The sequence below is a fragment of the Algibacter sp. YIN40 genome (genome assembly GCF_057219435.1).
Genome location: NZ_JBXVVC010000002.1, coordinates 403,701 through 519,043, shown reverse-complemented (window position 1 = coordinate 519,043; position 115,343 = coordinate 403,701). Strand labels below are relative to the sequence as shown.

Genomic DNA, 115,343 nt, shown 5'->3' with positions numbered 1-115,343 from the left:
TATAATAAGTAGATGCAGATCCATTACCAAATTTATTCATAGGTGCATCTCCAAGAATAATTAAACCTCCCCAATCACCCGCTCTTTTTACACTTCTGTTAGAAGTAAAAACAATAGGATCTGTTTCCAGTCCATCAGCAATTAAAGTAGCACCTTTAGAAATAGTTAATGATGCTTTTGACTTATAATCGCCAATTATTACTGTGCCTGGTTCTATAGTAAGCGTTGTGCTGTCAGCCACAAAAACATTACCCAACAATTGATATTTGTATTTCTTAAACAACTTTGTGTCCTTCGAAATATTCCCAGTTAATATTTGAGTAACCTCTCCATAGTCTTTTTGACTCGGATTAAATTCTGTCCAATTGTTCAGCCAGTTAGAAGCACCAATAATGCCTTTTTCTTGCTGACCAAATATATTCCCCGCGGTAAGAAGAAATATGAATGTTATTTTAATAACGTTTTTCATGATTGAAAATTTATATTATATCGTTTATAAAGCATTCCTTAATTATATACAATTATACACTAATATTCTATGAAATACCAATTTTATCGATGAAATACAATATTTATATATATTTATATGAAAATTTTGTCGATAAACTGTCCATTGGTAACTTGAGAATATGATTTACTAAAAAGATATAGAGTGAAAAGTCTATTAAGATTCAATTGAGATATGATGCAGGTTAATATAACCAAGCATCCTTAAAAAAAATTATCTCAAAAAACTGTTAACTATACTTTTTAATAAAATTGATATTCTAACGAAATTCACTATACTCATGAAGTGCTTTAAGCGTTTCTTCATAGTAAAGTATGGCAGAAACTAGATTATCCGTGTCTGAATAAGGTAGTATGCGCTTTTGAAACTCTTCATTAGACTCAAGAAAATTGTCCGTAGCTTCAAATTGACTTTCTAAGGCTTTTCTGTTTTCGTTATCGTTTGGAATACCTAAAGTAGACATTGTTATACCTGGCTTGGTTGCAAAAGCAATATAAGGCAGCAATCCAACAAGACTTTCAATACGTTCTACGTAAAGGCCTAATAACTCACCTTTCTGCATACGGTCCAAATCTTCTTTATTGTGATATTTTTTAATAGCTACCTCTCCAGAAATAATACTTTTAGGTTCTTTTTTCTTTTGAGCAAAACTGGCACCACTAAGTAGAACAAAGCAGAAGCTAAGCAAGATTAATTTTGTTTTCATTATTGATAGATTTAAGGGTTTACTCAGCAAATTTATGTAATTAATCGTTAAAAACAAGCGTTTTATCGATTTTTTTATAAAACTTTAGAGTATATTGTTCAATAATACTACAAAATGTAAGTCGTTTAATTGAGAATATAAGTGATAATCTATAAGTTATGCAGTAACGTATTCAATAAAAAAGAAGCTATAAACTAGCCATTTTTGTCAATGCTTTTGTTAGGCATTACTATTAGTTTTGTATTAAAAAAAAAACCGCCCAATGTATTTGGACGGCTTTTACTATTAAGATTCGGTTTTACTAATGATTAATGATAATTCGTTTATTAATTTGGTTTAAGCCTGCATCATCGGAAATAATTAACATATATATACCCTCTGAAAATTGATTCAGCCTGATTTTATTACTTGTTTTGTTTAAGTTCTGTTTTATTAATAATTGACCATTAAAGTTATATAAACTCGCACTTCCACTAAACGTTTGTTGCTTAACTAGTTTAAAATTTAATACGTTTGAAGCTGGATTTGGATAAACCCTTAATGCTCTTTCTAATAAATCAACAGATGCATCACTAAGTGTTGTTTGTGGCAAAGTTCCTGCGCCACTTTCAACACAGAAGTCAATAGAGGATAGATTAACACTTAATTGAGTGGAAGAGTTACCGTCATAACCATCTACTAAACTCACTGTAATAGATTGAACCACTTCAGTTATATTAACCGCAACTGAATTACTTCCGGTGAATACTCCATAAGTTACTTGAGAACCGGCATCATTAATATAAGTTACTGTTACTTGCTCAATATATCTATTTGTTGGCTTCCCTCCTGTTCTTTGATCTATTCCAGATATTATAAACGATACGTCTTGGCCATTAATAGTTGCAAAACTGCTATTAGATTGCGCACCAACACTTATTAAGGTTGCGCTATCAAAATTTGCATCATTTGCGAAACATGGCAACGATTCGCACACATCGCCAACACCATTTCCATCTACATCTTCTTGACCTGTGTTTGAGACAGAAGGACAATTATCTAAATCATCACATACACCATCGCCATCTGTGTCTATAGACTTTCCAGAAGCATCTATGTTATTAGGACACGGAGAATTTATTTCAGAATCTTGGCAATCTCTAATACCATCTCCATCTGTATCTAAATTATCGTCAGCTCCAGGGCATAAATCGTCTTCATCACAAACACCATCATCATCAGAATCTATACATGGCACAGTTTCAACACAAAAATTAACTGGGCTTAAACTAATACTCATATTTCCAGATTGTACGTTACCATCTAAAATATCTTTTAATTCTATAGTAACAGATTTAACCGCTCCATCAATACTCACATTTACTGAGCTTGTTGAGGCGCCACTGTATATACCATAGGTTTGTGTGTTATTACCGCCATCTATATAGGTTACTTTTACTTCTTCAATATACTTTCCTTTTGGATTACCATTTGATTTTTCATTAATACTTGAAATTGCAAAGGTAATATCTTGACCATCCGTTGGAATTGTTATTGACGTATTACTCAATCCACTTCCCGAATGAGATAAAGTTGAAGTACCAAAATTACCTGAAGTTGCTACACAAACAGAGTCATCACAGGCATCTGGAATACCATCTCCATCAGCATCTGCGGTATCATCTCCGTCACATAGATCAATGCAATCTGCTACACCATCATTGTCTGAATCTAAAGAAACACCATTTGCATCTACATTATTTGGACAAGGTGAATTTATTTCATTATCGAAGCAATCATTTAAACCATCGCTGTCGCTGTCCAACAAATCGTTACATGTATCACAGAAATCTGGGATACCATCACCATCGATGTCGGCATTATCATCACCACCTGGGCAAATATCTAAATCACCACATACTCCATCGTCATCAGCATCATTATTAGGATCATTAGGGCATGTGTCGCAACCATCTGGTATGGAATCGTTATCGGCATCTACAGTATCATCTGAATCTGCACAAACATCTACATCATCACAAACACCATCACCATCAGAATCTAAACAAGTGGTTACAGATTGTGACATCGAATGCGTTGCACCTAAATCATCTGTAACTGTTAGATTTACAGTGAAATCGCTATCTGAACTATAATTATGAATTGGGTTTTGATTTGTTGATGTATTTCCATCTCCAAAATTCCATGACCATGAAACAATAGTTCCGTCACTGTCTGAAGATGTATCTGTAAAACTTACTGTTCTATCATTTATGTTAGAAGTATAACTTGCAACTGGATTATTATTTGTTGGAATATTTCCACCCCCTTCAATAGTTCCAGAAATAAAAAATTTACCAATACTTGCATATTCAGAATAATTAATTGAAGATTCACCTTCTACACTAACATAATATGCTCCAGCACCTAAGTTTGTAGAAATTAAAGCATAGGTGTCATCTGCCAGACTATAAGTACTTATTACATTGCCTGAACTATTATAAAGTGTTGCTTTTATATCAAGGTTTGAACCTCTATTATTTTCATAATTATGTGCTTCCCATGACGGTCTAATAGTTAAATCGATTTGTCCGCCAGTTGTGTAAAAAGAAAACATATCGACATCTGTGCTTGATTCTATAACGCCTTTGTTAACAGTTACTGTATTAAAAGGGTCATTTTCAGGGTTGGTAACATTTACCGTTCCATCGGGTTCCATATCTAAAACTGTAGCACTGCTAGTTGAATTTCCATGATCATCAGCACTATATCCTAATCTATTTCCAATTTCAAGAAGGTCATCTTGATGGTTATTTGCATCTGTATATTCACCTTTACTCCATTGGCTAACATGTCTGTAGTAAGAAACACCCATAATAGGCGCCCACTCTATAAAATCAGTACCATGACCACCGTAGTATGTAGTACCATTAGTATCTCCATCATGTGACAGAGATAAATTATGACCAAGTTCATGACTTGAAGCCTCCGCAATATTATGAGCATTACCAGAGCCTAAATTGTTATAAAATACTAATGCCGGTTGGTAGTATTCAAAATTGCTGGCGCCCCATACATTAACATAAGCTACACCGCCACCACCGCCGTAAATATCGTCGCCTTCTGCATCTGTAATATTGGTAATTAATATATGCCCTACATTAGGACCATAACTTGGAGGTGCTTCTGTGGTAATATCAACATCAAATGGCGCATAATCTTCTGATACACGATGCCATATAGCCGCCATATCTTTAATTTCTTGGTTACTGAAACTTGCAGAATTTCCATCAGAATCGTAAGGTAACATGAAAAAAGTGTCTTTTTTATCTCTATTCCATCTAGAGTCAGTAACATTAAATCCTTCAAAATTTAAATGAACCACTTTAGATGCACCAGGTTTACTATGTAATGTAAAAATGTCTGTTGCTGTTACACTAGCTGCCTCAGGAGATGAAATATCAATCGATCCAGATTCAGCAGACTCTGTTTGAAAAGTATCAACATAAAATATACCGCCCTCATCATCAATTCTTATACTATTAAAATCTTCTTCGGGCATACTCAATGCATCTAGCCATTTTTCAGCTTTAGCTTTAGCTTGAACTGGTAACCCATCAAAGGCAGAACGTAATTGATGTCCTTGAGGAAGTTGCTTTACTTTTTGACTGTTTGATCGATTTTGTGCATTGATTTGAAAAGAACACAGGAATAATCCCATAATCAAGCCTAGTAGGCGTAGTAGTTTCATAATTTGGAGTTTATGTTAATAGATTTTGAGAGAGGGGCTCAGAAATATTAAAGTAAATGTAGAGTCTATACTACTATGCTTGAAAAAATAATCGATAAGTAACAGGATAATCCTATTGAAGTGTGGATTTGATGGTTAAAAATAGTTGGTTTTATTACTTCCCGATACAAAAAGTATTATATCAATGTTTATAATACTTTATAACGACTGGGGTACAAATAAGGTACAGTTATTGTAGGAATTTACAGTAATATTTAAAGTGCAATAAACTATTTTTTACTCTCATTTCCCAAATCGAGGAACTGAATATTGACCTTGGCCGTGACTAAACATATTTAGGCAACCTTGCTATTTACCTTGAAACAAGCATATATATTAGCATTACTAATTCAGAAAATATTTTTGTTCAATAATATGGTCTTGAGTTATACAAAATAATGGAACTTTGTTGTTGGTATAACAAATAGAACAAAACATAAATCTAAGGTAATCAGATTGTAAATTTTTTGAAATTAAACTTGAACCAAATATTAATTTATGAAATCTAGCTTGCTAAAAGACTTATTTAGAATAACCTTATCGTCAACTTGAAGCCATTTATCCAAAATAGTAGCATATACAGATCTAAAGTCTATAGTATGAATAATATCTCCATTAGCATCTAAATTAGTTAGATCAGGTAATTCATTATAAAACCCTTTTGATTTAAGATTTTCGCCAATAATGAATACGTTATTAGCCGCTCCATGATCTGTTCCTCCAGCGGCGTTTTGTTGCACGCGTCTGCCAAATTCAGAAAAGGTCAAAATAAGTGTATCCTTAAGTGTATCGTTTTGTTTTAACTCATTTACAAATATCTCCATAGATTCACTATAAGTACTTAATAAACGTTTTTGTCTATCAGCTTGATTTGCATGTGTATCAAAACCACCCATAGATACATAATACACTTTGCTTTCAATGTTTGAATTTATAAATTCTGCCGTTGTTTTTAACTGTTTTCCAAATGGATTATTAGGATATTCTTGTTTACTTTTATACGTTTTAGAAGTTTCATAAATATATTTTGCTGATGATTTTGCTTCAATCATCGTTTTATATAAATATCCCAAATTATGCTCACTTAAATGCTGATCACTTTGGTGATTTAGCACTTTTTTAAAATATGGTGTTTGTGTATTCCCAAAGAGTATTCTTGGGTTTTTAGTAGCAATTCCATTGATGGTTTCACCTTTCATTATTAAAGATAAACTATCGTCTATTTCTATTCCTGAATAAGGCATTTTACCATAACTATCTATATAACGCCCTAACCACCCTGTATCCAAATATTCATTCGCTCCACTAGCCGTTTGCCATATATCTGTAGACCTAAAATGAGACCTATTAGGGTTTGGATAACCAACATTATTAATGATTGATAAATATCCTTGATCGTAAAGATTTTTGAATGGCGCTAAGTTTTTATTAAAACCAAGATCATCAGTTACTTTTATAATATCATTTTTTGGAATAGAGATTCCTGGTCTGTTTTTATAATAAATGTCATTAGTAAAAGGTACAATAGTATTCAATCCGTCATTACCACCAGATAATTGTACGATAACCAATTTTTTATGCCCTAAAGAAGCTTTAGCAACTTGTTCAAAAGCTTTTACAAAATTTGGCACAAAAAACAGACTACTTGCTAATGTGCTTTGCTTTAAAAAATTTCTTCTTTTCATATGCTCAGATTTAACATAGTTGATATTCAGGGATAGACATTAACTGAATGCAATAATCTTTATTTGATTTAACTTCTAAATTAGATATTAAACCTTTTGTATCCTTATCTATTTTCGGGATAACAATCATATCTCTTAATTCATCTGGCTTTAAATGCCCGTATTCTTTTTCAAATTGCTGCCATTTTTGAGTTACATTTAAAAATTTCTTTCTGTTTTTTTCTTTTTTATAATAGGCTTCAAAAGAATCTTCAAAAGCGCCTTTTTCTTCTAAATTAATGATAGCGTTGTTCAATAATAAAGACGGTAATTTCATTCTAAACATTAAGGTATTAGAATCAATCCAGCTTTTATCACCCTTCCAACCAGAAACATTATCGGGATATAGCAAGACTTGTCCCATCATTTTTTGTAAATAATTAAGCTGCCTTTTTTTATTGAAAGTTACAGGAACAACTCTATGAATACCAACTAATAATTCTATTGGCGATTTTATTTTAGCACCAATATTTTTTTCGTTATAAAACCAATCTGAAGTAAATATATGTTGCATTAATTTTTCAATGTTATAATCTTTGTAGAATAGCGTTGTGATTTCCTCAAGTCTATCCTCATCAACATTAGGATTAACAAAATATTTATAAACTTTGGCACAAATAAATTTTGCGCATTGTTTTTGTTCTAGAATGATATCTATAATATCATCTCCATTAAAGTGACCTGTCTTTCCAAAAAACGTTTTCTCCTCATAATCATGTTTTTGTTTTCGCAAGAAAAAATCGCCATTGTTTTTAAACGACCAACCCGTAAAGGCTCTTGCTGACTCTTTAATATCGTTTTCTGTATAATTTCCAACACCCAAAGTAAAAAGTTCCATCAATTCTCTAGCAAAATTCTCGTTTGGGCTTTCCTTAACATTTTGTCTATTATTAAGATATTTACTCATAGATGCTTCTTTTGCAATAGCTTTCACAAAATTTCTAAAATCACCTAAAGCATGTCTTCTTAACGTGTTATTGTAATGTTGAATATGAAAAATATTATTATCTCTACAAACAAATGTATTTGCCCAAAATAAGGTCATCTTTTCACGTAATATAGAAGTTGGTTCACACAATCTATCAATCCAAGCATGATTTAAGTCTCTTACTTTTTGCCGGCCTTTTTGTCTCAACTTTTGAAAAGCAGCCTCACCCATCTCCTTCTTTAATACTTTTGGATTTTTGCTTTTTATATGATTAAGTTCTGAAAGATCAAGTTGCAATAAATTAACATCTTTGGACTTGGAAAATATGTTAGTGATTATGTTTGATTTAGAATCTGATTTAAGGCTATCTAATTCACTAATGCCAATACCAAATCCTACTCGCCAATATAAATGTTGAATATGTTGTTGTTTCATTCTGAAATAAATATAATTATAAGACTCTAATTATTATAAAACGTTTAATTAGAAATCATATCTAGTGCGACAACGGTTCTAAATCCTACATGGTCTGAACCAGAATCTATGCTTACACCCATTCTTGCAGAAATTCTAAAACTAGCGCAATAGGATGCATGACATAAAAAAGAACCTCCTTTCATAACATGTTCTACTTCATAAGGGTTACTTGGGTTATAAGATTGACTTGCACCATTTGGATTTATAAGGGTATTAGATGTGTTTAATTGGGCGTAATAATTTACATTAAACAAATCGCTAGTAATTTCCCAAACATTGCCTAGCATATCATATAAACCAATGCTATTTGATGGATAAGATTTTACAGAAGCAATTAATTCAAATCCATCAATACTTTCATTTTTCACAGGAAATTCACCCTGCCAAGTATTGGCTTTTTTATTTAAAATTTCAGGGTTATTCCCCCAAGTAAAAACGGTATTTATATTTTTTCCAAGAGCCGCCGCTTCCCATTCGGCTTCGGTTGGTAATCTTCTATTTGCCCATTTACAATATGCCAAAGCATCTTGAAAAGCAATATGTACAACAGGATGATTCTCTTTTCCTTTAATGGACGATTCAGGCCCTTCAGGGTGCTTCCAATTAGCACCAATTTTCCATGTCCACCATTGCTGATAACTACTCATATTCACCACAGCATTTACATTTTTATTAAATATTAAACTGCCTGGTTGCAAAACAGAATCATGAGGTTTAGCTGTGCCTTTAGGTAATTGCTTTTTTAAATCGTCCCAATTAATGCTACGCTCTGCAATAGTTTTATAATGTGTTGCATTAACAAACGCTTTATATTGTTTATTAGTAACTTCGGTAACATCAATAAAAAACCCATCCACATATACTTCGTGCGCAGGTTTTTCTCTAGGCATTGCGTAGTAATCTGAAGGTTTTGCACCTTGTAAAAACGTTTTTGCTTCAACCCAAACCATACCTTTTGGGGCTTCAATATTTATAACACTAGCTTTTGTTTCTTCTTTACATCCAACAAGACATAAAAAAAAACTATACAAAAGAAATTTAATAGGTTGCTGCATGTCTTTAAAATTAACGTTATAGATATAACTTTTTAAATGAACTCATCTTGACTATACCAATTAAGAAGCTGTAGTATCAAAAAAAGTTATATATTTTAACTTAACTATTTTTGTCATTAAAAAAATTGAAACATAAATCTTTGCTTATTCCTTCCAGAATTCTTCAATTTCTTCAAGAGATTTTCCTTTTGTTTCAGGAATATATTTATAAGTAACAATCATTATTATTACAATAAATGCAATAAATATAAAATAAGGCAAAGAACCATTCCAAGTGGCACCATTATTTACTTCACTATCCATCACTACTGGAAAAGATTGTGAAACCACATAATTTGCTGCCCATTGTGCAGCTACAGCTACGGACATAGCAACGCTACGTATTTTATTGGGAAACATTTCTGAAAGTAAAACCCAAACAACAGGTCCCATAGAAAGCGCAAATGAAGCTATGAAAATTAACACGCCCAATAATGATAAAAACCCAACAGATTGTTGTTGTAATGTAATTCCTAATAATAAAAATCCAATAATCATACCAATAGACCCAATGTATAATAATGGTTTTCTTCCAAACTTATCTACTGTGAACATTGCAACAAAAGTAAATATTAGGTTAATAAATGCTAACAATATTTGTTGTGCTAAAATGTCTTCTTTACCAAAACCAAGTGCTTTTTCAAAAATATCAGCACCATAATATAACACAGCATTTATTCCTGTAAATTGTTGTAAAACAGATAGTGTTGTTCCTATAACTATAATTCCAAGTATTATTTTCGAAAAATAATTTACTTTAATATGGCTATCACTAGTTTTAAGCGAATTCTTTATATCTTCTATTTCTTTATTTGCTTGGTCTGCACCATGAATCTTGGTTAATATTACTAGTGCTTCATCATCTTTTCCTTTAAGCGCCAACCATCGTGGGCTTTTTGGAACAAAAAACAATAATATCAAGAATAAACAACTTGGAATTAACTCTGACCAGAACATGTGTTTCCATCCAAATTCTATGTTCTCTGCTTCAGATAAATTATTTCCAATAAAATAAGTAGCCAAAAACACTACAAAAAAGCCAATGACTATAGCAAGTTGATAGTAAGTAACCATTTTTCCTCGTATATCACTTGGTGCAATTTCGGCTATATACATAGGCGCATTCATGGATGCAATACCAATACCCAGGCCTCCAATAATTCTAAATACAACTAATAATGATACAGACTCCGAAAACATAGATGGCAAACCAGAACCATAGGCTGAAATTGAAAATAGCACAGCTGAAATTATTAAAGAGTGCTTTCTGCCAAATCTTATACTTAAAGGACCAGCGACAATGGCTCCAACTAAACATCCTAACAGAGCACTTCCTACTACCCAACCTTTCATTGCTGAGTCCAAATCAAAATGCTTACTTAAATAAAATTGAGCGCCATTAATAACTCCTGTATCGTAACCAAATAGTAATCCGCCTAAAGCAGATACTGCTGTTATTAATAATAAAAAAGTCTTTTTATTCATAATTTGTGTTATAGTTAGTTTACTCTGCTTACAAGTCGTGGATACCCCTCTTCCTTATTTTTAGGAGTTTTATTAAAACATGAAAGCTATGATAACGGGTAATATTATAAATGGTATTGATGTTATACCACAAAAGTAATTCACCTCAATTTTTTTATAAGGGACAAATGGTTATTGGTTTGGGGGTAATGGGTGAATTCAACGAGTAGTTTACTACACAACCTTCTTAAAATTAGAAAAATAACTGCTTGGTGTACTACCAAAGTGTTTTTTAAAGCAGGTTCTGAAATATTTTGGGTCTGAAAACCCTACCATATAAATTATTTCGGTAATAGAATATTTTCCAGATTTAATAAGTTTTGCAGCTTTATTAAGTCGAATAGTTCTTATAAATTCAGATGTGGATTGTCCTGTTATTGATTTAAGTTTTAAAAATAGTGCAGATCTACTCATTCCTATTTCTAAAGCGAACTTTTCAACAGAAAACTCAGTATTATCAATATTCTTCTTAATAATATTAATTGATTTTTCTATAAATTTTTGATCCAATTTATTGGATAATTCCTTCCAAGACTTAGAATTCGAATTCGTTCTAAACTTCTGAATCCATTGCTGTTTGGTACGTAAAATATTATCTAATCTTAATTTTAAAACTTCAATATTAAAAGGCTTCAAAACAAACTCATCAGCTCCAGTTTCTAATCCTTCTTTTTCGTTTTCCAATCCAGCTTTTGCAGTTAAAATAAGTATTGGAATATGACTTGTGTTAATATCAGTTTTTAATTTTTTACACATCTCAATTCCATTCATTTCGGGCATCATTAAATCGCTTATGATGATGTTGGGTATGTTTTTAATTGCCTGCTCTAAACCTTCTTTACCATTATTCGCGGTTAATATTCTATAATCATGACTAAAAAATGTAACCAAATAATCTTGCAATTCTCTATTATCTTCAACGATTAAAAGCAGCGGTGTTTCCTTAGAATGTTCTTTAACACTTTTAATAGATTTTTTCGGTATTAATTGATTTTCCTTAATAACATCAACTCCAATTTTAGTGTATTTAAAATCATACTTTTGAGGTTGTAATTCTATAATAGAATTATTGGAGTATACTGTTTTAGATATGGGTATAGTAACGGTACATGTAGTTCCTTTATGAAACTCGCTTTCAATATTAATTTTCCCTTTATGTATTTCTACTAAATGCTTTATATAGGCCAGCCCTAAACCTGAACCTTCATGAATAGAATTATTTTCTTTTCTGGTTTGATAGAATCGATCAAATATGCTCACTAATTCTTCTTTAGGGATTCCTATTCCAAAATCAATTACTTTAATAATGGCATGCACTTCATTGTTTATAGTTTCTTTTTCAAGACTTACCGTAATACCCTTTCCGTTGGGAGTAAACTTAAAGGCGTTAGACAATAAATTATATAATATTTTTTCAATTTTATCATTATCAAACCAAGCGTCAATTTCTTTTTTTGGCGATAAAAACAAAAACTTAATATCTTTTTCTAATGCAATATCTTCAAATGCTGCAAACACTTCCCCTACAAAGGATACAAGTTCATCATTTTGAACAATTAAATTTAAATTTCCAGATTCTGCTTTTCTAAAATCTAAAAGTTGATTAATTAGCTTGAGTAGTCTATTGGAGTTTTTATACATTATTGAATTTAACTTCGGAACATCTTTGGTATTGACCTGCCCATTCATAATTTGACTCAAGGGACCAACTATTAAAGTTAAAGGTGTTCTTAATTCATGAGATATATTAGTGAAAAACTGAAGCTTCATCTGGTTCATTTCTTCAGAATTTTCATGGATAGCACTTTCTATATCCAGTTTGCTCTTTAAGCGTATCTGATTTAAACGAATTTTAACAAAACTGTATATAATGGCAAGCGTTAACAATGAAAAAAGCAAAATAGCTAGGGTTGTTAAATACCAAGGTTTATTTATCACAACCGATATCTCTTTTGGTTCATCTGTCCAAATACCAACACTATTAGAGCCATAAACTTTAAATATGTAATTTCCTGGCGGCACATTAGTATAAGATGCAAACCGTCGTTCATTTCCTTTAGAGTATTGCCATTTTTCATCAAATCCTTCTAATATATACTTATATTGATTTTTTTCAGGATTGGAAAAATGCAAGCTTGAAAAAATAAATTCCATAGAATTAAGATTATAAGGCAATACAATCTTTTTGGTTTCATTAATACTATTTTTTAAAATTACCTTTCCGTTTCTTTCCTCTAATGGATGGACAATTTCATTAAAAAGTTTAAAATCTGAAATAATTAGTTGCGGTTTTATTTCATTTACAGAAAGCTTATCAGGTTGAAAAAATGTAATCCCATTTACGCCGCCACAAAGCATCATCCCAGAAGTGGTAAACAACATGGCATTATCCTTAAACTCGCTAACATTAATTCCATCTTGGTTTTCAAAATAAGTAACCTCTCCAGTTGTTGGGTTAAGTTTAGAAATCTCCCTAACGTGCAACATCCATATATTACCTTGTTTGTCTTCCTTTATTTGATAAACAACATCACTTGGAAGTCCTTCGTTTGTAGTATACTGTTTGAAATTTAATGTATTATTTGAAATTTCAATTTGATTAAGTCCTCCACCAAATGTACCGACATATAAATGACCATCACTTGCTTGAAAAGCATCCAAAACATAATTATTACTTAAACTGTTTTTATTCTTAGGGTCATTTAGATAACTCGTATAAGCAATATTACCTGCATCATCTTGTTTTAGTTTATTTAAACCTCTAATGGTTCCTACCCAAATATCACCATTAGAATCTTCAAGTATATCTCGAACGAAATTGTTTGATAAGCTATTTGTATTGTTTAATTCATTTTGATAATTAACAGATGTATACGATTCGTTTTGTTTATCAAAAGTGATTTTCGCTATGCCTTTCTTCCAATATCCAACCCAAATATTTCCCATTTTATCTTCTTCAATAGCAAAGACTGGACTTTTAATAAGGTTACCCTGTTTATCTCTTATATCATTGAATTTTTTAATATCAAATGCTTCTGAATTATTTTTAAAGCTTATTTTGCTTAACCCTGTTTTTGCACCTACCCAAATGTTGTCTTCGCGATCATTCATCAATCTTTTAATCTCAAAAAAATCTTCAACATCAAATTGTTTATGGGTTTTTGCAAGATAATTATAGTCCCAAACCTTATTTGACTTATTAAATAAACTCCTTTCAATTTCTTTACCCTTTAGTATTGCTAAACCACCTCTACCTTGAGTACCTAGCCAAATATCACCTTTAGAATCTTCGCACATTGTAAGAATGGGATACTCATGAAAAACAGGAGATTGCTTTTCAGAATTGTTTAAAAATTCGTTAGAATTCAAAAATGTATTGTTTTCTAAATCCATTTTGTACAATCCGTGGTTTAAGGTTCCTAACCATAGAATATTAGTGTTATCAATCATTAATTGTTGCGCTTGTTGAATGGCAATCTCTTTTCTATGACTTGAATTTAAATTGTGTTTTTCACCAGTCTGAGTATCATAATTTAATAATATCCCATTCCCAGCAACCCAAATATGCTGTTCTTTATCAATAGCAATGGCTAATTTTTTGAAATTTTTATCTGAAAACCCTGAACTATTATCCGAAAGGCTTATTAATTCCCTATCAATAACCTTAAGCTGATTGTTTAATCGAATTTTAAGGAGTTGAAGTCTATTACTTACCACCCAAATGGTGTTCTTTGGATATTCAATAAAATTTACAGGATAACTCGAGTCAAATTCAAACCCCGTAATGTCTGTACTTTGAATTTTAATTTCTGGCACATTTGTGATTTCATTTACCTCTACTAGATGTAATTTTATTTTTCTTTCAGGAGTGAAAAACCAATGCTTCCCGTTTATTGCCGGAATAACACTTTTAATGAGCAAACTAAAGTTGTTTGCCTCATTCATTACTTCTTCAAATAATAAGCTACCATCAATAGCTATCCGGAAAAATTTAATGCCTTTAGAGGTGTTAATAAAAAGAACTCCAGAAGATGATTGATAAATATGATCTATTTCACTTGCATAATCAGATGCATTTGGGTTGTCAAAATACACATCTATTTTTCCTGTCCTTGGGTCAATTCTATTTAATCCAGCATCTGTAGTTCCTGCCCATATATACCCATCTTTATCCTCAAAAAGACTAATAATAATATTACTACTAAGACTATTAACGTCATTTAAAAAGTTATAATGGACCATAGAATAGCCATCGTATTTATTAATGCCATTGTACGTCCCTACCCAAATAAAACCATTACTATCTTGAATAATACTTTTTACAGTATTTTGTGAAAGTCCTTCAGTGCCCGATATTTTGTTTAATTGTAATTGTGCGTGCAAAGAAACACAACTATATAAGCTGACTATAAAAACAATTTGTTTAAATAAATTAGACATTATGAGCTCTCAAATTATATACGGCTAAAAACTTACTCAAATATAAGGTAATAGCATAGGTTTTATTACTTCTTTACAAACACATTGCTTAATATTATCTAGCTACAACAATCTTTTTATGCCTTAAAACTTTATTATCACTTGTTGTAACTTGTATTAAATATATACCATTCTCCAAATTATTAGTATTTAATTTTATACTATTAATATGCTTAGGCGTATATTTAGTAATAATTCTACCATTTATATCAATTATTCTTATGTGTTTTATCTTTTTATCTGAAGATGCTAACTTTACATTTACAAAATCATGACTTGGGTTTGGAAACAATACAACTTCATTATTCAATTCAATAGTATTTGTAGATAATGTATTATCAATAGAAAATTCTAAATCATCAAAATAATAAATACCAACCTCATTTCCCACCATTGTCTGTACTTGAATGGATGAGGTATTTGCAGGTATAACATATTCAAATTCAAAGGGTGATGCAGGGTAGTTTGTTGATAAATTTATTATAGGTGATACCGATAAAACATTAGAGCCATTAACAATAGCCTTTATTCTAATCTTGAAGGTTTGGGCTCCAGTAGATGCTTTTACATAAGCTTTAACTGTTATAGTTTTGCTTGTTAAATCGCTTGTGTATTCTTGATTTCTTAAAAGTACACTGTTATAATTATCTGCTGTGGTTACATCAATTTTTCCACTTATATTTCCTGATCTAGAATCTGTTGTTCCATCAGAGAATGTAGCAACCGCTAATGATGTTCCTGCTACAAAAATGCCCCAATTGCTATTAAAACCACACTCAAAATTTGGATTCATAATAAGTTGCGTAGAATTGTCACAGCTTGTACTTGTACCTAGTAATGCACTCTTTAAATCTTCTACCCAAATAGTGTTATCTACAACTGTACTTATATTTGTGCTTTTAGGGTTATAACTTATTACCGAAAAATTATTAATATTATAATTTACAGAAGAAGGACTATCTTTTCTCATGTGGATTGTCTTATTAGATTTTGGTCCAGAATCCCATGCTGCAAATGAAAACCCTCTATTAATCGATTGTTCAGCAATAAATCTATGATATTCTACTCTAGAGGCATTATCCGGTCCGCCATCAGCAAATCCAGTAGCATTAGTTCCAATAGTTCTTAAATCTCCCGTACTATAGTTATAACCACCAGTATTATCAGCACCAAATTCTCCAACAAAGACAGGTATGTTATTTGTTGTTGCCCAAGTTAAAACATCATCAAATCTAGTTGTTAAAGTACTTTTATCACCAACAGTTCCCCAAGATTCAACATCTCTAGAATCGGCACTTGAGCTTGTGAAATTAAACGGTTGGTAATAATGAAAAGTTGCTATTAAATAACTATCACCAGAAATAATTGAAGGTTCAATTTGCAAAGGCGCATTATGAGATGTAGCTCCACCTCCAGTAATAATAACATTCCTAGTTCCATTACTTCCACCAGACCCTCTTATAATAGCTAGTATATCAGTATTTAGTGTATTCATTTCAGCAGCACTCATCTCAAAATAAGGCTCGTTGATGATTTCAAACAATAAGTCATCTGCATGATTTTTAAAACGATCTGCCACTTGAGTCCAAATACCTCTGAACTTTTCATTATCCGCTGCTCTTCTTGCCGAAGTTGGGTTTGTATATTCCGGTTCCCCAGAATCAAATGTGTATAAAAATTCAGATTTTAAATCAGCTCCGTGAAAGTCTAATGTTACAGTTAAATCGGCTAATAATGCCCAATCAATAACCTCTTCAATTCTGTCTAAATAGGTAGAAAGCACTACATAATCTGCTGGCGTACCTGTGTAACTCCCCGAAGTTCCAGCAGTTGCAGAATACCCAGAAGTATCTCCAGTTGTTCTAATCCCAAAAAAATCCATAGGTATTCTTACATTAGTAAACCCTGCGGAAGCTACATCTATGAAATATTGCTGCTCAACAACTTCAGCCCAGTTCCCTTCTACAGGAGCACTAAAAACGTTACCAAGGTTTATACCTCTTCCCATTTGAGCAACCATATCTGAAGGTGATGTTTGAGCAAATAACACAAAAGACACGAGATTGATTACTAAAAATAATAAGACTTTATTTTTCAACATAACACCGTTTTATAAAATAAGGCCAATGCTAGTGCATTGACCTTATTAGCTATTAATCTAAATGATAATTTACTAATAAATTAATTTTTAACTTTTATTCCTTTTTTTTGTTCTGTCCTTTTAACAATCCATTAATCGCATTAATTTCTTCTTTAGAAAACATGACTGACAATTTATCATTGGTTTCTTTAAATGACTTCTTGTAAATCATTTTCTTTTCTTCATTTGATAAATCATTGCCTTTTATTTGTTTTGAAGTTTCTTCATATTTTCCTAACAAAATAGCATACAGTAAAGTTTTTTGACTGTCATTTAAATCCATCTTATCGGCTATATGCTGTGCATTTGTGGTTGCTTTTTTTTCTTGATACGACGGTTTTTGTGCATTAGCTGTAGTTAAAAAACCACATAATATTATTAGTGCAATTATTTTTTTCATTTCTATTAGTCTTAAATGTTTAAATAAATTAATTGGCTTTTATAAATTTTTTCGTTGAAACAGAGCCATTCTCATTAACAATTTTTAGAACATATGTTCCTGATGGTAATGTTGAAACGTTTAACTTATTTGAAACTCCATTTTGAATAACAACAACTTGACCTAAGAAATTAATTGCTTTTATACTGGCAATATTTGAAGCCGAGTCAATAGTTAAAATATCTGATACAGGGTTAGGGAATAATCTAATGTTTTTGTCATCTAAGAAAGTTACATCATCAACACCCAATGATGTACCTGTTATTATTGTTACGATATTATCAATTAACACAGAGGCTCCATTCTCTCCTCCAAAAATATTTAAACCCAATTCAATGTTACTATACGTTTCAGCAGCAAAATTAGAAACATCTCTACTTACAGAATAAGAAGCATAAGCAGCTGTCGCAATATTATTTGCGGCAAAAGTTGTTCTTGTGCCACCGCCTACAATAGCCATTTTCCAGCGAGGAGCGACCGTGATGTCAGCAGTTGAAGTCGCTTTCATATCCCAACTTACCGTAACAGTTTCATTATAAACAACAGCTGGACTAATAGGGAATGCATAATTATTCCATAATAGGGCTTGTCCACCAGGAACACTATTTCCAAAATCTATTCTAGCAGCCTGAACACCTTCAGTTGCATCATTTGTAAACGTAGCCGTCGCCAAAGAACCATCTCCAGTAAGTGTCCAAGGTACAACACTTGAGGTTGTATCTTCAAATCCAGCGTTTTCTACAAAACCATTATAACTAGTCCCTCCGCTTGAAACAAACTCCACAATGGTAATTGATTCTATACGTAATGTACCTGTTGTAGGTTGTCCTTTAGCTCTAATACCAATTCTATCTATCGTACCACTGTTTGGTCCTGTTGGTATGTTAACAGTATAAGTATTAGTAGCTGACATTGCTGGAGCTGTAAAATCTTGCTTAGTTGCCGTTCCTGCACTCGTACTTCCTGTTAAATAATTAAGTACTTGAAAAGTTGCAAAATCTGTAGTGTTTTCCATAATAATTTCAACTGTAGTATAACTCGACTCGGCCAAATTCAGCCCGTCTGAAGATCTAGCACCTCCAAAATTTCCAATAGCACTAATTGTTAAATCACCAGAAGCAACTGTTAAGGTTGCTGATCCAGCAGCTTCCCACCCTTCAGCATTCCCATTGGAAGAAAAATTATACTGAATATCTTGTGCCACTATAGCATTTGTTGTGAAGCAAATTAATGCGAATAAAGTGTAAAGTTTTTTCATATTATTTAGATTTATAGTTGTTACGTAAAACTACTAGTAACGCCGATATTTAAAGGGGAGAAATGGCTATTTAAAAGGGAGAAATGGTTTTACTATTATTTAATCTACAAAAAGTATTTGTAAACCTTTTAGATTCTTTTTTAAAGTGAGTTCTACGTCTTCACTTTTCACGTGCCCTAAAACACCAAAAGGTCCTTTATAACCTAACTTAACTAAAAAATTAATCATCTCCTTTTCAAGGTTCCCCTCACCAATAGGAATGATTTTAGGTCCACCTTTTTTCATGCCATTTAAATTAACACACCATAAAAAAGGCTGTATTTTTTTGATATTACTTCGGTATTTATCTAATTGATCATGTGCATGATGAAAATTATAGATTATACCAATTTCGTGTTGCGGTAAACGCTTAATAATTTCTAATTGATTTTCGGGTTCTCCAAACCAACCGCCATGATTATACAATGCAATTTTACAACTGACTTTTTGAGCTCTTTTAGAAAGATATGAAATCATGTCATGAGCTTTTTTAAGGGATTCGGATTGAGTTAAACCTCCAAAATATTCAGCATCAATTCCTATCCAGATTTGGGTGGATAATCCTGTATCTTTTAAACTTTCAAACACCATTTCATTTGCTAGTTTAAGATTTAGCAAGGTATCTTTATTGTTTATATAAAGCCAAACAGCGCTAATTTCGATGCCTTCGTCTCTAGCTAGATTTAGCTCCTCTTTCATGGTTTCGACATGCTTTTTTCTACCACCAAAAGCATATTGACTAAAACCAAGATTTTTTATCATAGCCACCCGTTCTGATGGGGAGCGTTCTAATTTATCAAAAGCAACTATAGACCACGGAATGAGATTTTCAACTCTAAATGGATCTTCAGCTTTATGACATGAAAAAATCAGAATTAGGAGTATAGCTGATAAAAACAAATTTCTCTTAATCATGATTTTAGTTTAAAAAGATAATTTACTCTAATCTTCTTTTTTAGTTAAAATCTGTTGTACAGATTCTTCATCCTTAATGTCATCTACAATTCTACCAAAATCAGTATCGGTTATTTTTCTAAAATCTACTAAGCTTTTATTATCTTCAAATTTGATCATTAAGTTTTTTAATTTCTCCTTTAGCTCAGCTGTCACCTCAGCATAATCAGGATTATTATAAATATTATTCACTTGACTTGGATCTTTTTCTAAATCATATAATTCCCAAACATCAATATTGTAATAAAAATGAGCTAAAGTATATTTTTGGGTTCTTATACCATAATGTGGTTGTACATGATGCCAAAATGGAAACTCATAGTAATGGTAATACATTCCGTCTTGCCAATCTTTAGGTGTTTTGCCTTCTAAAATTGGCACAAAACTAGTTCCTTGCATTTTTTGAGTGGTCGATATTCCTGCTAATTCTAATAATGTAGGTGCGAAATCAATATTTGTAATAATATCTTCATTAACACTTCCTGGCTTTACTCTTTTGGGGGCTTTCACCATAAAAGGCATTCTTAAAGATTCCTCGTAAATAAACCGTTTATCGAAAAAACCGTGATCCCCTAAATAAAACCCTTGATCCGAAGTTAAAACGATAATCGTATTTTCTTCAAGGTTGTTTTCTTTCAAATAATTTAAAACTCTACCAACATTATCATCAACCGATTTTACACAAGCTAGGTAATCTTTTATATAGTTTTGATACCTCCATTTTCTTCCTTCTTCATCACTCATCCCATCTGGTTGAACTATCTCCCCTGGTTTAGCACCATAGAAATCCCATTTAATACTTTCTTTTCCTTTCTTAATATCTTTTGGACGCTCTAACTTCATATCTCTACGACTAAAATATTCCATAGTCATTTCCGTATCCCCAGCCGTCTTTTCACGCCCTTCGTAAGTATCATTAAAGGTTGCTGGATAAGGCATTTCTATATCATCCCATAATGTTTCATACTTTGTGTCTGGTTCCCATGGTCTATGTGGCGCTTTGTATTGTAGTATCATTAAAAATGGTTGCTCAGAAGTTTTTGTAGAATCGAGCCAAGTCAATGCAAAATCTGTACTTAAATTAGTAGAATAGCCTTTTTCTTTAACATCGGTTCCATTATCATTAAAAAGAGGATCCCAATAATGGCCTTGTTGACCTGCAGAATTATGGTATTTAAAAGTATCGAATCCAACAGGTTCTGTACCTAAGTGCCATTTACCAAATAAGCTAGTTTCATAGCCTTGTTTTTGAAATTCTTGTGGAAACGTCCATTGTTCTGCATTAAATTTTCCTCCACTTTCATTTTTGTAGTACCCATTTAAGTTACTATAATTACCTGTTAATATAGCGGCTCTACTTGGTCCGCAAATAGCATTAGTAACTAATACGTCTTGAAATAACATGCCTTCCTGAGCAATTTTATCAATATTAGGCGTTGGTGCAATATCTTTATAAATCCCGCCATAGGCACTTATAGCCTGGGTTGTTAAATCATCTGCCATGATGTAAATAATATTTGGCTTCGTGGTTGATTCTACTTTTTCTGAAACATTTGTATTAGACTTTGCTGTGTTACAAGAATTCAAAAACCCCAGAAAAAGAGTTAACCCACAAAAGGTTTTTATAAAGTTATCTTTCATTTTGTTATTTTTTTAATCTGTTATTTAAAATTGTACTCAAGCTATCTGCAGTTCCACTGTAGGATGCTTCAATTGCCAAATTTCTGTTTTCGTCTGAATCGTTATTATGATCGTAGAGCATTCTGGCTATTGTTTTATCATTTCTTTGCCATTCTGTATAGAATAAATTATCAGCAATTAAGGTTTCACCTTTATGCCAACGCGCCAACGCCGTGTTTTTAAATACTTTTGAAGGCGTTTGCAAGGCTTCAACCAAAGATTCGCCATCTAAATGTGTTGGACTAGGAATGTTTGCCAATTCGCATACAGTTGGATATAAATCTACCGATTCAGCAATTGAATTTGTACGCTTATCTTTCGGAATATTGGAAGCACTTATTATTAAAGGTACTTGAAGCGCCACTTCAAAATTACTATGCTTTACCCATAGTCCATGTTCCATTAAGCTCCAGCCATGATCACCCACTAAAACAATAACTGTATTGTCTCTTAATCCCAAATTTTCAAGTTCTTTTAAAACTTTACCTACTTGTGCATCCACATAACTTACAGAAGCATAATAGCCGTGTATAAGCTTTTTTGCAACATCATCAGATACTTGTCCTTTTTTAGGAATATCTTTATAATATCGTAATTCTCCCCAAGAATGGTTGGCTATTTCTGGCGCAGACTTTGGGAAAGACTTATTTTTTGGTAAGGCTATTTCAGATTCCTTGTATAAATTCCAATATTTTTTTGGCGCATTAAATGGTAAGTGGGGCTTTACAAAACCAACAGCCAGAAAAAAGGGCTTCCCTTCAGCTTTTAATTTTTTTAAGTCTGAAATTGATTTGTTTGCCGTTTTACCGTCATAATAAGCATCATCTTCAACATCTAGGCTTTCATAAGCATAACCATGTTGACCATTTTTTTCTAAACTTATATTCTCTTTAGATTGATAATCACGCCAACCTTTCACATAAGGATACCATTCCTCATCCCATTCTTCAATATCTCTCTTTAAATGCGTTATTTTATTATTGCTAATAGTCGTGTATCCTTGATTTTTAAAATGCTTTACCAATGTTAGAATATTGGGAGTTTCCTTTTTAATACTCGCATTAAATTTTAAAAAACGGTTTGCTGTAGGTCTTATTCCTGTTAAGATACTAGCCCTAGATGCTCCACAAACGGGTACATTACAGTAGGCTCTATTAAAAGTGACACCTGATTTAGCTAAGGCATCAATATTGGGACTAATAATTTGACTTTGTCCATAAATACTTAATTCAGGACGTAAATCATCCATCATTAAAAATAATACGTTTTTTTTGGTAGAAGTCAATGTGTTATTTTCCTTAGTTGTCTTACAACTTAAAAGAATCAAAAGACATGTTATGACAACTAATTTACATTGTTTCATTTTATAATTCAATTCTGTTATTTACTTCTAAAGTAGTTAATTTTAAATCTTTGTCATTTGAAGAAGATCCTGTCATTATAATAAACTCTCCAGGCTCTACACAATATGCCATATTGATATCATAAAAAGCCAAACTTTCGGCATCTATAGTAAAACTTACTGTTTTTGTTTCACCTGCTTTTAATGCAACGCGTTGATAGCCTTTTAGTTCTTTTACAGGTCTTGTAGCACTACTAACATTGTCTCGGATATAGAATTGAACGATTTCCTCTCCATCAATTTCCCCAATATTAGTTACATCAACTGAAACTATTATATCTTCGTCTTGTTTGAATGTCATACTTGACAATTTTGGTGCGCTATAAATATATTTAGTATAACTTAAACCAAATCCAAATGGGTATAAAGGCGTGTTTCTTTCATCAGCATATTTATGAAAATAAGCGGATGGTTTGTGGTTGTAAATCATTCGTAACTGTCCAACATTTCTTGCGACAGTTAATGGTAATTTACCGCTTGGATTAATATCTCCAAATAAAACTTCAGCAACAGCTTGTCCACCCATATTACCAGGTTCCCAAGACTCTATAATTGCAGGAATATTTTCTTGCAACCAAGGTTCTGAAATTGGCTTTCCATTAACCAAAACAATTATTACTGGTGTTCCTGTTTTTTCAATAGCCTGAACTAATTCTAATTGCTTGCCAAACAAATCTAGGTTGGCACGACCCATGTTTTCTCCAGCAGTCTTATCTTTCCACTTATAACGCATTGAATTATCACCAACCACCACAACCGCATAGTCGGCCTCTTCAGATTTTTTAGCTGTTTCATTAATTTTAGAATCCTCAATGTGTCTTATACTTTCACCCGAATCAAAAAAGTTTACTTCATACCCTTTAGTTTCTCCTAAATTTTTTATGCCTTCGTAAATAGTTGTTACATTTTTGTCTGGTTGTACCGCATGCCAGTCACCTAAAATGGATTGATTATTTGCATTTGGCCCTGTTACAAGAATTTTCTTTTTTGAAGCTGTTTCTTTTAACGGAAGTAAGCCATTATTTTTAAGTAGTACAATACCTTTTCTTGCAGAACTTAAAGCAATCTCTTTATGCTCCTCTGTAAAAAGTGATTCATCAACCTTCTCTAAATCCACAAAACGGTTTTCAAATAACCCAAGTCTAAATTTTGCAGATAATATTTTACGGCAAGCATCATTTACACGACTTTCAGCAAGTTCCCCTTCTTTTACCGAAGCTATAATAGCGTCTGTAAATTTTGGTCCATGCATGTGCATATCCATACCAGCATCGACAGATAAATAAGAAGCTTCTTTCATATCTTTGGCAACATGATGTAATTTATCAATACGTTCAATATCTAGCCAATCACTTACATAAAACCCTTTGAAGCCCCATTCGTTTCTTAAAACGTCTGTCATTAACCATTTACTCATATGAGATGGAACACCGTTTATCTCATTATGTGCTCCCATAATGGAATACAAACCGGCATCAATAGCTTTTTTGTATGGTGGTAAATGCACTTCTCTTAAAGTACGAATAGATATATCTGCTGGTGCAGCGTTTAAACCATTAATAGACTCACCACCAGCAATCATGTGTTTAGCACAGGCAATTACTTTTTCGGTTCCTGTAAAATCATCTTGCTGAAATCCATTAATCATAGCAGCTCCCATATTACCAACCAAAAAAGGATCTTCGCCTAAGGTTTCTCCAACACGTCCCCAGCGCGGATCTCTTAATATATCTATATTTGGTGTAAATGTCCAATGGCTTCCAGTAGCTCGCATTTCTTTAGCCGTTTGTTTTCCAATCGTATATAAGATATCATCATTCCAAGTAGAAGCCAGCGCTATTGGTGACGGATAAACAGTTGACCCAGACACCAAAGCATTACCATGTATAGCATCAATCCCAATTAATACTGGGATTTTTAATGGTGATTTAAGGGCCAATTCTTGTAATAAATTAGCTTCCTCTGCGGTTAAAACATGTAAAAAGGAACCAATCTTTCCTTCTTCACACATTTTTGAAACATCATTAACAGAAAGTGTTTTATAAAAACCTTGAGCATCATTATTTTCTTTATCGTCGTTAGGGTTTCCTTGTTTCATATGCTCCAATCCAACAAATTGGTTCATTTGATATACTTTATCTTCTAAAGTCATCCTTCCCATTAAATCGTCTATTCTTTTTTCAATAGGTTGTGATGGATCTAAATATAAAGGACTTGAATCTGACTTGTTTTCATTTGAACTTTGTGTACAAGAACTAAACATAGTTAATATGAAACTTAATAAAGCTCCTTTTATAATTGCTTTTTTAAACATATTATTCGTTTATATTTTTAATGACGTTATAAGCAGGTGTTGGCTGAAATTTTGAATCGTAAATGGATTGAAAAGCACCTTCTTTTCCTTTTTTAATGCGCTCTCCCATATCCCAAAGATTAAGTGTTACAACACCTGTTTTTGTTTTCTCTTGTAAAAGCTTAACTAATTTTTGATAAAATGTAGCTTGATTTTTGAAACCTACTTTTAATTGAGTTAAATCATCAATAAAATAATCGAGTTCGGTTACATGAAACTCTAAACTATTTTGATGCGCCCAATCTATTAATTTTGATAATTTTTTTAATTCTACGTCCGTATTCTCCTTTAATGCTTTTGTTGTTGGACTAAGACCTATATGTCCTTGCCATCCAAAACCATCTACACGATAGCCTTTAGACCTTATATACAATATGGTTTCTTTTAACTTATCCCACATTTCGGCTTGCATTCCTGCATTTTGATTATATACCAGCTTAATATTGGTAGCATGTTTTGTGGCAATTTCAAAAGCTTTTAAAATATAAAGCGGATAGCCGTTTTCATCTAATCCCATTTTTAACCATGGGTTTTCCCATTTATTAGTACCCTCTTTGGGTCCGAACCATTTCCCATTAGGAAGTATGGTTTCGTTTACAACATCCATCCATTTTACAGTAGGTTCACTATTAAATTTTATTGCAAAAGCTGTTGCAAATTCAGTCATGATTTGATCCAATTCTTTCGGTGTTCTGTGATCTTCTTTAGCCCATTTTGAAGCTTGAGGACTAATTGGTCCATGCAGACGAACTTGTAAATCATGTTTTTGGGCTAAACTTATAAAGTCATCGATTTGCTCCCAATTCCATACTTTGGGTTTAGGATGAATTTTAGTTTGTTTTGCAGCATTGCCTGGTGTTAGGTAATTAAAATCTTTTAAAAACAGCTTTTCTTTTATAGTGTTAAGCTCATTATGATTCAGTGTAGCTCCAACAATTATAGTATTGGAACTCCTCTTTGCACTCTTGCTTTTTAATAACTCTGAATTAAAATACGTTTTAGAATAGCCTATCAATTCTTCTTGAATCGTTTTATATTCAGCACGCCCAAAATGGTTGGTGGTTTCTAAAGGGTCTTTACTATAATCGTATAATTCTTGGGCAACAATATCATTAGAAGTAATTAACTCCGTGCTTTTCTTTTTATCAATCCAAACCGTATATCTATAAGTTTCTGTTCTAAAACTGTAACCTGTTACTTTTCCTTTATGCCATTGGCTTACGGCATATTTCTTTACTACATCATTTGATTGATTTATTAATGGCAATAGGCTTTTACCATCTAAATTTTCTGGAATATTTAATCCTGATAACTCACAAAGTGTTGGGAAAAGATCTACAAATTCAGTAGGCGAGTTTACTTTTACTGATTTGTTGCCATTTGGCACATATACCATTAATGGTGAACGCGTAGCCTGCTCGAAATTAGAATGTTTGTTCCATAAACTATGGTCACCCAAATGCCAACCATGATCACCCAAAACTACAATAATGGTGTTTTTATCTAAGTCCTTTTGCTTTAATTTTTCAATGATTTTCCCAACTTGGACATCAACAAAACTTACACATGCATAATAGCCGTGAATGAGTTTTTTTTGAAGATCTTCATCCATATCCAAAAGATTCTCTTCATTAAGCTTATACTCAACTTCAGGTGACAGATAACTTCTCATTTCGCCAGAATTGTGATAAGCCAAATCAGTGCCATTTTTAGATTGTTTCTGAAAAGCCGCCAATTGTATGGCATCTTTATCATATAGGTCCCAGTATTTTTTAGGTGCAACAAAAGGTAAGTGAGGTCTTTTAAAACCAACGGCTAAAAAGAACGGTTTGTTACTATCTTTACTAACTTCATCCAATAAAGACAAAGCACTAACTGTAATAGCGCCATCGGTATAAGCTTCATCTGGTACGTTACTAATTTCAAAGGGCGGTTTGTATCGATCTCTAACATATTTATTAATATTAGAAACCCCTTTGTCTTTAGCTTCTTTTCTTAATGTAGTAATATGCTTTTTGATTTCCTTATTTTGATAGTATCCTAACTCGGGTTTTCCAAATTCATCGGGGTAATTTAAATCCGCTTCTTTTATAAATGGGAGACTCCATGAAGGTTTATCTCTAAATTCATCAACACAACGTGGGTCGTAAATTTTACCGACTCCGGCAGTTATATAACCATTTTCCTTGAAATACTGTGGTATGGTTAAAATGTTAGGATTTATATCCCTCATTTTGGTTTTTAAATCTCTAACCTTTGTGTAATCTGGTCGTTTACCTGTAAGTAAGCTAGCTCTAGATGGCCCGCAAACAGCTTGTTGTGTATGATTATTTGTGAAGATAGTAGCATTATTAGCCAATTTATCTAATATTGGAGTTTTAGCAAATTCATCTCCAAACGCGCCAATTGTTGGTTTTAAATCATCAATTGCTATAAAGATGACATTGGGTTTCCTTGTGTCCTTAATACCTTGTGCAGATATGTTTAAAGCAACGAAGAAAATAGGAAATATGAAAATTAGTTGTTTCATCAATCTATAGCTATTACTTTTTGTTAATCAATTAGGTTTAACCAACAGTCCTATTGTTGGTTTATAAAAAGGCTTTATTGAAAGCTTAAATTATAGAGCTATCCATTTTATAAGACAGCTCTTTAATTAACTGACCAATTCAAAAAATTAATTCATTGTTTTTGTGATATTTATCCCTAATTGGAAATTTCGTCGTTTGCATTTATTTCAGCAACTGCTATAGGGATAGACATTACCATAGTTTCATCGGTTTCATGAGTGACATCTACGCTCGGTTTAAATGATGCCGCAGTATTATGTGGAATTATTACATTATTTAAAAAATAATTATATCCACGACGTCTATTATTAAACCATTCATGCCCTTCTCCTATTAATTCAAACTGATATTCTTTCATGATGGCTGCTCTAAAGGAATCTTGTCCACCAGAATACCCAACGTGCGGGGTAAGACCAACTCTTCCAAGCACTTCTGTGACATAGGTCATTTCCTGACCATTTTGTAACTCATTGGAAATTTCTGAAAGCATTAATAGTAAATCGGCATATCTATAGATTTTAAAGTTCTTATTTGTCTCTCTCACTGCATTATTAGGATCTCTTGAACCTAGTTTAAACAGATAAGGAAAGGAATTCCCAAAGTTTGACCTAGCAGTATTTGTTGGATAAGATCTTTCTGTGCTTCCGTTATTTCCACGTGTCCAGGTACTTACATAAGTAGTCGCTAAACGTGGGTCACTTGGATAGGTTACAGCATGTAAATCATAATTTTCTATGTTTATTTTAAACCAGCCAAATGTAGCTGCCTTAGTATACCAGTTTGGAGTAAATCCTCTTGTATGATCTAATGAAGCACCTACTACAGATTGAAGTTCGAAAATAGATTCTTCCGTATTATTTCCATTAGTCCCTAAAAACAAATTATCATAGCTAGGAAGAAGACTATAGTTTCCATACGCTTTGATGGCTTCATCATACGCCAATTGCCAATAGTTAAACCCTGCGTCTTGAATATCGTTTGACGCCGTTGCTAAGGTCATATAAACTTTTGAAAGTAGCATGTCTGCCGCTTGTGGTTTTGGAGTTCCACTTGCAACCGCACCATTCATTAATTGTTGTGCTTTTTTTACATCCTCTATAATTTGTGCATAAATATCTTTAATAGATGATTTAGCCAGGTGAATAGTTTCTGTTGTAGTTGGAGTTACCCTTAAAGGAATTTCTCCCCATAATCTAACAAGATTAAAATAATTGAAAGCTCTTACAAAATAGGCTTGCCCAATAACATCGTTTATAACTAGCTCATCGGGCGTACTTGGATTATCAAATACTGTTGCTGAATTAATAGCATCATTAGCTCGTCCAATAGTTTCATAAATACCTATCCATGAATTTTCAATTGTAACTAAACCACTTGCAGGCTTTAAAGAAGACATGGTACTATTATAACTATTATTATTATTATTTCCTGTACGCCTAGTAACCATTAAACCCGAATTTACATTTGTTAAAAACAAAAATTCGTTTCCATAGTATTCGTATTGCACCATGGCTTCATAGATACCGAATAATGCAGACGTGGCATTACTTGCAGAACTGTATACATTTTCATTTGCTAAAAAAGGCGGTTCCTCCTCCAAACTACAATTCGTGAATAGTATGCCCAATATGATTAAAAAAGTGAATTTATAATTTTTCATTTTTATAGTTTTTAAAATTAAAATTTAAGATTTAAACCTAACATGATAGTTTGCGCATTAGGAAACCCATTCCAATCTACTCCTACAATATTTCCATTGTTCAAGAAATTAGTTATTTCTGGATTATATCCTGAATAGTCTGTAAACGTAAATAAGTTTAAGCCCGACACATAGACATTAGCACTACTAAAAATGTTTGATTTTTCAACTGGAATATCATATCCTAATGTAATATTGCTTATTCTTAAGTAACTACCGTCCTCAATAATTCTATCTGTAATGGCTGGAGATCCAGCTTCTCCTAGATATCCAATTCTCGGGTAAGTATTTGATTGAGCATCGGGTCTCCAAGCATTGTCATAAGCTGTAGACAAAATACTTACAGATCTGCCTTCTGCGGTTCCTAATTGGATTAAATTACCATTAGCAATTTCATTGCCATAAACACCATTAATTAGAACACTTAAACTCAATCGTTTATAGTTCATATTTAAATAACCCCCATAAACGAAATCTGGATTTGGGTTTCCAATAATTGTTCTATCTGCTTCAGTAATAGCGTCATCTCCATCTTGATCTACTACACGTACATCGCCAGCTTGCGCCCCAGATACTGTAATATTATCTTCGGTTTGATAAATACCATCGGTTTCAAACCCATAAAACAAACCTATTTGTTCGCCTTCCATAAAGATATTTGCTGGCGTTCTAAAATAGTTACCCGTTGATATATTTTCACCTCTATAAAAGACACGATTTTCTAACGCACCATTTATATAAATGTCTTCTGGACTACCTCCTAATTTTTGAATTTCACTTTTATTAAAGGCTATATTACCGCCTAAATCAATGCTAAAATCATTTTTGTTAATAATTGTACCGCTTAAAGTAAGTTCTACTCCTTTATTATTAATACTACCTCTATTAACCAGCAACGAAGTAAAACCTGAAGATGGCCCTAATGGTTGATCTAATAGTAAATCATCAGTTTGTTTATCATATACATCTATGGTTCCTGTTACTCTATTTTTCCAAAGTCCAAAATCCAACCCAACGTTTAACTGCTTAGTAGTTTCCCATTTAAGATTAGGGTTACTCACATTTAACGGAACAAAGCCAATACTGGTTCCTTCATCTGAATTGCCATATAATATTGGTCCATAATTCGCAAAGGTTTGGTATGCAGAAATACCTTGATTACCCGTCATACCCCAACCAATTCTAAATTTTAATTCGTTAATAGTTTCTGAATTCTCTAGGAATTTTTCATTATTAGCCCTCCATGCCAAAGAGAATGATGGAAAATAACTGTATCTATTTTCTTTAGAGAATTTAGAAGAGCCATCTGCTCTAAACGTTCCTGTTATAATATATTTATTATCAAACGAATAATTTACACGCGATAAGTATGATAAGAGTTGACTCTTTAAAGGTAAAACGTCTAAAGGACGAGAAATCTGTTGCCCATAAATGGGTTGGTCAACACCAAATTCAGTTGTAGAAAAATCATTAACTGCATACAGGGTGTTTTTAACGTCTCTAACATCGAACGTCATACCGATAACGGCATTAATTCTATGTTTTTTCTTAAAGGTGCGGTTATAGGTTAATAAGTTATTAATCTGGTATGACTTTGTCTCTAAATTTGAAATCGAGAGGCTCCCGTTGGTAGAACTTCCTTGAAAAGTAGTTAAACCATAAAACCGTCTACGCTCCTTATTTCGTATATTACCACCTGCCTGTAGCTTGTACTTCAATCCTTTTATATTGAATTTGTAGGTTAAAGCTAGAGATCCAATAAATCGACTCTCTTCAGATGTATCTTGAAAATCATTAACCCATGTAAAAGGACTAGAAATCCCATCTTCGTTATCAAAAGTACCACCATCAGTAACTAAAGTAGGATAGCGTAAAATATTTCCAACAAAACTACGTTGCCCTCCAGCTCTATCTCCATCTTGGGCAAAATTTCCTTTTGAATAAAAAGCGCTCAATTTTGCATTGATACTAAATTTATCAGACAAGTCTTGATTTAAATTAATACTAAAATTACCGTTTTTTAGTCTTGAATTTTCTACAATACCTCCCTGATCATTGTAACCAACGGAAGCATAATAATTACCCTTTTCTGTTCCTCCACTAAAAGAAGCTCCTGCACTTTTAGAAAAACCTTGTTTATAAATTTCATCATGCCAGTTATGTTGCTCTGCGGGTGTATCACTAACAGTTCCATCCGTTGCAATGGGGAAAATTGTTCCGCCACTTATACTAAAACGAGGATCTCCACCATTTACTAATAAAGCTTCATTTTGATAGTTAGCATATCCTAAAGCATCCAAAACATCATATCGTTCACTAATTTCTGATACGCTTGTATTTACATATGCTTGTATTGATGTTTTACCACTTTTACCTTTTTTAGTAGTTATCAAAATAACACCGTTTGCTCCCCTAGAACCATAAATAGCTGTAGCTGATGCATCTTTAAGCACTTCCATACTTTCAATATCACGAGGATTTATACCATTTAACCCATTTTGAGTTTCTTCCAAACTATTACCATCTGCAGAAGCATTAGCAGCATCTTCACCTGCCGAGGAGATAATAACCCCATCAACTACATATAAAGGCTCATTATTACCTCTTAAACTACTTGCTCCTCTAATTTTTACAGAGACTCCAGAACCTGGGCTTCCTGCATTTTGAGTTACTTGAACTCCTGCTGCACGACCTTGTAATAAGGCATCAACAGTGCTGTTTTGTGCCGCTGCAATATCATCTACCTTTACAGATGTTACAGAGCCTGTAATATCACTTTTACGTTGGGTTCCATAACCAACAACTACAACTTCGTCCAGTGCATTGGTATCTATTTTTAATTGAATATTAAAGGTTGTTTTATTCCCTATAACCAATTCTTTAGTAATATACCCTAGATAAGAAACAACTAGTGTTTTTCCAGTCTCTGGAACATTTAAAGAAAAAGCACCATCAAAATCTGTAGATGCACCAATAGTGAGCCCTTTAACTAAAACACTTGCTCCTGGCAAAGGCATATTATTTTCATCTAACACAGTTCCAATAATTTCTTTACTTTGAGCAAATAAAATGGTTGGAAAGATTAGTAATAAATAAACCAGTTTCATTTTTTTCATAATAATATCTTTAGTTTAGTTTGTTATAGCACAATATTAGTTTAGCTTATAAATAAAGATAGGGCATTATGGTTTTTTAATAAGGTGAAATGTCTTTTTAATCAATAATAGAGCTAGCTTGAACTTATTATTAAGAATAATTAGTTTTTATAAATCGTTTCCAATCAAACATACTTAAGGTGAAACTCATCAACTAAATCAAGAGTGCTCTCAAATACTGACTAGTATACAGAGACACACAACTTCATTCATAAAATAAAGATATACTCAAAATGCGCATACAGATGTACACAGCTAGATAGAAGGGTAAAATAAAAAGCTACTGGAGGGATCACAATACAAAATTTATAACTATATGATATTCATTAAGTTACATTTTTTCGATAAAATGGCAATTTTCGCATTAAACACTCAATTATTAAAGTTACATACGAGAACAATATTTAGTAGTTGTTGTTCTTGCCAAAAATGCCTTATTACAATAATCACAAACTCGAGTTATTTTAATATTACTACTCATTAAATTAATGTCATTAAATGGACATAAGTGTACTTGAGTGTATTTAAGTGTACTTAGGTGCCACAAAAGGGATAAAAAAAGGATATGAACCCTGTTTTTTGTACCTCGAAATAAAAAAGGTACAAATAAGGTACAAAATTGTACCTAATTAACACATATTACATATTAACAGATATTAAACAAAAATACGAAAACCTCTGTAAATAAGAGGTTTATAGTATATTTATTATATGTTTAGTACCTATTTGTTAATATAGGTTACTTTCCGATACAATATGTAACTATCCTTGATACACGCTACTTTGGAGATTACGAGGTGTAAATATGGTGTAATACTTTGTTATCCTTTGATATTATTTTGGTATCTATGTTATAAACACTTTTTAGTAAAAATGCGAGATTATTACCAAAATCAGGTAATTTTATCGAAACTTTACTAAAGTTAACAAGCCTTTTTTTTACTTAACACATAAAGTATATTCTCTTACGTGAATAGCTTAATATAAACTTACTCTTATTTTTTTTCGGTAAGCTTAACACATCATCCTCTGTAGGTAATTGTCTATACACCAAATATCCAAATTCATTATTATACATTCCTTTTAACACATGTCAACTTTTTTGCTCAAAATACTTGACATATAAAATAGGTTCAAATGGATGGTACGGTTCTATATAATAATTTTAATGGCACAAATATTTTAATAAATCATTTACAGCTATTAGTTTATTTCTATAACACTACATTTCACAAATAAACTACCCCGAGGCAGAGCCATCGAGGTATCAAGCGGAAAAAGTTTATTTTTAGTTTGATGAAAACCTAAGGTTTTCAAACTTTCCGACATGACCCCGAGGTAGAACCTCGAGGAATTCTATAGATTAAATTTCAATAATTTTCTCATAATCAAATGTTTTGTGTTCACCCCATTCCGCATAACCAAATTGATTCGTTATCATATTAGTATTTCCAATTTTAAAATCGTCTTTATTTCTATGCGAATGACCATAAATCCAATAATCAACATCACTATTTAAGATAAATTCTGTTTTTTCAACACAAAATGCTTCATTGAGATCACTACCTTTAAATTCATCAACATTACAATGGTCACTTGGTAAATGATGGGTAATAACAACTTTTTTCCTTCTTTTTTTATTTTATTTGATATAAAGTCAAAGGCTTTATTATGAATCATATTATAATCATTAATGGTGAATCGTTCCTCTTCAAACTTGATTAATCTAAAATCGTTCATTCTCCTTTTTATTTCATTAAAATTCTTCTCTATTTTAGACCAAAGTGTTGAAAATATAAAGTTAACATCACCAATTTGTACAGATGTATTGTTTAACATATGTACATTTTTTTTAATTTCTATTTGTCTTGAAAATAAAGCTGTTGCTACATCATATCCACCATAATATTCATGATTGCCTGGTATTAAATAAACGTATTCAAAATCTTCAGAAATTTTATTTATGAAGTCTAATTTAGAATAATCTCTTTCTAGATAAAAAGTGTCGCCTGCGATAATTAAGATCTCACCCTTTGGCACCAACGGATTATGCTTTAGCCATTCTCTATTTTTAGAAAATTCCAAATGTAAATCTGAGCAAATTTGAATTTTCATATAGTCATAAAATTATAACGTTAAGCAATTTACATTATGTTTATTTTAAGCACCTGAATATTTGGGATGCGTTCATACTTCCAAAAACTTAATTTTTATTTTTTGAGATTAGGTAAATACGTTTTAATACGTTGTGTTACTATTACAATGATTTCATCTCCATCAGGTTGATGTCCTTCTTTAATTTGATGCGCTACACTGGTTTTCCAAGCACGTTTGACGTTTGTTATTTTAGAATCGTCAATTAAATCCTCAGGTGATTTGTACTCTAAATTTTTATGTTCTATTTTTTTAAGAAAGATGGGAATCACTATTTCCCAATCTTTTTTGGAAAATTTTTGCGTTAAATGAAATAGGTCGTAAAAATCCCTAGGCGCAGTATAAGAACGTTGCTTTAATGCCCTTAATTTTTCGGACACCACTTCATTAATACTATAACAACGACTTTGCGGTTCACCTATTAACGAATCGGAATACGGATGCATAATAGCCAACGATTCAGTATCTAACAGCATAACCTCGTCAGTGCTCACTTCCAGTTTTATTTTAGTATGCCAACGGTTAGACGGTAATGGTCGTTGGTTTTTGGAATGGTTAGCTCCCCAGTATTTTATGTAAACCTGAAAGCCTTTAGGTTCATCTAGAAACTTCAAGGGTTTGATTTTATCGACGCTAAATTTAATCCCTGTTCCTTCTTCAGTAATTTTAGCTATACTTTGCAACATTTTTTGCTCTAATACAAAGTTTTTATCTAAAGCCGTGAAATCCAAATCTTCTGAAAAGCGGTAGTTTTCTATATAGCATTTTCGTAAACAGGTTCCTCCTTTAAATACTAACTCATCCTTATAATGAGCCACAAACACCGATAGAAAATGCCCCAACACATAATCTTTATCTACCGTATTGGGTGGTACTTTCCATTCATGGGCTTTTTGTACAATCTCTTTTTGTAAAATCATTTAATACTCGGTTTGAGCCATTTGTAATAGGTTTTCATTACTGATGTTTAATCGCAATTTCCACTCACTTATAAATTCACCTTGCTGTAAACCACCTGCATCTATTAAACTGTACCTTTTGTTTACTTGTGATTTGGCATAATTAATAAAGCTTTTCAGTTTATCCTTATGAAATAATGTTGCCAAATACCCCACACGCTTTGTTAGGGCTATATTATCATAAGCCTTAGTGTATTCTATTAATTTGTTGTTGGTTAATTTTGCATTAGCAAAGGCTTTTATTACATCGATAAAATCACCAGCATAACGGGGTTGATCGAAGCAATCTACCAAGGTCATTTCTATATCGGTTATCGTAAAACTATCGTCTCCATACCCTTCTTGAATCACTCCTATATTTTTATTTTCTTTTACAGTAACAAATTTCACAGTAGAACCCAATATTTGTGTGTCTCTTTTTCGCTGTGTAGTTTTTACAAATACTGTATTAGGAAAACGTTCTGTTAAACCATGATGATGCAACGCTGACCAATAAGCAATTGTGCTATTTGAACTTATATAAGTTGCCAGCACATTCACATTATTATAATTGGGTTTGGCATATACCCCACGCTCTATACGGTTTAGCAAGCCTTTTTGGTACAGGTTTTCTACCAGCTCATTGACATTGGCTGTTAGGTTTTCAGGCAACTCCAACTCCTTTAAATTAAAATAAAGGATTTCATAATCCTCCAAATATTTTAATAAGTCTATTTGGGCTTCGTTTAAATTCTCTGATATGTATGTGCTTTTCGCCATTACCTTTTATGCTGCAATAAACCCTAAAAAACAGGGTCTATTGTTACACGAATGGTAAAGATAGTTTTTTTGTTTATAAAATTACTATTAAAATAAAAAAAACTCTTTTTGCACATTTAATGTAGAGTGGATCATCAATATTAAAACAAATAATTCATGCAAATAAAATAGTGTCATGAATACGAATGAAGAAAAATTAATAAGCAGTTTAAAATATCATGCCAGTGGCCATACTAAAGAAAGAAGTGGTAGGATTACTTTCCTAATCCCCTTAATACAACTTTTCTTCAAGTTGATCTCTCCAAAGGATAAAGCCTTTTTTGTTGCAAGTCCAACTTTCTGACATACACAAATATAAATATTACGATGCAAGCATCGGGGAATTAAACCCTAAGAGATTAAAAAAAATTTAAAAAACACCTTTAAGACACATTTACTAACTCAATTAACAATTACTCAAATATTACTTTGATTATCTTAAAGGTGTTTTTTTTGAAGTACCTGCCTAAATTATTGATTACATCACAGGAACAATACTGAAATTATATTTATATTCTTTATCTGCATAGTATAAATATTTACGGTGAGGTTTGGCTCCCCAGCTATTATCTCCTCCCACGCCCATCATTTTATGATCGATATGCAATTCTACAAAATCACTTTCCTCAACATCAAGTGGTGTTCGAAGAAGCTTTTTTGCACCAGGGTCAAACGATTCTGTGGTGTAATGCAAAGCGTTAAACTCCAGCTTTTCGTCAATGGCAACAATTTTAAGTCCTAAACCGATATGATTACATAAACTCAACCAACGAACATCTGACTTGTGCCCATTCTCTTGAGGTCGGCCATAAGCAAAATATTGATCTCTTACTGTTGATTGGTAAATACCCACAAAGGCTGCCGTGTTCCTATCAACATAGTTTTCCCATGGCCCTCTTCCATAATATTTCAGGTTATCAAAATCTTTTGCCAACTGCATCGCAAGCCCAATACGAGGAATTTCAGGAAGCTTCATCTTATTGGCCTTAAAACTATATACTACATCAATTTTCCCATTCCCATCAACCAAATATTCCACCTTAATAACTCCTTCTACTGCTGGTAAAGCAAGTTGTGTGTTAATTTTAACCTTTGAATCTGAAATGTGTATTTTTTCAATTGATTTAAGTTCTGCCGATGCTCCTGCTTCTTTCCAGATTTTGCATCTATTCGGCATCTTACTTCCAAAATCATTATCAGTTGGTGCTCTCCAAAAATCAGGCACCATCGGGCTGCTAATTAACTCATACCCGTTTAATAGGTAAGAACATAGTGCTCCATTCAATTTTGAAAACTCAATCGTAAAATCGTCTCCCTTTATGCTTATGGTATTATTGTTCTCGTTTAAAATTAATTTCTTATTCTCTATGCTTTTATCAGATATATAAAATTGAGTGTCTGTTATTTTAAGTTGTTCATTAGCTACCACATGCCCTATTGGAATTAATGAGTTGGGTTCTGTATTAACAGCTGATATGTTCAGAAAATACTCCTGTCTTTCGTTTAATACACCAATGTCTATAGTGCAAACCTTTTCTTCCTGGGGAGAAATGGCAAAATTTTGCAATTTGCCCGATTTCACTATTTTACCATCTGCCACCAAATCCCATTTAAAAATTACATTAGATAAATCTGTGAAAAATCGTCTGTTTTTAATAATTATTTTACCCCTTTTAATATCATCGTCCTTAAACTCAATGTTCTGATAAACTTTTTTTACCTCATATAAACCAGGATGAGGGGTTCGGTCTGCATCAATCAAGCCATTTAGACAAAAGTTTTCATCATGTGCTTGTCCTTCTGGTTCAAAATGACCACCATAAGCCCAGTATTTCTTATCACCCTTAAAATCAACTAATCCCTGATCCATCCAGTCCCAAATAAAACCACCCTGAAGCTGAGGATGTGAATCTACAAGATCCCAGTATTCTTTGAAATTGCCAGTACTGTTTCCCATAGCATGGGCATATTCGCACCATATAAAAGGGCGTTCTGTGTCCTTTCCTAACCAATTATTCCTAATATCATCTATCTCTCGGTACATATCTCCATGAATATCGGTATGTCTTTCCTTGACCTCAGTCATCTTTTCTGCTCTCTCGTAATGTACGGGTCTACTAATATCCCTTTTATGCATAGCTTTGTATGCCTCTAAAAAATTAGGACCTGTTCCTGCCTCATTACCCATACTCCATACAATTATTGAAGGATGATTTTTATCGCGCTCCAGCATATTCATACAACGAGCAAGATGCGCTTCTTTCCACTCCGGTTTGTTGGCAAGGGTTTCTGATATTTCATAACCATATCCATGCGATTCAATATTGGCTTCATCATAAAGATAAATACCATACTTGTCACATAATTCATACCACTTAGGATCATTAGGATAATGAGCAGTTCTTACCGCATTAATATTAAACTGTTTCATTAATTTAATGTCAGCCAGCATTGACTCTTCATTGACCACATGTCCAAAAAATTCATCATGTTCATGTCGATTTACTCCCTTAATCAGAATAGGTTGACCATTCACGAGCAGTTGTCCTCCTTTTATTTCCGTAGTTCTAAATCCTACATTTATGGAAGTTGCCTCAACAAGTTGTCCTTTAGAATCTTTTAGGAGAATAGTTAATTTATACAGATTAGGCTCTTCAGCCGACCACTTTTTTACCGAGTTAACTTTACCTTTGAAAAGGTAAGTACCAGTTGAATTTTTGGCAACTGATGATTTACTTAACACCTCATTCAGAATAGTGTTATTTTCGGCATCAAGCAGCTTGTACTCAACAGAATAGCTTCTTGCAGAACGCTTATCGCGATTTTGTAATTCTACATCAAGTTCAAAAATTCCATTTTTATAATCCTCATCTAACAAGGCTTTTACAAAAAAATCACGGATATGTACTTTATGACGCGCGAACAAATATACATCACGCTGAATGCCTGACAGTCTCCAGAAATCCTGATCTTCGAGGTAACTACCATCTGTAAATTGGAAAACCTGAACTGCCAACTTATTTCTTCCCCTCACAAGATAAGGTGTGATATTAAATTCGGCCGGGAGCTTTGAACCTTGATTATACCCCACTTCCTTTCCGTTTACCCAGATATAATAGCCTGATTTGACAGCACCAAGTTGAATGTAAACCTCTCTATCATCCCAATTGGCAGGAAAATCGAACCAGGTAACATACGACCCTACAGGACTGTATTCATCTGCAATCTTTGGTTGATTTTTTTTAAAAGGGTATTTAATGTTTGTATAATTGGGAAAACCATATCCATATAGCTCCCAATTTCCAGGGACAGGGATTTCATCCCAATTGCTATGGTCTATATCTGTTTTATAGAAATCAAGCGGTCTTTTTGATGTTTTTCCTACATAGCTAAACTTCCATTTTCCGTTCAAGCACTTAATATATTCACCTTTAGCAATATTATTTTCGATCGCTTTTTCCTCACTTGTGAAAGAGTAAAAAGTAGCTCGGGCTCTTTCCCGGTTTTTTTGGATAATTTGGGGGTTTTCCCAGTCTTGTGAATATGATTGGAAACACACAATTGTCAATAAAAATAATGTTAGTTTTTTCATATTTTAAAATTTGATTATACTACTAATAATCTCCATGCGTGATTAATGTTTAATTAGATTTTATTTACGTGAATAATGGATAAGTTTTTTTAATGCGAAAATTATTGCTGTTTTCGAGAATTTTTCCTCCCTTTTAGGGTCGGGGAACAGAAAAATTCGGTATTCGGGGCTTATCCATTATTCACGTTATTTATTAATTCAAGGATATATACATTTCCGATGATGTAACTATCTACGGTTCATTATTTTTCTTTCCAAACGCCCTCTATCTCTTCTAAAGTCTTCCCTTTTGTCTCAGGCACCATTTTCCATACAAATAGTGCAGAAAGAATACTCATAATTCCATAAAACATATAAGTTCCTCCACTGCTAAACTCTATCATTGGTGGATATGTAGATGAGATAAAAAAGTTTGCTGCCCATTGCGCTGCCACAGCAATTGCAATTGCTTGACTTCTAATTTTATTTGGAAAAATTTCTGAAATAAGTACCCAACAAATTGGACCCCAACTCATCATAAATGAAGCTGTGTAAATAATAATAAATACAAGTGTTGCAATTCCAATAATATCAAAAAATGCTAATGTTGCAATCGCAATCATTCCAATTGCCATACCAATAGATCCAATAATTAATAATGGCTTTCTTCCCCATTTATCTACCGTCATAATTGCCACAACAGTAAACACAACATTTACAAGTCCCATAATAATGGTTTGTAACATAGAAGCATCTTTTGCTGCGCCCATACTTTCAAAAATACGAGGTGCGTAATACAGTGCTACATTTATTCCTACAAATTGTTGAAAAACTGAAAGTAAAATACCTACTATGATTACAATTTTACCGTATGAAAATAACTTTGCCTTAGAAGTTTCAACGGTGCTTTTTATTTCATTAAGAATTTGCTTTGCTTTTTCAGTACCATTAATTAGTGAAAGTATTGACAATGCCTTATCATCTTGATGCTGTAACGCCAAATACCTTGGTGTTTCAGGCATAAAAAACATAAGAAAAGCAAATGCAGAAGCCGGAATTGCTTCAGATAAAAACATTCTTCTCCACCCCACTTCATTTATCCACTCTATGGTTTGACCATCTGCAATTCCCCAGTTTACAAAATAAACAACCAGCATACCGAAAATAATTGCAAATTGGTTTAAAGACACAAGTCTTCCTCTAATTTCGGCAGGGGCAATTTCACCTATATACATTGGACAAACAGCTGAAGCTAATCCTACTCCAATACCTCCAACAACTCGGTAAAAATTAAATATCCACAATAATTCCATTGATGGAACACCTTTTTCAAAAAATAGGAACTCTGGATTTCCAGAACCTAAAGCTGATAAAAGGAACAAAATTCCAGCAATAATCAACGCTTTTTTTCTTCCAAATTTTGAAGATACCAAACCTGATATAGCTCCACCAATAACACAACCTATTAAGGCTGATGATACGGTTATACCGTGTGTAAAAGAGCTTAATCCTAATGGTTCAATTAAAAAAGACTGAATCGATTTTTCTGCTCCAGAAATAACAGCAGTATCATAACCAAATAGCAAACCTCCTAAAGTTGCTACGAGAGTTATTACATATATATATGATTTATTGTGTCCCATAATTTTAAATGTATTGGTTTAAAATATTCTCGAACAATTCTTGCTTACCACTCTTCTGTAATAACTCTCCATTTTCTTGCGCTATTTTGTATAAATCTTCCATAGATAACTTTCCTTCTTCAAAAGCTTTTCCTTTCCCTTCATCAAAAGAAGCATAACGATTTGTTCTTAATTTTTCATAAGGAGATGAGGTCATAATTTTATCTGCAATTAGTAATGCTCTTGCAAAGGTATCTGCTCCACCAATATGTGCGTGGAAAACATCTTCTAAATCTGTTGAATTTCTTCTAATTTTAGCATCAAAATTGATACCTCCACCCTGTAATCCACCAGCTTTTAAGAATACTAACATAGCTTCTGTAGTTTCTTGGATATTGATAGGAAACTGGTCTGTATCCCATCCATTTTGGTAATCTCCACGGTTTGCATCTAAACTACCTAACATTCCAGCTTTTGCAGCTACTTCTAATTCGTGTTGGAAAGTATGCTGAGCTAAAGTTGCGTGGTTTACTTCAATATTCATTTTGAAATCTTTATCTAAACCATACTCTTTTAAGAAACCAATTGCTGTAGCTGAATCAAAATCATATTGATGCTTCATTGGCTCCATTGGTTTTGGTTCAATAAAGAAATTTCCTTTAAATCCTTTTGAACGTGCATAATCGCGAGCCATTCCTAAAAAACGTCCCATATGATCTAATTCACGTCCCATATCTGTGTTTAATAAAGACATATATCCTTCTCTACCACCCCAGAATACGTAATTTTCACCACCTAAAGCTATTGTTGCATCTAAAGCTAATTTTATTTGTCCTCCAGCACGAGCTACTACATCAAACTCTGGGTTTGTTGAAGCACCGTTCATATAACGTGGGTGTGAAAAACAATTTGCTGTACCCCATAATAATTTTACTCCACTTTCAGCTTGTTTTCCTTTAATATATTCTACAATTTCAGCTAACCTCTCTTCAGATTCTGCAAATGTTGCTGCTTCCTGAACTAAATCATAATCGTGGAAACAGAAATAATCGAATCCCATTTTTGTTATGAACTCAAAGGCTGCATCAGCTTTATCTTTTGATGCTTGGATAGGGTCTGAAGATTTATCCCATTCAAAATTTTGAGTTCCTGGTCCAAACGGGTCTCCTCCTTGACCACAGAATGTATGCCAATACGCTACCGCAAATTTAAAATGCTCTCGCATTGTTTTTCCAGCAACAACTTGATCAGGATTGTAATATTTAAAAGCTAACGGATTATCAGATTCCTTTCCTTCAAACTTAATTTTTCCAATACCTTTGTAGTATTCTTTGTCTCCTATAAGTATCATGTATTTTAATTTTATTTATTGTTTAATATCATTTCTAATTCTTCTTTCCACTTGCTGTAAGTTATAAGATAAGGTTCCTTATTTTTTAATGGTCTGTAAGTCATCACGTGATCATTATTTGAAATGACTGTTCCAAATTTTTCAAAATCCCCATCAGCTAAACTACAAGCTCTTGCAGCACCAACCGCTCCAGTAGTATCATAAATTTCAATATCATAACCTATTAGCGTTGCAACTGTATTGCCAAATATTTCAGAACGAAATAAATTATCATTACCTGCTCTAATTACTTTTACTTCTGCATTATCATTGGTTAAAATTTCCATTCCATAGACAAAAGCAAAAGCAATTCCTTCTAAAGCCGCTCTGTATAAATGTGAATGCGAATGTTGATTTAAATTCATATTAGCGATATGAACACCAATATTTTTACTGTTTAGCATACGCTCTGCTCCATTACCAAAGGGAATCACCAAAACTCCGCCAGAACCGACAGTTACTTTTGAAGCTTTACGATTCATTTGCTCGTAAGAATCTGTCCCAACATTATTACGTAACCATCTATACATAATTCCTGCTCCATTTATACATAATAACTTTCCAACATTGGTGGTTTCATTAGTATAGTTAACATGTGCAAAATGATTTATCCTTGAAGATTCTTTTGACTTTAATTGATTAGTTACTGCATAAATAACACCTGATGTCCCGCCTGTTGCTGCAACCTCACCGTGATTAAAAACATTTAAAGAAAGTGCATTGTTTGGCTGATCACCTGCTCTGTAAATTACAGGACAACCAACCGGAATTCCTGTTTCTTTTGATGCTTGTTCATTTACTTCACCCTGATTTGTAAAATTTTCAACTATTTCGGGGGTTAACTTTTTATCAATTCCATAATAATCTAATAACCAATCTGCTAGTTTATCTTCTTTGTAATCCCATAAAATACCTTCAGAAAGTGAATTTTTGGTGGTACAGATTCTCCCGGTTAATTTTGCTGCCACAAAATCTCCTGGTAACATATATTTATAAATTTTTGAGTACACATCAGGCTCGTTATCCAAAACCCATTTTAATTTTGAAGCGGTAAAGTTTCCTGGTGAGTTTAATAAATGTTCTGAACATTTTTCATGGCCAAGTTCATCAAAAGCTGTTTTTCCAATTTCAATAGCTCTACTATCGCACCATATAATTGAATTTCTTAATGGCTCCTGATTGTTATCAACCACAACCAAACCATGCATTTGATATGAAATACCAATTCCTTCAATTTTAGAAGCGTCAATTTGAGCATCATTTATAGCACGTTTAATTCCTTTACAAATATATTTCCACCAGATTTTTGGATCTTGCTCAGCCCAATTAGGATGTAATGCTGTAATCTCCATTTCATTTTCTGGTTCGTTTACAGCAGCTAACTTTTTTCCTGTGGAGGCATCTACCAATGCTAACTTTACAGATGAACTGCCCAAATCTATTCCAAGAAAACATCTTTTTATGTTTTTCATTCTTTATATCATTTGTTCTAACATTAAAAAATTCCCTTTACTGCCAAATTATGTTTATACTAAGATTCAACTTCTAAAAGCTTCGATATTTCATACTTGTACTAAATACTAATACTTCACCATTCCCTTTTTAGTCACTTTTTTCATTTCATCTAAAGTCACATCATCGCCATACTTTTTCTGTTGTTCTTTCAATTCTATCTTCAATTCACCGATTAAATCATAATATTCAGGGTTATTGTACTGGTTATTCAACTCATTTGGGTCCTCTTTCAAATCATAGAATTCCCAAATATCTACATCATAATAAAAGTGAATTAACTTATATCTATCAGTTCTTATTCCATAATGAGGCTGTACATTGTGCCATTTTGGATATTCATAATAGTGATAGTACATAGCATTACGCCAGTTCTCTACTTTCTCCCCTTTAAGTATGGGCGCAAAACTTTCACCCTGCATTTCGGTTGGTTTTTCAATGCCTGCAAAATCTAATAATGTAGGTCCAAAATCAATATTAAGGGTGGTTTCTGTTATTTTCTGACTCGCCTTAACTTCCTTAGGGTATCTCACAATAAAAGGCATTCGTAACGATTCTTCGTACATAAAACGTTTATCGTACCAGCCATGATCGCCAAGATAAAATCCCTGATCGCCTGTATATATAATAATGGTGTTTTCTGAAAGTCCATTCTCTTCCAGATATATTAATACCCTGCCAATATTATCATCCACGGAACGGATACAAGCCAAATAATCCTTAATATATCGTTGATATTTCCAATTTTTAAGAGCTAAGCCAGTTAGAGTATCTGAGGGCGAAACATACTCTCCATTATCACCTACACGCTCCCATTTACTTAATTCATAACCTTCCAAATCTTCTGGAGGATTCATTTTAAGGTCTCTGCGATTTAGATGGTTTTCAATAGTCATCATGGTGCGACCTGCAGTTTTCTCCCTCCCAGCATAATCATCGTTAAAAGTAGCCGGATATGGTATTTCTATGCCTTTAAATAAGTCCACATAAATGCTATCTGGCCGCCAAGGACGGTGAGGTGCCTTAAATTGATACAATAAGCAAAAAGGTTTTGATTTATCCCTTTTAGAATCAAGCCAATCCAATGCAAAATCACCTGCTAAATTCGTTGCATAACCTTGTTCCTGTACCTCCTTGCCATTTTCGTTATATTTTGGATCCCAATAAGAACCTTGCTCTCCATTTAATATGTGATATTTGTAATAATCAAAACCGGTAGGTTCGCTCCATAAATGCCATTTACCAACCAGTGCCGTTGTATATCCAGCCTCTTTCAATAGTTTAGGAAATGTTTCCTGTGATCCGTCAAATGGATCACCACCTTCGTTTTTATAGAATCCATTCAAATGACTGTATTTCCCGGTTAGGATTGCTGCTCGACTTGGCCCGCATATAGCATTGGTGCAAAAAGTATTGGTAAACAGGGCACCTTCTTTTGCCAATTTATCAATATTTGGCGTTGGTGCTACGTCTTTGTACAATCCATTGTAGGCACTAATGGCATGTGCCGCATGGTCATCTGACATGATAAAAATAATATTGGGTGGTGTTTTTGCCTCCTCTTGTCCAAAGGAAGTATTATTCAATGCCAACAATACTATGGCAAACGCCAAATAATGTTTCTCAACTAATTTAAATTTATTTAATCTCATCATTAATAACGGTCTTTGTGCATTTTAAACATGCCCTTTAAATCAAACAGCTAATCCTGGTAACTATTGCAAAGGGATACTACTTTGATTTTACTTTTAATGGTCTTAATATCAACCTTTGTATCCATTGTAATTATTTTTGATTCACCTGGCATTAAATCAAAATAATTATCCGAAAAGAATACATCTTCCCCCTCTACTGAAACAAATACATACCTTGCCAATTTATCACAGTTTAACTCAATAGTATTATCATCGTTTACAGTTAATTGAATTGTAGCTTCAGGTAAATCGAGCAACTTGTCATTCTCAAAATAATGTAAGTTTTCCGACAGTGTTTTACCATCCAATACCATACGTGTTCTTATGAACACATTGCTTCGTTGTTTATCTTTTAAGAGTTCTTCGATGGCTTTACTATATACCTTTGCCGATGTATTGGCCTCAACCTTAATCTTGTTTTGAGCACTCCATATTATTTCACCATTAAAATCAATGGTTTCCACCATTAAATCTACTTTATTAAGCTGTTCAAGCTTATCGGATACTACAAAAACATCAAGTTTGCCTTCGTTTTCTTTATGGGTAATCATGATATCATTGTATGCTTTTTTTACCAGATAATGCATAGCTTTCCATTTGCCATAATAATCTATACTTGACCATGAAGCAACTGGCCAACAATCGTTAATTTGCCAATACATAGTCCCCATGCAATAGTTATCTGTTCTGTTTCTACGGTGTGCTTCAATTGCTGTTTTAACAGCTTTAGCCTGTAAAGCCTGAACTACATATATGTAGTTTTCAAAATTTTTAGGTGTTTTGAAATTGCGCTCTAAATAGGTATTTATTAAACGATTTCCGTAATCAAGATCTTTGCGATCATCTGCCATAGAACGTTGATGTGCATGCATTACATCCGATTCCAGATACCAATCTTCTTCAATAGTGAACTTTTTGATAGACTCAAATTCGGGATAGGATTGAAACCCATATTCACTTATAAACCTAGACACATTGTTTTCAAACTCTGAGAATGAATCGGTACCATGCCAAACTCCCCAATAATGGTTATCACCCAATCCTTTGTGTATGTTATTGAACCCGGTCGAAGGTGATGAAGGGTGGTAATATCTTTCCGGGTCGGCGATTTGCAATGCTTCAGGAATAACATCATAAAACAAGGTTTTTAAATCATTTTCATATTGTTTCTGCACCTCATCACTATATTGTTCTTTCCAACCCCATGAGTGCCAAAATATTTCATTTTCATTATTTCCACAGTACAAAGCTACCGAGGCATGATTGCGAATGCGTGTTACATTATCAATAACCTCGTTGGTAACATTTTCTAAAAAGGCAGAATCTGCAGGAAACATTCCGCATGCAAACATCATATCCTGCCATACCAATAAACCGTATTTATCGCATAAATCATAAAACACATCTTCCTCATAAATACCACCACCCCATACTCGCAGCATATTCATATTGGCATCAACTGCGGACTTAATAATATGTTTATAATCAGCATCGTCTACACGGTTCTGAAAATTATCTTGAGGAATGTAATTTGCACCCTTCATGAAAACAGGCACTCCATTTAGTTCAATATAAAAGCTTTTACCGAACTTATCTTTTTCGCGCACCACTTTAAGTGAACGTATTCCAATCTGCTCATCAATTGAACTTGTTTTGCCTGCATTGTCGGTTACTGTAGTTGTGAAGTCATATAAATGCTGCTCTCCTAAACCATTGGCCCACCACAGTTCAGGTTTTTCAATATTAAAGGAAACCGAATATTTTGACTGACCTTTTTTTAGTGCTACTTCTGTTGTTGCAAATGTTGTATCTGCATTAAAAATTGTTAGCGTTACATTTTTGTTTTTGGTAGCGCTAAGCTCCACATCAACTTCTATTTCTGCTATGTCTTCAGTTACATTTTTTTGTTTAAAATAAACACTTTCCATTTTAAAATCACTCCATGCAACAAGGGTAACAGGTCGCCATACACCAGCAGTTATTAGTCGTGGTCCCCAATCCCATCCATAATGAAACCCCGCTTTACGCGAATAAAGACTAAGTTTTATATCGGCTTGATCGTTGTTATGACCAGCCTCTAGCTTATAAGGTGCATTATTGTATTTTTCAATATTCTCATCAAATACATTACGGAAATCTATTTTTAGCGTATTATCTCCAACTTTCAGGTAATTCTTAACAGAAACCTTCCAAGTTCTGAACATATTGTTACAGCGTAATATTAAGCTGTCATTCAAATACACATCCGCATAGGTATCTAAACCTTCAAAGTTCAATTCAATATTTTCTTTTTCAAATAATTGAGCATTTACACTAAAAGTTGTTCTGTATTCCCAATCTGTTTCTCCAACCCATTGCACATCTTTTTCATTTAGGCGATAAAACGGATCCTGTATTATATTGTGCGATAATAAGTCAGTATGGATACACCCCGGAACTGATGCTGATAACCAAGTACTATCCGGTGATGATGCCCTAAATTCCCAGTTACTATCTATCTCTTGTTTAATTGTAGTGTCCTGAAATTCTGTACTCATACATGCCGAAAAAAAGAGCATAGACAATGCAAAAACACAGATATTGATAAAATTCTTCATAATCGTTTTTTAAATTGACATCAAGCAATTCAATAGTTTGCACTTATTTCTTTACTTTTCGTAACCACCAGTCCCTGTCGGGATTGTATTTGTATTTCTTTTTCAGAATTTCCATTTCATTCCTTAATTCTTTTTCAATTTCATCAAATTCCGGATTATTAATCAGGTTATTCATTTCGCCGGGATCATTCTGCAAATCATATAGCTCGTCAATGTCATTTTCAAGAAAGGCATCAATTAACTTATAATTATCGGTTTTGACAGCCAGCATGTCCGGTCCGGCATAAGGGTATGCATCGTCGACATAATACTCAAACAGAAAGGATTTTCGCCATTCTGTAGTTTCTTCTTTATCAAATAGTTTCACCATGGATTCACCTTGCATATATTCTGGTTTTTCAATATTTGCCAGCTCTAAAATGGTTGGCGCAAGGTCAATATTCAAACACATTTCATTAATCTGCGTTCCTGGTTTTAATTTTTCAGGAAATCTCATTATCATGGGAATACGAATTGAATTTTCGTAGGCAATGCGTTTATCCCAATAGGTATGTTCACCCATAAAATAACCGTTATCACTACTGAAAATAATAACCGTATTTTCTAACTCTCCTGTTTGCTCCAAAGTTTCAAGAACAGTTCCAATTGACTCGTCAACAGCTGCAAGCGTTTTTAGCAATCGCATATATTTATCGCTTTTTAAGCCCCAAGGTTTTTCAGGCAATTTGTCAACCGGTTTATATTCCTTCCATTTTGAGTCAAATGCTTTTATGCGCTGCCATTCGGGTTTTCCCTCGAACGTTTCTTTGTGTGTATTGTAGGGTGGGTAAGGCAATGTGTCGTTCTTATACAAATTTTCATGACGAGGTGCAGGTAAATGGTCTTCGTGCACAGCTTTATGCCACAAACAGAGACTAAAAGGTTTGTTGGCATCGCGTTTTTCTGTCAACCAACTTACCGCTTCATTGGTTAGAATATCTGTCATATAACCTTTTACTTGCTTCTCAACACCATTGTCGTTTATTTCCGGATCGAAATATTTGCCCTGACCAATAAAACTATACCAATAATCAAAACCGGGACGAATGTGCTTTTTACCTTTAAAATGAGCCATGTGAATTTTACCAATCATAGCCGTTTCGTAACCTGCTTTTTGCAAATGGCTGGTATAGGGCTTATAATTTTCCCAATCAGGGTCAACATGATGATTGTTCTGGTTTACGCCATGAATATGAGGATATGTGCCCGTTAGGAAACTGGCACGCGAAGGCGAACAAATGGATTGTGTGCAGAAATAATTATTAAAATTAACTCCTTTTTCTGCCAATTTATCCATATTCGGAGTTTCCAAAAACGGATAGCGCCCAATAAAACCCAATGCGTCAAAAGGCTGGTCGTCAACAAGAATAAACAGGAAATTTGGTTGCTTGGTTCCTTGTTCGGAACACGATACTAACAGCATTAGTGCTCCAAAAAAATAGAATAAGTTTTTCATCGATTAAATATTATGTCGTTAACAAATAGACGCTTGCACTTTTATGTATTAAGCTGCGTTTCACTGACTATTTTTCACTAAATGAAAACCAATCGATTTCAAATAACTTTTCATCAGCTCCGGTAAATTTCAGATAAACAGCATGAATACCACTGGTTTTTATTATGTCACATGACCACACATTATATGAATTCTTGTTATTGACTGATTCAATAATACATGTTCCTAAAAGTTTTCCATCACCAACATCCCCTGTCCAAATTTCAACTTTGCCACCGGATGATGCACCTATGGTTTTAATGGTCATTTTTGACGCACCTTTCTTAAAATCAATGTACTTATAGGCTGCCCAGTCTTTATTTTTTATTTTGGCTAATTTGCCATACCATAAATCTTTTTCTTCGTAATCTTCTATTCTGGCATGACCACCTAATTTACAAGCCCATTCTGCCTGAATATGGTTGAAAGCATTCAGGGGACCACCTGCTCCCTGAGAGGTCATTTCCACTTCATCAATTGAACCATCCTTGTTTATTGTAATAGGTTCTACACAGGCTTTTCTGAACAACTGACTCCCATGGGTAGAACGATGGTAAAAAACATACCATTGTCCATTAAATTGCTCAATTGAACCATGATTATTCCAAACATTTGGGTCACAATCAATATTATCTATTATAACTCCTTTGTAGTTATAAGGGCCCATGGGCGATGAACTGGTTGCATAACCAAGACATGATGGAGTGCTGTTTCTGCTTTCATCAGCAAAGACCAGGTAATATGTGTTTCCTATTTTTCTTATGGATGCACCCTCATGAAAAAACTTAACTGCGGCATCTTCTAAAGGGCACATTATAGAAGTTGTATCGATGGATATCATATCGTCATTTAACTTTGCTACTTTAGGTTTTACCTGACCCCAGAAGTAATATCCTTGTCCGTCATCGTCGATGAATACGGCCGGATCAATCTGATAAGCTCCTTTAATATCTGTACCATTGATGAATGGCCCATTGGGCGATTTGCTTTTAGCAACTCCTTCACCATGCGTATCTCCCGGAGAACAATAGTACAAATAGTAAGTACCATCTTTATAAGCACAATCCGGGGCAAACAATAGTTTATCGTTGCTGGCTACTTGATCATTTATTCCTCTGGATGAAAAAGAATTCTCATCGATATTCCAGTTATGCATATCAAATGTTGAGAGTACATGATAATCATAAGAACACCAATAGTCTGCCGATTCATCTCGTGAGCCATAAATATATAGTTTCCCGTCTTTCCAAACATGCGCTTCAGGGTCTGCAATATACACGCCAGGTGGAACTATTGGGTTTTGAGCTAAAATACTCAAACTACATATTATAAAAGATACTGCTAATATTGTTGACTTCATAGATTTCCTAATTGATTTAATTGTTTTTACATTCCTTTTATCTTGGCTTGCATTTCTTCATTATCCTTAAAAAAAGCATCTATCAACTTATCTTTCCATGCTTCATCGTGCGTGTTTAAATAATCGCTTGCCCATTCTGGTAATTGCTCCTGTTGTTCAAGCGTCAACTTCGACTCATCATATTGATTGTTAACCATAAAATTCTGTTGGCTCTCACCATAAAACATGGAATAGGAATCTTTAAATTCCATGCTGTTTTTTTGCTACAAGGGTTCTGGTAGGCCATGGCCCTCCCCAATTATCCATTTCAACAAATGTTCTGTCAATATTTTCCCTTTCTTTTTCGGGGAATACAAATAAATTATGATGGATTATAGTTTTATCAACTGGCCCTGTTAGATGAATGGCTGGAGAGAACCATCCTCTATTCTCTGTTTCATAAGGACGTATACCATCATTGACGCTAATATTGTATCGTGCAATGGTATTAATTGTGCCAATATTTTTGGGGGTATTAATAGAATTTCCTTCGTTGCAGACTAGTAAAAACCCTCCATAATTGTCGTGACTGTAATTGTATTGAAATATTGTATTCTGACAATTCCAGTCCGAATCATAAGCTCTTCCATCCCTCCAGGCTTTGTGACCGGATACTTCATTGAACTGAACCAGGGTATTATCGGCGCTCCATGGCCAGATACCTGCTGCTGCTTCAAGATGTGGGAGTATGTCAGGACAATCACGCATAAGGTTGTGCTCTATTATTGCACCATCTGTACCAATGGGTACAATGCCATCACCGGGAATACCTTCCAGCAGGTTATTGCGGATAATCACATTGATTGACGGATGCCAATCGTCACGTTGCGTATAGCCCCATGAAACAATGCCATTTCGGGTACAGTTTTTTAAATGGCAGTTTTGGATAATTAAACTGTCAAATTTGGTTTTAATTTGACCATGATTTTTCCATAATATCGCAGAACCTCCTCCTTCACTTTTGATTAGGCTGCCATTAACATCGTGAATGTATAAGCTATCCAATATTGTATGCTTAACTTCCCCAAAGTTTTCAGCCTCAATTTTAATGCCTCTACGACGATTCATCAATTCTGTTCCTGTATTGGTAATTTCCAGGTTACGTATCTCCACATAGGGCATGTTGTAGATATGAACTGTAGCTTCATAATTTCCTTGTCCATTAATAACAGGTTTTTCATCTCCTCCATATTTTGAGATTACAATGGGTTGCCCGAATTTTCCAGTACCTATAGGCTTGAACTGTCCATTATATGTTGTACCACTTTTAAATAACACTCGAGTTCCTGCCCCCAGCTCAATGCTATTTATTTTTTTCAAAGAAGCAAATGCCTGATCAGGTGAGGTTCCTGTGTTATTGTCGCTTCCACATTCAGCATTAACATAATAGGTATTTAATGCACCAACAAAAGTGTCTGAACATGGGGGATTTTGAGCACCAAACACAAACGAATTATCTACTTTTTCACTACAGCCTATTACCAGGGTGAAAACAAATAGTTTTATCACATTACTCAAATTATAATACAGCTTCATGTAGTATATCTTATTGATTTTATTAGTGCAGTTAATTTATTCTTGCTTTAATGCTCTCATCACTAAATTTTTAAATTCATCAGCATATAAGTGGTTACCCGGAATTAATTGAGCACAGGTTATAATTATCATTCTATTTTCTTGGTCTATCCAAAAATTAGTAGATGCCATACCTGACCAACTGTATTCACCGGATTCAATATCAATAGCACCGCCCAGACCATAACTATTGCCATTCCAGTATTTTATATTTTTTGGAAATTGATTCGACATAATCATTTGAACTGCTTTTTCACTTAAGACTCTTATACCAGTAAGTTCGCCGCCGTTTAGAAGCATCATACAGAAACGCGCATAGTCATCGATGGTTGATACCAAACCTCCACCTCCAGAAAACAAGGTAATAGGACTCCTAAAGGCCTTTTTATAATAACCATCAGCCCCTGCCAAATTGCCATCCTGATTGTAGTGAAACACATCTGAGAACCTGATAAGTTTTTCTTTTGGAACAAAGAACCCTGTATCGTCCATTTTCAATGGATCAAAAATTTGGCTTTTTAAATATTCATCGAGAGGCATCCCCGATAAAACCTCAACTATATATCCTGCAACGTCAATGGAAAGCCCATAACAATACTGTGTACCGGGTTGAAAATTAAGCGGCAAATCGGCCAATATTTTTACCTTATCGCCAAGTATTCCGTTCCAACCATTAGCTCCCTTAGCATTGTAAAGCGAATCTACATAAGATTTCGACCATCCGTAAGACAAACCTGAAGTATGAGTTAACAAATGCCTGATGGTCATTTGAGTATCCTGCGGAACTAACTCAAAAGAATTTCCGTTCTTCTGATAGACTTTAGTATCCTTAAAATCAGGAATATACTTCGAAACATTATCATCAAGTTTAAATTTCCCCTCGTCGTAAAGAGTCATTAATGCAACTGCTGTTATGGGTTTTGTCATTGAAAACATCCTGAAAATAGTATTGTCTTCAATGGGGCTTTGAGTTTTAATGTCAGCAAAGCCAAAATTGGCGCGTTGTACAACTTTCCCAGCTTTGATTACCAACGTTGAGATACCAGCCAGTTTACCCTTATCTACGTACTCCTGCATTTTTTTTTCGGCTATTTTCAGTGTATCTGAGGATAATCCAACTGATTCGGGTGTAACAATTTTATATAAACTATGGTTACATGATGTTAATATTAAACTAAGACCAAGAAATAAAAGTTGAACTCTTTTGTAAATCATAATTCTGTTCATTCAAGCATCTTTAGTATTAATTAAACTTTATATTTTTACCGAATTGTGTGAACAACTTAAGTTGTTCGGCATTATTTAACTTTTTCCCTTGAACAGTAATGTTTTCGAATGTAATATCTTCAACAATATGATCTTCGTCGAATCCCTGAATCACCGAATAAGGCAAACCTCCATCAAGGATTTGGATATTTTTGAACTTTATATTTCTGATTTGCCCACGGTGCAATGCATGAAACTTTTCTTTCCCAGGTAGAACAGGCAACAGGTTGTCCCATGAATCACTGTACCTGTATTTTGCAATCGAATCCTGATCAGTAAACCTATCGTAGCTCCATACTGAATAGAGTATGGCAAGGTCGAATAGTTTGGAATTGGTACACCGATCAGCGTTTTCTACTCGTATATCTTCATACAAAACATTTTCAACCACTGCATTGTCGCTGTTGTGAATGGTAAAAACAGCACCACGGTCGTCTTGCATAATTACATCGCAATCCCTAAAAATTATGTCTTTCACTTTTTCACAGCGCAATTCAAAACCAATTTCAAAAGGATTGCCGTATGGCATGTTCCAAACTGTACATCCTTCAACCAATATATCTTCAAGGTTCGGATTTTTAATTCGTGGATTCGGGAAATAGGCATCGGGTGATAAACTCAGTGATTTCAATGCCACACAATCGTCGTTGGTACGCAAAAATGAGTTTGTAATTTTCACATGCTGACAAGCACTTACGTCAATTCCATCGGAGCCATAATTCCAATTCAGGATGTTAATATTGTCGATATGAAGTTGCCTACAATTGTAGGGGTGAATAGTCCATTTGAGACTATTGAATAAAGTTATACCTTCAACTCTTATGTTTTCAGCATTGTCCATATAAATCAATCGCCAAGGGTCATCACAATCAGGACCACCACATTTCGTTTTATTGTCGGTACCGTCAATCATTCCACGACCCATAATTTTTACATTTTTAACATCCTTTATTCGTACCATCCCTTTTAGTTTTGCTCCGCTTTCAAGGTAAAGGGTCTGATTGTCTTTCAGGTCGAGTACACCAATTTCATAGGTTTGCCCTCCTTTATAATACAACACATTTTTATCGTCCGGGTTTGGTCGTTCCTGTTCGGGGTAGTTAGTTAAAATATGAAGTACATTTTTTTTATCGTTGTTTAGAAAGAAGGTTAAATCCTCAGGCTTATCTAATTTGATCTCAAAGGTAAAATCATCGATAGTGCGGTATTCTGTTTTTAAGATTGAGGGTAAAATTTCCAACCATTTTATTGCTCTTTTTGCCTTGACCCGTATGTTGACCGGCTCGTCGAAATCGAATGCACAAAAGGAATAACTCCACCTCTTGCTTCCCGCCTGTCCAGTAAAAACTTCGTTGTTGTTTACCCACACCTGAAAATCGGATGACACAGGAATACCATGTGCCTGGTGGGGAATAACTTTTGCATTTAAAGAAAATGCGTTGATTAAGAGGGTTAACAGGAATAGTATTCCTGATTTTATTAAATTATTCATTTTACCATTTTTTATATAAACGAGGTAGCTTTATCGTTTTAATTTATTAAAAATAAAGGGCATACATTAGAAAACAAGCTATAATCAGAAGCAATGACAATACCCGAAAGTTTTTATACCAAACAACTCCTTCCAACTCTTTCGATTCTTCCATCCAAATTTTACGTGTCCACGTGTTGGCGTTAACTTGTTCTTGATCTGGCATAGCCGTAAATAAACTCACAAGCACATTTACCAGAGCACTAATTACTAAAACAATAGGAGCCAAAATAAGGAAATGCAAACCAATTTCTATTTCTAAAATATATTTTAGGAACATGATTAAGGCCGCAATAAATAAACCAGAGAAAAGACCGGTAATTGCACCCTGAGCGTTTGAACGTTTCCAAAATAAACCCAAAAAGAATGTTCCCACAACAGGTGGTGCCAAATAAGAAACTAGTTCTTGATAGTAGGAAACAAGTGAGTCGAATCTGGCAATAAACGGAGCCCATATGATAGCAATCACTAAAACAACCAACGATGTAATACGACCAACTTTTACCAATTTTTGACTGCTTGCCTTTTTATCGAACTTTGAATAAAAATCCATTGTAAATAAGGTCGAAACTGAACTTAAGGTTGCACTTAAAGTAGAAGTAAGAGCTGAAATCATTGCAGCTAGAATTATTCCGATTAAACCTACAGGCAGCAGTTTAATAATCAGGCGTGGGTATACCTGATCGGTATTAATTCCATAGCCTTCTTTTAACTCTAGCCCGCTAATTAATTCCTGAGGGAGATTCTCTACTCCAAAAAGATTAATGCCACGAGCAACAAGTCCTGGAATAATAAAAATAAACAAGGTAAACAAGTAAAGGAAACCTACAAAAAGCACTCCTTTTCTACCATGGTCTACCGACTTAGCAGATAAAACCCGCTGTACCATTACCTGGTTGTTTCCCCAGAAATAAAATCCAAGAATGGGTATTCCGACAATCATTCCCAACCAGGGAACGGTTGGGTCACTCATTGGGCGGGTCAGTTTTAACCAAACGCCTTCGCTGAACATATCGTGAAATTCCCCCCAACCACCAATGGAATTGAGCGCATATACAGAAAGGATTGACGAGCCAACAACAAGCACTACTGCCTGAATTACATCTGCATAAATTGCCGAAGAAAGACCACCAATTATGGTATAACTACCTGCTACAATGGCCATTCCTACTATAATCCACATCAGATCGGCTTCAGGTAAAATCATTTTAATAATCAATGCCCCAGTGTATAAAGTTGCGGCGGCATCGAGAAATATATTCCCAATAATGGTAATAAAAGAGAAATAAGTTCGTGACCTTCCATCAAATCTTCGCTCTAAAAATTCGGGCATAGTGAAAATGCCAGATTTTATATAGAAAGGTAGGAAGAAAAGTGCGAAGAAAACCATCACTAAAATGGAAATCCAATTGTAATTAAATACTGCAATTCCACTAATAAAACCTTCACCAGAATGCCCCATCAATGTTGAACTAGATACACTTGCAGCAAAAAGAGAAAGTCCTACAACGGGCCATGTCATGGTTCTTCCGCCCAAAAAGTAAGATGTAGAATCTTTACTCTTACCATGACGTAGTGCCCACCAAATTATAAGGACAATGTAAATAATTAGAATGCTAATATCTATAAAACTAAGATTGATGGACTCCATATTTATTATAAATCAATTGTTGTGAGCAAAACAAAACTATTTGCCAGGATATTCAATTTAGTTAGTTTTTTTCTATTAATTCCAGTTTCTAAGGGAATCGGAAAACCTTTTTCATCCATTAATCGGCCCTGTTCTACATATTCATATTTTTTGAATGCTTTTTTTATTGTTTTGGGCACTGCTAAATTTATTTTGTTGGCTACTTTAGAGTTATTTACAATGGCAATGGTCATATCTTCATCGCTTGCACCTGCTGTTAAACGCAATCCTTCAATTCCTGTTGTATCGGTAGCAATGATGTTATAACCCGCAGGAAAATATCGACATAGCAGTGACCAGGAATAAAACCATGGGCGTATATTTTCATCATCAGGATTGTTACATATTTCAGTACCCAGGCTGTTCCACATCCCCCAGCGCTTTAGTTTGTTTTTTTGTCCCAAATCGTGTTTAGTATGCATGGCATCATCCAGATCCCAGGCAGCTGAACCAGAGTATCCTGCATTTTGGATTTGAATGGCCACATCAGCCATATCTACGCCATAACTATAATCATAAATATCCATCTGGCTATCTTCGCTGGAAAAACCATCTTCAACTATGCGTCTTTGGTTTTCTTCCCCTCTACGAGTCATTCCAATTTCCCCAAATATTATCTGCTTGTTTACAGCTTTTACAGGTTCTGCAACTTTTGTGTAGAATTCTTCAAATTTGCCACTGCGTACAAAATCGTATTGCGAATATGAGTGAACATCATACAAACCTAAACAGTCATCAAGCTCTTTTACTGATTGTACCACCCATTTATTTCCGTTATCATATTGTCCAGAATTTGGGTACTCAGGCAGTGCATCAGGGCCACTAATAACAATCTTGTCAGATAATCCAGCTATATCAATTGCCGACTTTAAAAGTTTAATTCCTTCGCTCCACTCTGCGTAATTAGATTTAGTGCTGGCCCAGGAGCCGTCAGGTTCATTAACAAGATTGTAATATTTTAAACATGTATAGCCCTTCTCATTAATTAAGTAATCAAGATACTTAACAATAATATTAATCCATTTGGGGTCATTGGCACCTGTAAACTTATCACCATGTCCTTCTTCCAAATCGTGCATTTTGTAAGGTGTACCCCATTCGCCAAACAAAACTGAAATGTTATTTTCTTCTGCATAGTCGAGTATCTTTTCCAATGCCTTTACTTCTGGTGTATTAAAATCTAAAATGGGCTCATTGTTTTCGTCAAAACCAACCAGATAGCGCCAGTTTGCTTGGTCAAGAATTCGAAATAGCTTTGGTTTCATATAGTCAAGACGATCAAAATTCATTTGCCATTTTTCATCTGTCATCAACTTTCCCCACTCAGCATTTTCTGTATCGGCATGATGATAAGCAGACCATTGCACGCCGTTTCCAATATAATTTTCTGAGATTATTTCATTCGGATATACACCGATTGCATCTTGATTAGGTTTAGTCTTACATCCCATTATTAATAGGGCAAATACATAAAGTAAATTCTTCATATTTATTTAAAATTTTTGAGATGATTTAACAGTTGTGATACAGAACAGGTAGCTAATCCAACATATTTATCGGCAGCACCATAATATACAAAAAGCGTATCGCCAACTATAACATTTCCTGTTGGAAATACACAACCTTTGTAAAATCCTTCCATTTCATAATCATGTTCGGGTTCCATGATCCAATTGGGGTCACGTGCAATTATTTTTGATGGATCATTTAAATCCAACAATGCAACTCCAACACGGTAATAACCACTACCACCACCATCAACACCATGATAGATAAGTAACCATCCATCTTTGGTTTTTAAAGGAGGCGTGCTGCCACCTACTTTTTCCTCCCAGGTCCCAGTTCTACCTGACAGAAGTAAAGTGCTTGGTTCGTTCCACACCATCAAATCATTTGAATAGGTTAACCAAATTGAAGCAAATTCGCAACCATATTCTTCCCCTACCCATTCTTTTGGGCGATGCAATAAGGCAAATTTGCCATTGATTTTTTCGGGGAATAGTATCACATCCCGGTTATCCAGATTTGTTTCTGTAATTCTTCCCAAACGTCTCCATATCTTAAAGTCTTTTGTCATGGCAAGACCACTATTGGCGATGTTATTTTTATATACTAATGGTGCATCTTTACCAGCTTCGGGCAAGCGAATTACATCATGCTCGAAAGTCCAGTAACGCCCGGGAGCATAGGGCCGATAAGCGTAAGTTACATAATATTCGTCGTTAAATTTTACAATACGAGCATCTTCAACACCACCCATATCAGGTCCGTCAATACTTGGCCCAAAAACCGGTTTATCTGAAGCACGTTGAAAGTTAACCCCATCCTTACTGGTAGCAAGCCCAAAACTGATAATATGTTCTTCATCATCTCCAGCCGCTCTGTACAATAGGTAAAACGTACCATCCTCGTGCCAAGCACCTGGATTGCAAACAACTAAATTTTCCCAATTATTTGCCATGTTGGGTTTTAAAATCGGATTTTTCGGATGTTTAGATAATTTAAATGATGTTATATTTTTATCTTTAATATAAGTTTTAGTATTTCCCATTTAGTCAATATTATTGAGCCCTATTTTTTAATATGAAAAAGTAGCAATTGCTATAAAGCTTTACTATAATCTATGATTAAAAAGCGACCTAACATCTATTGAATCGTCAGGTCGCTATTTGTTTTTATTAATTACTGAACAGTTATTTCTTAATGAATTTCTTTACATAAGATTGATTATTAGAGCTTAACTTAACAATATATATTCCAGAGCTGAAGTTGTTGAATGGTATAGAAAGTTCATTTGCCCTAGAGTTCAACTCTTTCTTTAGTATTTGCGAGCCTGTCATGTCATAAATTTCAACATCTTTTAATAGACTAGATTCAGTCATTTTGATATTTAGTTGGTTATCACTCATGTAAACTAAGAAATCCTTTTTGCTTTCAAATGAGTTGACACTTAAGGTTTCAGCTTCTAATTGATTATTTGTTAAAAAGATATTATCATAATAGAATTCGATTTCCACATCTTCATATTTGTCTATTCCTGTATATATATTCAATATTGTGTAATCAGAATTTTGTGCAGCTTCCGGAATTTCAATGGTAATCGCTTTCCAAGTATTTAAATCGTCTGCTGTTATGGTAAACTCATGGAGCACTTCAGTTATAAATCCAGCATCACTTGTAGCTCCATTAAATTGCAACTTCATTTGAATAGTTTCCCCAACTGGAGATCTTCCTGCATCAATTGTACCTTCATTACTGACATCATCTCCAATTAAATACTCTAAATAAAGGTACTGATGGTCCTGAAGATAAGTTGTAGGTAATTGTTTAAACCCAACCATGCCAGGATTTGCTGTCCACCAAGTTGTCTCAATCCAAGTGTGTGCTGGATAGCTCAGGACTTTTGCACTTGTATTTATTCCAGCAGGATTAGGATTGTCTGTATCTTGTCCAGCCCAAATACACCAACAGTTACCATTACCGTATTGGTTAAATTCATAATTTGCATAAGAGTTTCCCTCCCAATCATTGATTAGTGTTTCCGGTTGTTGTGCAAATAGCACTGAGCAACCAAGAATTAACATCACATTTAAAGTAAAATTTTTCATATTTAGTTATTATTTAGTTAATAGTTCACAAACCTTTGAGTACTTTCATTTGATTTAGTTGTTATAAATATTCGTGGCAAGCAAGCCTTGAATAATTCTTTTATATTCTTATAAAATTGATTCTATAAAGGGTATTAAGACATCTGCCATTTGCTGATGTTCTGAAACTGTTGGGTGTCCATCAGTATTTTTGTAGGTCATGGGTACATAAAACACCTTGTTATCATTTAATTCTACATTATGCTTATCAACCGCACTGGTAATGTATCCTGGCCATTTTGAACCTGGACGGCATGAACCCATATTGCCTAGTGTGCAAACAATTTTCGCATTATTATATTTTTCTCTTATTGATTTTATAAAATTGAAATAAGCTTCTATTCTTTGCTCCTCGTTGGGAATTTCAGGCATGTTATTGATTAACCACGAATCGTTTTGACCAAGGTTAATTACCACGATATCTGCCTGCCATTGTGAAAAATCCCATTTGGGATATTCACTCCAAGGAATTAATTGATCATACAATTGAGGCATAATTAAGTCATACCAGCTAACCATCATTCCAATTCCACTCATTGAAATGCATCTGTAATCCGCATTTAAAGCACGAGCTGTTTTAGCCCCATAGGTTAGATAGTTGTTCCAAGTAGCACGATCGTCGTTATTTTTTCGAGATTCATCTAAAATTCCATGCCCAGATGTAATTGAATCGCCATAGAATTCAATTTTTAATGAAGGTTGATCTTCTTGAGCTTCAACAAGATGTCTTTCAGGGTCGATTTTAACACCTATAAATTTGGTCACAGGTGTTGTGGTATCCGTTCGTCGAAGTAATTGTAATTTATGAATACCCGGTTCGAGTCCTTCCGCTACCTTATAACTAACTTTTCCCTCAATACACTGAAATACTTTAATCTCTGAAATATTGTCATCTATTATGGCATTATAGTAATTGTTGTATTTATTGCCTTTTGTATCATCCAAAACTACCTCAATAGATGTTCCTTCAAACCAAAGGGTAAATCCACTTCCTGCCCAATAAATCTCTGGAGCAAAGGGATTTGTAAAATTAATTCTACCATGATATACAATGTTTGAACTATCAGGTGTAATTAGTTTTTTACCAAAAACAAAATCGGTAGATGCTTCTGTACCCTGACAGCCAAGTATCATTGGTACTATAAATAATAATAGAGTAAACTGTAATCGATAGTTAAAAAATCTCATGTTTTTTTGGTTAATCTTGCGAGTTAGATTAATAAAGGATTATAGGCTTTAATTAGATGATTTCATTCGAAATTCTAATGCAAAACCGCCATGGATTTTATGTTGGTTTTCATCCATTGTGGGTTCCCAAGGCACTCCATAGGTATAAAAAGAATCCCATTGATCGTATAAATTACTTCTGTCAATCTCTAACAAAAAATAGAATTTTTCATCTATAATTTCCCAACCGTTTTCCAAACCGGCAAATCCATTCCCTCTTATAACTTCTCCATTATTTATCCTGTCTGTATATTCACTTTCCGACTCACCCTTTATGAACAATTTTGTTGATATTGATCTATCGGAATTATAGAATACCAAACGATTAGTAGAAAGGTCTAACTCCCATATACCACTAGATGGCAATACATTATAACTACTGTTGAAATCAAAAACTTCGCCAGTTGATGCATTGGTGTGTTCGTAGCTCCCCATGTCCCCATCATCACCAGACCCGTAGGTAAACTCACCAAACATTTTTAAATCTTCTGTTACTCCTTGTACGTCTCCCATAGAAAGCGTGTTGTCCATTACTGCAGCTCCATTGGTAAACATGTCGTAACAATAATCGCCTCCCCATTCACAACTCCAGAATTCTCCTTGGCCCCAAGGATTCCACCAGCTATCTGTAAGATTGAATGCATCTACATGACTATCTTCCCACCACGAGGTGATCCACATAAGGTGAATCCTAACTGGATCTGCATAATCTGAAGAAACAGTCCAGTCGCCTACAAAAGGAGGGGCAGTAAATTTTTCAATATTAATAGTATAAATTTTGGTGCTACCACCCGTTTCTGCAGTAATCGTTAAGTCGTGTGAATCAGAAGTACTAAAATCAATAGTCTCCCCAATACTAATTGACGTTGTCGCATTCTTTGAAACAGCAAGTTCCAAGATTTCTATAGCCGCATAATTCTCGGCATATATTGTTGCCGAAATTGTTTTGTTTTCATAATCAATTAGTGCATTCCCTATTTGGCCTTCCAGTTTAATTTCGAATAATTCACTGTATATAGTGTCATATTCAACTTCATTTTCATCGCATGAATAGCCCGCCAACAGCACAAAGACCACAATTATACGAATGGATAATAATTTATATGGATGTTTCATTTTTCTTTATTTTTGGATTGATAATAATTCTACTTCAGCGTTGCCTTTTCAGGGTCAGCCTCAATTGCTTCGTTCAAATCAATTTCGCGTTGTGGCAAAGGATAAAAATATTGGTATCTTAATTCACCGCCACGGTTAGGCACAACATATTGTTTGTCGAGTGGTATTTGACTATTTTTTAAATCGTCCTCAGCCATAAAAGCTTCAACCATATGTCTTCTTCTTAAATCGGTCATAATATGACCTTCGCCTTGCAGTTCCCATAACCGCTCTTGCCAAACTGCTTTATCAAAATCTTCTTGAGACATAGATGATGATAAGGGAGCTAAGTTGGCACGTGTACGTATTTGATTAACCAACTGAATACCTTCACTAATCCTGTTTAAACGTCCCAATGCTTCTGCATGTAGTAATACAATATCAGACAGTCGTAAAAAATGCATGGTTGCAGTTCCAATTCCAAACTCAGAACCTCTCTCAGCTGCAAATTTCATATTCCAGTAGGTCTTATATCCAGCAATAGTGGTATTACCCTCACTAACCTCAGTTCCTGCTTCATCAAGATAAACTTCATCTGCGTATAAGTCCAATCTTAGGTCTCCACTTTCATGGGTGTCATAATACATTTCATTGTACCAAAAAACTGCAAATCCAGGTTTGTAAGCTCGAATCGTGTTTGAACCTGGTATTCTTGCATAATAATCGTCAGTAAACCCAACATAAGGAGCCATCATAAAACTTATTTGTGTGTGGCCAACTTCATCTCCCTCATAATCACTTGCAAAAACGAAAAGTTTTTCCTTGCTAAGATTTAAATTATCCGGAAAAGTTTCGTAAACAGATGTGTCTAATCCATAGGATCCGCTTGAACTAACCTTTTCTGCGTAACTAACCGCGTTTTCGTACATGTCTTCATAACTAGATACCCATTCATATCGTGGTGAACCAAACTCTTTACTGGAAGCCATGTGCATATAAACTTTAACCAGTAATGCTTGTGCAGTTGTCTTATCAGCTCTACCTGCAATTCTGAATTCAGGTATGTTAGCTTCAGCATATTCCAGATCCTCCATAATTAAATTATATATATCCTCTATGGATGAAACAGGAGTATTAAATGCCGCCCCAGGATTACCTGCATTAGTATATACAGGCACTTCCCCATAAATTTTAACTAACGAAAAATAGAACCACGCTCGAAGAAATTTAGCTTCTCCTAGGTACTGATTCTTTACATTTTCATCTTCAAACGCTACGGTGTTTGCATTATCTAATACTATATTTGCTCTAAAAATTCCTTTATAGCAGGCTTGAAAAAAATCATTATTATCAGCCGAATTTGGTTGTACTCCCCAAGACATATAAGGAAGGAACTTTGGTTTAGAGTGGTCATTAGCTTTGACCATGGTAGTACGCGCTGGTAGTTCGTTAAATCGCCACCATCCCTGAAAAAAATCTGGTCTGTAATTTGCTTGGTAAGCATAAAGTAATCCTCCTCGAACATTGTCTGGAGTAGTATAATAGTTTTCACTAGATAAGAAGCCATAAGGTTCTTCTTCCAACTCAGCGCACGATGATACAATAAACATCGTACCTAAAAAATATATTAAAAATTTAAGTTTCATAGTTTGTGTGTTTTAAAATGTCATATTTAGTCCTAAAGTAAATCGCCTTTGTCTTGGAAATTCTCCAATATAATCATATGAAACTGAGCTATTTGAAACACCTGTAGCTACACCCGTACTACTGTTAAACCCAACTTCGGGATCATAACCTTCATAATTGTGGATAACAAAAATGTTGCTAACGTTACAGTAAAGTTTCAGTTTTTTAAAGATATTTTGATTGGGTATCTCAAGGTTATATCCTATGGTCAAGTTCTGGAACCTAAGAAATGATCCATCTACAACATTATAACTACTTGGTAAATACTCAGCATTCTGATTGATAGGGTGTTGTGCATCCTGATTATTTGTGCTCCATGCATCCAACCTGTTGGCAGGCCTCCCAGTTCTATCTACATCGAATATTTCGTTTCCTACAACTGCATTGAAAAGCATTTCTGCATAGAAATTTTTGTATTTAGCACTCAACGATAAACTAGCTGTATAATCTGGTGTTGGATTTCCTAAAATAACACGATCTGCCTCGTTAATTATTCCATCATTATTCTGATCAACAAACTTGGGTCTGCCAAATTCAGTATAATTACCCTGAGCAAAATCTCGATCCTCGTGAGTATTAATAAAACCGTCAAAAACATAGCCATAGAAAGCATTTAATGGTTGTCCAATAGCGTATATTTGCCTTATAATATCACCACCTCCAGTAGATGACACCACATAACTATACCCATTTTCTTCTACTAGTCCAGCATCTTCTGCAGTTCCAATATCAACTACCTCGTTCTTGTTCATACTGAACAAAATGTTAGCATCTAAGCTAAAATCTTTTCTTGTGATAATATTTCCTCCTAGATCGAACTCTATACCGTAGTTATCAATTACACCATCATTGACTATTTGAGTATCAAAAGACCCCGATGATGGTAAAAATTTTGGTCGCAACAAATCAGTTGTATGTTTGAAATACGCCTCTGCAGAAAAACGAAGCTTGTTATTGAAAAAACCGGTTTCTAATGCTGCGTTATATTGAGTTGTTGTTTCCCATTGAAGGTTAGGGTTAGCAATTTGATTACCTGGTCCTCCAGCATTAACTACACTACCTGTTTCGGCATCGAAAAAAAATGCACTACCGAATCTTTCAATAGATTGATAAGGGTCAATTCCTTGGTTACCTGTTTGACCTCCAGAAAGACGTAGCTTTAGAATATCAAACGTGTTTAAGTTTTTAATAAAACTCTCTTTGTGAGCTTTCCACGCTAATCCTACTGCTGGAAAATATCCCCATTTTTTATCTTCTCCAAATTTAGATGAGCCATCTGCTCTAAAGGTTAGGGTTAATAAATAGCGGTCTTTAAAGGAATAATTAGCCCGTCCAAAATATGACAATAAGTCCTGCCTACCATATCCCTGATAAATTCTTTGATCTTCTGGAGTTGCTAGAGGAAGGTTTTCATTAAGTAAAGCGTCCGTATCAAAATCTTTACCTTCAATACCTTCCATTCCACCAATTTTTATCTGATCATCTCTCCCTACCATTAGGGACGCATTGTGGTTACCAAACTCCTTATTATAAGTAAGTGTGTTTATAAAATACGACTGTTTTCCATAAAAGTTTTTTACAAATCCAATTCCAGAATAATCATTTTGCCTCTCAGTGTATTTTGATTTTATGTAAGAGTCTTGCCTAGTTGAAGTCCTATTGTAACTTGCACTACTAGAAAAGGTTAATCCAGCAATAGGCTCCCATACCAAGTTAAGGTTTGTTAAGACATCAAAGCCTTTAGCCTCATTGTAATAATCGTCTTTCTGTTCTAGTTGGTGAGTGTATCCATCGAAAGGTATAAAATAACTTCCATCTTCATTATAAATAGGATACCATTGCCTACCACCATTTGTAAAATCTCCTCCTGTTCCGTTAACCCTGTTGGTATTGGTTAAATTTACCGAAGCTATAATTTTCATTTTATCATTGACGTTAATGGCGTCGTTAAAAAGCAAGTTAATTTTATCGTATGATGCACCAATTACATTTTGCTCTTGATTAAAATAGTTTAATGACAGGTTGTAGTTATTTTTTTCTGAGCCTCCGCGAACTCCTGCCCGTAGATTATATATAAGCGGGTTCATGTTACGAGTAACTGGTAACCAATCGTAAAATCTATATTCTCCATTATCAAATTCTTCTGGCGTAGGATAGTAAACTCCGTTGAGAGTTTGTCCTGAAAACAAAAGAGGAGCTCCGTCATTAGCATCTCTCTCGTTTCGTAATCTTGCCATTTGGCTCATGTCTGTAAAGCGCTGTATCTTTTCTGGATATGCAGCAACAGTAGTGCTCATTTCAACAAAAACTTCGGTATTGCCTTTTTTTCCTTTTTTGGTTGTTACTAAAATGACTCCGTTTGCGCCTTGTGACCCATAAATTGCCGCTGCAGAGGCGTCTTTTAAAACCTCAATAGATTCAATGTCACCCGGAGCTAATTGATTTAAATCTCCTAGTGTGCCAAATGGAATACCATCTAACACCACTAAAGGCTCTCTTGAACCAACTAAAGAGCTGGCACCACGAATCCTAACACCAACACCTCCTTCTGGATCGTCGGAAATGTTGATTATTTGTAAACCTGTACTTCGTCCTTGCAGCAGAGTTCCCACACTATTTGTAGGTATATCTGCAATTTTTTCAGTTTTAATTGATACTACCGAGCCGGTAAGATCTGATTTCTTTACAGAGCCGTAACCAATAACAACTACCTCATCAAGACCTTGGGTGTCTTCTGCTAGGGTAATATTAATTAGTGCTCTACCATTTACGGCTAATTCCTGGGTAATAAACCCTAAATAACTTACTACAAGTACAGCATTATCTGCAACAGAAAGTGAATAATTACCATCAAAATCCGTGGTTGTTCCTGTAGTTGTTCCTTTTACCAAAACACTTGCTCCTGGTAATGGTTGCCCTAGTTGGTCGCTAACAACACCGTTAATAGCTATGTTCTGCGCAAAGCTTTCCACCGAACTGAAAAGCAATAATACTGCAAATACACAAAAGCGATACTGAAATTTATTGCTAAATAATTTTAACATTTTCATAAACTTTTTAATTTTTTTTTTGTTAGAAACGATCTTTAATATTAATTGCACCAAAGTTAAATGAAGGTCTAACTAATGTATTGACTTTATATACTAATTAATTGTACTTTTATGAGTAAAACCACATCAAATATTACAAGTAAAACACAAAAAAAACCACAATCATCTATTTGTTAGATGTTTATAAAAAAAGTGACATGTTTTTATTTTGCTTTACTTTTAGTATTTTTAGTGTCATAAATAACAAAATAATCAATTACGTACTTAGAAAAATATTAATTATTAAAACATAATGAGCAAGTTTATAAGAGAAATAACACCAATTAGTGATGACGATTTTTTTGTTGTCTTAAATCATTTTAACGCAAAATTCGACTTCCCAGTGCATTTCCATCCAGAGTATGAAATAAACCTTGTTATAAATTCTGGAGGAAAAAGAATTATTGGGGATTCAATTCAGGATTTTGGGAACTTAGATATGGTTATGATTGGCCCTAATTTACCGCACTCATGGGTAGGAAATGAGAAATTTGAAAATGCACACGTTATTACAATACAATTCCAAAGTGATTTTTTTAGCGAAGCAACCTTAAATCGAAAGCTTATAACCCCCATTAAAGAACTTTTATTAGAATCAAGAAGAGGGGTGCTTTTCTCCCGGGAATTTACAGAATCTGTTGTTGAAAAAATTGAAAAGCTATCAAGTTCACAAGGTTTTGATTCGTTTTTGGAATTTCTTTCTCTACTTTACGATTTGGCTATTTCCCGGAAACAAAAAGTGCTTGCTTCAGAATCTTATGTAAGCCATATGAATCCGTCAAAAAGTAGACGGATTCAAATAATTACTGATTTCATTAAAATAAACCTTCATAATGATGTAAAATTAAAGGAAGTGGCAAAATTGGTAAATATGTCGGAAAGTGCACTCAGTCATTTTTTTAAAAAAAGAACGCAACGATCATTTTCAGATTACCTTACAGAAATGCGACTAGGAAATGCTGCACGTTTATTGGTTCAATCAGAAAAAAATATTTCAGAAATATGTTACGAAAGTGGTTATAATAATATATCAAATTTCAATCGAAATTTTAAAAAAAAGTATGGGTATACACCTAGTGGTTTTCGATCTCAACAAATATTAATCACTAAACACTAACCGCATATTAAACATCTAAATTTACACTAAAGATATTATAAGTTTTTATTTAACCGTAAATCCGTTCCTGTCACCCAATATTAAGGATGTTTATTATATATTTCCTAACAATTTCAAACTTGAAATTGTTAGTGGGAATTTTGAATCATGGTTATGTAAGGATAGCATCAGAAATACTGTTGGTGATTTGCAAACTGTAAAAACAGCATGTTTAACGTCAGCAAAAAGTAAACTTTTATAGGTTGATTTTTAAGAGAGAAAAAAGATTATAATTTACTGAGAAATTATTAGGATTTGATCTTGGAATACCTGTATACATGAAAACAATCAGAGCTATTTATAATAAAGCCATTAAAACTTGTATTATTTCTAAAGAAGCCCATCCATTTACAATTACAAAATAGAAACAACACCTACTGAAAAAAGAGTCATCAATATTAATAGTATAAAATCTATATTGATGTTGAAATTAGAAGAAAAGGATCTTCTGTTTCATTATAGAAACTATTTTTTAGCATCTTATATGCTTCACGGTATTTCATTTATAGACTTAGCTTTTTTAAAGCTCGAAAATATAGTCGATAATCATTTTAAATTTCAAAGAAGAAAAACAACTAAACCTTATGGTATAAAAATAACATCACAACAAAATCAGATACTTATCTTTTATATAAAGGATAAATAAAAATCTGATTTTCTATTCCCAGTTATAAAAAGAGCTACATACGAACTTCAATATAAAGATGTATTATGGGCACGCAAAAGTTATAAACAAATTGCTGAAATATGTAACATAGAAAAACGATTGACATCTTATGTGTCTCGACATAGCTTCGCCACTCAAGCGATGCTTCAAGATGTGCCCTTACAAGCCATTTCTGCAATGCTTGGGCATAATCGCTTAACCACAACTCAAATTTACCTTAAGTCATTACCTAGCGAAATATTGGATGATTACAATAAAATGTTGGTTGAAATATAATTATTAATACATCCTATTCAATCCTATAAAAGAGAAAACCAAAAACTATTGCGCAAACTACAGCTGTTATAAAACCCAAAACGGCCCAAGTTGGATAAATTTTAGCTTGCTTTATTTTAGTATCAAAACGACTTTCAAAACGTTCTATGGCTTTTATGTGTGATTCCATTTTTTGCTCATGCTTTTCAATAATAGATTTATATTCTAATAAATCCATCTTGATTTTGGTGTCATTTAATTGGTCATTGATTTTCTCTAGTTTCTCAACACCATTTTTAAAGTCATCAATTTCATTGACCAATAAGGCTGATAGTTCTTCAAGTTTTGTCATGATTGCTATGTTTAATTTAATATCCTATTCCTTTATCGATGGCTTTTTTAATAATAAACTTGGTAATCTTTAAGGCTAGGTTAGGTGTCAGGTCAACTATTTTACCAGCCAGTTTGATACTTACATTATTTTCTTTTAAAATACTAGCGCCTTGAATCCCGGACATTTGTTTTCCAATATTCCCAAGTGACATATTACGATGTACTTCACTGCCTTTAAGGTTGTGTCCATCAAATTCAAATCGAAAGCCTTGTAATTTGTTTTGATTATTTATTGTTGGAATCACCTTAACACCATTTACTTCCATCGCTTTTAAATAAGCATCAAAGGATTTGGGTTTGAACTGTTTCATACTCAGGTCATGTCTGCGTTTAATTTCTGAGCGTATTTCTCTTAGATTAAATTCTTTTTCAAATTGTACTTGCTTTACAGTAGTCAACCCCATATGTTCTGCTACTTTTTCTGCGGCTAATTGACTTCGTTTCCCAATAAAGCTATCATTATAGGCTACACCTTTAAAGTCAATACGATTAACATATAAATGGATGTGCTTATGATTTTTATCCTGATGGACAAAAGCAATGGCTTGCCTCTCGCCCAGTTTCATCTCATGAATAAAACGCTTGGTTATGGCTTGTAGATCCTTTGCTTCTAATCGTTTTCCATCTTCTATCGTTGGGCTTATTACAAATGATAAGGTATTTTTTGTGCAATGGTAATTTTGATCCTGGAGCATTTTAAATTCTTGAGTGATTTCAGCTGGTGAATCTCCATGCAAGAATTCCTTTAATACAATTTCTGCATCCTTTTCTTGATTCCACCCATAGGACATGGACGCTTTGGTATGTGATATGCTTCTTCCCTTGCCAATCATTTTTGAAATTTTTTAAGATGTGCTTTGATTTCATTTGCTAAGTCATATACTGTTTCAGTCAATTTAGGATTTCGTTTTTTGTACATGTTTCCAATAGACTTAAAATTGTTATGGTATTTAATCAGCATTTTATAAAGTTCGATATGTTCGTCAGTAAAGCGTTCTGTAATTTCTTTTTCAAATAGACTACGCCGTATGTATTCACTCAAGGTTAATCCGCTCCTTTTTGCTTTTACTTTTAGAAGCTTCTTTTCGTAAACAGAACATCGAAACTTAACGAGGTCTCCCTTCCCCTTAAACACTCTTTTTTCTTTGCGACCAAGGGGAGTAAACAAGAATGTGTCCACAGACACACATCTTGAATTCCTACCCAAGACCATTTTCGTTTCAGATGAAGTCTGTTCCAAATCCAATTCTATGATATCCGAATTAATTAGTACATCGGTAGGAATCTTTACAGGTTGCTCCTTTTTATCTTTTGAATTAAAATCAAACTTCTTTTCTATTTTCATCTGTTTAAATTTTATTATTTTCTATCTGTCAGATGTAATTCGCCATTAAACCTCTTAGTTGGTATCAAGAATTGTTATGGCTTATTTCATGTCTCAGTAAATCGTTTAAATCTTTATAATTTTTATAGCTTGAACTTTTATCAATTACATGTTTATACTTATTGATTAAATATTGAGCTGCCTTTTGTCCAGGGATATCATTATCCAAATACAGATGCACAAAGTCATATTCGGAAATGTATTTTTCAACATCCTTTATAAAATTGATGGAGTTTAAAACGAGGATATCTGAAATTTTTAATAGATTACTATCTAATGTTGCAATCGATAACAAATCAAACATACCTTCCAAAATGATTACTTGCTTTTTATTATTTTGGATATAAGTATAAAATTTAGGGCTGCTGCTATTTTTAAAAATCTTGTTACGCAATTCCCAGCCACCTTTATTGTTCTTTAATCCAATGGCGAAAAATTCAGATGTTTTATACTGGTACCAAACTTCTTTACAATACTTTTTTGCTATATCTAATGCAATACCTCTAAGTTTTAAATATTGAATTAAAGCAGGATGCATGATTTCTTGGACTTTAATGATTTCAATATTAGCAGCTGTCATTATATTAATAGCTGTTGTATCACACTGATGCTGTTGTTCAATTATGTTAATTGGAATGGAGTCACTTAAAAACATCAAGCTGTCTTGTATGGAACACTTTAAAACCTTGCATACTAAATCGATCACGTTTCCGCCTATACCTTCTCCATGGTCGTACCATCGATTCTTGATTTTAGAGACTTTAAAAGAGGCTTGGGTTTCTGACCTGAAAGGACTTAGAAACCAAGCTTCTTTTTCCGTTGTCCTTTTAGGAAAGTGTCCTAATTTTTCTAGCGCCTTTACGATAGAAAAGTTACGGGCTGTTTCACAATTTATTTTTCTTTTCATAAGCCAATGTGTTTTAAGGTGTTTTTTTGATGTTTTGATGATTTCACCTGTAAAGCCCTATAAATATTACAATTTCTTATTCATCAATTTTTCATCGTTTCATCATTCTTGATTTTTAATAGCCTTATTCTGTCATCATTATATTTTTTGATGACAAAATGATGAATAAATGATGACGGCTCTAGCCTCAGTAAATACAGTGGTTTCTTCAATCTGTCATCGTATCATCAAAATTTTTAGTTAAAAATGATTTTTGTACCGTAAAATATCTCCCTTTGGCATCCAATAAGTTTATATCTCCGTCCGTCCAGATCACAAATTTCTGATAGCTATTAGAGTTATCTTGGTTGATTAATTTCCAATCCCTTTTCAGTAATCGTCGTAATTGTGTCAAATCTGTTTTTACTCGAGTTCTATTGAGTGCTAATAATGCATCTAGCGGACATAAGTTTACTTCTTCAAGGTCAAATTTTTCAATGACGCTCAAAAGAATACTGGCTAGTTCCTTTTCTACTCGGTTACGATTATTTTGAACCAATTTTGTTAAAGCTCTGGTTTTTATTTGCAGTGACGTAAACCACATTCGGGTTAAGTGTTTTGATACTAGTTTTCTTTGCTTCAGATAGTACATAAAAGCAGGGATTTCTTTAATCAGGCTCTCTAGAAAATGGGTGTTCTCTTTTTCTAGTACAGGCACTTTAATGACCCAAAATCTAGTTTCATTAGCATCTATCTTTATAAAACTCTCTTCGTTATTGCTACATAAAATAAACTTACCAAAGAACTCTACTTCGCGTTTATCCTTGCCTTTAGCTTCCAATTTATTAATATTGGTAGTGCTTAAGTATTTTATCCGCTCCGTGAGTTCTTCTTTATTGAACAGGACTTCATCGATACAGATTAATAGCTTATTTGCCCAATCGGCATTAAACTGACTGCTAAAGCTGTCATTAGTTAAATAGGTCAAGTTGTTGTCAAAGATTTCCTTAAGCCATTTTAAGAAGGTACTTTTTCCAGTTGAGCGCTCTTTTGAAACCAAGCATAGAATGGGCAATACTTGAATGGGTTTTAGATATAATAATTGAAGATAGTCCAAACCTAATTCGTAGTGTTTTCCAAAAATGTGTTCTATGAATTCTAAGGAGTAAGCAATATCACCTTCCTTAGGCTGCTTCCCTAAAGGCGAATAGATATTATAAAACCCAAGGTGCTCCTGTTTGAAGTTTATATGGTTAGGAATACAAGTAAAGCCATCATATTTAGGAATCTTGCTTAAATGATCCTTTCCATGGTCTTGCTTTATAGTCTCCATATTCCAATGCACCAAGATGTCATTAAAGTGACCTGATATTGTCGGGGCTTTAACCTTTTTGTAATAGGACGTCCCAACTCGTATATAGGGTGTCTTTTTCATGAAAATTATTTTTTAAATGAAAATTGTCCTATTGTACTTTATGGCGCATGGTATATGCTAAAGCTTCCGCTTCTATATCGTGTTTTGACTTTCGTTTGTTATGGAGTAACCATTCCACAAGTTTTGCTTTCTCAAAAAAGAGCATTTTACCGTTGGGTTTGGAGTGCGGTATTATTCCTGAAGCCGTAAGCTTATATAGGTAACTTCTTGATATACCTGTATAGTCACAGGCTTCGTCAAAGGTTAGTACTTCTTTATGACCTATTAACAGTTTTTCTAAACGATCCAATCGTTCTAGTATTAATAAATTGTCCATTTTTATTCTTTTTAGATTTATAAAATGAACAAAAGCGCTTTTGTTTTCCCTTATGGGATGATGGAAATAAAAGTAAAAAATGTTGCTATTGAAAGAAGAAAAAAATTCAATTAGTTATTCACAAGTATTTGAAAAACAACAAATTAACTCAAAACACATCAAAATTAATTCAAATATTAAAGCATAATTTTATTTGACATTTTATGATATTAAATGACTCCATTTAAAATTGAAGATTAATGGTCGTTTTAAGACCTATTTTGAGTTATTAACAATGGAAACCAAAAGTTTTAGGAAATTTAGATATATGAAAACGCAGATATCCTAATCTTTAGAAATTTTTAAGACTGGAATACTATTAGCAGCTTCTTTCATTTTGACATCAATTATTTTAGCATAAATCTGAGTCGTTCTTATCTCTTTGTGTCCTAGTCGTTTTGAAACCGTATAAATATCTGCACCATTTTCTAATAACAATACAGCATTTGTATGTCTAGCACTGTGAAAAGTAATATGCTTTGAAATTCCTGCACGCATGCACCACTTTAAAATCTCTGCATTAAAATGAGCACCGTATTTAAGGCCTTTAAATACTTTATCATCTCTATTACCTCGTTCTCCTAACAGCTCTCTAGCTTGCTGCGAAATATAAAGATATTCGAGACCTTCGGTTTTCTTCTGTCTGAAAATAATCCTATAATCTTCCTCCTCTTCTCTTACTTCAGCCCACTTTAATTTATTGATATCACTCCAACGAAGCCCCGTAAGACAACTAAAGATAAACGCTCTTTTTAATACAGCATGTTTGCAAGTAGTTTCACTTAAAGCTTGCAGCTCTGAATGTGTTAGATATTCTCTTTTAGATTCACCTTGACTAAAACCTTTAACAGATTTAACAACATCTACATTCAAATACCCTTCAGCATAAGCCTCCCTAAGTACCGCACGTAATTTATTGAAATAAGTATATTTTGTGTTTTGAGATAATGGTGTACCTCCATTAGTTTTAGCCTCTGTATTAAGGTGTTTTTTGAATCCTTTTAAAAAATTCTCATCAATATCTTTAATGGCTAGATTTGCTGGACAATAACGTTCTAAATGCTTGAAAGCAGCTTCCCAATTATCATAATTACCTTTGCTTTCGTATCTATCTTCTTTAAGCTTATTATAATAATCCAAGAATAAAACTTTTCCTTTATTGTTATCTTCAATATTAAATTTACCTTTTATTAATTCTGCTTTTTTAAGTGTCAGTATGTTTTCTGCCAATTGCAATGTTTCTTTATTTTCATTCTTTTCAGAAGTATTGATTGGGTCAACATGCAGGTAGAGCTTTAAATACTCAAAGCTCCTGTTGTGAGTTTGTTTTCCATTCTCATCTATGGAATATCCTCTATAATATTCCAAATACAAACTATAACGTCCGCTTGCAAGTTTCTTCTTTTTAAGACTAATTTTCATAATTTAAATACAATATTAAAATCACGACTTATTAAATAGATCATCTATATCAGAACGTTTAATTCTTGTTGTCCTACTCCCTAAACTAACCGTTTTAATGGTACCATTGTTAATATTACGATAAACTGTTTTAATGGAACAATTTAAAAGAACTGAAACCTCTTTAGCTGTCAAAAAATCCAAGGCATTCAATTTATCTAATTCGAATGAAACTTTCTGACTCGTTTCTTCATTACTTTTTGAAATTTTTACTCCTCTAGTTTTTTCTTTATAATGCCTGCTGTTGCATTTGTGCGAACAATATTTAGTTTTAGTTGTTCTTGCTGTGAATTCTTCTTTACAGTATTTACAAATTCTTTGCACATGAATATTACTACTCATAGGAATTGGAATTAAAGAGAATTAAGAGGCTCTAAGTGGTTATAAGAAGCCTTTAATATCTCTAAGTGACATTTTTGGCGAGATTACCGAAAATGAGGTGTAAATTTTACACCTTTTTCAAATTTAATGAAAAAAGATGTAAAAACGGTGTAAAAATATTGAAATAATTAACCTACAAAGGAAAGAGTAAGAAAAAACAAACAATTATAAACACTTGATTTACAATATTTTGATGTCAATTGAATTCAATTGATATCAAATGACTTACTTATTTATTTGCCGATACAAAAATTAGCAAAAATATTACCTAGTAAATCATCATTTGTAATCTCACCAGTAATCTCACCGAAGTGATACAATGCCTGACGAATATCTATCGCAAGTAAATCCCCAGACAAACCAGAATCTAACCCGTGTTGAACTTTATCAATCTCTTCAAAGGCTTTCAATAACGAATCATAATGGCGAGAGTTAGTAACAATGGTATCATTATTTCTGAGTGCACCCGTGTTTACAAAACTGAGTAGTTTTTCTTGAAGCGCGCCGACACCCGTTTTATGTTTTGCTGATAATGCAATGAAGTGAGACCTTTCGACTGCGCTCAAGTTGATATCTAATTTTGATTTATCTTCATCAGAAAGTTTATCAATTTTATTGGCAATGATTAGAAGCGGTTTTTGTGGATACTTATTTTTTATTTTTTCTATTTCAACCTTAAATGTTGAACTAGATGATTTAAAATCGGATGCATCAAATAAATAAATAACGACTTGAGCTTGATCTATTTTCTCAAATGTTTTTTTTATTCCTATACTTTCAACCACATCTTTGGTTTCTCTTATTCCTGCTGTATCAATAAATCGAAAACCTATACCTCCAATTGATATTTCATCTTCTATAGTGTCTCTTGTTGTTCCAGCAATGTCTGAAACTATAGCACGCTCCTCATTTAACAAGGCATTTAAAAGTGTTGATTTACCCACATTAGGCTCCCCAACAATAGCCACAGGAATGCCGTTTTTAATAACGTTTCCAACCGCAAACGAATCTATTAATCGCTTTAATACAAATGTAATACGCTCCACCAACTCTTTAAATTGTGTTCTATCTGCAAATTCAACATCTTCTTCAGCGAAATCTAATTCTAATTCTATAAGAGAAGCAAAATTTAAAAGCTCTTCGCGAAGTTTAGCAATTTCAGATGAAAAACCACCACGCATTTGTTGCATCGCTATCTGGTGAGATGCTTCATTATCGCTAGAGATTAAATCGGCCACTGCCTCAGCTTGAGACAAATCTAACTTACCATTTAAAAAGGCGCGTAAAGTAAATTCTCCTGCTGTAGCCATTCTGCAACCTTTCCGAAGAAATAATTGTATAATTTCTTGTTGAATATAATTAGAACCGTGGCAAGATATTTCTACAACATTTTCGCCTGTATAAGAATTAGGGTTTTTAAAAATAGAAACTAAAACTTCATCTAAGGTTTTATTATCATCAATAATATGCCCTAAATGAATGGTGTGTGTAGCTTGATTATTCAATTTTTTTCCAGAAATAGATTTAAACTGAGCTTCCGCAAGTTTGATAGCATCTTTACCTGATAATCTTATAATTGCAATCGCTCCTGCACCAGAAGGCGTTGCTAAAGCTACTATAGTTTCATTATTCAACATATGGCAAAAATAATTATATTTGGCCTAAAATACCCCAGCAATGAAACAACTTATCATTTTTATTTTTTTAGCAGTAGTATTAGCCTGTCAAGCTCCTAAAAGGACTGATAGTTATGTAATTGAAGCCAAGGCTCCTGGAGTCTATAATGGTATGCGCGCTTATTTAAGAGTACCTAACGAGCGTGGACAGATGGTAAATAAAGATACAGCCATTGTTTTAGATGAAAAATTTTCCTTTAAAGGAGTACAAATAGAACCAGTATTAGAATATATATTTATAAATGGCTCCGAAGGTTTTTTACCGTTAATTGTTGAAAATGGAGATATCACTATTGTTATTGAAAAAGATAGCATACATGCTTCAAAAATTTATGGAACATCAAATAATGATATTTATCAAACTTACGCTGCTACCCAAAAAAAACTCAACAATAAAATAAAGAAACTAAGCGACGATTATAGAAATGCCACCATAAATAATAGTCCTGAACAGCAAGCTATTTATGAAACCATTAATGCAGTGCGAAAAGATCTAATCGACTTACCTCTAACTTTCTCAAAAGAACATATAGACTCTGATATTTCTGTTATTTTACTGAGTGAAGCTATTAAAGTTAAAAGTGCTGAATTTGAGCCTATTGCAAGTGCCTTCGCGAGTCTATCTGAAGAATTAAAAACATCAACTAATGGGCAAAAAATTAATAATTTTATCGAGACTCAAAAACGCATAAAAGAACTTGAAAAAGCAACACAAATAGGCAGTGTTGCTCCAAATTTTAGGGCTCTAACACCAGAAGGGAATGAACTTGGATTGAATGACGTTAAAGGAAAAGTGACTCTAATTGATTTTTGGGCTTCGTGGTGTGGTCCTTGCAGAAGAGAAAACCCAAATGTTGTGAAAGTTTATAATGAATATCATGATAAAGGTTTAGAAATAATTAGTGTTTCTCTTGACAGAAATGGGCAAAAAGACAGGTGGATTAAAGCTATAAAGGATGATAAAATGAATTGGCATCATATTTCTAACTTACAATATTGGCAAGATCCTATTGCTAAAATGTATGGTGTTAGAGGTATTCCAGCTACTTTTTTATTAGATGCTGAAGGGAAAATTGTAGCTAAAAATTTAAGAGGACCTGCTTTAGAAAGTAAAGTTTCTGAATTACTCGATTAAATAAATACCATCGGGCTTAATTTCTATTAAACGCTTTTTGTATAGTGTTCCAAGCGCTTTTTTAAAGTTCTTCTTACTCATTTGAAGCATCTCTTTAATAGCTTCTGGACTAGATTTGTCGGTTAGTTCTAAATACCCACTATTGTCATTTAGCTCTTCCATAATGCGGTCGGCATTTGGCTCAATATTCCTATAACCAATTTGACCAAGTGAAATATCTAGTTTATTTCCTGAGCGTATTTTATTAACAATACCTTTTAATTTATCGCCAACACTTAAGTCAGTGAAAATATTATTCTTGTAAATAAGCCCTTTGTGTTTTTTATTGACAATAACATTCATCCCGATATCTGAAGGATGCGAAACAATTAAATCGACTTCATCGAATTGTTCAATGCTAAGCTCATTATTATCTAAAAACCTATTTGTTTTACTAGATGCCACTAGCCTATCGGTTTTTTCATCAAGATAACAATGCACCAAATACCAACCACCTGCCTTCATTTTAAAGGCTTGCTCTTTAAATGGACAAAACAATTCTTTTACCAGTCCCCAATCTAAAAAAGCACCATAATCTGTTACTTGATTACATCGTAACAAGGCAAAATCATTTAACTCTATATAGGGTTTATCGGTTGTTGCAACAGGACGTTCTTCGTTATCCAAATACACAAATACTTCAATTTTATCCCATATCTTGAATGATTCTGGAACATACCTATTTGGTAATAACACTTCATTATCTTCTTCATCTATCAAATAAACCCCTTGTTCTGCTTCTCGCAGAATTTCCAAGGTATTATATTGCCCTAATTTTATCATGCGACAAAGGTAATATATTATAGTGTTTCGTATTTAAATTTAATGCAAAGAAAAAGCGTCGCAATTGCGACGCTCTAAAAAACATTCAAACCAAATACTAATAAACAGATTCTTTACCAAAATGCTTTGTTAGTAAATAATAAACAACCGCTCTATATTTATTTCTATTAGATTTACCATATTGCTCCATTACTGCAGCAATTCCTGCATCTAGATTAGCACCATCGCTTAATCCTAATTTTTTAATTAGAAAGTTATTTTTAACTGTTGCTAATTCAGATTCGTCTGAACCAGAAACTGTTGAAGAATCAGCATTATAGATTGATGGACCGCAACCAATTGTTACTTTAGTTAATAAATCCATGTCTGCATTTACACCACATTTGTCTTTTAAATCGGCAGCATACTTTACAATAAGTTCATCTCTTTTACTCATGATAAGATAATTTTTTTAAGGGTTAATATTATATTTTAAAGATAACTGTTTTTTAGACACATAAAACTGATCTAGGTCACATTTCATTTTATACTATATAATTAAAGTAGTCTAAAAGTACTGTGTCATTAATAGTTCTTGGAGTAAATATTTCTAACAATTTTGCACGTTTAGATTTCTTGTATAACGATTTCAATTCTAAACTTAATTCCTCTTCATTTGACGCCTTAAAATAATCAAGTCCGTACATTTCACAGAGATGTTTAGCCGTCAACTCATGTTTTGTTTCAAAAAACCGATCGAAATTTTTAGTGTTTTTATGTCCAGGTAAAATTCTAAAAATGCCACCACCTCCATTGTTTATTAGAATAATTCTGAAATTAGCTGGAATATGATTATTCCATAACGCATTACTATCGTAAAAGAAGCTTAAGTCTCCTGTAATGAATATTGTTTGCTTTTTATTTACTACTGCGCATCCTATTGCTGTCGACATACTACCATCGATACCACTGGTGCCTCTATTACAAAAAACTTGAATGGTTTTGTTTAACTTATATAATTGCAAATAACGAATTGCTGAACTATTTCCTGCTTGTAGGATACTGTTGACTGGTAATGATTTTATTAAAAGGTCAAATACGCTAAAATCACTAAATGGAATCTCCCTTAAGTATTGTGCATGCTTTTTTAATCGATTTTCCTTTACTGTTGTCCAATCATCTTTGTAATCGCTTTTCGCGAAATGTGTAATTTTAGGTAAGAACATTTCGAAAAAGGCATTCGGATTTAATTTTATATGATTGGTTAAACAAAAAAATGTGTTGTTGGCCATTTTTTCATCTATATGCCAATGTGCTTTAGGTTGCTGTTTTCGCAATAATGCTTTTATCTTTTTTGAAATTATCAAGCCACCAAAAGTTAATAATATATCAGGCCGTAACTGCTTTTCTTCATCTTCGGATAACGGTGCAATAATTTGATCTATGCTTGGCAGAAAATTAGGATGATTTATATTAGAAGTCGTTTCTGTAAATACAATAACACTATCGTCTTCATCTAATTCATCTAACCACCTTTGCTCTATAGTGTTTGGTGTATTCGAACCGATTAGTATCATTTTTTTATTTGCAGATGTCCATGATTCTAAACATTCTTTTAATGTGTAATCATCCAAAGGTTTTACTTTAGTTTGAATATCAATTGATTTTGGAGATACGTGTAAATTTTCAGTAGTTTCATACAAAGGCTCATCCAAGGGAATATTAATATGTACTGGTCCTTTGGTGTACATACTATAATTAATAGCTGCGTTTATTTCTTCTTCATTAAAACTTTGAATATCCTTTTGCAAACCAAGCATTCGCTCTAGCTTATTTTCCAAATTTTTCATGATTGGCAACTCCTCTGTAGCAGGCACGTTCTTTTCATCTTTTAAATCGAGCTTCAAATTAGCTGAATATAAAATATGATTTTCGAATATATGCTTCTGATTAATTGTTTGACCATCACCAATACCAATTAAATGTTTTGGTCTGTCGGCAGAAAGAACAACCAAAGGAATATTACTATAGAATGCTTCGGCTACGGCAGGATAATAATTCAACAAAGCGCTTCCTGAAGTACAAACAACAGCTGTTGGTTCTTTTAATTGCTGCGCTATTCCTAGAGCAAAAAAAGCAGCACAGCGCTCATCTACAATGCTGTAACAAGTAAAAAAAATATCGTTAGTAAAACCAATTGTCAATGGTGCATTTCTACTCCCTGGAGAAATAACAATATGTTTTATATTTTTTGCTTTGCAAAGCTGCACAACCGTTTGTGCAAGTGGAATATTTGGGTGTATCATGTATCCTTAAATGAATAGGTAAAAATAAGAAATCGGTAACTAACTTTTGTATTACAACACGCTTTTAATTACCAAAGATTTAGACACTGTTTCTTCCCATTCCTTTTCTGGGTTTGAGGTTTCTGTGATGCCTCCGCCAACATATATTAATGCTTTTTGATCTTTTAATTGCATGCATCGTAAATTCACATATAGTTGTGTGCTTTTTCGAGTAATTGCATATGCTCTATTTTCTATATTACGCTTACTTAATCTTGGAGCTAAATTTGTATTCAAATTTAGCTCACCTAAAAAACCTGTATAAAACTCACGACAATAGTTTTCATGTTTTAAAATAAATTCCTTTGCTTTTTGTTTTGGTAACCCACAAACTGCAGGTGTAGGATGCAAAGACGTAATTACTTTGCTTAACTTACTATCAGTTTTTAAACGCGCTGTTACCATGGTTTTTAAATGCAGTAAATTTCCGGCTCTTACTGTTTCGGTTTCAGAAACCTTTAAGTCTTCGGCAAATGGTTTAAGATTATCAATTATAAAATCGGTTACAAATTGCTGTTCTTGTTTTTCTTTTAATTGCCAATTTACATCTAGTGAACCTTTATAATCCTGAGTTCCTGCCAATGCCATAATAGAAAATTGTTTACCCTCAATTTTTACCAAAGTTTCAGGGGTTGCTCCTAGCCATAACCCTACTTTTGGATGATACCAGCAATACACAAATGCAGCTTTATAAATATTTAAAAGATTTTTTAAAATTTCGATTGGATCACTTTTTTCCAGATTTACAGATTCCATTCTAGAAAGTACAACTTTTTGAAAAGTATTTTTCTTAATGGCATCAATACCTTTTTTAACTAGGTTGATGTGATTGAGTTTTTGTGATTCAACGAAATCTTGTTTCAATCGCGATGTCTGAACTTTGCCCGACATCACAAAAGAGATATTAATACTTTCAGATTTATCTAATGGCATTAAAATGGTGCCTTCTCTATCATCATATGGTGAAAAAACGAAACCACTTTCATCAAAATATGTTGTTTTGTATAATATGTCATTGCCTTGCAGTAGTCCACATACTTTATCTCTATTAGGCTTTTTATAAGCAACAAAAGGTAAGTTGTTCTTGTATTGGTCCTGAAGACGACCAAAAAACTGGGCGTCTGTCATTATTTCTTTCTAGGAAGTGAAATAGTGGTTAGCTTGCAAATTGAAATAAGGCTGTCATCATCATCAGTAATCTTAATTTCTAATATTTGAGTGGTTCTACCTTTATGCACAAACTTTGCGGTAGCGTAAACATATCCATCTTTAACACTTTTAACATGGTTTGCACTAATTTCGATTCCGCGTACAAAAAAATTTTTAGTATCTAATAAAAGTTCAGCAGCGAAACTACCCGTAGTTTCAGCTAATGCAACCGTAGCACCACCATGTAATACACCATCTGGTTGGTGTACACGTTTATTAACTGGCATTTTACCAACAACAAAATCATCACCAAACTCTATTATTTCTATTTCCAAAGTTTCCATTAAAGTATTCTTGGTAATAGCATTAGCACGTGTTAAAATCTCTTCTTTAGATAACTGCATTAAAAACGGATTTACTGTATGCCGTAAAAATACAAAATGCATAATAACAGGTAAAACAATTAGCACAAGTAATTTATCTTTGTTATTTCAATTTATCTTTTATTATATGCTCGCACCAACTTTAGAAAACCAAATTGTTAGATTATCTCCTTTAGGACTAAACAATTACACAAACCTTATCGAAATTGCAAAACAAGAAAATCTAGTACAATATTCTCCAACGAAAATTGACACAGAAAAAGATTTAAGGGATTATGTCCAAAAAGCAGTTGATGGGCTTTATAGAAAAACAACTATTCCTTTTATAGTTTATGATAAAAGACAAAATCTGTATGCTGGAAACACACATTTTATGAACATTAGTTGGAAAAACAAAGTATTAGAAATTGGTTCCACTTGGATAGGTAAAGAGTTTCATGGAACAGGGCTTAACAAACAAATGAAATTTTTAATGCTTCGTTACGCTTTTGAAGAATTACATTTCGATAAGGTAGCTTTTCGAGCCGACGAGCGAAACACACCTTCAAGGAAAGCCATTGAAAAATTAGGTGCTACATTAGAAGGTATTTTAAGAAAAGACACCCTAATGCTTGACGGGTTTAAACGCAGTACTGCTTGCTATGGTATACTTTCTGAAGAATGGCCAGCCATAAAATCTAAAATATTTGATGATTTTGAATAGTTAAATTACATTAATTGTTTGGCTAAATTAAACAGTATTTAATCCTTTCTATTTTTTGATAAATTGAACATAATGTTGGTGACGCTCGAAGATCTGTTTAACGTAATTGTACGGTTCTAATCCTCTTACATAGCCATATTTTACTACCGAATGATTATAATAATCTGGTTTACTCAATTTTAAAACTATGTTTTCAACATTATCATCCCATAAATATCTATTTAAACCTTTTTCTTCTGCTAAATTTTGAGCATCAAGCACATGTCCTAAGCCACAATTATATGATGCCAAAGCAAATTTTATGCGCTGAATAGAATCTGTGACTTGCTCAAAATTTTTCCACATTTGATTCAAATATTTAGTACCTCCTTTTATACTTTGTTCTGGGTCAGCCCTATTAGTGACTCCAAGACTTTCTGCTGTTTTTGGCATTAACTGCATTAATCCAGATGCTTTTGCCCAAGAACTTACCCTGGGGTCAAATTTTGATTCTTGATAAACTTGCGATGCTACTAATCTCCAATCCCAATTTATAACTTTTGAATATTTTTTTATTAAATCGTCATAAGGACTTATTTGCTGTTTGTTTAAACTGTAAAAGTTACTTCTTATGCGCCTTCTAAAGAATTTCTTGTTTTTAAAATACTTATTATAAATTACATTGAAATCTATCTTTCTTTTTATTTGTTTTAGCCAATTATTGGTTGCTTCTAGTAAATTTTTGGAATCATGTCTTGTAGCCCAGGCAATGCGCTGAGAAAAACTAACCGGCACCTTTACATCCAAAATGGGGTAATATGTAGCCATAATACTAGCTATATTATTGTCTGCAATGGTATATTTAATATCTCCTTCAACAACTTTCTCTATAATTTCATCTGTAGTCATTTCTCCAGATATTGTATTTACATGAATGATTCCTCCCAATTCTTCGGATAAGTTATTTACCCTCTCTTTGTAAGATGTCATATCTCTAACAGAAATAGTGTCTCCTAATAAACCTATTGGGTCGTGTACTAAAGTCTTCTTTAACTTTCCCCAAGACATGCTTCTCCAATTGTCAGGTTTTTTTTGTACTAAAACTTGCTTGGTTAAGTACAAATGATCCGTAAATGAAACATCTTCTTTTCTATCTGAAGTGATTGTTAACCCATGGGCAACAATATCCCCGTCACCATTATTTAATTTCTCAAAAAGTTCATTTACATTATTTACAACAACCATTTCTAAGGTCACATCTAAATACTTGGCTAATCGTTCAAGTAATTCAAATTCGTACCCCATTGGCCTCCCTTTATACAGATAGTAAGTCGTCCCGCTATATACCGTTAAAGCCCTCAGAGTACCAGAAGCTTTTATTTCCTCTAAATCTCTTTTTTGGCTAATTTCTTTTACTTCAGCATTTTTTAATGAATCTTTTTCGCAACAAAAAAGTAATAACAATGCAAAACCAACCAACCAAGCGTGCTTATATAAATGGACTTTCTCTTTCATTAAAGCTATTGGTAAACTCTTATATAATCAACCACCATAGCACTTTCAACAAAAGAAGGCTCAATATCTGGTTCAATAGCTATATTGAGTAATATATACTGATCTGAATTAAATGGCCAAGTATCTGAATCTTTTATCTTAGGATTATAAGTATAATGTGCAACACCATCAATGCTAAATATCATTTTTTCTTTAGACCACTCTAAAGTATACGTATGAAATTGATTTGAAACATTTTCTAAAACTTGACTCCCAAGATTCACAACATCATCTCCTGCACTAGACCCAGTATGAACAGCACTTTGAATATGATTTTGCTTTTTCCCCCAATGTTCTAATATGTCAACTTCTCCACATACAGGCCAATAGGTTGTGCCAAAACCTTGTCTTTGCCAATAAGCACCTGGTTCATCAATGTTTTTATTAAGCATCCATATGGCGGGCCAAGTACCAACCCCTGTTGGCATTTTTGCTCTAACTTCAACCTTGCCATAAGTAAATGCAAATTTTGAATTTAATCTGGCAGATGTATATTCCTTAATTTCTCCTTGATCATTAAGTATTTCTTTCTTAGCAACTATATTTAAAAAGCCATCTTTTACATAAGAATTATCTAATCTATCTGTATAATGATTTATTAAACCACCATACCAATCGCCTCCAGCTGGTAATTGTGTTTGATGAAACCATTTTTTTGAATTTATAGGACCATCTTTATCGAATTCATCTGACCAAACTAATGTATCGTACTTTACATTTGATTTGTTTTTAGATTTAGCACATTTTGTTGTTGAAAAGGAAATTAAGCTGAGTAATATAAATAGTTTAAAGCGCATACAAAAAGGGTATATTTAGATAATGATCTAAATATACCCTTTTTACTCAATACTTAAAAAAATTTAATATCAACTAAAAAATTATATGAACTTTTGAAGTTCAATATCATTAATAGCACCATGAGACTCATGAGCAACCACTACCCCATTTTTAATAACTAAAATTTGTGGCGATTGGTGAAGTACTTGAAACTTATAACCAACTTCATTAGAAACATCTCTATTGCTCAATAAGTCTAAATAATATAAATCTAATTCCTTCTCGTTAAATTGATAAGCATCAGTAAATTGTTTTATCACCATACTACTAATACCACAACGTGTAGAATGTTTAAAAATAACTTGAGTTTTAATTTCAGATTTTTTCTCAATATGACTTAATTGCCCTAAATCATTTAAAGGAATCCAAGGCAATACTTTTTCTTCTTTTGGTTCAGTAGAACCCCTAAATATTTTATTTAATAATCCCATAGGCTAAAAGTCGAATTTTATACAAAAGCTTACAAAGGTAATTTTATTGCGTGAAGACTTTATTCTAAGAAGGTAGATACTTATCAAAATTGTCCAGAATTTAATGGAATTCGCATAAAAGCGTATTATTGGTAAACTCTAACATAGTCGATTTCCATAACATCACTAGTGAAATCAGAATCAACATCAGCAGCTAAATTACCACCCATGGCAAGATTTAACAAAATATAAAACTCTTTATTATAAGGATCTACTGTCGGCATTTCGTTAACCAAAGTGTCATCAACATAAATTCTCATCGATTTCGCGTCCCATACTAATATATAATTATGAAAATTTTGAGAAGCATCCAAATTTGCTAATGGCACTCCTTTTGAATTCATTTGATAATCCACACCATTATGCCAATGCCATGTTGCTAAAGTTTCAGTTTTCAGTTTATTAGGCTCCATTATATCAATTTCACCACATTTAGGCCAAACAGTATTACCAAATCCCACATTGTTCCAATATCCCCCATTTTCCCTAATATTTTTACCTAATAACCAAATAGCTGGCCATGTACCAGCCACAGAAGGCAGTTTTGCTCGTATTTCAACTCTACCGTATTTAAAAGTAAATTTTGAATTTAATCTAGCAGAAGTATATTCTTTTTCATATCCCTGATCTGTATAATTCTCGCGAGTGGCTTTTATTTTTAAAGTTCCATTATCTACATATGAATTCAACTCTCTATTTGTGTAATGCTGTTCTTCATTATTTGCCCAAGCATTACCAAAAATTAACTTTGTTTGATGAAACCATTTTGTGGTATCTATTGCCCCAGTAACCTCAAATTCGTCAGACCAAATTAATGTATTAAATAAGGTAGAAGAATTAGTGGCTAAATCTTGTTGTGATTGTGCATTTAATACTAGAGAAGATTGAAAAGTTAGAAAAAGTATAAAAATAAAAACCCGCATAATTTATAATTTTGAATAACTATAAAAATAAAGCATTTAGATTGATTGTAAAAAAATAACGCCTATACAAAAGCCAAACAGGATATAACATTTTACAAATTTAATTAATGCCCGACAAAAAGTCACGAAACACCATGATTTTAAAGACATTTTGTCTTGTTTAATGCCTTGGTAAGGTATTTGACTTTTACAATTCAGAAAGAAAAATTAATATAATATGAACTTAAATAATTATACCATAAAATCACAAGAAGCCATACAACAGGCGCAACAAATTGCACAAGGTTTTGGTCATCAACAAATAGAAAATGAACATCTTTTTAAGGGTGTTTTCGAGGTTGATGAAAACGTATTACCATTCCTTCTTAAAAAACTGAATGTAAACGTATCTATATTAGAACAAGCTCTAGCTAAACAACTAGAAAGTTTTTCAAAAGTAAGTGGTGGTCAACTTATGATGTCACATGAGGCTGGCAAAAGTCTTAATGAAGCCGCTATCATTGCTAAAAAAATGAAGGACGACTTTGTATCTATTGAGCATTTAATTTTAGCTGTCTTAAAATCAAAAAGTAAAATAGCACAAATGCTAAAAGATCAAGGTGTCACAGAAAAAGGTTTAAAAACAGCCATAGATGAACTTAGAAAAGGAGAAAATGTAACCTCACAAAGTCAAGAGGAGACTTACAACTCGCTAAGCAAATATGCTAAAAACTTAAATCAGTTGGCCAAAGATGGCAAACTAGATCCAGTTATTGGGCGAGATGAAGAAATACGTAGGATTCTTCAAATTTTAACACGAAGAACAAAAAACAACCCGATTCTTGTAGGTGAACCAGGAACTGGTAAAACAGCCATTGCTGAAGGTTTAGCACATAGAATTATAGATGGAGATATTCCAGAAAATCTCAAAGACAAGCAAATATTTGCATTAGACATGGGCGCGTTAATAGCAGGTGCAAAATACAAAGGAGAGTTTGAAGAACGCTTAAAAGCTGTTATAAAAGAAGTAACTACTAGTGACGGCGATATTGTCTTATTTATAGATGAAATCCACACCTTAGTAGGTGCTGGAGGCGGGCAAGGTGCTATGGACGCAGCAAATATTTTAAAACCTGCTCTTGCACGCGGAGAACTGCGAGCTATTGGAGCAACCACTTTAGATGAATATCAAAAATACTTTGAAAAAGATAAAGCTTTAGAGCGTCGTTTTCAAAAAGTAATGGTTAATGAGCCAGATACCGAAAGTGCCATTTCAATCCTTAGAGGGATTAAAGAAAAGTATGAAACGCATCATAAGGTACGCATTAAAGATGAAGCTATTATTGGTGCTGTAGAGCTATCAACAAGATATATTACAAATCGCTTTCTACCAGATAAAGCTATCGACTTAATGGATGAAGCTGCTTCTAAACTACGCATGGAGATTAACTCAAAGCCTGAGGAATTAGATGTTTTGGATAGAAAGATTATGCAGTTAGAAATTGAAATTGAAGCTATTAAACGTGAAAAAGATGAAACAAAACTTAAATCTCTTCGCACTGATCTAGCTAATATAAAAGAGCAACGCAATGAGATAAATGCGAAGTGGAAAAGTGAAAAAGAAGTTGTTGATAATATTCAAAACACCAAGCAAAATATCGAAAATTATAAGCTGGAAGCCGAAAGGGCTGAACGCGAAGGCGATTATGGAAAAGTAGCCGAACTTCGCTATGGAAAAATAAAAGAGGCTCAAGAAGAACTTGAAACCTTTCAAAAACAATTACAAGCCCAATCTGAAAATTCTTTGATAAAAGAAGAAGTGACTTATGATGATATTGCCGAAGTAGTCGCTAAATGGACAGGTATTCCTGTTACAAAAATGATTCAAAGTGAACGTGAAAAGCTTCTGAAATTAGAGAATGAACTTCATAAAAGAGTTGTGGGTCAAGAAGAAGCTATTGTCGCTGTAAGTGATGCTGTAAGACGCAGTCGTGCTGGTTTACAAAATCCACAAAAACCAATAGGCACCTTCTTATTTCTAGGAACTACGGGTGTTGGGAAAACAGAATTAGCCAAGGCATTAGCCGAATATCTATTTGATGACGAAAGCGCTTTGACTCGAATAGATATGAGTGAATATCAAGAACGTCATGCTGTAAGTAGATTGATTGGTGCACCTCCAGGATATGTAGGTTATGATGAGGGCGGTCAACTAACTGAAGCTGTAAGACGCAAGCCTTATTCTGTGGTGCTTTTAGATGAAATTGAGAAAGCACATCCAGATACCTTTAATATTCTATTACAAGTATTGGACGAGGGACATTTAACAGATAATAAAGGACGTGTAGCAGATTTTAAAAACACTATTATAATTATGACTTCAAATATTGGAAGTCATTTAATACAACAACGATTTGAAGCAACAAAAGACTTAGATTCTGCTATTGAATCTGCTAAAGTTGATGTGCTTGGTTTATTAAAACAAAGTGTAAGACCAGAGTTTTTAAATCGCATAGACGACACAATCATGTTCACACCGCTAAGCAAAAAGGATATTGTAGACATTGTTCAACTTCAATTAAAAACAGTTACAAAAATGATAGCCCAGCAAGGCATTACGTTTGATGCAACTGAAGAAGCGATAAGCTATTTAGCAAAAAAAGGATTCAATCCAGAATATGGAGCAAGACCAGTAAAGCGAGTAATTCAGAAAGAAGTACTAAATGCTTTAAGCAAAGAAATATTATCTGGAAAAATAACTACGGACAGTATTATACTACTCGATGCTTTTGATGATAATTTGGTTTTTAGAAATCAAGGTGATCTAGTAACAGAAGAATTTTAAAAATATTGGGGCTATTTGTAACAATTCTTCATTCAAATAGTCTTTAAGTTGGTTGGTTAGTTGAAAAGCAACGTAAATCTCTTTTTAGATGCGCGTTGCTTTTCTCATTAAATTATTTAGAGATGATAATTCTTTCAAAATAGACGAAAAACCAAAATTATCGTTAAAAAAACACAAAACTTAGTTAAAGTGCAATAATTTGATAACAAACAAGTTAAATAAAATGAGTTTGCAGTTCATCGAAAAACCATTCGTTTTAAACATTTTAACAAGATAAAGTTATAACTTGGTAACATGTAAAGCCCCAAACTCTACATAAATTTTATTAATTAATAGCACTCTATTTTCTTAGTTCAACAAGTTAATAGAAAATAAAACCTACTTATAAAAATGAACATATCCAAGTACATTGATTACACTCTCTTAAAATCTACAGCTACCGAACGTGAAATTATTGACCTTTGCTATGAAGCAAAGAAAAATAATTATTATGCTGTCTGCATAAATAGCTCTTATGTGGCTCTTGCCAAACAACTACTTTTAAATACCAGTATTAAAGTATGTACTGTCGTAGGTTTTCCTCTTGGAGCAATGACTACTCAGGCAAAAGTATATGAAGCAAAAAAAGCGATTGAAGATGGTGCTAATGAAATCGATATGGTGATTAATCTGGGTTTCCTTAAAAGCCAAAATTATGTGTCGGTTTTAAAAGATATTAGCGATGTAAAATTAGCCATTGGAAAAGTCCCTTTAAAAGTGATTTTAGAGATTTCTGAAATCAGTAAAAATGAGATTATAAAAGCTTGTGAAATTTGCCTAGACACAAAAGCAGATTATATTAAAACATCTAGTGGGTTTACAAAAAGTGGTGCAACGCTCACTGCTGTTAAGATTATTAAAAAAACGGTGAAAGATGATATAAAAATAGTGGCTTCAGGAGGAATAAATGATATTGAAACAGCCTTAAAATATATAGAAGCAGGAGTTCATAGAATTGATACTTCAGTAGAACTAAAAACAGAATCTATAACTGTTTGATATAAATATAAGTTAAAAAGAAGAAATGCCTAGAAAAGCTAAATAGCTATTCTAGGCATTTTAATTTAATGCAGATTGAAGACTCTTTTTAAAGCAATATTTCGAAAAATAAACTTAACTTTAGCAAGTATATGAAACCTATTAATCAATATATAGATCACACGCTTTTAAAGGCCACTGCAACTAAAGATGCCATTATAAAACTTTGTGATGAAGCTAAGGAATTTCAGTTCTTTTCAGTTTGCGTAAATAGCTGTTTTATAGCATTAGCTAAAGAACAGTTAAAAAATAGTTCAGTGAAAATTTGTAGTGTAGTCGGTTTTCCTTTAGGTGCCATGTCTACTTCAGCTAAGGTTAAAGAAGCAGAACACGCTTTAAAGGATGGCGCCGATGAAATTGATATGGTTTTAAATATTGGGCTTCTAAAAAGTAAAGATTTTGATGCTGTTTGGGAAGATATAGAAGCGGTTAAAGCGATAATGCCAAATAACGTTTTAAAAGTGATTCTAGAAACCTGTTATCTTGAAGAACTTGAAATTATAAAGGCAAGTGAATTAGCCATTCAAAGTGGTGCCGATTTTATAAAAACTTCAACAGGTTTTGGAACAGGCGGAGCAACAATAAACGATGTTAAATTAATGAAAAGTGTTGCAAAAGATTGTGTCAAACTTAAGGCATCTGGTGGTATCAAGGATTTAGAAACTGCTCTAGAATATATCAATATTGGAGTGGATAGATTAGGAACATCATCAGGAATTGCTATAGTAACTGGGAAACCATCAAATTCAAATTATTAAGATATGAGTGTTCATATAGAAGCGAAAAAAGGCGAAATCGCAGAAACTATTTTACTACCTGGAGATCCGCTAAGAGCTAAATGGATTGCTGAAACTTTTTTTGAAAACCCAAAATGTTTTAATAAAGTTCGTGGTATGCTGGGTTATACAGGAACCTATAATGGAAAAACAATTTCTGCTATGGGAACTGGTATGGGAGTGCCGTCAATTTCCATCTATGCGCATGAACTAATTACCGAGTATGGTGTAAAAAACCTTATTCGTGTTGGTAGTGCAGGGTCTTATCAGAAACATGTAAAAATTCGAGATATTGTGCTAGCAATGGCAGCATCTTCAAATTCAGGAGTTAATGAACTGCGTTTCGGTGGGGCTGACTACGCTCCTACTGCCAATTTCGAGTTATTTCAGAAAGCTGTAGATGCTGCTAAATCAAAAGACATTCCACTAAAAGCTGGTAATGTATTTACCTCTGATGAATTTTATGCAGACGATTTTGAATCCTATAAAAAATGGTCAAAGTTTGGAGTACTTTGTGTTGAAATGGAAACCGCTGGTCTATATACTGTAGCAGCAAAGCACAATGTAAACGCGTTGTCTATTTTAACCATTTCAGACTCATTAGTTACTGGTGAAAGAACCACAAGCACCGAGCGAGAAACAACTTTTAAAGACATGATTGAAGTTGCACTGGAACTAGCTTAATCCTATGATTTTCATTTCTGACATCTTAAAGCTAGAAGAAATAACGCTTGATAATCATTCGGAATTATTCGAACTCATGGAACGAATATATCGTCCCTCCTATAAGCATTTATGGATAAATGAAGATTGTAGTTGGTATTTAAATAAATGCTATGGGCTTTCAAATTTAAAACAGGAGCTTAAAAATAAAGATGCTCGCTACTTTTTTGTTGTTTACAATTCAGAAAAAATTGGTATCCTAAGGTATATTTTGAATCAAAATTTAAAAGATTTTACCAATCAACCAACAACCTATCTACATCGCATATATTTAAGTAAAAAAGCTCAGGGCAAAGGTATAGGACAACAATTATTAAATTGGGTGGAAAAACAAGCGGTAAAAGACAGCCATTATCATCTCTATCTTGAAGCTATGGATACACAACAACAGGCTTTAAATTTTTATAAGAATCAAGGGTTTAAAGAAATTGCCAGATTTGAACTAGATTTCATTCGTATTCACGAACAATTAAGAGGCATGTTGATTCTTCATAAAAGAATAGTGTGAAATATTATGTCCTAAGCTGCAAAATTCATTGATGAATTTATAAATAAACTAAGTGTTTATTTAACATCTATATTTATCAATTCAATTTTAGATAATAAGACAAGTTCTTTTGCTTGAAATACTCTATCTAAATCTTCCAAAATTATTGAGGTATCTATTGGTTTATAATTATTATAATCTGCAAATCGAATACCATTTACATAACGTTCATTAAAAGCTTCACGAAAACGCAAACCCAATTCACCATCATCTTCTAAATACGAATATGCCAAATAATCTACTTTAAAAGTATTAGCATTAATCCAATAGACAAATATATCTTCAAAATCGTCCCCGCCTCCTTTTTGATTAAACGCTACTTTCACTTTATGATATAGTGAACCGTTTATATTGACTGCTTCTAGACTGGTTTTATTCACTGCCGCATCGTTTAAACCAAAAGGTAAAACCGAAAAATAGTGGACAGAATTCACAGATCGCGCATATTTTGCAGCCATAGTATCTACTACTATTATTTGTTCATTATTAAGAAAACGCTTAAAACCTTTATTTGATAGCACATCTTTGTATACTCCTAAGGAATCTGAAAACTCTCGAATTAGTTTAAAAGAACCGTTATGCCTTTCTGCTATATAATGTCTTCCTCTAAAATCAAAGCTTATTATAGAATTTTGAAAACGTTTGCCACCAGAAACCTCTATAGATTTATCAATAATTTGATTCGCATTTAATGTTATTTCCTTGTTACAACTAAAGAACGATAGAGTTAAAAATAATAAAGTCAAAAATCTTTTCATGATTCGTGTTTATCGGTATACGGCTGTAAAGCTATAAACTTCTTTTCAAAATCGTCATAAAACTATCTTAAGGTTTATTTAGAGAAATTAAAACTAATCTCACTATCCGCGAATTTTTGAGCCAATACATTTATAGAAGATTCTTTTAACTGCAAAATTCTTGGATAGCCACCTGTTGTCTGGCAATCGCGCATCAATACAATAAGTTTTCCAGAAGGCGTTAACTGAACTGTTCCTGGTAAAACGGAAGATGTAATGATAGAATCTAAATTATTAGAAAGCGTTTCTGTTAGTTGATACGCCATTCTATTATTATTTTTTGAAACAATAAAGGGTTTTGAAAATAAGGCGTCCTTCTGAGTTTTAGAAAGCATTTCAAATTCTGGACCTTTCAAAACGTCAATGATCAGAGAGTCAAAATGGGTTTTATCAATTTTGACAGTCGCAAGTTGTTCATCAAAATCATTTTCTGAAGCATCAATTAAGAGTGCATCATTTTTTGCTATTACATACTGTTTTGTTATGCCTTGATACATACTTCTGCTACGCATCACCTTTTCTGTTTTAAACCCACCTAAAACGGCCAAATAAGCTCTAAAACCATAATTTAGTTTTCCGAAAGATAATAGATCACCACTTTTTAAGGTTATGGCTTTATTTAATTTTATAGAATTGTGATTTAACTTAGGCGATATATCTGCACCAGAAATACAAATAGTCGCATTGCATTGAAATTCAAGCACTGGTCCCATCATGGTTATTTCCATAACAGCTGAACGTTCTTCGTTACCCAATAAAACATTTGCTACTGCTGCCGAATATTCATCCATAACTCCAGAATAAGGGACACCATATTCTTGATAACCATGTCGACCAAAGTCTTGAATAGTAGAGTAAAAACCTGTTTTTTGAACCTTAATCATAAATCACCTCACTCTTTAGTTGATAAACACCAGCATCAACCAATGTTTTTATATCTTGATATTCTTTTAGTGTAATTTGATTAAACTTAATTCGATCACCCGATTTAGCAAAGCAAGGTCTTTTATTTTCCGCACTAAAAAAGTTTATGGGCGAATTTCCAATAATATTCCAACCACCTGGACTTTCACTAGGATAAACACCCGTTTGTTTGCCACCAATAGCTACAGCACCTTTATCTATTTTTAATCTAGGAGTAGCTTTTCGAGGTGCATATAAAGTTTTATCAAGTCCTCCTAAATATAAGAATCCAGGCAGAAAGCCTATAAAATAAACGGTGTATATGGTACTTGAGTGAAACTTGATAATATCACTTTTAGACATATTTTTTTCAAGAGACATCTCATCCAAATCTATAGCAAATTGATCATCATAACACACAGGAATATTCCATTGTCTGAAAATAGGCTCAATCTGTTCATGAGAATTAACGTAAATACTTTTAAGTTCTTGAATACTGTTTTCTACCATCAATTCATTTAATTCATAAACTACTAATAATGAATTATATGCGATTCTTATTTCAATTATAACTTCAATATTTCCCTTCTTGATTTTTTCTTTAAAGCCAATAATATCCAATAATATATCTTTATCAATAATCGATGGCCACTCAACTAAAATAGAGCGCTCTCCAAAAGGCTTATATGTGAGTTGGTAACCCATATTTACCTAATCGAAATATCATGAGTTTGTAAACGACTTTCTAAATTCCTAATTAAATTAACAACATTTTTATTATCGCCATGAACACAGAATGTTTGAGCTTTTATTTTAGTAAATTCACCTGTAATGGTTTTTACTTGATTTTTGGAAATCATATTAAAGACATGATTGAACACGTCGTCTTCATTATGAATTAATGCATTCGATTCTTTTCTTGAGACTAAGGTTAAATCGGAGTTATAATTTCTATCGGCAAAGGCTTCATAAACGATTGGGATATTATTTTGAATGGCTAATTCTTCAATAACAGATTTATAAGGCACGTAGAGTTTTGTAGGTAAGACCATAGATTTCATAACCTCAACAATTACGTTGGCAACTTTTTCATTTACTGAAGCAAGGTTATATAAAGCGCCATGTGGCTTTATATGGTGAAGTCTTCCATGTTCTTCATGGAGTATATGTTCTAAACTATTTATTTGTTCTTTAATACTTTTAAATAAAGCAGCACAAGACATGTCTAGTTTTTCTCTACCAAAATTAGCTTTGTCTGGAAAAGAAGGGTGCGCACCTATCTTAACACGAAGCTGTTTAGCTAACTTTACAACGGTTCGCATAATTTCAGCATCTCCAGCATGACCACCACACGCAATGTTGCAAGATGAAATGAATGGCATAATCAATGATTCGTTACCAATCCCCTCGCCTACATCAACATTAATATCAATAGCACTTGGTATCACTAAAATATATTTAACTGAAAAACTTTATTGAGTGTTGCAACTGATAGCAAGATACTAATTCCTAAAATTATAAACCCGAAGATATTCTGTTTTAAATTATTTTTATAAACTCCAAGTATAGACGATTTGTTCATAATCCAAATTAAAAAACCTGCAATAACTGGTAATAATATACCATTAGCCACTTGAGCAAATTTTATAATATCGATAGGTTTTATGTTTAATGATGAAAACAGTACCCCAAGCAATAAAATGAATATCCAAACAATTCTAAATTTACTAGATTTTAAATTTGAACTCCAACCGAAACAGCCACAAGCTACATAAGCCGCTGCCAAAGGTGCTGTTATGGCACTAGTAATTCCTGCAGCAAACAAACCTATTGCTAGAAAATATTTTGCAAAACTACCGAACAAGGGTTCTAAGCTTATTGCTAAATCCGCGGCACTACTTATTTCTTGGGACTGATTAGCAGCAGCCGAAATAATAATACACATTGAAACCAATCCACCCAAAATAATAGCTATCAAGGTATCTTTTCTTGCATATTTTAAATCGTTAGTGTTGTTCCATTTTTCTTTTACTAGTGCTGCATGAAGGAATAAATTATATGGCACCACTGTGGTTCCAACAAGCGCAATAACCGTTAATATGCTTTCACTAGAAAATTGAGGTTTAAAAACACCTTTTAGAATATTACCTATATTGGGTTTAGTCATAATAGCTGTAATTAAAAAGGCCGAACTCATTAAAACAACTAATGACACCAATACTTTTTCAAGTACTTTATAATTGCCTAAATACAATAATATAAAAGCTATAACACCAATTATAAGGCTTAAAATATTTAAAGATAAATCACCCATTTGAATACTTGGGTTTCCAACAATAGTTTGTAAACCCAAGACACCACCGCTAATATTTCCAGCTTCGTAAGCGGCATTACCAATAACGATAGCCGATAGTATCAATACCATGGTAAACCCTTTTAATACAGGGTTTTTAATTTCTGTTCTAATAATCTCTGATAAGCCTTTTTGAGAAATAATACCCAATCGCGCAGACATTTCTTGAAGCACGATTGTTGCTATTATAGACAAGACCATCGCCCAAAGTAGCGAATAACCAAAATTCACACCTGCGACCGTACAAACAGTAACCGTGCCTGGTCCAATAAAGGCTGCGGCAACTAAGGGACCTGGGCCTATGTTTTTAAACCATTTTTTAATCATTCCGATATGGAATTCAATGCATAAATAGCAAAACTACCTAACCAATGACCACCTTCATAACTATCGCCAAAAATACTCGGTAATGAATAGTTGATATGCTTATTTGCAATGTTTTTCAAGTGATTGTATTCTGGTAAACCTTCCGCTATTTTATTTAAACTCCATGCTCTTGAAAAATTCACGCCATCAAGGTGAACTAAATGTCCATCAGTTCTATCGGAAACAATACCAACTTCTAAAGCATAGTTTGTGTCTTTTAATTGTGGCAAAAAATGGTTCAGCCAAATTTTATAATCCTCAATTGGCAATAACCTTTTCATTAAAGCTGCTTCTTCTAAGCATGGCGATAAGAAATCACTACCACTGGGTTCCCATGAGATTGGACACCCTATATCACTATCATAGAAAAACAATGAACGTGCTTCAATAGCTTTTTTTAAAGCTTCATTATTAACAGTTTCTGCATAGTCGTATGCAAAGGATAAACCAAAAGCTGTATTGGTATGTGTTCCTACTCGTAACGGATAATTTAGTTTAGGTAGAAACTCAATGTATTTACCAACTAACAAATCTGTGAGTGGTTGTAAATTATTTTCTAATCGTCTAGCCGTGTCATCATCCCAAGTATGCAGTTCTTCGGCCAGTTTTAATAACCATGCCCAACCGTAAGTGCGTTCGTAAGATTTATTATGTTTTCCATAAAAATAGGTCACTTCGACTTCTATATTTTCTTTTGAAATGTTATTTAAAAGTTTTTGCTTAATTTCTTCTGCATTATCCATGTTTGGAAATGACTTTAGCAAACTCACCAAACTCCAATGACCATGAACCGCGGAGTGCCAATCGAAACAACCATAAAATGCAGGATGTAATGTTCTAGGCGATTTTAAATCTTCATTACCTCCTAAGGTTTGTGATAATTTATTGGGATATTCTGTGTTTATACAGTGTAATGGTAAATTGGCTAGCTTGTTGGCTTGTTCTATATTGAGCACTGGTGTTTTAGCCATTTCGATTGGTTCTGTTTTTTGGGTTTTTTTATTTTCTTTTTTTGAATTACATCCTAAAATTGAAATTAAGAGAATAGTAACTATTATAAAATTCTTCATATTTTGTTTTTTAAAATATTGACAAGTGTTTATTAAATAATTAATCAAACTAAACTTACCCCAACCACCCTTCTCGATCCAAACTTCGATACTGAATAGCTTCACTAATATGAGAACCATTCACCTCATCTACACCTTCTAAGTCAGCAATCGTTCTAGAAACTTTTAAAATTCTATCATAGGCTCTAGCTGATAGATTTAGGCGTTCCATGGCCGTTTTTAAAAGTTGTTTTGAATTTTCGTCTAACAAGCAATATTTTCTAATTTGCTTTGTATTCATTTGTGCATTGTAGTGGACTACCTCTGAATCGCTAAAGCGTTGTGTTTGAATTTGTCTTGCTTTAGTAACACGCTTTCTAATATCAACCGAAGTCTCTCCTTTTCTATCTTCTGAAAGTTTGTCAAATGGCACTGGTGTCACTTCAATATGTATATCAATACGATCTAATAATGGTCCCGAAATCTTACTCAAATAACGTTGCATTTCAGCTGGACTTGACGTTACAGGTGCATCAGGATCGTTAAAATAACCTCCTGGACTCGGATTCATACTTGCTACCAGCATAAATGACGATGGATAGGTTACCGTAAATTTGGCTCTGGATATAGTAACTTCTCTATCTTCTAAAGGTTGACGCAACACTTCTAAAACACCGCGCTTAAATTCGGGTAATTCATCTAAAAATAAAACACCGTTATGTGATAATGAAATCTCTCCTGGTTGTGGAAATGTACCGCCACCAACAAGTGCTACATCTGTTATATCATTTCTTGTGGTGGTATTAATATTTTCTTTATATTTATAATTAATAAAAGTCAAGTTATGTTAGCTATTTATACAAGATTATCTAGAGAAGATGAAGATAGTAATTCTATTCAAAATCAAATACGAGAAGGTAAAGAATTTGCAAATAACAATGGTTTTAAAGATTTAAAGATTTATGATGAAGGCTCTGGTGTTAGTGGTGGCTTAGATATTGAAGATAGACCACAATTAGAATCGTTAATGAGTGATATAGAAAAAGGTTTTATTACTTCTGTTTGGTTTAGAAATCAAAACAGGCTTGAAAGAAATACTTTAACCTACGCAAAATTCTCAACTCTTGTAAAGACTTTAGATTGTGAAGTCTATTTTGATAACACTAAGGTAGATTTTAACAATCCTAACAATGCTCTACATAATCATATATTATCAGGTCTTAATCAGTACCAAAGAGAACTACAAAGCATCCAGACAAAAAAATCTTTAAAAGATAATGCTAGAGAAGGTAAAGCACATGGTAATACTCGTTATGGCTATTCAAAAGACAAGGATAATTATATAATTATTGATGATGATGAAGCTAAAATCGTAAAGCGTGCTTTTGAATTGTCTTTAAGTGGCAATGGAACGAACAAAATCGCAGAAATATTTAATAGCGAAAACATACTAACACGATATAATAAAATAGGGAAAGGAACTTTAACAACTCTATACAATGGTAAAAAAAGAACCGTAAAAAAGAAAGATATTAAATGGTCTGGACACACCATTAGAGGTATGCTAAAAAGCCCAATGTATAAAGGTGAAAGACACACAAAAAGCGGTGTTTATAATTGCCCTAGTATCATTACTCCTACCCTTTGGCAAAAAGTTCAAGAAAACCTCATCAAGAATAGAAATACTAATGGTAAAAAATATACATACAATTATTTATTAAAAGGAAAAATTACCTGTAAAAAATGTGGCAGTTATTATTATGGCAGAACTCGACAAAATAAGAAGGACAATTATTATATGTGTTCTAGCAAAAGGTATAAAGACAAAAATTGTGGCAATCGCAGTATCAATATCGATGTCATTGAAAATTTTATATGGACTAGGTTTTTTGTAGATGAAATATTTAAACAATTAATACAGGAACATTTTGAAAGTAATAATGAAGAAACAATCCTAAACGATTTAAACACTAGTCTAATTGAATTAAACAAACTAAAGTTAGATAATGACCATCAAAAAAATAACGCTGTTAAACTAGCTGTAAGAGGCTTATTAAGTGATGAAGAACTTGCGCCCGAATTAAAACGAATTAAAGCTGAAGGACTAAAAATTAAAATTGATATTGAAAATAGAAAAGAAAGAATTGATAGCCTTAACAACATCAGTAATAATATACTTGATATTGTAAATGATTTAAAGTCTGTTAAGAACAATTCAAGTTTTCATGACAAAAGAGAAGTAATAAAAAAATACATTAAAGAAATTGTCATTGAATATAAAGACAATATTTGTCTATTGATTATAGATTTTAATATCCCCTATTTTAAGAAAGAAGCTTATTTATTGTTTAGATTCAATAATATATACCCTTGTGCTATTGAAATGAAAAAAGGAATTTTAATTCCATTAACAGAAGATATATTCGATTATGATGAAAAAGAATTATTAAAAAGTGGTAAAGAATTCATGGAGCAATTAAGAGCTATTTAACGAATTTGTTTTATTAATCTACTCACTTGTGTAGGCGTAAACTCTTTTTCATTGGTTGTTTTTCTAAAGTCGTTTTCACTATTTGCGTTGTATTACATTTGTTTTGGTTTGAATTTATAAGTGTGGGCGAAGTACCCAGCAGGAAGTAGATTCACGTAAAAAGCCTATTTATAAGAGTGGTCTAAGTGGGTTCTGGGTGTCCGTTTTACGTTAACGTAGAAGGGGTGAAAAAAACTCGATAAAATTTTCGGGTGTCATTTCGATTATTCCGAAATACATAATGCAATAAAAAATAATAAACATGAATACAAATGATAAAATTATTTTGAACGTTATTTGTATCCAGTTCTTGAGCTTGAGTTTGAGCTTTATTTTGTTAACAATAAGAGCTGCTAATACAACCCCTATTATGATAGAAACAATTCCAGCCATCATTAATTCCGCTAGCATGTTTATTAGCCGCTCTAAAGCGTTTGCAAACATAGGTTTATTTGATTAATTTGTTCTTTGGTAAACTACGCTTTTTTTGAACGGTTCTATCTTCTTTGATTGACTAAATAAAATAATTAATCCTACAAAATGGTTCTGAGATATTTTTACAAATTTTGAAAAGTCACTTTCTGGTAAATACATATTTGACTATCATAAAACCAGATATTCATAGTGCTATATTCGGTTATTTTTTGTATATTAGAAGTCAACGACCACAATAAACATAAAGAAGTAACATAGTATTGTTAATTAATTCCAGTTACTTTAGTCTCTATGTATATTGTGGTTTGTTTATTTATACTTATTTCTGATTGATTCAGCTTTGAAATCTCAAGGATGAGATAACTAGAGTCTGTATATCTGAATTTACGTGAAAGTCTGTTTTTAGAGGTGTTTATTACTGTGTATTAATAAACAGTCATTGATTTTATTGGTGTTGTAAGGTGTTGCTTTGATATATTGTTTATTATCACTATATTTATGTAGTTAATAAACATATAATTCTATAATTATGAACAAAGAATCTTTAAAATTAGACTATGACAAAGCATATCAAAAAGGTGTGAAGTTGTTAGATAGCAAAAAGTATTATGAGCATAAAGTCGGTCTATTTATTTTAATAGGTATTCAAACTGGATTAAGAAGTATTGATATACTAACTTTAAACAAGCGTACGATTGAATTTAAAGATAATGGTGCTATAATTAATTATACTGCACATAAGACAAACAAAAAAGGTAGGGCGTTTGTTGATAGTAAAATATCTAAAGCAATAAAAGAAACTGTATCAGATAATATATTCTTTAATGAATCTATGGGAGTGCCTTTCTCACATACTTGGATTAATAGAAGATTGAAATCAGTATTTGCAAAAGATTATAATAATGCTATAAAACAAGGTTTAACTCTCGGTGTTCACTCTTTGCGTAAAACTGCTGGTAGTTATATCTATAAAAATTATGGTGTAGAAACTGCAAGAGAGCAATTACAACATAGTGGTTATTCCATTACTAAAACATACTTAAAAGAAACTAAGCAAGAGCATTTAAATAAGTTAGAAAGTCTATTCGCATAACCTTTGATTTAAGACTGTTTTTAGCCTATTTAAGCCATGATAATTAGTCTGTAATGTTATGACGTCAAATCAATCAAAAGCCTTGTAAACATTGCTAAAATGAGTTCTTATTTTGTCTTTATAGCCTACCATTATTCGCACTCTGATTTAATTGCTATTAACTTAATTATTGCATTAGGTTTTACTTCTATATCTTTGTCTACCTTACAAGAAACTAACTTAAAACTATGAGAAAATTAATCTTCTTTTTATTGACCACAATTTTAATCAGTTGTGATTCTGCTAGTAGAATTAGTGATGCTTTAAGTATAACTCCTTGCTTTCCAATAATACAATATCATTTATCAAGTAATTGTGAAGATAGTCCTGAACGTGCAAGTAGTTTAAACCTACGTGATGCGGGTTCTATATTAATTTCTGATATAGAAGTTATATTGAATGAAGCTGAAATTGGAGAATGTGTTCTTGTGAATTTAATCGGTTTCACTAATAATAATGGCGAATCTTTAGGCAATGTATATATTGTTAATGACGCAGAGAAATCATGGCTCGTTAAAGACTGCAATTAATTCTCTCTAGTATCTCTTTTCGTAAAGACGCTTCGCTCTCGACTTCTTGAATTATTGAAATATTACCGCCTTTCGCTCTCGTTTTCAACGGTAACTTTTTAATTTGTTATGATTTAATAAAAACAATTCTTCACATTTTCGTAAGCATCTTTACAAACAAAGAGTAGACCAATAGCCAAAACAATGAATATTAAAACAATTATTAAAATAGTCTTTAATGTTATTTTTTTTTGTTTCATACTAATTTAGCGTAATGTTATCCCAGCCAGTATTACTACAATTATAAAAAGTATAAATAGGGTTTTATCATGCTTTTCGTCATCCATGAATTAAATATAATCAATACAAATCAATTAATTGATTTATTACAACCTCGCGCGCGCGTATTGTGTGGATTTTGATTAATTTTTATGACTTTGAAAAAACATTGATTAATCAAATCCAGATGCGCCACCCCAAATAATAACAACAGCAGAAACCAAAACCATTCCAACAGGCAGAATAATTGACGTTATTTTATCTTTGAGTTGTACTCTTTCTACCTTCTGTTCATTAATCTGAGTTTTAATGATATCCCTACTGATATTATGAACACCGTAATATTGTCCATTTTCAAATCTTATTCTCTTGAACTCTAGAGTTCTATTATCATTAGTTTTAATTCTGGCTTTCATATCCGCCCTAACTGCTTTGTCAAGAGTAACATTAGCAGATTTATAAACCGTACAACCCTGAAAGAAGATTAAAGAAGAGAAGAAAATGGCCATTATTCTAAAATGTATTTTTATTTTTTTCATTTTGAATAAAGATTATTTTTTGTGGACTAAATGTAACCTTCTAAAAAAGGTTGACATATGATTAATATCATACTAGTAAAAAAACTTTTAAGCCTTACACATCACCAATTAGAGCGTTTTACAGTTCAATGATAGTATTTGGTTAGTTGGAATTTATCGTTCGTGTTTTGGGGATTAATCCTGATTAAACTTTTGGAGAATACTTATCAAGACTATTTCCATATTTAAAACTTCTTACTTCTGTAATTACATTATGCTCTGCATCATAAACAACCTCAACAAAGAACTTGTCTATGGCATACCAGTTGATTCTAATGGCTAAGGTGGTGAAGTTGTGTAGAAAGCATCATACAAACCAAACAGTAGCCTTTTTCTTCTAAGGTTTTTGTAAAATAATAATTTGAAAGCAATAAATAAGGCTATGCAAAAAAAAAGGCCTATCTGATAGATAGGCCTTTAACTAAAAATCAGTTTTTTATAAACTTTTTAAAGAAGTCACCTTCCTCTGTTTTGAATTTTAAAATATAAATTCCCTGAGGAAGTGTTCTTACATCTATTTTGTTGTTTTTTAAAATGCCATTTTCTTTAACTTCACCAAACATATTATAAATATCGTAAGATGCATTTTCAGAAAATTCGAGTCCTTTTATATTAATTACTCTGTCAACTCCATTTGGATAAAGAATGAACCCTTTATTTTTTATATTAGAATTGTTAAATTCTTTTATAACTGCTTGGTCATGTAGGACCTTAACAATTACTTGTCTTTCAGAATAATTTCCTGAGTCGTCGAAGGTCATAATTGTTATATAATAGTCTCTTCCATCTCCTTTTCCTGATCGTTCTGCTCTTAAAAGTACATTATGCTCGTCCAATATTTCCCAATCTGGAGCTTTGTCGCCATCACCTACACCGTTTTCGGCTTCGTTACTGGTAACATAAAGTTCAGTAGTGGTGTTTCCACAGTTATCCATAACAACATATTCTATGAATACTTGTACCATTTTATGATTAGCTGGCCAAAGGGGTTCATAGATCTCATTTAAATCTGCAATTACTGGTTGTTCTGTGTCAAAAACAATAATATCAAAACTACAAGTTATTTCATCACCTGTTGTTTTAGAAAGCAAAAATGAATTTGTTGTAATACCAATTGGAAATAAGGAACCGCTTGGTAATCCTTCAGTTTGTGTTATTGAAAGAATTTCACCTCCACAGTTGGCTGTGGTCACAAATTCTGGATAATTTACAATTGCCCCACAAATACCAGGTGAGTTATTCACAGTAATAGTGTTTGGACATTGATTTAATGTAGATATATCAGTGTAAGGCGTTGAAGTCAGGATATGGGTTTGTGCGTCGTAACTGAAGGTGATTTCACCATCTGCTGGAATATATAATTGAAGCTCATTACCCCATTCAGTGCCATTTTCTCCATAGAAGAATATATTATTACAGCCAACTGTTTCTTTCACCCAGTAAGTATAACATCCGGCAGGAAGTGTAAAGCTGCCTTCCCATAGACTGGAATTGGTATTATATACTAAGGCTGGGTTCTCACATTCATAATCATAATCATAAATACAGCCCAATTCGTTCTGTAAAGTTCCATAAAGTGATACTTTTGTCACCCCCTGCGGAGCACCACTATATGGCGTTGAACTGATGATGTGGCTAACAGGGTCATATGTAAAGTGCGTGATATCAGGGTTTGTTGGAATAAATATGATATAATTTGGGCCGTTATGAATGCCTTCCATGCCAAAACTATTTTCCCAGCTGTTTTCTATAACTACCCTATACTCATAACATCCACTGGGAATATTCAAATCTGTTTCAAATAATCCAGAACCTGAATTATATATGAGTTCTGTGTTGGTACAATCCGGAACCCAGTCACCATAACAACCTAATTCATCCTGAAAAGAACCCGCAAGCACAACTAGTGGCAAACAATCAGGCGAAAATCCACTCGCAATAGGCGATGTAGTTACTAAATTTGTGGACGGGTTATATATAAATGTTATTTCTTCTGAACCCGAAGGGAGACACAAAAAAATATCAGGCCCATTAATTAGACCATTTTCACCATAATTTATATCCCAACTACCCCCAACAGTTACTTTGTACCGGTTTTTTCCTTCAGGTATTTGAAAAGTACCGGTGTATAAACCTGATGAGGAATTTAAGGTCAGTTCTGTAAATTCACAATTTTGGTCCCAATCACTATAACAACCTAGTTCATCCTGAAAAGTACCAGCAATTACAATCTTATCTGGTGGAGTAGGGCCTAAATCTTGTAATATGACATTATCAAAATAAATAGTAGTATTATCAGTACCCAATTCAAAACTTAATTTATGAAGTGGAAATATTGCAAAAGCTTCAAAATCTAAACTATAAGTTTGCCATTCTGTGGTTGCATTTTGGGAATATTGATTATAACCAATTAGACTGGTATAGTTACCACCATCTTCACCTAAAAAAACTCCAAAAGAACGGTTGGCATCTGCTTTAACGTCAAATATGAGTCTATAAGCATGTCCCTGTATTAATGAAAAACCCCATTGTGCCAACTGAATATCCCAAGTGTTAAATCCAGCATTAATTATTTGAAAATTGCATACTTCATCAACAACCATTGGGTTTGCATCTGAGCCATTTCCATAAAAATTTACCCAGTATGCCCATACATTGGAAGGTGGTGTGGGAGTGTCAAAAGGAATAATTTCAGTAGTTAAACTGAAATCACCATCAGTCAAAATATTTTGGGAATGGCTTAAACCAAAGGTCAAGCATATGATTCCTAAAATCAATGATTTAAAGTAATTTTTTTTCATGATGTTAGAATTTAATGGATTAATTGTATAAGGTATTTATATCGCTACAATGTAACAATGATGAATATCAGTTTAGATTTTTTTTAAAAGAATTAAAAAGATTAATTAATTTGATTTTGTATTGATTAATCTATTTATATCAAAGATGATAATTAATGAAATGTGAAGCATTTTTGTGGAAACTAATATATATCATTTTGTTAAATTGTTATATTTCTATATTTGTATCGCTATTAATTAAGGACTATTTATAGTCGAAAATTAGGGGATAGTTCTTAACCTAAATTATTCCCTTTTTTTATTAAAACTTTCCAGCATACTTATCAAGACTATGCCCGTATTTAAAACTCCTAATTTCTGTTATAACATTCTGTTCTCCATAATAAACAACCTCAACAAAGAATTTGTCTATTGCATAGCAGTTAATTTTAATGTCTTTAGTGATGTAGTTGTCTAAAAAAGTACCGTATTGGTTAACTGCTTCCATTCGTTCGTTTAGTTCTAATGCATTAAACTCGTATAAGGTCATTTTACACGATTTAATAAAAACAATTCTTCACATTTTCGTAAGCATCTTTACAAACAAAGAGTAGACCAATAGCCAAAACAATGAATATTAAAACAATTATTAAAATAGTCTTTAATGTTATTTTTTTTTGTTTCATACTAATTTAGCGTAATGTTATCCCAGCCAATATTACCACAATAATAAAAAGTATAAATAAGATTTTATCGTGCTTATTGTCATTCATGATTTAAAGATAAAAAGAATTGCCTAACAAAAGAAATTGTAATGTGAAAAAGGCTTAGTGATATGTTTAGTACAATAATAAGCAACAGCTTCTGAAGATAGAACGCTATCGAAATATCCAACAGCCTTAGTATTCAATTTTAATGCCTGTGCTAATTTATCTCTGCTAAATGTAGAATTAGTCTTTAACATAAGATGTACATGATTCATACTACAATTTCTATCTCTTTCTAATGAAAAGAATAAACTATCTACACTTTTATACTTGATTAAGTTAGACATCATTCTATTACTGCTTGTTGGTGTTATAGAATAATGAGGTCTTATTGTTGCTAAATAATTCCATTCCATACCTCCTAACCATTTGCCATATTCTATTCCTACCTTATTCATATTTAAATATTAATATATTGATTATCAGTTATTTATATTTTGGTATTAGATACACCAAGGGTAATTGCATATCTCTTAAAAATCCATGCATCAAAAAGTATTTTTACTCAAAAATCTTTATAATAGCAGTAACCTATCTTCTACTTTTGATTCTACTAAATTATTTTATCTAGGTCATAAACTAAAGGAGTAGTTATAAACATTGTAAACAAGTTTTTAACTCTTATTAACCTTTGTTAATTCAAGCTTGAAAAAAGCACTCGAGCCTTAACCCAAGTGCTTTAGTCCAAATCAAATAAACGAGAACAAAGCAGAAATCCTCGCTTTCCTTTTAAAAAAAAATATACAGATAACGATTGCTATTATGTTGCTTAATATTATCATGGCTTTGTATTTATTTTAGCTTCAGTATCATTTCACACAAACCTAATCTTATCCATTCCATCTATATAAATAACATTTTCATGCTGTCCTGTAAGGTTTATTATAGAATTTAATACAGCAGCTTTTTTGGTTTTAAATACTCCAAATGATATTTTATTATCTTCTATATATTGTTCAATCAATAAGAAATCCAATTCTTCTAACTCTTGGCTATTCAGCATCTTTTTTTTTGATTAATTCTAAAATCCGTTTCTCTCTCTCCTCTGGTGTATAGTTTAGTGGTGTTACCTTTTGTGGTGATGAATCTAAATCTATATGCCTTAATTTTGGAAGAACGTATTGAGCCATATCAAGCATTACTTTGATTCTGTCCTTTGCTCCTAGTTCATCCAGATTTGCTTGCATCGTATCAATGTTTGCTTCTAACAGTTCTTTGAACTTTAACCGAATATCATTATTGACTAAATTTTTAGAGCCTTTTTTTCTACCTCCATATTTGTTATTCTTAGAAAACCCCATCATATCTGTGTTTATCTAGCATGATTATGCAAAATGTTCTACATTTATTTTTAATTTATTGTTTGCTATATCAACAATCAACCTGCCTTTGCTAAAGCGCATTATTTGAATTAAATTACTTAATTCTGGGTTTTCTTTTTTAATATCCTCAACAGCCTCAATAAGCCTCTCTAGTGCATTATATAAGCCTTTATCTGCATCACTTAGAGTAATATTATAATCACTCTTTTTAAGGCTAGAATTAATACTCTTGCTAGTTATAGAAGGTTTTGATATATCTAGTTCGTTGCATAATTCTTTTAATGCTTTTACTTTATATTCTAGGTGGTTTAAATCTACATTAGTTTCATTTTCAAAGATATTTGTACGATCCAAATGTGATGGCTTATCCGTACAATGTAACTCCCAATATTTATTAATAACATACTGTCTTGGTGCGCCTAATAACTCTATATAATTTAAGTCTTCAACCGTTCCCAATGCTACAATAATTAAATCGTTTAATTCTTCAACTAGTTTAAAAGCCTGCGTATTATTATGTACTGCTTTATTATATTTATTTTGTCTAAATCCTATTACTTTTCTTGTTGCCATTCTTCTTGTTTTATTTTTAATTAGAAGTTAATTATTTATCATCATTAACCTTAGTTAGTAGTATATTTACAGCTCCATTAAACGTTGTACCATACTTGCTTTTTGTCTTGTCAACTTTATCACAATTTGCTGGTGTGATGTAAAGAAATTTTCGTTGTTTATCCATTTTTTGTAATTTTATATTGTTATCGTTAGTTGCTTTTTAATAAAGAACTACTAGTATATTAACAATAAAACACTAAATCCGTTTTAATAAATATGCAAGTAGTTATTAACAATTGTAATTCATTAGTTATGGCGGAAATAAATAAGTTTTGGTATTACTAGAAATCAATAGTAATATTTGAGGATATAAATAGTATATTTATTTATATGAGCAGGAATAAGAAATACAAAGAAAACTACAACGGTTATTTTGAAAACAAAATAAGAAGAGTTAAAGAAAATTTGTTTTTTGGAATTATATTATTAATAATCGGTATGGTAGGATATTTTATTAATGAAGTTCTTGTGAAATAAGATTATATACACCCCTACAATATATTATCTAACATCGCTAATAGTATGGTGAGGACTTCGAAACGGGCGCTGCGCCATCAAACCTGTATCTTTAACTCTACCTACTACGGAATGAATTTTTGTAGTTTCCAATGCTTCATGCAGTGTCATTGGTGGCAAAATACTTGGCAAGCGTTTTGCCAACATAGTTTTACCTGCTCCTGGTGGGCCTATTAAAATAATATTATGCCCTCCCGCTGCTGCAATTTCCATGCAACGTTTAATACCTTCTTGTCCTTTAACATCTGAAAAATCAAACTCTGGGAAATCTAAGTTTTTTTCAAACTCTTTTCGGGTATCTATTATAATTTGCTCTAAAGCCTCTCCTTTGTCAAAATAATTAATAACTTCTTTAATATTATCGACACCAAAAACTTCTAAACTATCTACTATGGCTGCTTCTTTGGCATTCGCTTTCGGAAGTATAAAACCTTTAAAACCTTCTTCTCTTGCTTTAACTGCAATTGGCAAGGCGCCTTTTATAGGTTGCAAACTACCATCAAGAGACAATTCGCCCATAATTAAATACTTATCCAAATCATCTGCTATAATCTGTTTTGATGCAGCAAGAATTCCAATTGCTAGTGTAAGATCGTAAGCACTTCCCTCCTTGCGTAAATCGGCAGGCGCCATATTTATTGTTATCTTTTTACCTGGGATTTTATAACCATTATTTTGTAGTGCTGCTGCAATCCTGTAATTACTTTCCTTTATGGCATTATCTGGTAATCCTACCAAATGATAACCAATACCACTATCAACATTTACTTCAACAACAATTGTGGTGGCTTCCACACCAAAAACAGCACTTCCAAAAACTTTTTTAAGCATACTTTTATTTTACTGCTTAAATTTAAGAAAAGTATTTTGAAAGTAACTTTAAGAATAATCTCTAACTTATGTAGTATTTTCACTTCGTATATCAAAACCTTATTTTTTCATGTTAATTTAACACATAAACAAGTTAATCCTGGAGTTTTTAAAAATTGAAAAATTGCATATATTTGTTATGCTATTAATTAATTCCTTTGGGGATTTAAATATCCGAAAAACTCTGCATATTAAATTATGTGGAGTTTTTTATGAAATAAGTTCAATTCTTCTAGTTTCGTAAATTAATATTGTCAATTATAGAAAATAAAAGCATATTCGTTATATTTGTTGGGATATAACGAAAACTTTATGATTTCTATTTCTGAAGCTATTTCTATTGTAAAAACCAACGGTAAGCCATTATTAAAATCGACCATAAAACAAGTTGAAAAAGCTGGTGGCTATGAACTGTTTGAAGATATCTTATCACCTATTAATATGCCGCCCTTTAGACAATCTGCTATGGATGGTTATGCATTGAACCTTCATAATGATTTATCATATAAACTAGTTGGAGAGGTTAAAGCTGGGGATGGTCATGCACCTGAACTTAAAAAAGGAGAGTCAGTTAGAATTTTTACTGGCGCGCCTGTTCCAGATTCTGCAAATGCAGTCATGATGCAAGAGAAAGTGAAATCAGAAGGCAATTTGATAACTATTGAAAACCAAATTCCATTAGAACACAATATTCGCCCTTTAGGAGAGCAGGTTAAAACTGGTGATATAGCTTTAAAAAAAGGAACAAAACTAACACCTGCAGCCATAGGATATCTAATATCTCTAGGTGTTACAAAAGTTTCAGTATATAGAAAACCTAATATCGCCATCGTTACTACTGGAAATGAATTGATTGAAGCTGGTCAAGATTTACCCTATGGAAAGATTTTTGAAAGCAATTCCAAAATGCTTTTAAGTGCCTTGTATAATTTAAAGTTTTATGATGTAACACTCAACAAAGTAGAAGATGATTACAGCAAAACCATTGAAACCATAGATATAGCGATTAGTAGTAACGATTTAGTTTTAATTACTGGTGGTATATCTGTAGGCGATTATGATTTTGTTGGAAAAGCTTTAAAAGAGCTACAAGTTGAAGAACTCTTTTATAAAGTGAAGCAAAAACCTGGAAAGCCTTTATTTTTTGGTAAAAAAAGCAATACTCAAATTTTTGCATTACCTGGGAATCCTGCTGCTGCTCTATCGTGTTTTTATGTTTACGTGTACATTACACTCCAAAACATGATGAATCGAGGGGATTTGGAATTACCTAGAATGAATGCTAAATCTATTTCAGATTTTGAAAAGAAAGGCGACCGCCCACAGTTTTTAAAAGCGATTTATAATGATGGAAAAGTTGAGATATTAGAAGGACAAAACTCATCAATGTTGCAAACTTTTGCCTTGTCTAATGCTTTGGTTTATGCTCCTGAAACCGTTACAAAAATTGAAAAAGGAGATACTGCTGAAGTTATAATATTACCAGTTTAAAATGATTAGCCATGGGATATAAAATAAAAAGTCGCATCTGGATAGAATCTGAAGACAATGTGCTTTTAGGCGAAGGTCGTGTGCATTTGTTAAAGGCCATTCAAGAAACAGGTTCGCTTTCTAAAGCTGCAAAATCTTTAAATATATCCTACAAAAAAGCGTGGCAATTATTAGATTCCGTAAATAAATCGGCAAAAAAACCTGTAACTATAAATAGCATTGGTGGCAAAGGTGGTGGAGGTGCGGAATTAACAGATTATGGAAAATCGCTTGTCGTTGCTTTTGATGATATTAATAAAAACTGCTGGCAATTTTTAGACAAACAATTAGAGAAAATTAAGAATCTTTAAATGCTACAAAACGATCACATATATATTTTTCTACTAATATTACCAATAGTATCTTTCCTATACTCAAGTGTGGGTCATGGAGGAGCAAGTGGTTATTTAGCATTAATGGCTTTGTTTTCATTTGCTCCTGAAAGCATGAAACCCACTGCTCTATTACTTAATATTTTTGTAGCTGGTATTTCATTTTACTACTATTACAAAGAAGGTTATTTTAATAAAAAACTATTTTTATCTTTTGCTATAGCTTCTATTCCATTAGCCTTTATTGGTGGTACAATAGAAGTAGATGCTTCAATTTATAAAAAAATATTAGCCTTTTTACTCATTTTTGCTATTCTTAAAATGTTAAATGTTTTTGGAAAAGATAACTATGAAACTAAACTAGTTAAACTTTGGCAAGGATTAATTGTAGGTGGTCTTATTGGTTTCTTTTCGGGATTAATTGGAATTGGTGGTGGCATTATTCTAACTCCTCTAATTTTGTTATTGCAT

Annotated in this window: 90 protein-coding genes and 1 pseudogene (2 of these 91 cut by a window edge); 16 read left to right on the top strand and 75 right to left on the bottom strand. The window is 33.1% G+C overall.

The genetic code is table 11. The annotated features are described in order from the left end of the window. From AC2D6V_RS10095 to AC2D6V_RS09895, 41 genes are all read right to left on the bottom strand, one after another. Nucleotides 1-469, bottom strand: partial view of a hypothetical protein gene (locus AC2D6V_RS10095; RefSeq protein WP_484648016.1) — the 5' end (the start) only. The gene continues 851 nt to the left of window position 1, outside the view; the window shows 469 of its 1,320 coding nt (coding positions 1-469); it begins with the start codon at nucleotides 467-469; its stop codon lies off the left edge, out of view. 298 nt (nucleotides 470-767) lie between these two features. Beyond that, nucleotides 768-1,214, bottom strand: coding sequence for a hypothetical protein (locus AC2D6V_RS10090; protein ID WP_484648015.1), 447 nt, complete (start codon nucleotides 1,212-1,214; stop codon nucleotides 768-770). Between the two features lie 301 nt (nucleotides 1,215-1,515). Continuing rightward, nucleotides 1,516-4,944 (bottom strand): PKD domain-containing protein, encoded by a 3,429-nt coding sequence (locus AC2D6V_RS10085; protein WP_484648014.1) that lies wholly within the window; start codon nucleotides 4,942-4,944, stop codon nucleotides 1,516-1,518. 530 nt (nucleotides 4,945-5,474) lie between these two features. Beyond that, nucleotides 5,475-6,668, bottom strand: a complete 1,194-nt coding sequence (locus tag AC2D6V_RS10080; protein ID WP_484648013.1) for a DUF1501 domain-containing protein — start codon at nucleotides 6,666-6,668, stop codon at nucleotides 5,475-5,477. A 10-nt stretch (nucleotides 6,669-6,678) separates the two neighbouring features. Continuing rightward, nucleotides 6,679-8,070, bottom strand: a complete 1,392-nt coding sequence (locus AC2D6V_RS10075; RefSeq protein ID WP_484648012.1) for a DUF1800 domain-containing protein — start codon at nucleotides 8,068-8,070, stop codon at nucleotides 6,679-6,681. Nucleotides 8,071-8,114: 44 nt separating this feature from the next. Next, a complete protein-coding gene (locus AC2D6V_RS10070) occupies nucleotides 8,115-9,167 on the bottom strand; it encodes a formylglycine-generating enzyme family protein (protein ID WP_462923911.1) in 1,053 nt (350 codons plus the stop codon). A gap of 144 nt (nucleotides 9,168-9,311) precedes the next feature. Continuing rightward, a complete protein-coding gene (locus AC2D6V_RS10065; protein ID WP_484648011.1) occupies nucleotides 9,312-10,691 on the bottom strand; it encodes a sugar porter family MFS transporter in 1,380 nt (459 codons plus the stop codon). Between the two features lie 213 nt (nucleotides 10,692-10,904). After that, nucleotides 10,905-15,113 carry a hybrid sensor histidine kinase/response regulator gene (locus tag AC2D6V_RS10060; protein WP_484648010.1) on the bottom strand — a complete coding sequence of 1,403 codons (4,209 nt, stop codon included), beginning with the start codon at nucleotides 15,111-15,113 and terminating at the stop codon, nucleotides 10,905-10,907. Nucleotides 15,114-15,264: 151 nt separating this feature from the next. Then, complete coding sequence (locus AC2D6V_RS10055; RefSeq protein WP_484648009.1) at nucleotides 15,265-17,310, bottom strand: cellulase family glycosylhydrolase; 2,046 nt, start codon at nucleotides 17,308-17,310, stop codon at nucleotides 15,265-15,267. 94 nt (nucleotides 17,311-17,404) lie between these two features. Further along, entirely contained in the window at nucleotides 17,405-17,749 is a 345-nt protein-coding gene (locus AC2D6V_RS10050; protein ID WP_462923915.1) for a hypothetical protein, read from the bottom strand. 28 nt (nucleotides 17,750-17,777) lie between these two features. Continuing rightward, a complete protein-coding gene (locus tag AC2D6V_RS10045) occupies nucleotides 17,778-19,046 on the bottom strand; it encodes a T9SS type A sorting domain-containing protein (protein WP_484648008.1) in 1,269 nt (422 codons plus the stop codon). A gap of 99 nt (nucleotides 19,047-19,145) precedes the next feature. Then, a complete protein-coding gene (locus tag AC2D6V_RS10040) occupies nucleotides 19,146-20,000 on the bottom strand; it encodes a sugar phosphate isomerase/epimerase family protein (protein WP_484648007.1) in 855 nt (284 codons plus the stop codon). A 27-nt stretch (nucleotides 20,001-20,027) separates the two neighbouring features. Next, on the bottom strand, nucleotides 20,028-21,680 hold the full coding sequence (locus AC2D6V_RS10035; RefSeq protein WP_462923918.1) for a sulfatase family protein: 1,653 nt from the start codon (nucleotides 21,678-21,680) through the stop codon (nucleotides 20,028-20,030). Nucleotides 21,681-21,684: 4 nt separating this feature from the next. Next, entirely contained in the window at nucleotides 21,685-23,004 is a 1,320-nt protein-coding gene (locus AC2D6V_RS10030) for a sulfatase (protein WP_462923919.1), read from the bottom strand. A 79-nt stretch (nucleotides 23,005-23,083) separates the two neighbouring features. Further along, nucleotides 23,084-25,435: a glycoside hydrolase family 3 N-terminal domain-containing protein gene (locus tag AC2D6V_RS10025; protein ID WP_484648005.1), complete on the bottom strand. Its 2,352-nt coding sequence runs from the start codon at nucleotides 25,433-25,435 to the stop codon at nucleotides 23,084-23,086. A gap of 1 nt (nucleotide 25,436) precedes the next feature. Next, a complete protein-coding gene (locus AC2D6V_RS10020) occupies nucleotides 25,437-28,004 on the bottom strand; it encodes a sulfatase-like hydrolase/transferase (protein WP_462923921.1) in 2,568 nt (855 codons plus the stop codon). Between the two features lie 176 nt (nucleotides 28,005-28,180). Beyond that, nucleotides 28,181-29,704: a RagB/SusD family nutrient uptake outer membrane protein gene (locus AC2D6V_RS10015; RefSeq protein WP_462923922.1), complete on the bottom strand. Its 1,524-nt coding sequence runs from the start codon at nucleotides 29,702-29,704 to the stop codon at nucleotides 28,181-28,183. A 17-nt stretch (nucleotides 29,705-29,721) separates the two neighbouring features. Further along, a complete protein-coding gene (locus AC2D6V_RS10010; RefSeq protein WP_462923923.1) occupies nucleotides 29,722-32,859 on the bottom strand; it encodes a SusC/RagA family TonB-linked outer membrane protein in 3,138 nt (1,045 codons plus the stop codon). Between the two features lie 1,554 nt (nucleotides 32,860-34,413). Further along, a complete protein-coding gene (locus AC2D6V_RS10005) occupies nucleotides 34,414-35,013 on the bottom strand; it encodes a metallophosphoesterase (RefSeq protein WP_484648002.1) in 600 nt (199 codons plus the stop codon). Between the two features lie 95 nt (nucleotides 35,014-35,108). Then, nucleotides 35,109-35,972 carry a nucleotidyl transferase AbiEii/AbiGii toxin family protein gene (locus AC2D6V_RS10000; RefSeq protein ID WP_484648001.1) on the bottom strand — a complete coding sequence of 288 codons (864 nt, stop codon included), beginning with the start codon at nucleotides 35,970-35,972 and terminating at the stop codon, nucleotides 35,109-35,111. Beyond that, entirely contained in the window at nucleotides 35,973-36,770 is a 798-nt protein-coding gene (locus tag AC2D6V_RS09995) for a type IV toxin-antitoxin system AbiEi family antitoxin domain-containing protein (RefSeq protein WP_484648000.1), read from the bottom strand. It abuts the gene before it with no gap. Nucleotides 36,771-37,287: 517 nt separating this feature from the next. After that, entirely contained in the window at nucleotides 37,288-40,401 is a 3,114-nt protein-coding gene (gene lacZ / locus AC2D6V_RS09990) for a beta-galactosidase, LacZ type (RefSeq protein WP_484647999.1), read from the bottom strand. Nucleotides 40,402-40,643: 242 nt separating this feature from the next. Then, nucleotides 40,644-42,023 carry a D-xylose transporter XylE gene (gene xylE / locus AC2D6V_RS09985; protein ID WP_484647998.1) on the bottom strand — a complete coding sequence of 460 codons (1,380 nt, stop codon included), beginning with the start codon at nucleotides 42,021-42,023 and terminating at the stop codon, nucleotides 40,644-40,646. Nucleotides 42,024-42,027: 4 nt separating this feature from the next. Next, entirely contained in the window at nucleotides 42,028-43,353 is a 1,326-nt protein-coding gene (gene xylA / locus AC2D6V_RS09980; protein WP_484647997.1) for a xylose isomerase, read from the bottom strand. 11 nt (nucleotides 43,354-43,364) lie between these two features. Further along, nucleotides 43,365-44,864, bottom strand: a complete 1,500-nt coding sequence (locus tag AC2D6V_RS09975; protein WP_484647996.1) for a xylulokinase — start codon at nucleotides 44,862-44,864, stop codon at nucleotides 43,365-43,367. 108 nt (nucleotides 44,865-44,972) lie between these two features. Further along, nucleotides 44,973-46,559: a sulfatase family protein gene (locus AC2D6V_RS09970; RefSeq protein ID WP_484647995.1), complete on the bottom strand. Its 1,587-nt coding sequence runs from the start codon at nucleotides 46,557-46,559 to the stop codon at nucleotides 44,973-44,975. Between the two features lie 47 nt (nucleotides 46,560-46,606). Further along, nucleotides 46,607-49,195 (bottom strand): glycoside hydrolase family 2 protein, encoded by a 2,589-nt coding sequence (locus AC2D6V_RS09965; protein WP_484647994.1) that lies wholly within the window; start codon nucleotides 49,193-49,195, stop codon nucleotides 46,607-46,609. A 43-nt stretch (nucleotides 49,196-49,238) separates the two neighbouring features. Beyond that, entirely contained in the window at nucleotides 49,239-50,690 is a 1,452-nt protein-coding gene (locus AC2D6V_RS09960; RefSeq protein WP_484647993.1) for a sulfatase family protein, read from the bottom strand. 67 nt (nucleotides 50,691-50,757) lie between these two features. Continuing rightward, complete coding sequence (locus tag AC2D6V_RS09955; protein ID WP_484647992.1) at nucleotides 50,758-52,089, bottom strand: family 43 glycosylhydrolase; 1,332 nt, start codon at nucleotides 52,087-52,089, stop codon at nucleotides 50,758-50,760. A 26-nt stretch (nucleotides 52,090-52,115) separates the two neighbouring features. Next, nucleotides 52,116-52,340, bottom strand: a complete 225-nt coding sequence (locus AC2D6V_RS09950; RefSeq protein WP_484647991.1) for a hypothetical protein — start codon at nucleotides 52,338-52,340, stop codon at nucleotides 52,116-52,118. Continuing rightward, on the bottom strand, nucleotides 52,330-53,664 hold the full coding sequence (locus tag AC2D6V_RS09945; protein ID WP_484647990.1) for a right-handed parallel beta-helix repeat-containing protein: 1,335 nt from the start codon (nucleotides 53,662-53,664) through the stop codon (nucleotides 52,330-52,332). The genes AC2D6V_RS09950 and AC2D6V_RS09945 overlap by 11 nt, the downstream gene beginning before the upstream one ends. A gap of 36 nt (nucleotides 53,665-53,700) precedes the next feature. After that, the gene (locus AC2D6V_RS09940; RefSeq protein WP_484647989.1) at nucleotides 53,701-54,918 is read right to left on the bottom strand and encodes a serine hydrolase domain-containing protein; all 1,218 of its coding nucleotides are present in this window, start codon (nucleotides 54,916-54,918) and stop codon (nucleotides 53,701-53,703) included. Between the two features lie 28 nt (nucleotides 54,919-54,946). Then, nucleotides 54,947-56,461, bottom strand: a complete 1,515-nt coding sequence (locus AC2D6V_RS09935; protein ID WP_484647988.1) for a glycosyl hydrolase family 28 protein — start codon at nucleotides 56,459-56,461, stop codon at nucleotides 54,947-54,949. 46 nt (nucleotides 56,462-56,507) lie between these two features. Continuing rightward, a complete protein-coding gene (locus AC2D6V_RS09930; protein ID WP_484647987.1) occupies nucleotides 56,508-58,151 on the bottom strand; it encodes a sodium:solute symporter in 1,644 nt (547 codons plus the stop codon). 5 nt (nucleotides 58,152-58,156) lie between these two features. Then, complete coding sequence (locus AC2D6V_RS09925; RefSeq protein WP_484647986.1) at nucleotides 58,157-59,479, bottom strand: hypothetical protein; 1,323 nt, start codon at nucleotides 59,477-59,479, stop codon at nucleotides 58,157-58,159. A 200-nt stretch (nucleotides 59,480-59,679) separates the two neighbouring features. Further along, entirely contained in the window at nucleotides 59,680-60,741 is a 1,062-nt protein-coding gene (locus tag AC2D6V_RS09920) for a glycoside hydrolase family 130 protein (protein WP_484647985.1), read from the bottom strand. Nucleotides 60,742-60,883: 142 nt separating this feature from the next. Further along, nucleotides 60,884-61,798, bottom strand: a complete 915-nt coding sequence (locus AC2D6V_RS09915; protein ID WP_484647984.1) for a T9SS type A sorting domain-containing protein — start codon at nucleotides 61,796-61,798, stop codon at nucleotides 60,884-60,886. 108 nt (nucleotides 61,799-61,906) lie between these two features. Next, entirely contained in the window at nucleotides 61,907-63,025 is a 1,119-nt protein-coding gene (locus AC2D6V_RS09910; RefSeq protein ID WP_484647983.1) for an SGNH/GDSL hydrolase family protein, read from the bottom strand. A gap of 48 nt (nucleotides 63,026-63,073) precedes the next feature. Next, complete coding sequence (locus AC2D6V_RS09905) at nucleotides 63,074-64,180, bottom strand: hypothetical protein (RefSeq protein ID WP_484647982.1); 1,107 nt, start codon at nucleotides 64,178-64,180, stop codon at nucleotides 63,074-63,076. Nucleotides 64,181-64,209: 29 nt separating this feature from the next. Continuing rightward, complete coding sequence (locus tag AC2D6V_RS09900; protein ID WP_484647981.1) at nucleotides 64,210-65,805, bottom strand: RagB/SusD family nutrient uptake outer membrane protein; 1,596 nt, start codon at nucleotides 65,803-65,805, stop codon at nucleotides 64,210-64,212. Between the two features lie 12 nt (nucleotides 65,806-65,817). After that, nucleotides 65,818-68,895 (bottom strand): SusC/RagA family TonB-linked outer membrane protein, encoded by a 3,078-nt coding sequence (locus tag AC2D6V_RS09895; RefSeq protein WP_484647980.1) that lies wholly within the window; start codon nucleotides 68,893-68,895, stop codon nucleotides 65,818-65,820. A gap of 292 nt (nucleotides 68,896-69,187) precedes the next feature. On the opposite strand from AC2D6V_RS09895, the gene AC2D6V_RS09890 reads away from it, so the two are divergent. The 3 genes from AC2D6V_RS09890 to AC2D6V_RS09880 all read left to right on the top strand — a co-directional run bounded on the left by AC2D6V_RS09890 (nucleotide 69,188) and on the right by AC2D6V_RS09880 (nucleotide 71,033). Beyond that, nucleotides 69,188-70,051, top strand: coding sequence for an AraC family transcriptional regulator (locus tag AC2D6V_RS09890; RefSeq protein ID WP_484647979.1), 864 nt, complete (start codon nucleotides 69,188-69,190; stop codon nucleotides 70,049-70,051). Nucleotides 70,052-70,511: 460 nt separating this feature from the next. Next, on the top strand, nucleotides 70,512-70,736 hold the full coding sequence (locus tag AC2D6V_RS09885) for a site-specific integrase (protein ID WP_484647978.1): 225 nt from the start codon (nucleotides 70,512-70,514) through the stop codon (nucleotides 70,734-70,736). A 24-nt stretch (nucleotides 70,737-70,760) separates the two neighbouring features. Further along, a complete protein-coding gene (locus tag AC2D6V_RS09880) occupies nucleotides 70,761-71,033 on the top strand; it encodes a tyrosine-type recombinase/integrase (RefSeq protein ID WP_484648193.1) in 273 nt (90 codons plus the stop codon). 13 nt (nucleotides 71,034-71,046) lie between these two features. On the opposite strand, the gene AC2D6V_RS09875 is transcribed toward AC2D6V_RS09880, so the two are convergent. From AC2D6V_RS09875 to mnmE, 9 genes are all read right to left on the bottom strand, one after another. Beyond that, complete coding sequence (locus tag AC2D6V_RS09875) at nucleotides 71,047-71,364, bottom strand: DUF6730 family protein (protein ID WP_484647977.1); 318 nt, start codon at nucleotides 71,362-71,364, stop codon at nucleotides 71,047-71,049. A gap of 16 nt (nucleotides 71,365-71,380) precedes the next feature. Then, nucleotides 71,381-72,238 carry a relaxase/mobilization nuclease domain-containing protein gene (locus AC2D6V_RS09870; protein ID WP_484647976.1) on the bottom strand — a complete coding sequence of 286 codons (858 nt, stop codon included), beginning with the start codon at nucleotides 72,236-72,238 and terminating at the stop codon, nucleotides 71,381-71,383. Beyond that, nucleotides 72,235-72,750, bottom strand: a complete 516-nt coding sequence (mbpA, locus tag AC2D6V_RS09865) for a mobilization protein MbpA (protein ID WP_484647975.1) — start codon at nucleotides 72,748-72,750, stop codon at nucleotides 72,235-72,237. The genes AC2D6V_RS09870 and mbpA overlap by 4 nt, the downstream gene beginning before the upstream one ends. A 64-nt stretch (nucleotides 72,751-72,814) precedes the next feature. Further along, nucleotides 72,815-73,696, bottom strand: a complete 882-nt coding sequence (locus tag AC2D6V_RS09860; protein ID WP_484647974.1) for a toprim domain-containing protein — start codon at nucleotides 73,694-73,696, stop codon at nucleotides 72,815-72,817. A gap of 208 nt (nucleotides 73,697-73,904) precedes the next feature. Continuing rightward, entirely contained in the window at nucleotides 73,905-75,110 is a 1,206-nt protein-coding gene (locus tag AC2D6V_RS09855) for a primase-helicase family protein (RefSeq protein ID WP_484647973.1), read from the bottom strand. A 28-nt stretch (nucleotides 75,111-75,138) separates the two neighbouring features. Next, complete coding sequence (locus tag AC2D6V_RS09850) at nucleotides 75,139-75,426, bottom strand: helix-turn-helix domain-containing protein (RefSeq protein ID WP_484647972.1); 288 nt, start codon at nucleotides 75,424-75,426, stop codon at nucleotides 75,139-75,141. 324 nt (nucleotides 75,427-75,750) lie between these two features. Further along, entirely contained in the window at nucleotides 75,751-76,887 is a 1,137-nt protein-coding gene (locus AC2D6V_RS09845) for a tyrosine-type recombinase/integrase (protein WP_484647971.1), read from the bottom strand. 21 nt (nucleotides 76,888-76,908) lie between these two features. Next, a complete protein-coding gene (locus AC2D6V_RS09840) occupies nucleotides 76,909-77,268 on the bottom strand; it encodes a helix-turn-helix transcriptional regulator (protein WP_484647970.1) in 360 nt (119 codons plus the stop codon). 272 nt (nucleotides 77,269-77,540) lie between these two features. Continuing rightward, nucleotides 77,541-78,944, bottom strand: a complete 1,404-nt coding sequence (gene mnmE / locus AC2D6V_RS09835) for a tRNA uridine-5-carboxymethylaminomethyl(34) synthesis GTPase MnmE (RefSeq protein ID WP_484647969.1) — start codon at nucleotides 78,942-78,944, stop codon at nucleotides 77,541-77,543. A 40-nt stretch (nucleotides 78,945-78,984) separates the two neighbouring features. Here mnmE and AC2D6V_RS09830 point away from each other — a divergent pair, with 40 nt between their 5' ends. Further along, complete coding sequence (locus AC2D6V_RS09830) at nucleotides 78,985-80,118, top strand: redoxin domain-containing protein (RefSeq protein ID WP_484647968.1); 1,134 nt, start codon at nucleotides 78,985-78,987, stop codon at nucleotides 80,116-80,118. On the opposite strand, the gene AC2D6V_RS09825 is transcribed toward AC2D6V_RS09830, so the two are convergent. From AC2D6V_RS09825 to AC2D6V_RS09805, 5 genes are all read right to left on the bottom strand, one after another. Next, on the bottom strand, nucleotides 80,107-80,940 hold the full coding sequence (locus AC2D6V_RS09825; protein WP_484647967.1) for a CvfB family protein: 834 nt from the start codon (nucleotides 80,938-80,940) through the stop codon (nucleotides 80,107-80,109). The genes AC2D6V_RS09830 and AC2D6V_RS09825 overlap by 12 nt on opposite strands. Nucleotides 80,941-81,037: 97 nt before the next feature. After that, nucleotides 81,038-81,376, bottom strand: a complete 339-nt coding sequence (locus tag AC2D6V_RS09820; protein ID WP_484647966.1) for a DUF2853 family protein — start codon at nucleotides 81,374-81,376, stop codon at nucleotides 81,038-81,040. Between the two features lie 88 nt (nucleotides 81,377-81,464). Beyond that, a complete protein-coding gene (menD, locus tag AC2D6V_RS09815) occupies nucleotides 81,465-83,225 on the bottom strand; it encodes a 2-succinyl-5-enolpyruvyl-6-hydroxy-3-cyclohexene-1-carboxylic-acid synthase (protein WP_484647965.1) in 1,761 nt (586 codons plus the stop codon). Nucleotides 83,226-83,276: 51 nt separating this feature from the next. After that, nucleotides 83,277-84,392, bottom strand: a complete 1,116-nt coding sequence (locus AC2D6V_RS09810) for a chorismate-binding protein (RefSeq protein WP_484647964.1) — start codon at nucleotides 84,390-84,392, stop codon at nucleotides 83,277-83,279. Continuing rightward, complete coding sequence (locus AC2D6V_RS09805) at nucleotides 84,392-84,817, bottom strand: PaaI family thioesterase (RefSeq protein ID WP_484647963.1); 426 nt, start codon at nucleotides 84,815-84,817, stop codon at nucleotides 84,392-84,394. The genes AC2D6V_RS09810 and AC2D6V_RS09805 overlap by 1 nt, the downstream gene beginning before the upstream one ends. Nucleotides 84,818-84,923: 106 nt before the next feature. Here AC2D6V_RS09805 and AC2D6V_RS09800 point away from each other — a divergent pair, with 106 nt between their 5' ends. Next, nucleotides 84,924-85,499 carry a GNAT family N-acetyltransferase gene (locus AC2D6V_RS09800; protein WP_484647961.1) on the top strand — a complete coding sequence of 192 codons (576 nt, stop codon included), beginning with the start codon at nucleotides 84,924-84,926 and terminating at the stop codon, nucleotides 85,497-85,499. Nucleotides 85,500-85,547: 48 nt separating this feature from the next. Here the strand turns inward: AC2D6V_RS09800 and AC2D6V_RS09795 are convergent, their stop codons facing one another. From AC2D6V_RS09795 to AC2D6V_RS09780, 4 genes are all read right to left on the bottom strand, one after another. Then, nucleotides 85,548-86,993: an MltF family protein gene (locus tag AC2D6V_RS09795; protein ID WP_484647960.1), complete on the bottom strand. Its 1,446-nt coding sequence runs from the start codon at nucleotides 86,991-86,993 to the stop codon at nucleotides 85,548-85,550. Nucleotides 86,994-86,998: 5 nt separating this feature from the next. Then, nucleotides 86,999-87,829, bottom strand: coding sequence for a glycoside hydrolase family 16 protein (locus tag AC2D6V_RS09790; protein WP_484647959.1), 831 nt, complete (start codon nucleotides 87,827-87,829; stop codon nucleotides 86,999-87,001). Between the two features lie 81 nt (nucleotides 87,830-87,910). Then, nucleotides 87,911-88,300 carry a bacillithiol system redox-active protein YtxJ gene (gene ytxJ / locus AC2D6V_RS09785; protein WP_484647958.1) on the bottom strand — a complete coding sequence of 130 codons (390 nt, stop codon included), beginning with the start codon at nucleotides 88,298-88,300 and terminating at the stop codon, nucleotides 87,911-87,913. Between the two features lie 125 nt (nucleotides 88,301-88,425). Then, complete coding sequence (locus AC2D6V_RS09780) at nucleotides 88,426-89,262, bottom strand: glycoside hydrolase family 16 protein (RefSeq protein ID WP_484647957.1); 837 nt, start codon at nucleotides 89,260-89,262, stop codon at nucleotides 88,426-88,428. Nucleotides 89,263-89,479: 217 nt separating this feature from the next. Here AC2D6V_RS09780 and clpB point away from each other — a divergent pair, with 217 nt between their 5' ends. The 5 genes from clpB (at nucleotide 89,480) to AC2D6V_RS09755 (ending at nucleotide 95,170) form a co-directional block, all read left to right on the top strand. Beyond that, complete coding sequence (gene clpB / locus AC2D6V_RS09775) at nucleotides 89,480-92,086, top strand: ATP-dependent chaperone ClpB (protein ID WP_484647956.1); 2,607 nt, start codon at nucleotides 89,480-89,482, stop codon at nucleotides 92,084-92,086. A gap of 390 nt (nucleotides 92,087-92,476) precedes the next feature. After that, nucleotides 92,477-93,124 carry a deoxyribose-phosphate aldolase gene (deoC, locus tag AC2D6V_RS09770; protein WP_484647954.1) on the top strand — a complete coding sequence of 216 codons (648 nt, stop codon included), beginning with the start codon at nucleotides 92,477-92,479 and terminating at the stop codon, nucleotides 93,122-93,124. A 131-nt stretch (nucleotides 93,125-93,255) separates the two neighbouring features. Further along, nucleotides 93,256-93,921, top strand: a complete 666-nt coding sequence (deoC, locus tag AC2D6V_RS09765; RefSeq protein ID WP_484647953.1) for a deoxyribose-phosphate aldolase — start codon at nucleotides 93,256-93,258, stop codon at nucleotides 93,919-93,921. A 3-nt stretch (nucleotides 93,922-93,924) separates the two neighbouring features. Further along, nucleotides 93,925-94,623, top strand: coding sequence for a purine-nucleoside phosphorylase (gene deoD / locus AC2D6V_RS09760; RefSeq protein WP_484647952.1), 699 nt, complete (start codon nucleotides 93,925-93,927; stop codon nucleotides 94,621-94,623). Nucleotides 94,624-94,627: 4 nt separating this feature from the next. Beyond that, nucleotides 94,628-95,170, top strand: coding sequence for a GNAT family N-acetyltransferase (locus AC2D6V_RS09755; protein ID WP_484647951.1), 543 nt, complete (start codon nucleotides 94,628-94,630; stop codon nucleotides 95,168-95,170). A gap of 56 nt (nucleotides 95,171-95,226) precedes the next feature. Here the strand turns inward: AC2D6V_RS09755 and AC2D6V_RS09750 are convergent, their stop codons facing one another. The 7 genes from AC2D6V_RS09750 to AC2D6V_RS09720 all read right to left on the bottom strand — a co-directional run bounded on the left by AC2D6V_RS09750 (nucleotide 95,227) and on the right by AC2D6V_RS09720 (nucleotide 101,518). Next, nucleotides 95,227-95,967: a DUF6503 family protein gene (locus tag AC2D6V_RS09750; protein WP_484647950.1), complete on the bottom strand. Its 741-nt coding sequence runs from the start codon at nucleotides 95,965-95,967 to the stop codon at nucleotides 95,227-95,229. Nucleotides 95,968-96,041: 74 nt separating this feature from the next. Further along, nucleotides 96,042-96,890: a 5-oxoprolinase subunit C family protein gene (locus tag AC2D6V_RS09745; RefSeq protein ID WP_484647949.1), complete on the bottom strand. Its 849-nt coding sequence runs from the start codon at nucleotides 96,888-96,890 to the stop codon at nucleotides 96,042-96,044. Next, nucleotides 96,883-97,614 carry a 5-oxoprolinase subunit PxpB gene (pxpB, locus tag AC2D6V_RS09740; RefSeq protein ID WP_484647948.1) on the bottom strand — a complete coding sequence of 244 codons (732 nt, stop codon included), beginning with the start codon at nucleotides 97,612-97,614 and terminating at the stop codon, nucleotides 96,883-96,885. The genes AC2D6V_RS09745 and pxpB overlap by 8 nt, the downstream gene beginning before the upstream one ends. 2 nt (nucleotides 97,615-97,616) lie before the next feature. After that, nucleotides 97,617-98,357: a 5-oxoprolinase subunit PxpA gene (gene pxpA / locus AC2D6V_RS09735; protein WP_484647947.1), complete on the bottom strand. Its 741-nt coding sequence runs from the start codon at nucleotides 98,355-98,357 to the stop codon at nucleotides 97,617-97,619. Continuing rightward, the gene (locus tag AC2D6V_RS09730) at nucleotides 98,357-99,589 is read right to left on the bottom strand and encodes an Nramp family divalent metal transporter (protein ID WP_484647946.1); all 1,233 of its coding nucleotides are present in this window, start codon (nucleotides 99,587-99,589) and stop codon (nucleotides 98,357-98,359) included. Before AC2D6V_RS09730 ends, pxpA begins: the two co-directional genes overlap by 1 nt. Further along, nucleotides 99,586-100,698, bottom strand: a complete 1,113-nt coding sequence (locus AC2D6V_RS09725) for a DUF2891 domain-containing protein (RefSeq protein WP_484647945.1) — start codon at nucleotides 100,696-100,698, stop codon at nucleotides 99,586-99,588. Before AC2D6V_RS09725 ends, AC2D6V_RS09730 begins: the two co-directional genes overlap by 4 nt. Before the next feature lie 55 nt (nucleotides 100,699-100,753). Further along, complete coding sequence (locus AC2D6V_RS09720) at nucleotides 100,754-101,518, bottom strand: YifB family Mg chelatase-like AAA ATPase (protein WP_484647943.1); 765 nt, start codon at nucleotides 101,516-101,518, stop codon at nucleotides 100,754-100,756. Nucleotides 101,519-101,521: 3 nt separating this feature from the next. On the opposite strand from AC2D6V_RS09720, the gene AC2D6V_RS09715 reads away from it, so the two are divergent. The 3 genes from AC2D6V_RS09715 (at nucleotide 101,522) to AC2D6V_RS09705 (ending at nucleotide 105,304) form a co-directional block, all read left to right on the top strand. Then, nucleotides 101,522-103,168, top strand: a complete 1,647-nt coding sequence (locus AC2D6V_RS09715) for a recombinase family protein (protein ID WP_484647942.1) — start codon at nucleotides 101,522-101,524, stop codon at nucleotides 103,166-103,168. 1,003 nt (nucleotides 103,169-104,171) lie between these two features. After that, on the top strand, nucleotides 104,172-104,735 hold the full coding sequence (locus tag AC2D6V_RS09710; protein WP_484647941.1) for a tyrosine-type recombinase/integrase: 564 nt from the start codon (nucleotides 104,172-104,174) through the stop codon (nucleotides 104,733-104,735). A gap of 227 nt (nucleotides 104,736-104,962) precedes the next feature. After that, on the top strand, nucleotides 104,963-105,304 hold the full coding sequence (locus AC2D6V_RS09705) for a hypothetical protein (RefSeq protein WP_484647940.1): 342 nt from the start codon (nucleotides 104,963-104,965) through the stop codon (nucleotides 105,302-105,304). A 431-nt stretch (nucleotides 105,305-105,735) separates the two neighbouring features. On the opposite strand, the gene AC2D6V_RS09700 is transcribed toward AC2D6V_RS09705, so the two are convergent. The 9 genes and pseudogenes from AC2D6V_RS09700 to AC2D6V_RS09660 form a co-directional block, all read right to left on the bottom strand. Beyond that, on the bottom strand, nucleotides 105,736-106,071 hold the full coding sequence (locus AC2D6V_RS09700; protein WP_484647939.1) for a hypothetical protein: 336 nt from the start codon (nucleotides 106,069-106,071) through the stop codon (nucleotides 105,736-105,738). Between the two features lie 497 nt (nucleotides 106,072-106,568). Further along, nucleotides 106,569-108,941, bottom strand: a complete 2,373-nt coding sequence (locus tag AC2D6V_RS09695) for a pullulanase X25 domain-containing protein (protein ID WP_484647938.1) — start codon at nucleotides 108,939-108,941, stop codon at nucleotides 106,569-106,571. 301 nt (nucleotides 108,942-109,242) lie between these two features. Then, on the bottom strand, nucleotides 109,243-109,470 hold the full coding sequence (locus AC2D6V_RS09690; RefSeq protein ID WP_484647937.1) for a hypothetical protein: 228 nt from the start codon (nucleotides 109,468-109,470) through the stop codon (nucleotides 109,243-109,245). Between the two features lie 246 nt (nucleotides 109,471-109,716). Beyond that, the gene (locus tag AC2D6V_RS09685) at nucleotides 109,717-110,085 is read right to left on the bottom strand and encodes a hypothetical protein (protein ID WP_484647936.1); all 369 of its coding nucleotides are present in this window, start codon (nucleotides 110,083-110,085) and stop codon (nucleotides 109,717-109,719) included. A gap of 416 nt (nucleotides 110,086-110,501) precedes the next feature. Further along, entirely contained in the window at nucleotides 110,502-110,690 is a 189-nt protein-coding gene (locus AC2D6V_RS09680; protein ID WP_484647935.1) for a hypothetical protein, read from the bottom strand. Beyond that, nucleotides 110,680-110,988, bottom strand: coding sequence for a hypothetical protein (locus AC2D6V_RS09675; protein WP_484647934.1), 309 nt, complete (start codon nucleotides 110,986-110,988; stop codon nucleotides 110,680-110,682). Before AC2D6V_RS09675 ends, AC2D6V_RS09680 begins: the two co-directional genes overlap by 11 nt. Before the next feature lie 24 nt (nucleotides 110,989-111,012). Beyond that, entirely contained in the window at nucleotides 111,013-111,582 is a 570-nt protein-coding gene (locus tag AC2D6V_RS09670) for a hypothetical protein (RefSeq protein WP_484647933.1), read from the bottom strand. Nucleotides 111,583-111,613: 31 nt separating this feature from the next. Then, nucleotides 111,614-111,748 carry a hypothetical protein gene (locus AC2D6V_RS09665; RefSeq protein ID WP_484647932.1) on the bottom strand — a complete coding sequence of 45 codons (135 nt, stop codon included), beginning with the start codon at nucleotides 111,746-111,748 and terminating at the stop codon, nucleotides 111,614-111,616. Nucleotides 111,749-112,131: 383 nt separating this feature from the next. Continuing rightward, nucleotides 112,132-112,971, bottom strand: a pseudogene (locus AC2D6V_RS09660) (YifB family Mg chelatase-like AAA ATPase); the annotation flags it as partial. 351 nt (nucleotides 112,972-113,322) lie between these two features. Here AC2D6V_RS09660 and AC2D6V_RS09655 point away from each other — a divergent pair. The 3 genes in view from AC2D6V_RS09655 to AC2D6V_RS09645 are tightly spaced (at most 11 nt apart) and all read left to right on the top strand, a layout consistent with a single transcriptional unit that may run on beyond the window. Continuing rightward, nucleotides 113,323-114,501, top strand: a complete 1,179-nt coding sequence (locus tag AC2D6V_RS09655; RefSeq protein WP_484647931.1) for a molybdopterin molybdotransferase MoeA — start codon at nucleotides 113,323-113,325, stop codon at nucleotides 114,499-114,501. An 11-nt stretch (nucleotides 114,502-114,512) separates the two neighbouring features. Continuing rightward, the gene (locus AC2D6V_RS09650) at nucleotides 114,513-114,851 is read left to right on the top strand and encodes a winged helix-turn-helix domain-containing protein (RefSeq protein ID WP_484647930.1); all 339 of its coding nucleotides are present in this window, start codon (nucleotides 114,513-114,515) and stop codon (nucleotides 114,849-114,851) included. Continuing rightward, on the top strand, nucleotides 114,852-115,343 hold the 5' portion of the coding sequence (locus AC2D6V_RS09645; RefSeq protein ID WP_484647929.1) for a sulfite exporter TauE/SafE family protein. 249 nt of this gene lie beyond the right edge of the window; only the first 492 of its 741 coding nucleotides appear in the window; its start codon is at nucleotides 114,852-114,854; the stop codon falls past the right edge of the window. It begins immediately after the preceding gene.

Coding starts and splice junctions, on each gene's coding strand:
- AC2D6V_RS10090 (WP_484648015.1), bottom strand. CDS start 1,214: ATGAAAACAAAATTAATCTTGCTTAGCTTCTGCTTTGTTCTACTTAGT.
- AC2D6V_RS10085 (WP_484648014.1), bottom strand. CDS start 4,944: ATGAAACTACTACGCCTACTAGGCTTGATTATGGGATTATTCCTGTGT.
- AC2D6V_RS10080 (WP_484648013.1), bottom strand. CDS start 6,668: ATGAAAAGAAGAAATTTTTTAAAGCAAAGCACATTAGCAAGTAGTCTG.
- AC2D6V_RS10075 (WP_484648012.1), bottom strand. CDS start 8,070: ATGAAACAACAACATATTCAACATTTATATTGGCGAGTAGGATTTGGT.
- AC2D6V_RS10070 (WP_462923911.1), bottom strand. CDS start 9,167: ATGCAGCAACCTATTAAATTTCTTTTGTATAGTTTTTTTTTATGTCTT.
- AC2D6V_RS10065 (WP_484648011.1), bottom strand. CDS start 10,691: ATGAATAAAAAGACTTTTTTATTATTAATAACAGCAGTATCTGCTTTA.
- AC2D6V_RS10055 (WP_484648009.1), bottom strand. CDS start 17,310: ATGTTGAAAAATAAAGTCTTATTATTTTTAGTAATCAATCTCGTGTCT.
- AC2D6V_RS10050 (WP_462923915.1), bottom strand. CDS start 17,749: ATGAAAAAAATAATTGCACTAATAATATTATGTGGTTTTTTAACTACA.
- AC2D6V_RS10045 (WP_484648008.1), bottom strand. CDS start 19,046: ATGAAAAAACTTTACACTTTATTCGCATTAATTTGCTTCACAACAAAT.
- AC2D6V_RS10040 (WP_484648007.1), bottom strand. CDS start 20,000: ATGATTAAGAGAAATTTGTTTTTATCAGCTATACTCCTAATTCTGATT.
- AC2D6V_RS10035 (WP_462923918.1), bottom strand. CDS start 21,680: ATGAAAGATAACTTTATAAAAACCTTTTGTGGGTTAACTCTTTTTCTG.
- AC2D6V_RS10025 (WP_484648005.1), bottom strand. CDS start 25,435: ATGTTTAAAAAAGCAATTATAAAAGGAGCTTTATTAAGTTTCATATTA.
- AC2D6V_RS10020 (WP_462923921.1), bottom strand. CDS start 28,004: ATGAAACAACTAATTTTCATATTTCCTATTTTCTTCGTTGCTTTAAAC.
- AC2D6V_RS10015 (WP_462923922.1), bottom strand. CDS start 29,704: ATGAAAAATTATAAATTCACTTTTTTAATCATATTGGGCATACTATTC.
- AC2D6V_RS10010 (WP_462923923.1), bottom strand. CDS start 32,859: ATGAAAAAAATGAAACTGGTTTATTTATTACTAATCTTTCCAACCATT.
- AC2D6V_RS10005 (WP_484648002.1), bottom strand. CDS start 35,013: ATGAAAATTCAAATTTGCTCAGATTTACATTTGGAATTTTCTAAAAAT.
- AC2D6V_RS10000 (WP_484648001.1), bottom strand. CDS start 35,972: ATGATTTTACAAAAAGAGATTGTACAAAAAGCCCATGAATGGAAAGTA.
- AC2D6V_RS09995 (WP_484648000.1), bottom strand. CDS start 36,770: ATGGCGAAAAGCACATACATATCAGAGAATTTAAACGAAGCCCAAATA.
- lacZ (WP_484647999.1), bottom strand. CDS start 40,401: ATGAAAAAACTAACATTATTTTTATTGACAATTGTGTGTTTCCAATCA.
- xylE (WP_484647998.1), bottom strand. CDS start 42,023: ATGGGACACAATAAATCATATATATATGTAATAACTCTCGTAGCAACT.
- xylA (WP_484647997.1), bottom strand. CDS start 43,353: ATGATACTTATAGGAGACAAAGAATACTACAAAGGTATTGGAAAAATT.
- AC2D6V_RS09975 (WP_484647996.1), bottom strand. CDS start 44,864: ATGAAAAACATAAAAAGATGTTTTCTTGGAATAGATTTGGGCAGTTCA.
- AC2D6V_RS09970 (WP_484647995.1), bottom strand. CDS start 46,559: ATGATGAGATTAAATAAATTTAAATTAGTTGAGAAACATTATTTGGCG.
- AC2D6V_RS09965 (WP_484647994.1), bottom strand. CDS start 49,195: ATGAAGAATTTTATCAATATCTGTGTTTTTGCATTGTCTATGCTCTTT.
- AC2D6V_RS09960 (WP_484647993.1), bottom strand. CDS start 50,690: ATGAAAAACTTATTCTATTTTTTTGGAGCACTAATGCTGTTAGTATCG.
- AC2D6V_RS09955 (WP_484647992.1), bottom strand. CDS start 52,089: ATGAAGTCAACAATATTAGCAGTATCTTTTATAATATGTAGTTTGAGT.
- AC2D6V_RS09950 (WP_484647991.1), bottom strand. CDS start 52,340: ATGGAATTTAAAGATTCCTATTCCATGTTTTATGGTGAGAGCCAACAG.
- AC2D6V_RS09945 (WP_484647990.1), bottom strand. CDS start 53,664: ATGAAGCTGTATTATAATTTGAGTAATGTGATAAAACTATTTGTTTTC.
- AC2D6V_RS09940 (WP_484647989.1), bottom strand. CDS start 54,918: ATGATTTACAAAAGAGTTCAACTTTTATTTCTTGGTCTTAGTTTAATA.
- AC2D6V_RS09935 (WP_484647988.1), bottom strand. CDS start 56,461: ATGAATAATTTAATAAAATCAGGAATACTATTCCTGTTAACCCTCTTA.
- AC2D6V_RS09930 (WP_484647987.1), bottom strand. CDS start 58,151: ATGGAGTCCATCAATCTTAGTTTTATAGATATTAGCATTCTAATTATT.
- AC2D6V_RS09925 (WP_484647986.1), bottom strand. CDS start 59,479: ATGAATTTTGATCGTCTTGACTATATGAAACCAAAGCTATTTCGAATT.
- AC2D6V_RS09920 (WP_484647985.1), bottom strand. CDS start 60,741: ATGGGAAATACTAAAACTTATATTAAAGATAAAAATATAACATCATTT.
- AC2D6V_RS09915 (WP_484647984.1), bottom strand. CDS start 61,798: ATGAAAAATTTTACTTTAAATGTGATGTTAATTCTTGGTTGCTCAGTG.
- AC2D6V_RS09910 (WP_484647983.1), bottom strand. CDS start 63,025: ATGAGATTTTTTAACTATCGATTACAGTTTACTCTATTATTATTTATA.
- AC2D6V_RS09905 (WP_484647982.1), bottom strand. CDS start 64,180: ATGAAACATCCATATAAATTATTATCCATTCGTATAATTGTGGTCTTT.
- AC2D6V_RS09900 (WP_484647981.1), bottom strand. CDS start 65,805: ATGAAACTTAAATTTTTAATATATTTTTTAGGTACGATGTTTATTGTA.
- AC2D6V_RS09895 (WP_484647980.1), bottom strand. CDS start 68,895: ATGAAAATGTTAAAATTATTTAGCAATAAATTTCAGTATCGCTTTTGT.
- AC2D6V_RS09890 (WP_484647979.1), top strand. CDS start 69,188: ATGAGCAAGTTTATAAGAGAAATAACACCAATTAGTGATGACGATTTT.
- AC2D6V_RS09885 (WP_484647978.1), top strand. CDS start 70,512: ATGTTGAAATTAGAAGAAAAGGATCTTCTGTTTCATTATAGAAACTAT.
- AC2D6V_RS09875 (WP_484647977.1), bottom strand. CDS start 71,364: ATGACAAAACTTGAAGAACTATCAGCCTTATTGGTCAATGAAATTGAT.
- AC2D6V_RS09870 (WP_484647976.1), bottom strand. CDS start 72,238: ATGATTGGCAAGGGAAGAAGCATATCACATACCAAAGCGTCCATGTCC.
- mbpA (WP_484647975.1), bottom strand. CDS start 72,750: ATGAAAATAGAAAAGAAGTTTGATTTTAATTCAAAAGATAAAAAGGAG.
- AC2D6V_RS09860 (WP_484647974.1), bottom strand. CDS start 73,696: ATGAAAAGAAAAATAAATTGTGAAACAGCCCGTAACTTTTCTATCGTA.
- AC2D6V_RS09855 (WP_484647973.1), bottom strand. CDS start 75,110: ATGAAAAAGACACCCTATATACGAGTTGGGACGTCCTATTACAAAAAG.
- AC2D6V_RS09850 (WP_484647972.1), bottom strand. CDS start 75,426: ATGGACAATTTATTAATACTAGAACGATTGGATCGTTTAGAAAAACTG.
- AC2D6V_RS09845 (WP_484647971.1), bottom strand. CDS start 76,887: ATGAAAATTAGTCTTAAAAAGAAGAAACTTGCAAGCGGACGTTATAGT.
- AC2D6V_RS09840 (WP_484647970.1), bottom strand. CDS start 77,268: ATGAGTAGTAATATTCATGTGCAAAGAATTTGTAAATACTGTAAAGAA.
- mnmE (WP_484647969.1), bottom strand. CDS start 78,944: ATGTTGAATAATGAAACTATAGTAGCTTTAGCAACGCCTTCTGGTGCA.
- AC2D6V_RS09830 (WP_484647968.1), top strand. CDS start 78,985: ATGAAACAACTTATCATTTTTATTTTTTTAGCAGTAGTATTAGCCTGT.
- AC2D6V_RS09825 (WP_484647967.1), bottom strand. CDS start 80,940: ATGATAAAATTAGGGCAATATAATACCTTGGAAATTCTGCGAGAAGCA.
- AC2D6V_RS09820 (WP_484647966.1), bottom strand. CDS start 81,376: ATGAGTAAAAGAGATGAACTTATTGTAAAGTATGCTGCCGATTTAAAA.
- menD (WP_484647965.1), bottom strand. CDS start 83,225: ATGATACACCCAAATATTCCACTTGCACAAACGGTTGTGCAGCTTTGC.
- AC2D6V_RS09810 (WP_484647964.1), bottom strand. CDS start 84,392: ATGACAGACGCCCAGTTTTTTGGTCGTCTTCAGGACCAATACAAGAAC.
- AC2D6V_RS09805 (WP_484647963.1), bottom strand. CDS start 84,817: ATGCAGTTATCTAAAGAAGAGATTTTAACACGTGCTAATGCTATTACC.
- AC2D6V_RS09800 (WP_484647961.1), top strand. CDS start 84,924: ATGCTCGCACCAACTTTAGAAAACCAAATTGTTAGATTATCTCCTTTA.
- AC2D6V_RS09795 (WP_484647960.1), bottom strand. CDS start 86,993: ATGAAAGAGAAAGTCCATTTATATAAGCACGCTTGGTTGGTTGGTTTT.
- AC2D6V_RS09790 (WP_484647959.1), bottom strand. CDS start 87,829: ATGCGCTTTAAACTATTTATATTACTCAGCTTAATTTCCTTTTCAACA.
- ytxJ (WP_484647958.1), bottom strand. CDS start 88,300: ATGGGATTATTAAATAAAATATTTAGGGGTTCTACTGAACCAAAAGAA.
- AC2D6V_RS09780 (WP_484647957.1), bottom strand. CDS start 89,262: ATGCGGGTTTTTATTTTTATACTTTTTCTAACTTTTCAATCTTCTCTA.
- clpB (WP_484647956.1), top strand. CDS start 89,480: ATGAACTTAAATAATTATACCATAAAATCACAAGAAGCCATACAACAG.
- deoC (WP_484647954.1), top strand. CDS start 92,477: ATGAACATATCCAAGTACATTGATTACACTCTCTTAAAATCTACAGCT.
- deoC (WP_484647953.1), top strand. CDS start 93,256: ATGAAACCTATTAATCAATATATAGATCACACGCTTTTAAAGGCCACT.
- deoD (WP_484647952.1), top strand. CDS start 93,925: ATGAGTGTTCATATAGAAGCGAAAAAAGGCGAAATCGCAGAAACTATT.
- AC2D6V_RS09755 (WP_484647951.1), top strand. CDS start 94,628: ATGATTTTCATTTCTGACATCTTAAAGCTAGAAGAAATAACGCTTGAT.
- AC2D6V_RS09750 (WP_484647950.1), bottom strand. CDS start 95,967: ATGAAAAGATTTTTGACTTTATTATTTTTAACTCTATCGTTCTTTAGT.
- AC2D6V_RS09745 (WP_484647949.1), bottom strand. CDS start 96,890: ATGATTAAGGTTCAAAAAACAGGTTTTTACTCTACTATTCAAGACTTT.
- pxpB (WP_484647948.1), bottom strand. CDS start 97,614: ATGGGTTACCAACTCACATATAAGCCTTTTGGAGAGCGCTCTATTTTA.
- AC2D6V_RS09730 (WP_484647946.1), bottom strand. CDS start 99,589: ATGATTAAAAAATGGTTTAAAAACATAGGCCCAGGTCCCTTAGTTGCC.
- AC2D6V_RS09725 (WP_484647945.1), bottom strand. CDS start 100,698: ATGAAGAATTTTATAATAGTTACTATTCTCTTAATTTCAATTTTAGGA.
- AC2D6V_RS09715 (WP_484647942.1), top strand. CDS start 101,522: ATGTTAGCTATTTATACAAGATTATCTAGAGAAGATGAAGATAGTAAT.
- AC2D6V_RS09710 (WP_484647941.1), top strand. CDS start 104,172: ATGAACAAAGAATCTTTAAAATTAGACTATGACAAAGCATATCAAAAA.
- AC2D6V_RS09705 (WP_484647940.1), top strand. CDS start 104,963: ATGAGAAAATTAATCTTCTTTTTATTGACCACAATTTTAATCAGTTGT.
- AC2D6V_RS09700 (WP_484647939.1), bottom strand. CDS start 106,071: ATGGCCATTTTCTTCTCTTCTTTAATCTTCTTTCAGGGTTGTACGGTT.
- AC2D6V_RS09695 (WP_484647938.1), bottom strand. CDS start 108,941: ATGAAAAAAAATTACTTTAAATCATTGATTTTAGGAATCATATGCTTG.
- AC2D6V_RS09690 (WP_484647937.1), bottom strand. CDS start 109,470: ATGACCTTATACGAGTTTAATGCATTAGAACTAAACGAACGAATGGAA.
- AC2D6V_RS09685 (WP_484647936.1), bottom strand. CDS start 110,085: ATGAATAAGGTAGGAATAGAATATGGCAAATGGTTAGGAGGTATGGAA.
- AC2D6V_RS09680 (WP_484647935.1), bottom strand. CDS start 110,690: ATGCTGAATAGCCAAGAGTTAGAAGAATTGGATTTCTTATTGATTGAA.
- AC2D6V_RS09675 (WP_484647934.1), bottom strand. CDS start 110,988: ATGGGGTTTTCTAAGAATAACAAATATGGAGGTAGAAAAAAAGGCTCT.
- AC2D6V_RS09670 (WP_484647933.1), bottom strand. CDS start 111,582: ATGGCAACAAGAAAAGTAATAGGATTTAGACAAAATAAATATAATAAA.
- AC2D6V_RS09665 (WP_484647932.1), bottom strand. CDS start 111,748: ATGGATAAACAACGAAAATTTCTTTACATCACACCAGCAAATTGTGAT.
- AC2D6V_RS09655 (WP_484647931.1), top strand. CDS start 113,323: ATGATTTCTATTTCTGAAGCTATTTCTATTGTAAAAACCAACGGTAAG.
- AC2D6V_RS09650 (WP_484647930.1), top strand. CDS start 114,513: ATGGGATATAAAATAAAAAGTCGCATCTGGATAGAATCTGAAGACAAT.